77 protein-coding genes, 2 tRNA genes and 3 pseudogenes are annotated in these 99147 nt (G+C 60.8%); 48 read left to right on the top strand and 34 right to left on the bottom strand.

Annotated elements, in window-relative coordinates:
• The 7 genes from V7S54_RS27250 to V7S54_RS27280 all read left to right on the top strand — a co-directional run.
• Positions 1–4804 (top strand): beta strand repeat-containing protein (locus tag V7S54_RS27250; protein ID WP_336557387.1); only part of this gene is annotated, 4804 nt, incomplete at its 5' end.
• 83 nt (positions 4805–4887) lie between these two features.
• Positions 4888–6405 carry a tryptophan halogenase family protein gene (locus V7S54_RS27255; RefSeq protein WP_336409359.1) on the top strand — a complete coding sequence of 506 codons (1518 nt, stop codon included), beginning with the start codon at positions 4888–4890 and terminating at the stop codon, positions 6403–6405.
• Positions 6406–6466: 61 nt separating this feature from the next.
• Positions 6467–7918: a TolC family protein gene (locus V7S54_RS27260; RefSeq protein WP_336409360.1), complete on the top strand. Its 1452-nt coding sequence runs from the start codon at positions 6467–6469 to the stop codon at positions 7916–7918.
• The gene (locus V7S54_RS27265; RefSeq protein ID WP_336409361.1) at positions 7915–10116 is read left to right on the top strand and encodes a type I secretion system permease/ATPase; all 2202 of its coding nucleotides are present in this window, start codon (positions 7915–7917) and stop codon (positions 10114–10116) included. Before V7S54_RS27260 ends, V7S54_RS27265 begins: the two co-directional genes overlap by 4 nt.
• Positions 10113–11282, top strand: coding sequence for an HlyD family efflux transporter periplasmic adaptor subunit (locus tag V7S54_RS27270; protein WP_336409362.1), 1170 nt, complete (start codon positions 10113–10115; stop codon positions 11280–11282). Before V7S54_RS27265 ends, V7S54_RS27270 begins: the two co-directional genes overlap by 4 nt.
• A gap of 105 nt (positions 11283–11387) precedes the next feature.
• Positions 11388–11819, top strand: a complete 432-nt coding sequence (locus tag V7S54_RS27275) for a MucR family transcriptional regulator (protein WP_336409363.1) — start codon at positions 11388–11390, stop codon at positions 11817–11819.
• Between the two features lie 140 nt (positions 11820–11959).
• Positions 11960–12880 (top strand): LysR family transcriptional regulator, encoded by a 921-nt coding sequence (locus V7S54_RS27280; RefSeq protein ID WP_336409364.1) that lies wholly within the window; start codon positions 11960–11962, stop codon positions 12878–12880.
• Positions 12881–13058: 178 nt separating this feature from the next.
• Here the strand turns inward: V7S54_RS27280 and V7S54_RS27285 are convergent, their stop codons facing one another.
• Positions 13059–13658 (bottom strand): NADPH-dependent F420 reductase, encoded by a 600-nt coding sequence (locus tag V7S54_RS27285; protein ID WP_336409365.1) that lies wholly within the window; start codon positions 13656–13658, stop codon positions 13059–13061.
• Positions 13659–13685: 27 nt separating this feature from the next.
• Positions 13686–14438: a 3-oxoacyl-ACP reductase family protein gene (locus V7S54_RS27290; protein WP_336409366.1), complete on the bottom strand. Its 753-nt coding sequence runs from the start codon at positions 14436–14438 to the stop codon at positions 13686–13688.
• 111 nt (positions 14439–14549) lie between these two features.
• Between V7S54_RS27290 and V7S54_RS27295 the strand changes: the two genes are divergently transcribed.
• Positions 14550–15479: a LysR family transcriptional regulator gene (locus tag V7S54_RS27295; RefSeq protein WP_336409367.1), complete on the top strand. Its 930-nt coding sequence runs from the start codon at positions 14550–14552 to the stop codon at positions 15477–15479.
• Between the two features lie 973 nt (positions 15480–16452).
• Here V7S54_RS27295 and V7S54_RS27300 read toward each other — a convergent pair.
• Entirely contained in the window at positions 16453–16689 is a 237-nt protein-coding gene (locus V7S54_RS27300; protein WP_336409368.1) for a HigA family addiction module antitoxin, read from the bottom strand.
• Between the two features lie 218 nt (positions 16690–16907).
• Between V7S54_RS27300 and V7S54_RS27305 the strand changes: the two genes are divergently transcribed.
• On the top strand, positions 16908–17456 hold the full coding sequence (locus tag V7S54_RS27305; RefSeq protein ID WP_336409369.1) for a hypothetical protein: 549 nt from the start codon (positions 16908–16910) through the stop codon (positions 17454–17456).
• Positions 17457–17649: 193 nt separating this feature from the next.
• Here V7S54_RS27305 and V7S54_RS27310 read toward each other — a convergent pair whose 3' ends face one another.
• From V7S54_RS27310 to V7S54_RS27330, 6 genes are all read right to left on the bottom strand, one after another.
• Positions 17650–19053 carry an MFS transporter gene (locus tag V7S54_RS27310; protein WP_336409370.1) on the bottom strand — a complete coding sequence of 468 codons (1404 nt, stop codon included), beginning with the start codon at positions 19051–19053 and terminating at the stop codon, positions 17650–17652.
• Positions 19054–19074: 21 nt separating this feature from the next.
• Positions 19075–20532 carry a 4-hydroxyphenylacetate 3-hydroxylase family protein gene (locus tag V7S54_RS27315; protein ID WP_336409371.1) on the bottom strand — a complete coding sequence of 486 codons (1458 nt, stop codon included), beginning with the start codon at positions 20530–20532 and terminating at the stop codon, positions 19075–19077.
• Positions 20533–20553: 21 nt separating this feature from the next.
• A complete protein-coding gene (locus V7S54_RS27320) occupies positions 20554–21825 on the bottom strand; it encodes an FAD-dependent oxidoreductase (protein ID WP_336409372.1) in 1272 nt (423 codons plus the stop codon).
• Positions 21826–21888: 63 nt separating this feature from the next.
• Positions 21889–23100 carry a monodechloroaminopyrrolnitrin synthase PrnB family protein gene (locus tag V7S54_RS27325; RefSeq protein WP_336409373.1) on the bottom strand — a complete coding sequence of 404 codons (1212 nt, stop codon included), beginning with the start codon at positions 23098–23100 and terminating at the stop codon, positions 21889–21891.
• Positions 23101–23331: 231 nt separating this feature from the next.
• A complete protein-coding gene (locus V7S54_RS33330; RefSeq protein ID WP_336572457.1) occupies positions 23332–24282 on the bottom strand; it encodes an AraC family transcriptional regulator in 951 nt (316 codons plus the stop codon).
• Between the two features lie 290 nt (positions 24283–24572).
• Positions 24573–24884 carry a hypothetical protein gene (locus V7S54_RS27330; RefSeq protein ID WP_442892617.1) on the bottom strand — a complete coding sequence of 104 codons (312 nt, stop codon included), beginning with the start codon at positions 24882–24884 and terminating at the stop codon, positions 24573–24575.
• On the opposite strand from V7S54_RS27330, the gene V7S54_RS33335 reads away from it, so the two are divergent.
• The 4 genes from V7S54_RS33335 (at position 24771) to V7S54_RS27340 (ending at position 26816) form a co-directional block, all read left to right on the top strand.
• Positions 24771–25043, top strand: coding sequence for a 5-methylcytosine restriction system specificity protein McrC (locus V7S54_RS33335; protein ID WP_442892616.1), 273 nt, complete (start codon positions 24771–24773; stop codon positions 25041–25043). The genes V7S54_RS27330 and V7S54_RS33335 overlap by 114 nt on opposite strands.
• Positions 25033–25278, top strand: a complete 246-nt coding sequence (locus tag V7S54_RS33340) for a hypothetical protein (RefSeq protein ID WP_442892618.1) — start codon at positions 25033–25035, stop codon at positions 25276–25278. Before V7S54_RS33335 ends, V7S54_RS33340 begins: the two co-directional genes overlap by 11 nt.
• Positions 25279–25650: 372 nt before the next feature.
• On the top strand, positions 25651–26340 hold the full coding sequence (locus V7S54_RS27335) for a hypothetical protein (protein ID WP_336409375.1): 690 nt from the start codon (positions 25651–25653) through the stop codon (positions 26338–26340).
• Entirely contained in the window at positions 26340–26816 is a 477-nt protein-coding gene (locus V7S54_RS27340; protein WP_336409376.1) for a hypothetical protein, read from the top strand. Before V7S54_RS27335 ends, V7S54_RS27340 begins: the two co-directional genes overlap by 1 nt.
• A gap of 118 nt (positions 26817–26934) precedes the next feature.
• On the opposite strand, the gene V7S54_RS27345 is transcribed toward V7S54_RS27340, so the two are convergent.
• Complete coding sequence (locus V7S54_RS27345; RefSeq protein WP_336409377.1) at positions 26935–29118, bottom strand: hypothetical protein; 2184 nt, start codon at positions 29116–29118, stop codon at positions 26935–26937.
• Positions 29119–29351: 233 nt separating this feature from the next.
• Entirely contained in the window at positions 29352–30482 is a 1131-nt protein-coding gene (locus V7S54_RS27350; RefSeq protein ID WP_336409378.1) for a hypothetical protein, read from the bottom strand.
• 412 nt (positions 30483–30894) lie between these two features.
• Between V7S54_RS27350 and V7S54_RS27355 the strand changes: the two genes are divergently transcribed.
• The 4 genes from V7S54_RS27355 (at position 30895) to V7S54_RS27370 (ending at position 41949) form a co-directional block, all read left to right on the top strand.
• On the top strand, positions 30895–34143 hold the full coding sequence (locus V7S54_RS27355; RefSeq protein ID WP_336409423.1) for an STY4851/ECs_5259 family protein: 3249 nt from the start codon (positions 30895–30897) through the stop codon (positions 34141–34143).
• Positions 34140–40256, top strand: a complete 6117-nt coding sequence (locus V7S54_RS27360) for a DEAD/DEAH box helicase (RefSeq protein ID WP_336409379.1) — start codon at positions 34140–34142, stop codon at positions 40254–40256. The genes V7S54_RS27355 and V7S54_RS27360 overlap by 4 nt, the downstream gene beginning before the upstream one ends.
• Positions 40257–40360: 104 nt before the next feature.
• Entirely contained in the window at positions 40361–41533 is a 1173-nt protein-coding gene (locus V7S54_RS27365) for a DNA cytosine methyltransferase (RefSeq protein ID WP_336409380.1), read from the top strand.
• A gap of 35 nt (positions 41534–41568) precedes the next feature.
• Entirely contained in the window at positions 41569–41949 is a 381-nt protein-coding gene (locus V7S54_RS27370) for a very short patch repair endonuclease (protein ID WP_336409424.1), read from the top strand.
• Here the strand turns inward: V7S54_RS27370 and V7S54_RS27375 are convergent.
• Positions 41908–42534, bottom strand: a complete 627-nt coding sequence (locus V7S54_RS27375) for a hypothetical protein (protein ID WP_336409381.1) — start codon at positions 42532–42534, stop codon at positions 41908–41910. The genes V7S54_RS27370 and V7S54_RS27375 overlap by 42 nt on opposite strands.
• A gap of 827 nt (positions 42535–43361) precedes the next feature.
• A complete protein-coding gene (locus V7S54_RS27380) occupies positions 43362–44666 on the bottom strand; it encodes a PAN domain-containing protein (RefSeq protein ID WP_336409382.1) in 1305 nt (434 codons plus the stop codon).
• Between the two features lie 271 nt (positions 44667–44937).
• Between V7S54_RS27380 and V7S54_RS33345 the strand changes: the two genes are divergently transcribed.
• The 3 genes and pseudogenes from V7S54_RS33345 to V7S54_RS27390 all read left to right on the top strand — a co-directional run bounded on the left by V7S54_RS33345 (position 44938) and on the right by V7S54_RS27390 (position 46539).
• Positions 44938–45618 carry an SH3 domain-containing protein gene (locus V7S54_RS33345; protein ID WP_442892619.1) on the top strand — a complete coding sequence of 227 codons (681 nt, stop codon included), beginning with the start codon at positions 44938–44940 and terminating at the stop codon, positions 45616–45618.
• A gap of 17 nt (positions 45619–45635) precedes the next feature.
• Positions 45636–45922, top strand: a pseudogene (locus V7S54_RS27385) (hypothetical protein).
• Positions 45923–46002: 80 nt separating this feature from the next.
• Complete coding sequence (locus V7S54_RS27390) at positions 46003–46539, top strand: GNAT family N-acetyltransferase (protein WP_336409383.1); 537 nt, start codon at positions 46003–46005, stop codon at positions 46537–46539.
• Positions 46540–46559: 20 nt separating this feature from the next.
• Here V7S54_RS27390 and tnpC read toward each other — a convergent pair whose 3' ends face one another.
• The 13 genes from tnpC to V7S54_RS27455 form a co-directional block, all read right to left on the bottom strand.
• On the bottom strand, positions 46560–48113 hold the full coding sequence (tnpC, locus tag V7S54_RS27395; RefSeq protein WP_336409384.1) for an IS66 family transposase: 1554 nt from the start codon (positions 48111–48113) through the stop codon (positions 46560–46562).
• 68 nt (positions 48114–48181) lie between these two features.
• Positions 48182–48535, bottom strand: a complete 354-nt coding sequence (gene tnpB, locus V7S54_RS27400; RefSeq protein WP_336409385.1) for an IS66 family insertion sequence element accessory protein TnpB — start codon at positions 48533–48535, stop codon at positions 48182–48184.
• Positions 48532–48918, bottom strand: a complete 387-nt coding sequence (gene tnpA, locus V7S54_RS27405) for an IS66-like element accessory protein TnpA (protein WP_336409386.1) — start codon at positions 48916–48918, stop codon at positions 48532–48534. Before tnpA ends, tnpB begins: the two co-directional genes overlap by 4 nt.
• A gap of 224 nt (positions 48919–49142) precedes the next feature.
• Positions 49143–49640 carry a hypothetical protein gene (locus V7S54_RS27410; RefSeq protein WP_336409387.1) on the bottom strand — a complete coding sequence of 166 codons (498 nt, stop codon included), beginning with the start codon at positions 49638–49640 and terminating at the stop codon, positions 49143–49145.
• Positions 49630–50514 carry a PGN_0703 family putative restriction endonuclease gene (locus tag V7S54_RS27415; protein WP_336409388.1) on the bottom strand — a complete coding sequence of 295 codons (885 nt, stop codon included), beginning with the start codon at positions 50512–50514 and terminating at the stop codon, positions 49630–49632. The genes V7S54_RS27410 and V7S54_RS27415 overlap by 11 nt, the downstream gene beginning before the upstream one ends.
• A gap of 90 nt (positions 50515–50604) precedes the next feature.
• A complete protein-coding gene (locus V7S54_RS27420; RefSeq protein WP_336409390.1) occupies positions 50605–51330 on the bottom strand; it encodes a DUF2726 domain-containing protein in 726 nt (241 codons plus the stop codon).
• 315 nt (positions 51331–51645) lie between these two features.
• Positions 51646–53331, bottom strand: coding sequence for a Na/Pi cotransporter family protein (locus tag V7S54_RS27425; protein WP_336409391.1), 1686 nt, complete (start codon positions 53329–53331; stop codon positions 51646–51648).
• A 22-nt stretch (positions 53332–53353) separates the two neighbouring features.
• Entirely contained in the window at positions 53354–53959 is a 606-nt protein-coding gene (locus tag V7S54_RS27430) for a histidine phosphatase family protein (RefSeq protein WP_223727913.1), read from the bottom strand.
• Positions 53956–55056 (bottom strand): ABC transporter ATP-binding protein, encoded by a 1101-nt coding sequence (locus V7S54_RS27435; RefSeq protein ID WP_336409392.1) that lies wholly within the window; start codon positions 55054–55056, stop codon positions 53956–53958. The genes V7S54_RS27430 and V7S54_RS27435 overlap by 4 nt, the downstream gene beginning before the upstream one ends.
• The gene (locus V7S54_RS27440; RefSeq protein ID WP_336409393.1) at positions 55053–56798 is read right to left on the bottom strand and encodes an ABC transporter permease; all 1746 of its coding nucleotides are present in this window, start codon (positions 56796–56798) and stop codon (positions 55053–55055) included. Before V7S54_RS27440 ends, V7S54_RS27435 begins: the two co-directional genes overlap by 4 nt.
• Before the next feature lie 60 nt (positions 56799–56858).
• Positions 56859–57980: an ABC transporter substrate-binding protein gene (locus tag V7S54_RS27445; RefSeq protein WP_336409394.1), complete on the bottom strand. Its 1122-nt coding sequence runs from the start codon at positions 57978–57980 to the stop codon at positions 56859–56861.
• A 26-nt stretch (positions 57981–58006) separates the two neighbouring features.
• Positions 58007–58843 carry a MurR/RpiR family transcriptional regulator gene (locus V7S54_RS27450; RefSeq protein WP_336409396.1) on the bottom strand — a complete coding sequence of 279 codons (837 nt, stop codon included), beginning with the start codon at positions 58841–58843 and terminating at the stop codon, positions 58007–58009.
• A gap of 327 nt (positions 58844–59170) precedes the next feature.
• On the bottom strand, positions 59171–60097 hold the full coding sequence (locus V7S54_RS27455; RefSeq protein WP_336409397.1) for a LysR family transcriptional regulator: 927 nt from the start codon (positions 60095–60097) through the stop codon (positions 59171–59173).
• Positions 60098–60365: 268 nt separating this feature from the next.
• Between V7S54_RS27455 and V7S54_RS27460 the strand changes: the two genes are divergently transcribed.
• The 5 genes from V7S54_RS27460 to V7S54_RS27480 are packed head-to-tail and all read left to right on the top strand — an operon-like array spanning position 60366 to position 64631.
• A complete protein-coding gene (locus V7S54_RS27460; protein WP_442892620.1) occupies positions 60366–61145 on the top strand; it encodes a 5-oxoprolinase subunit PxpA in 780 nt (259 codons plus the stop codon).
• 16 nt (positions 61146–61161) lie between these two features.
• Positions 61162–61404 carry an acetyl-CoA carboxylase gene (locus V7S54_RS27465; protein ID WP_058323983.1) on the top strand — a complete coding sequence of 81 codons (243 nt, stop codon included), beginning with the start codon at positions 61162–61164 and terminating at the stop codon, positions 61402–61404.
• Entirely contained in the window at positions 61401–62786 is a 1386-nt protein-coding gene (locus V7S54_RS27470) for an acetyl-CoA carboxylase biotin carboxylase subunit (protein ID WP_336409399.1), read from the top strand. The genes V7S54_RS27465 and V7S54_RS27470 overlap by 4 nt, the downstream gene beginning before the upstream one ends.
• Complete coding sequence (locus tag V7S54_RS27475; protein WP_336409400.1) at positions 62786–63661, top strand: 5-oxoprolinase subunit B family protein; 876 nt, start codon at positions 62786–62788, stop codon at positions 63659–63661. Before V7S54_RS27470 ends, V7S54_RS27475 begins: the two co-directional genes overlap by 1 nt.
• The gene (locus V7S54_RS27480; protein WP_336409401.1) at positions 63651–64631 is read left to right on the top strand and encodes a biotin-dependent carboxyltransferase family protein; all 981 of its coding nucleotides are present in this window, start codon (positions 63651–63653) and stop codon (positions 64629–64631) included. The genes V7S54_RS27475 and V7S54_RS27480 overlap by 11 nt, the downstream gene beginning before the upstream one ends.
• Positions 64632–64812: 181 nt before the next feature.
• Here the strand turns inward: V7S54_RS27480 and V7S54_RS27485 are convergent, their stop codons facing one another.
• Entirely contained in the window at positions 64813–65823 is a 1011-nt protein-coding gene (locus V7S54_RS27485) for a GntR family transcriptional regulator (protein ID WP_058323979.1), read from the bottom strand.
• A 585-nt stretch (positions 65824–66408) separates the two neighbouring features.
• On the opposite strand from V7S54_RS27485, the gene V7S54_RS27490 reads away from it, so the two are divergent.
• The 19 genes and pseudogenes from V7S54_RS27490 (at position 66409) to V7S54_RS27580 (ending at position 87225) form a co-directional block, all read left to right on the top strand.
• Positions 66409–67485 (top strand): ABC transporter ATP-binding protein, encoded by a 1077-nt coding sequence (locus tag V7S54_RS27490; RefSeq protein WP_336409402.1) that lies wholly within the window; start codon positions 66409–66411, stop codon positions 67483–67485.
• Between the two features lie 90 nt (positions 67486–67575).
• Complete coding sequence (locus tag V7S54_RS27495) at positions 67576–68466, top strand: ABC transporter permease (RefSeq protein ID WP_442892621.1); 891 nt, start codon at positions 67576–67578, stop codon at positions 68464–68466.
• Positions 68467–68468: 2 nt separating this feature from the next.
• The gene (locus tag V7S54_RS27500; protein ID WP_336409404.1) at positions 68469–69314 is read left to right on the top strand and encodes an ABC transporter permease; all 846 of its coding nucleotides are present in this window, start codon (positions 68469–68471) and stop codon (positions 69312–69314) included.
• Positions 69311–70060 carry a 3-oxoacyl-ACP reductase family protein gene (locus V7S54_RS27505; RefSeq protein ID WP_336409405.1) on the top strand — a complete coding sequence of 250 codons (750 nt, stop codon included), beginning with the start codon at positions 69311–69313 and terminating at the stop codon, positions 70058–70060. The genes V7S54_RS27500 and V7S54_RS27505 overlap by 4 nt, the downstream gene beginning before the upstream one ends.
• Before the next feature lie 13 nt (positions 70061–70073).
• Positions 70074–70847, top strand: coding sequence for an SDR family NAD(P)-dependent oxidoreductase (locus tag V7S54_RS27510; RefSeq protein WP_336409406.1), 774 nt, complete (start codon positions 70074–70076; stop codon positions 70845–70847).
• 140 nt (positions 70848–70987) lie between these two features.
• Positions 70988–72220 carry an ABC transporter substrate-binding protein gene (locus V7S54_RS27515; RefSeq protein ID WP_336409407.1) on the top strand — a complete coding sequence of 411 codons (1233 nt, stop codon included), beginning with the start codon at positions 70988–70990 and terminating at the stop codon, positions 72218–72220.
• Between the two features lie 123 nt (positions 72221–72343).
• Positions 72344–73450, top strand: coding sequence for an ABC transporter ATP-binding protein (locus tag V7S54_RS27520; RefSeq protein ID WP_336409408.1), 1107 nt, complete (start codon positions 72344–72346; stop codon positions 73448–73450).
• Positions 73451–73538: 88 nt separating this feature from the next.
• A complete protein-coding gene (locus tag V7S54_RS27525) occupies positions 73539–74420 on the top strand; it encodes a polysaccharide deacetylase family protein (protein ID WP_336409409.1) in 882 nt (293 codons plus the stop codon).
• Between the two features lie 54 nt (positions 74421–74474).
• Entirely contained in the window at positions 74475–74798 is a 324-nt protein-coding gene (locus tag V7S54_RS27530; protein ID WP_336409410.1) for a hypothetical protein, read from the top strand.
• Positions 74798–75877: a CobW family GTP-binding protein gene (locus V7S54_RS27535; RefSeq protein ID WP_336409411.1), complete on the top strand. Its 1080-nt coding sequence runs from the start codon at positions 74798–74800 to the stop codon at positions 75875–75877. The genes V7S54_RS27530 and V7S54_RS27535 overlap by 1 nt, the downstream gene beginning before the upstream one ends.
• Positions 75874–77094 (top strand): ABC transporter substrate-binding protein, encoded by a 1221-nt coding sequence (locus V7S54_RS27540; RefSeq protein ID WP_336409412.1) that lies wholly within the window; start codon positions 75874–75876, stop codon positions 77092–77094. The genes V7S54_RS27535 and V7S54_RS27540 overlap by 4 nt, the downstream gene beginning before the upstream one ends.
• Before the next feature lie 11 nt (positions 77095–77105).
• Positions 77106–78485, top strand: a complete 1380-nt coding sequence (locus V7S54_RS27545; protein WP_336409413.1) for an amidase — start codon at positions 77106–77108, stop codon at positions 78483–78485.
• A 217-nt stretch (positions 78486–78702) separates the two neighbouring features.
• Positions 78703–79674 (top strand): helix-turn-helix domain-containing protein, encoded by a 972-nt coding sequence (locus V7S54_RS27550; protein WP_336409414.1) that lies wholly within the window; start codon positions 78703–78705, stop codon positions 79672–79674.
• Positions 79675–79773: 99 nt separating this feature from the next.
• Positions 79774–81813: a hydantoinase/oxoprolinase family protein gene (locus tag V7S54_RS27555; RefSeq protein ID WP_336409415.1), complete on the top strand. Its 2040-nt coding sequence runs from the start codon at positions 79774–79776 to the stop codon at positions 81811–81813.
• On the top strand, positions 81806–83761 hold the full coding sequence (locus V7S54_RS27560; protein ID WP_336409416.1) for a hydantoinase B/oxoprolinase family protein: 1956 nt from the start codon (positions 81806–81808) through the stop codon (positions 83759–83761). The genes V7S54_RS27555 and V7S54_RS27560 overlap by 8 nt, the downstream gene beginning before the upstream one ends.
• 54 nt (positions 83762–83815) lie before the next feature.
• Complete coding sequence (locus tag V7S54_RS27565; protein ID WP_336409417.1) at positions 83816–84259, top strand: GNAT family N-acetyltransferase; 444 nt, start codon at positions 83816–83818, stop codon at positions 84257–84259.
• Positions 84260–84280: 21 nt separating this feature from the next.
• Positions 84281–85627 (top strand): aspartate aminotransferase family protein, encoded by a 1347-nt coding sequence (locus V7S54_RS27570; protein WP_336409418.1) that lies wholly within the window; start codon positions 84281–84283, stop codon positions 85625–85627.
• Between the two features lie 456 nt (positions 85628–86083).
• Positions 86084–86200, top strand: a pseudogene (locus V7S54_RS27575) (thermonuclease family protein); the annotation flags it as partial.
• 86 nt (positions 86201–86286) lie between these two features.
• On the top strand, positions 86287–87225 hold the full coding sequence (locus V7S54_RS27580; RefSeq protein ID WP_336409419.1) for a fructose-1,6-bisphosphatase: 939 nt from the start codon (positions 86287–86289) through the stop codon (positions 87223–87225).
• 43 nt (positions 87226–87268) lie between these two features.
• On the opposite strand, the gene V7S54_RS27585 is transcribed toward V7S54_RS27580, so the two are convergent.
• From V7S54_RS27585 to phaC, 5 genes and pseudogenes are all read right to left on the bottom strand, one after another.
• Positions 87269–88522, bottom strand: a complete 1254-nt coding sequence (locus V7S54_RS27585) for a site-specific integrase (protein WP_336409420.1) — start codon at positions 88520–88522, stop codon at positions 87269–87271.
• Positions 88523–88711: 189 nt separating this feature from the next.
• Positions 88712–89356 (bottom strand): annotated as a pseudogene (locus tag V7S54_RS27590) (JAB domain-containing protein); the annotation flags it as partial.
• On the bottom strand, positions 89353–90192 hold the full coding sequence (gene map / locus V7S54_RS27595) for a type I methionyl aminopeptidase (protein ID WP_065376902.1): 840 nt from the start codon (positions 90190–90192) through the stop codon (positions 89353–89355). The pseudogene V7S54_RS27590 and the gene map, both read right to left, overlap by 4 nt.
• A gap of 31 nt (positions 90193–90223) precedes the next feature.
• Positions 90224–90943 carry a DNA/RNA nuclease SfsA gene (sfsA, locus tag V7S54_RS27600; protein WP_065376901.1) on the bottom strand — a complete coding sequence of 240 codons (720 nt, stop codon included), beginning with the start codon at positions 90941–90943 and terminating at the stop codon, positions 90224–90226.
• 19 nt (positions 90944–90962) lie between these two features.
• A complete protein-coding gene (phaC, locus tag V7S54_RS27605) occupies positions 90963–92813 on the bottom strand; it encodes a poly(3-hydroxyalkanoate) polymerase subunit PhaC (protein WP_065376900.1) in 1851 nt (616 codons plus the stop codon).
• A gap of 108 nt (positions 92814–92921) precedes the next feature.
• Between phaC and V7S54_RS27610 the strand changes: the two genes are divergently transcribed.
• The 4 genes from V7S54_RS27610 to recJ all read left to right on the top strand — a co-directional run bounded on the left by V7S54_RS27610 (position 92922) and on the right by recJ (position 98025).
• Complete coding sequence (locus V7S54_RS27610; RefSeq protein ID WP_057255859.1) at positions 92922–93230, top strand: hypothetical protein; 309 nt, start codon at positions 92922–92924, stop codon at positions 93228–93230.
• 125 nt (positions 93231–93355) lie between these two features.
• Positions 93356–94573: an LL-diaminopimelate aminotransferase gene (locus tag V7S54_RS27615; protein WP_057255861.1), complete on the top strand. Its 1218-nt coding sequence runs from the start codon at positions 93356–93358 to the stop codon at positions 94571–94573.
• 89 nt (positions 94574–94662) lie between these two features.
• Complete coding sequence (locus V7S54_RS27620) at positions 94663–95985, top strand: homoserine dehydrogenase (protein WP_058329925.1); 1323 nt, start codon at positions 94663–94665, stop codon at positions 95983–95985.
• Positions 95986–96222: 237 nt separating this feature from the next.
• Positions 96223–98025, top strand: a complete 1803-nt coding sequence (gene recJ, locus V7S54_RS27625) for a single-stranded-DNA-specific exonuclease RecJ (protein WP_065376899.1) — start codon at positions 96223–96225, stop codon at positions 98023–98025.
• Positions 98026–98524: 499 nt separating this feature from the next.
• Here recJ and V7S54_RS27630 read toward each other — a convergent pair.
• Together V7S54_RS27630 and V7S54_RS27635 are read right to left on the bottom strand one after the other, a co-directional pair.
• Positions 98525–98599 (bottom strand) — tRNA-Glu (locus tag V7S54_RS27630).
• A 207-nt stretch (positions 98600–98806) separates the two neighbouring features.
• Positions 98807–98881: transfer RNA gene (locus V7S54_RS27635), tRNA-Glu, on the bottom strand.
• Between the last annotated feature and the right edge of the window lie 266 nt (positions 98882–99147).

Raw genomic sequence — 99147 nt, forward strand, 5'->3', positions numbered from 1 at the left:
TGGCACCAAGATCGGCACAGCCACGGTGAGCGGCACGAGCTGGACCTTCCAGGACTCCGGCCTCGCCGATGGCCAGACCTACAGCTACACCGCCCGCGTCGAGGACGCCGCCGGTAACCAGGGAACCGTCTCCGCTAACTTCTCCCTCACGGTCGATATCACCGCGCCGGCGGCACCTGCTGCGCCGGCGAGCTATGCCGACAATGCCGGCTCGATCCAGGATCCGGCGAGCACGGCGGCGACGACCGACGACCCGACGCCGGGCATCAACATCGGCACGGTTCCGGCCGGGACGACGCCGTCGCTCTATGTCGACGGCGTGAAGGTTCCCGCGGCCTATGATGCGGCGACCGGCACGCTGACGCCGGCAACGCCGTTGGCGGAAGGCGCGCACCAGCTCAGCTACACGCTGACCGACGAGGCCGGCAACGAGAGCGGCCAATCGGGAGCGCTCAGTGTCACCGTCGACACGACGGCGCCGGCGGCACCTGCTGCACCGGCGAGCTATGCCGACGATGCCGGCTCGATCCAGAATCCGGCGAGCACGGCGGCGACGACCGACGACACGACGCCCGGCATCAACATCGGCACGGTTCCGGCCGGCACGACGCCGTCGCTCTATGTCGATGGCGTGAAGGTTCCCGCGGCCTATGATGCGGCGACCGGCACGCTGACGCCGGCAACGCCGCTGGCGGAGGGCGCGCACCAGCTCAGCTACACGCTGACCGACGAGGCCGGCAACGAGAGCGGCCAATCGGGAGCGCTCAGTGTCACCGTCGACACGACGGCGCCGGCGGCACCCGCGGCACCGGTGAGCTATGCCGACGATGCCGGTGCGATCCAGAACCCGGCGAGCACGGCTGCAACCACCGACGACACGACGCCCGGCATCAATATCGGCACGGTTCCGGCCGGCACGACGCCGTCGCTCTATGTCGATGGCGTGAAGGTTCCCGCGGCCTATGATGCGGCGACCGGCACGCTGACGCCGGCAACGCCGCTGGCGGAGGGCGCGCACCAGCTCAGCTACACGCTGACCGATGTGGCCGGCAACGAGAGTGGCCAATCGGGAGCGCTCAGCGTCACCGTCGACACCACCGCTCCTGCTTCGTCGATCGTCATCGACATCACGTCGATCACCGACGACACCGGAGCATCTAACGCCGACTTCGTTACGAAGGATACGAACCTGATAGTGAACGGCGCGCTGACCGGCACTTTGGGCGTGGGCGAGAAAGCGCAAATCAGTATCGACGGCGGTGCGAACTGGATCGACCTGACGGTTTCCGGCGGCAACTGGAGCTATGCGGACGGCCGCACGCTGACCGAAGGCAGCTACACCTACCAAGTCCGCGTGGTGGATGCGGCCGGTAATGTCGGCACTACCGACAGTCAGATCGTCACCGTCGACACGACGCCTCCGGCATCGTCGATCGTCATCGACATCACCTCCATCAGCGATGACACCGGATGGGTCGGTGATTTCATCACTCGTGATACCGCGCTCACGGTCAATGGCACGTTGGCCGGTACGCTGGGTGCGGGCGAGAAGGCGCAGATCAGTGTCGACGGCGGCGCGAGCTGGAGCGATCTCACGGTCACGGGCGGAGCCTGGAGCTATGCGGACGGCCGCACGCTGACCGACGGCAACTACACCTACCAGGTGCGGGTGGTTGACACCGCCGGCAATGTCGGCACGACCGACAGCCAGGTCGTCATCGTCGACACAACGCCGCCCAGCTCCACCGCCACGATCGTGTCCTTCACGGATAATGTTGGGACGCTGCAGGGCAACTTCGCCAGCGGCCTGACCACCGACGATAGAACGCCGGTGCTCAACGGCACGACCAGCACCGCGCTCGGGGCTGGGGAGGTGGTGCGCGTCTATGATGGCACTACGCTCGTCGGCACTGCGACCATGACCGGTAGCCAGACCTGGAGCTTCGCGCTCCCCAATCTCGCCGATGGCAGCAGCCATGCCTATCGCGCCGCAGTGGCGGACGCTGCGGGCAATGAAAGCACGCCCTCGGGCCAGTTCACACTTCACGTCGACCTGACCGTTGTTGTCAACGCGCAGAGCACGCTCGACACCACGCCGATCGTGACAGGCTCGACCGGCTTTGAAATCCAGCCGGGCGAGCATGTGGAGGTAACGATCAACGGCAAGACCTACAGTTCCCAGACTGGGGCCGTGGTCGTCGATCCGATGAACAACACCTGGTACGTCCAGATCCCGGTGGGCGATGCGCTTGCCGCGGGGACCACCTATAACGTGGTCGCTGTGCTGAAGGATGCGCTGGGCTTCGTCATCACCCAGGACGACACGGTAGCTGAACTCGTCATCGGAAGCCCGTTGGCGGCGCCGACGATCCCCGGGTCGACCGACGCTGCCAACAAGGCAACGGCAATGACCATCGGCGAGGATGGCCAGTGGCGCATTTTCTCGAACATGACGGTGCTCGACGCCAACGGCACGAACGTCACGAATGTTGCGTCGTTCTCCACGAATACTCTCAAGGGCAACGAAGGCGTGTTCGGTTCGGTTACCTTCATGGATTTCGATCGTGACGGCGACATGGATATGTTCGGCGTCGACTCCGCCTATTGGGACGGTCAGCAGGCCTTCGAGAACAGGGGGCCTGGCTATGTCCAGCCGTCCGTTCCCGGGACGACGCCGAGCAATACGAACAACGGCTATTACGCGTTCCAGGTTGGCAATGAGGCCCTGTATTCGGACCGCGTCGCCTATAGCGGGTCGGGCACAACGAGCGCCAATACCTGGAGTTGGTATGGCGGCGCTGCGGCCTACGACAAGGTCGGCGACGGTTACGTCGACATGGTCTACGGCGACAACACTCCGAACGATGAGGAGGCCGGCGGCGGGTACGACACCTCGTTCGTCCTGAATGACGGTGGCGCGACACCTTTCCGCAAGGATCCGGCGATTGGTTTCGACTCCGTGCCGTGGCCCGATGAACGGTATCAGGCCACGCCGGAAAAGCTGATCTCCACCGTGGATCTGAACAATGATGGCGCCGTTGATATAGCGTACCAGGGTGCCGCCGGCACGAACTACATTACCGGCAACTCGACCATCACCGCCAACAACTACCGGCTGGTCATCACGAGCAACTTCGGCAACGGCAATCTGGACGTTACCCAGATCGTCGAGAACACCCTTTACAATCAAGAGGGATTGACCTTCGACGGTCCGTCTATGACCTGGGCCGATTTCGATGGCGACGGCTGGCTCGATCTCTTCCAGGCGCGCACCTATGGCGCCACGGCGGCCATCCAGAACCAGAGCAAGATCTTCTTCAACGATGGCACGGGGAAGATCTCCGCGAACAATACCGACAGCGACCCGATCCACGAATCCTATAACCGCCACTACAACATGGGTGACAGCCTTGCTGGCGGCGGCTCGGTGGCCGTGGACTGGAACGCCGACGGGCGGATGGATGTGATCGAGATCCCGTACTATACGGGCGCTGATCCGAACGGCATGCAAAACGTGCTGCTGTTCAGCAACAACTCGGCCGGCGGCGCCGTCAGCTTCAGCCAGTCAACCTTGACGACGATGGCTGATACTGGTGCCGGAAGCGCGATTACCGGTCTTCTGACTCTGGACCTCGACTGGGACGGTGATCGCGACGCGATCTTCTTCACGGGGACAGCGGGCGCCAAGCTGGTTCAGAACAATGCCTCAGTCGCGGAGGGTACCAGCCTTCATCTGCGCATCCTCGACAAGAACGGGATCAACGCGCTCTACGGCAACACCGTGAAGCTCTATGACTCCAATGGCAATCTTGTCGCGACACGAGTGCTCAATCCGCAGTCGGGCAACCAGACCAGCGATAGTTCGGCCATTCTGGAGTTTTACGGTCTGAACCCGAGCGAGACCTACACGGCGGTCCTGCTGCGCAACATCGGCGGTTCGTCCCAGGATGTCGGCGGCGTCACAAGCATCGGCGGCCACTCGATCGAAAACGTCAACGCTTCCTGGACCGGGCTGACAACGGGCCCTGCGCATGACGCCTATGTCCTGACGGCTGAAGCGGGTGGCGCGGTGAACAACGCCAATACCGGAAACGGCATCATCGGCACGGGCTACAACGATACGTTCTTCGCCACGCTCGGAGCAGACAAGTTCGATGGCGGCGGCGGTACGACGATCGTCTCGAACTCGCGCCAGTGGAGCAATACCGGCGGGATGGACGTCGTCGACTACAAGCTTGCAGGCAGCACGGCGATCAACGTGGATCTGAGCCTGACGACGGCGCAAAACACGGGCTTCGGGTCGCAAACCTTCCTCAACATCGAAGGGATCGCGGGCGGTTCGGGCAACGACACGTTCACCGACAGCGCGGCCGACAATGTCTTCAATGGACGGGGCGGGACCGACACGTTCCATCTCACCCATGGCGGTCGCGACACGTTGCTCTACGAACTCATCAATGGTGCCGACGCTACCGGCGGGAACGGCAGCGACGTGATCTACGGGTTCAAGGTCGGCACCTACGAGGCGACGCCCAACGCCGATCGGATCGACATCTCCCAACTGCTGTCCGGCTACACAAAGGATGCGGATGGGGCGGCGCACTACATCAACGGTGTTGCAACCATGGATGCCGGCGAGACGATCGGTGACTTCGTCAACGTGACGAGCAGCGGCGGTATCACGACGATCAGCATCGACCGCGACGGCAGCGGCGGCGCATTTGGCGCGACACCTTTGGTCACCCTTCAGAACGTTACCACGGACCTCGAGACGCTGCTCGCCAACCATCAGATCGTCGTCTGATCTCAAAACGAGAGGCGGCAGGGGTGTGATGAGCACTCCTGCCGACTTCACGACCAGAACAACATCCCAGGTCGGAGACATGGATGCTCGATCTCTCAGCACCAAAAAGAGTGGCGATTGTCGGCGGCGGTACCGCCGGCTGGTTCGCCGCGCTCACATTGCGGCGGATATTCAGCCCCGCAGTCGAGGTGACGCTTATTGAATCGCCGGATATCGGGATCATCGGCGTTGGGGAAGGGGGGCTTCTCAATCTCGTCGACGCCCTCAACCGCAACAGGATTCCCGTCGATGAATTCGTTCGCGAGACCGGCGCGGCCTACAAGCTCGGTTTCGTTTATGAGGGCTGGCGGGGCGGCGGGCGCAACGACTGCTACTATCATCTCTTCGGCGGGCCGGGCATCCCCGAACTGGAGTGGCGTCAAAGCGGGTTCTTCCCGCTTCTCTCTGCCCGGATCGCCGTCGGTGAGGACCTGCACACCTGCGTGCCGGGTTTCGAGGCGATTGCCCGGAACGCATCTCAGGATGAAATGCGCGCGCTGCTGGCGACGGAGAAATCCGGCCTGCTGGCGTCCTATCATTTCGATAGCCATCGGGTCGCGACCTACCTCAAGAAAATCGCGCTGGGCCGCGGTATCGTTCACCGGACTGCACGTGTCGAGGAACTGTCGCTCGACGAGCAGGGTCATGTCCGGGCGATCGAAATGGACGGTGGCAGTCTGGACGTCGACTTCGTGATCGACGCCTCCGGCCTGGCGAGGATCGGCATCGGCGGGACGTTTCGCGCGCCCTGGCGATCCTTTTCCGATTATCTGCTGCTCGATCGGGCCATCCCGTTTCATCTGCCCAATCCACACGAGAATCCCGCGCTCTTGACGCGGGCGGTGTCGATGAAGGCGGGCTGGATGTGGCAGATCCCGCTGATCGAGCGCGTCGGCGCCGGCTATGTCTTCAGCAGCCGGCACATCGACGAGCAGTCGGCGCTCACGGAGATCGAGGCCCATCTCGGCCATCCGATCTCGCCGATGCGCACGCTTCGGTTCGAGGCGGGTCACTTCGAGACGGTCTGGATCAACAATGTCGTGGCTCTCGGGCTCGCGTCCGGCTTCGTTGAACCACTCGAGGCGACCTCGATCGGCCAGATGCTGGAGCAGCTCAGAAATCTCGAGCGAGTCCTCATCGATGGGGGCGGCGTCGTCAGCGGGCAGATCATCGACGGGTACAATCGCGCCAACGGCCAGTGCTGGGCTGGCATCCGCGATTTTCTGCGGATGCACTATGACTGCCCGCGCAGGGACACGCCGTTCTGGCGCGATGTCGCAAGGACCCCGATCCCCGACAGCTATGCGGAACTGAAGCAGTGCTTCCAGCGGCGCACGCCGCGTTTCGTGGACGTCGAGGCCTATGTCGGAACCGGCTGGCAGGGGATTTTCCACATGGTGAACTGGATGTTCGTTGCCGCGCCATTGGGCGTGGTGACCGCAGCCGCTGCCCGCGCCGAATTGCGCCGTCTGCCTCAGGAGACGCGCGCCGACGTCCAAGCTTACCTCCAGCAATTTGACGTCTCCGTTTTGCCGAGCTCGCGGCGGGCTTCGCTCCACTAGGTCGAGCTGGATCAGCTGAAGCGAAGAACGGTGAATTCGGGAAGGGAAGAAGAAACTCAGAATGCCCCAAGCAAATGAATTCAAGACGGAAAGCCTGCGTGTGACACGAGGAAGGTGTGAGGTCTTCCGCGGTTGGCCGGGGCTCCTCGTGCTGACGGTCGCCGTCGGTCTCACTGGCTGCGCGAGCGAGCATGGCAGCGCGGGCACGAAGACCGCGCCGATCAAAGCCCCAAACACAGCACCTATCATCACGGGTGCGATCTCTCCTTCCGCGACGGCCTCGCTCGCGCCGCGCCGCGTCTCGATCAACGGAATGAGCCTTGCCGAGGCTGTGGGGGTTGCGATTTCGCGCCATCCCGACATCAGCCGCGCGAACGCGATCGTGGCCCAGAGCACGTCGGAAGTCGCGATCGCGGAGGCCGCCTGGTATCCGACGATCGAATATGGCGTTCAGCCGGGTTTCGGCGGCAGCTTCGGGAGCGACGGCAATTCGACAGGTGTCCGCGCTTCGCTTGGCGTCAATCAGCTCGTTTACGATTTCGGGCGGACTTCGAGCCGGATTTCGGCCGCCGACGCGGTGCTGGGCAAGCAACGGCATCTTCTGAACGACACGGTCGAGGGCGTCGCCTACAACACGGCGTCCACTTTTGTCGAGCTTGCGGCCAGCCAGGACGTGATCGCCGCGGCTGAGCGTCAGGCGTTGGCGCTTGGCGAGACGCGCGCCAAGATCGATGAACGCGTCGAGGCGGGTCTTTCCGATGCATCCGATCTCAACCAGGCCGATGTCGCGATCCAGCGCGCAAAGGCGGAGGCTTTGAAGGCGAGGACCCGGTTCGACGTCGCTGCGGGGAAACTCGCGGAGCTTACCGGCGTCCGGCCGGAACGTGTCGCCAAGCTAAGCGGCACGAGCGACTTCGTTGGCCGCCTCGGGAGCGGCGGCGGTGACATCGAACATACGCCCGCGGTTCTCGCGGCGAGCGCTGCAATGGAGGCAGCGAATGCCAAGGTCAAGCTTGCTGAGGCTGAGCGCTTGCCTTCGATTGGCGTTGGGGTCAGCCGCTCCATGTCGACCGGCCGGACCAATGCCAATGACAGTACCTGGCTCGGTGTCTCCCTTCGCGGAAACTACTCGCTCGGTGGGCTCGCAAAGCATCAGATCGCCGCGGCCGAAGCAGAGCGGCTGGCTGCCGCTCAGGCCCTCGAGAACCAGCGCATGGTCACGCGCACGGCATTGAATTCCGCCGAGACCGAGGCTTCGGGTGCCGCGGCGCGGCTCGCGAGCTATGACGAGGTGCTCACGCTTTCGCGTTCGTCCCGCGATCTCTATTGGCAGGAATACACGCTCGATAAGCGTCCTCTGACGGAGGTCATCAACGCCGAACGGGAAATCTACCTGTCCCAGGTGGAACGCACCAATGCGGTGGCGGACGGGGTTCTTGCGGGAATCAAGGCCTACACGGCCGTCGGAAGATTCGTTGCTCTCCTGAAAATCGCGGAGGGCCGGCGGAAATGACGGACGCCACTTCGGTCGAGACCTCTGCCTTTGAGGGCGAAGTAGAACGGTTGGCGTCGATAGAGCGCTGGGTCAGCGCCATTCTGATAGCGAGCAGCCGTCTGGGCATCACAGTGTCACCCGAGCTCGTGCGCAACGCATCGGCTTGGGGGATTGCTGGCGAACAGGATCAGGCGATCGTCGATGTCGCGCAGGCCGCGGGTCTTTCCGCGCAGTTCGTCGCGCTTTCCCTTAGACACCTTGCCGTGGAGATGTTGCCGGCATTGATCCCGATGGGTGACAGGCTCGTGGGTGTGATCATCGGCATTGCGAATGACAGTGTCCGGGTAGCGTTTACGGTCGACGGCACCACCATCGAGCGTTCGCTGCCGATTGATGAGGTCGAACAGGCTGGTGGCGAGCGCGTGCTTCTCGTGCAGGTACGAGAGGTCGCAAAAGACCAGCGCGTTGACGCCTATCTCAGGGCACGCCGGGACTTCTGGCTCAGGGACATTTTCACCAGCAGCTGGCGCATTTTCTTCGAACTCGGCATCGGATCGCTGTTCGGCAATCTCCTGGCGATCGGCACTTCTCTCTTCGCGATGCAGGTGTGGGACCGTGTGGTCCCGGCGCGCTCGACCAATACGCTCTGGGTACTCGCGTCGGGCGTGGTGCTGGCGCTCGTGCTCGAGCTCCTGATCCGCACCGCGCGCGTGTCGATTGCCGATCAATTCGGGAAGCAGGCGGACCTGAAGCTCTCGGCGATGTTCTTCGCCCGCGTGCTGGATATCCGTAATGATGCGCCCCGATCGCCAGGCACCTTGATCGCGCAATTGCGCGATCTCGAACAGATGCGTGAACTCCTGACATCGAGCACGATGGGCGTGCTGATCGACTTGCCTTTCGTCGTCGCGTTTCTCTTCATTATCTGGGTGCTGGGCGGACCATTGGTATTCATCCCACTGGCCGCGATCCCGCTGCTGGTCGTGCCAGGAATTCTGGCGCAGCTACCGCTTGCGAAGCTCGCGAAGGAGGGATTGAGCGAGGCGGCGCTCCGGAATGCGATCCTCATGGAGGCGATCTATCGGGTCGAGGATATCAAGGTCCTGCAGGCCGAACCGCGCTTCCGCGGCTTGTGGAACAAGGTCAACCGCGTCAGCGGAGAGATCGGATTGAAGCAGCGTTATCTCGCGGGTCTGCTCGTCAATTTCTCGCAGATGGTGCAGCAGGTCGCCTATGTCGGTGTCATCATCGCCGGCGTCTACGGCATTCTCGATGGCGGGCTTTCCTTTGGCGCGGTGCTTGCCTGCTCGATCCTGACGAGCAGGACGATTGCGCCGCTGGGGCAGATCTCGGCGGTGCTCGGCCGTATCCAGAACGCACGCGTCGGCAAGAAGGGGCTCGATGACCTCATCTCCTTGCCGGTCGACCACGATCCGGACAGGGACGCCTATCACAAGCCTGCTCTCGTCGGTCGCTACCGCTTCGAGAACGTCGCCTATGCCTATGGGCCTGAGGAGAAGCCGGCGCTCGTCATTCCACGGCTCGAGATCGAATCCGGGGAACGCATCGCCGTTCTCGGCCGCGTTGGGGCAGGCAAGTCCACCTTGCTGAGGCTTGCCGGAGGCCTTGCCACGCCCGCCCAGGGTCGGATTCTCTTTAACGACACCACCATGAACCTGATCGATGTCGCAGACATCCGGCGTGATATCGGCTTCGTGCTTCAGGAGTCGAGCCTGTTCTATGGTACGCTGCGCGAGAACCTGTTGATCGCAAATCCGTTGGCGACGGACGAGCAGATTCTCGAGGCGATGCGGCTTTCCTGCGCCGACCAGCTGGTGCTCAACCAGCCGAATGGCCTCGATCTGATGCTGCGCGAAAGCGGGCAGGGGCTTTCGGGCGGCCAGAAGCAATCGCTGCTGCTCGCGCGGACGTTTCTGCGCTCGCCCAACATTCTCCTTCTGGACGAGCCGACGGCGTCGCTCGATGAGGCAACCGAGCTTGCCATCATCGAACGCATGAAGAGCTGGTTGGGGCGACGGACGCTCATCATCGCCACGCATCGCTATCCCGTGCTGTCACTCGTCGACCGGATCATCGTGATCGACGGTGGTCGCATCGTCCGCGATGGTCCCAAGGATCAGATCCTCAACACGCTTGCGGGCGGTCGGGCGGATGACCGCGACAGGCCGCATCCGGTGAAGGCGGACTACCGATGAGCAACGCTTCGATCATGGCTTCCGTTGGCGATGGGGCGGGGCGCTCGCGGTCTCTGTTGTGGCTGATTGCCGCCGCTATCGCGATTTTCATCGGCTGGGCCGGCTTCGCCGAGCTCGATGAGGTGGCAATCGGGGAGGGCAAGGTGACGCCGGCCTCCAAGGGGCAGATCATTCAGAGCCTCGAGGGAGGCATCCTGGCCGAACTCCTGGTCCGGGAGGGAGATATCGTAGAGACCGGGCAGCGGCTCGCCACTCTCGATCCCGTCCAGGCGCGGTCCTCGATGGAAGAGACACTCGTCCAGATCGCGGCGCTCCGGGCGCGGGCGGCGCGTCTTGAGGCGGAGATGAGTGATCGCGGCGAGGTGGCTTTTCCCGTTGAGCTCACGGAAGGGGACGTCGTGGACCGGGAGCGCCAGCTGTTCGTCGCCAATCGTCGCGCCTTCACCGAGAACGTCGCCAATCTCAAGACACAGCTCCGTCTTGCCGAGGAGGAGTTGACGATAACGACACCGCTGTTGCGCTCAGGCGCGACCAATGAGGTCGAGGTTCTGCGGTTGAGGCAGAGGGCGGCCGAGTATTCGGCCAAGCTCTCGGCGACGCAGAGCGAGTACTATGTCGCGCTCAAGGCGGATTTCGCGAAGACGATGGCAGAGCTCGAGCCGCTGCTGAAGGTCCGCGAGGGGCGCGCGGACCAATTGCGCCGGACGACGATCACATCGCCAGCACGCGGCATCGTCAAGGACATCCGTGTGTCGACCATCGGCGGTGTCGTCGGTTCCGGTGGCGTTCTGATGGAGATCGTGCCTCTCGGCGATCAGTTGCTGATCGAGGCGCGTCTCAGCCCCAGGGACATTGCCTTTATCCATCCTGGACAGGAGGCAACGGTGAAGATCACGGCCTATGAGTCCTCTATTTATGGAACGCTGCCGGCAAAGGTCGAGCGCGTGTCTCCGGACACGATCGAGGATCAGGTCGACAAGCGGATCTACTACTACCGTGTCTATGTCCTGACGGACCACGCCTATCTCGAGACGAAGGATGGCAAGCGCCATCCGATCATGCCGGGCATGGTGGCCACCACCGAGATCAGGACCGGCCGCAAGACCGTGCTCGCCTATATTCTGAAGCCGCTCAATCGAGCCGGCGAAGCGTTGCGGGAGCGGTAATCCAAGATGAACAGGGAGATTCTTGCAGAACGGCGAGCGCGCCTTCTGCGAATAGCCGAAGCAGGGACAACGCCACCCGATTGCCGGGAGACCGCCGAGGAGAAAATGACGAAGAACATTCAAGAGCCCGGTACGACACTGAGCGTTCGGCTTGCTGCCCGCATCGTCGCGAGCTACGTCGCCCGCAATCACGTCTCGACTGGTGAACTGACGGACATGATATCCAATGTCGGCGGTGTGCTCGAACGGCTGAGAAATGGAAGTCCCGCCGACGTCCGCAAGCCCGTCCCGGTGGTCGATATACGCGGATCCGTCACAAAGGACTACATCATCTGCCTTGAAGACGGGCTGAAGTTCAAGTCTCTCAAACGGCACCTGTCAAAGCTCGCTCTCACGCCTGAGGAGTATCGGCGGAAGTGGGACCTTCCAGACGATTACCCGATGATGGCGCCGAACTCTGCGTCGAAGCGATCAGCGCTTGCGAAGCAGTTTGGGCTCGGCAAGAAACGCGCCCAGGGCAACGGAGCCAGAGAATAAGGGCACAATCTCTGACGTGAGAGCAGAGGAGACGGTTTCGCGTGGTCGACCGTCGCTGCCTCGTGTCTCTGCCAAGGCACGTCTTATTGCGAGGTTCGCTGCGGGTGCTCCGCAGGCTTTGAGTAAAGTCGGAGAGGCCAATGCCGTTCGATATCCGCCAGCTTCGTCATGCAATCGCGGCCGCGGACTGCCGCAGCTTTCATCGTGCCGGGGAGGAACTTGCCGTCAAGCGATCGACGCTGAGCCGGAGTGTGTTCCACGTCGAGCATTGCCTGGGCGTGAAACTGTTCATACGAACGTCTTCCGGAGTTTCGACAACCCCGGCGGGTGACGAATTCATCCGGGAGGCGCGCCATATCGTCAGCAAGGTTGACCAGCTCGTTCAGAGCATGCGCGCCGCCGGACTGGGCCAGGCCGGTGCCCTGACGGTTGGCCATGCTTGCCCGGTATCTGCCGGCAACCTGTCCGCGACAATGAGCGGCTGGCGGGAGCACAGACCCGACATTGAGACGGACGGCGTCGAAGCAACACGCGAAGATCTCGTGAATGGGCTGAGGGAAGGGGCGATCGACTTCGCCATCATGGCGGGCGAGGCGAACTATCCGGGAGTGGACCGCACAGCGCTTTGGAGCGAACGACTGTTTCTCGCAATGCCGGCAGACCATCCGCTTGCTGCTCGCGGTTCGGTTCAATGGCGGGATCTCAGCGGGGAAACGGTCCTGCTCACCGCGAATGACCCCGGTCCTGAGTTTCGTGACATGCTTTTGGGCCGCGTCTCGGTATTCGAGAGACGTCCGAGGTACAACGTCCAAGCGGTCAGCCGGGAGTCGATAATGGGAATGGTGGGCGGTGGTTTGGGCGTGACGATCATTTGCGAAGGCGCCGCCGGAGCACAATACCGGAACGTGGTTCTACGAGAACTCCACGGTCCTCAGGGCGCCACTTTGGTCAGCTATTCGGGCTATTGGCGCAAGGAAAACTCGAACCTTGCGTTGCGGCATTTTCTCGACTTCGTGCGCGATCGCTATTCGCTGCCTGTCGACCCTTCGCGATCGCCATAAATTTTTGTCGAGAGCACTCCGTTGTGCATCATATCGAGAGAATTGCGGCATTAGGTAGCAAAAACCACCAGACCTGAAATGGCATCCCGACTACCTTGGTTCCGGTGAAAACGGAGCCTTCGAAGGTCCTTACAGTGATAGCCTTCGGCCGGAGGCATGAGCTTCCGGCCGAGGTTCGTCATCCGAATTTCACAAGGTTGAGTGCGGGGAGCGGACCGCCTGGGAATTGCACGAGCTTTCCACCGACCGAGACCGGACCGAGATCGATCCCCGCGAAGCCCAGCTTGGCCATCAGTGCACCAACTTCGGCCTTCGACCTCGCATCGTCTCCCGAGTAAAAGAGGATGCGGCTTCCACCCTCAGCGCGCGGATCGCCAGAGAGCAAATGCGGAGGGAGATGGTTGAACGCCTTTACGACACGAGCGCCTGGCACCAGGTCAGCGAAGACTTCAGTCGACAGACGGCCATTGAGTTCAGCCGGCTGAAAAAGCGGACGCTCGATCGGGTTGTTGGCGTCGATAGCGATGCGCCCGGCCCAATCAGGAAGACCCGCCAATGCCTTTGGCAACTTCGACCACGGCACGGCGACCAGGACGAGATCGGCCTTGGCCGCTTCCTCGATAGTGCCTGCCGTGATGTGTGGTGTCAGTTCGCGTGCAAGGTCCCGAAGCGTGTCTGGACCGCGGCTGTTGGCGATCGTTGCGGCGATACCGTTTCGAGCAAGCGCGCGGGCGAACGCGGAGCCGATCTCCCCGGCTCCAATGATACCGATAGACATTGTTGATCTCCAAGGTTGGATTGCTGATCAGGCGGTGAAGCCGCCATCGGCGACGATGTCAGCGCCGGTTACGAAGGCAGCCTCGGGGCTGGCGAGATAAGCCACGACACTGGCGACCTCGTAGTCCTTGCCGTAGCGGCCGATCGCCATGCCGGGGCCGACGATCTTCGAGACGGGACCTCCATCCGGATTCATGTCGGTGTCGGTCGGGCCAGGGTGGACGGTGTTCACGGTGATGCCCTTGGGGCCGAGGTCTCGCACGAGGCTGCGGTTGAAGCCGGCGACGGCTCCCTTCGTCAGCGTGTAGAGAGAGGCTGTCGGAAAGGCTGCATAGCGGACCATGGAAGAGCCGATGTGAATGATGCGACCGCCGGACTTCATACGGCGTGCGGCCTCCTGCGTGCCGACGAACACACCGGTCACGTTGACTGCGATCATGCGTTCGTAGTCCTCGAACTTGATGTCCTCGATCGGACCACCAAGTGCGATTCCGGCATTGTTGACGAGGATGTCGAGGGAGCCGAACGCTTCCTCCGTCTTGGCCACCGCGGCCCGTACGGATTCAGGATTCCCGGAGTCGGCATGGATGGCGATGGCACGACCGCCCGCGTTTTCGATTTCCTTCACGACTGCGGCTGCCTTTTCCGGCGAGGCGCTGTAGGTGATGGCGACGGCGGCTCCATCTGCCGCGAGGCGCTTTGCGATGGCTGCGCCGATAGAACGGGAGCCGCCCGTGACGAGAGCGGTCTTGCCGGACAGTTTCAGAGAGATGTTGGTCATTGCGATCACTCCATTGCTTGGTTTCGATGGAGTGAATATCGCCTTCTTATTCCCCTATGATTAGAGACAAATGACTGTTATTAATTTCAAGCAATCATTGAAAGATGCCTCATGGAAACACTGGCAAATCTGGAGTCCTTCGTTCGCAGCGCCGAGCTTGGCAGCTTCTCGTCCGCAGCCCGCAGGCTGGGATTGACACCAGCAGCGGTCAGCAGGAACGTCGCCGCTCTGGAATCCAACCTGAAGCTTCGGCTCTTCCAGCGCAGCACACGGAGTCTGGCACTGACGGAGGCGGGCGAGCGCTTCCTCCATTCGGTCCGTGATCACCTGGAGAGCCTTCAAGGTGCGATTGCGGAGGCTTCCAATGAACAGACTGAACCGGCAGGTGTGCTGAGGCTCAGCATGAGCCCCACATTTGGAATTGAGTACATTCTCCCGAAACTGCCTGAGTTCATGAGCCGATACCCGCTGATCAGGCCGGAATGGATGTTCGAGAATCGGCAGGTTGACCTGATCGCCGAGGGATACGACGCGGCGATCGGTGGCGGATTCGAGTTGACGCCGGGCATCATCGCAAAAACCCTTGCCTCGGCCCACATCATCGCGGTCGCCTCGCCGTCATACATGCAGGACCGCGTTCCGCCTCACGACCCATCCGGCCTGACTGAGCTAGACGGGATCGTCATGCGTTCATTGCGGACAGGTCGAATTCGACAATGGCTGATGCGAAACGTCGCAGGTGAAGAGCAGTCGGCGGCGCTGAAGGAAAGGATCGTCGTCAACGACCCGGCCGCAATGCGATCGGCTGCGGTTCTAGGGCTTGGCGTCGCCATGATCGCGAAACCGGACGCATTGTCCTACCTTGAGAACGGCGAACTCGTCCGGTTGATACCTGCATGGTACGCGGACGCTGGTCCGATCTCGATTTACTATGCGAACCGAACCTTACTTCCCAACAAAACCCGTGTTTTTATTGATTTCATCGGCGAGGTCTTTCAACGCGAAAGGTGGCCAGAACGGTTTGCAGGTACACTGGGCTAGTGTCCGCTGTCGCTGGCGTTCTTCGGACGAGGTCCGACTAAAAGCCCGGGGCTGCAATTAAACGCGGCCGACGTCTGCACCTCAACCTCAGCTTCTACAAGTTCGGAAATTTTCTGGAATTGCTCTTTTGATTCAGTGGCGTAGGACGGCTTTGGTGGACTTTGCTACCTAATGCCGGAGAATTGCGGCATTAGGTAGCAAATGCCACCGAGCACGACTTAATCGCCTGAACTAGCTAGGGAAATTTCGGTCAAACTTTCAGGTGATCACGCTAGCGCCAAAGCCCGGTCATCACTTGCGGGACATAGCTTCTAAAGCAGCCTTGAGAGTGCTGCCAGGTACGCTATCGGTCCGCAAAAGTGCCAGCGGTGCACAATGCTTATCAACGACGGTGGCTGTATATTCCCCGGTTTCCGTTATGCGACCCCGCAAAGGGATCAAAACCGGAGAGTCCCAGATGTTGGCTTTAGGAACATTTGAGGTGAACGGACGAAGATCGGCCGTCCACCGTTCCTTTTCGAAGCCACTAAGAGTCTTGATCGTCTCCAAGTCCAGAAACGCAATGTTTCTCTGCGGATCAGTCCGATACCCCACCACTCGTGCTTCAACAACGACGTCCGCAAAGAGAAAATCCGCTGTTCCGAAATCCTGTTGCCTCTGGCAGGCATACGATTGGCCACCGTAGAGGACATACGCCACAATGAGTGTAAGCAGTCGAAACGTGTGCAAGCCCCAACCCTCACGACTGTGAATCTCTAGCTAGTGAGCCTGTTCTAACAGGAGCAGAGAGTGCCTCCAAGGTCCTTTCTGGGCCGAGTGTGACCCATGTCGTCGCCCAGGCATGCGTTTGACGGCTCGCGACAATCAACCATTTCAATGGCGTGCCCCGCCTCGCAAAGTAGGGCCTAGGCTATGCCGCTACCGCAAGCGGCTGAATGGCTTCAAGTTGGGGGGCAAGCTCCTCAGAAGAAGTCTAAAAGTCATACTTTGTCTGCATGTTCATGAACCAGGCAGCGTCCAAATTGAGGTACTTCCCGAGCCGCAAAGCGATCGGGGCGGTGATGCGATGCTCCCCTTTGCAGATGGAGTTGAGCTGACTGCGCGAGATTCCGATAGCCTTAGCGGCGGCGTAGACACTCACGCCCATCGCGTCGAGGAACTCCTCCTTGAGGACTTCCCCAGGGTGAGGAAGGGGGATTTCTCTGGCCATCATTAGTCCTTTCTAATGGTAATCGACGAACTCAACGTCATGTACGTCGCCGTCGTACGGCGGCCGATGCCTAGCCTCCGGCAGCCTGAGGTGATGCCTTACATAGAGCGCTAGTTTCGACGGGTTCCCTCAATTTTACCGGTAGACGAACGGCATCGTTCTCGCAGAGGATGCATCCGGCTAAGAGTGCGGCTTGTCCCGCCCGGAGGAGATGCAACGTGCGGGAGATTATTTCAGCAGACTTGCGCCTTGTCAGAGCAACGCTCGCGATCCTGGCGCTGGTCTGCGCGCTCAGCCCCGCATACGCCTACTCGGTCTACCGTCCAGTAACCGCCGATGGTTCTACAGGCGTCGTGATTTGGACGACATCAAATTTCGGCGTCAGCGGGCAACCCGCGGCGCTGACATTCTTCCACTTCCCAAGCGATACCGCGGCGCGTCAGGGGATGCCGTTCGCCCAATGCTTCCTCAAAGTGGACTTCCTGGCTACCAACAATCCGCCCGTAGGCGCGAGGGATGAGGTCGGAAACCTGGCTGTCCCCGTCAACGCCGATCCCTACGATCAGCCAAGGCCATTTCCGTGGAACATCGTCTTCGACAACAATCCGCCGGGGCACTGGAGCATCGCACGATACGAGATTTCAAACGCCATGATCAACGCCGCAGCAGGCCGGGTGGCCGCAGCTGGCTTTAGGAGCCTAGCGACAACGGTTGGTTCCAACGTGACCGTGGTAGAAGGACACCTATCGAGGTGCAGCGCGCAGTAGGCCGTTTGGGATCAAGGCTTGGACGTTGAGAGAGACTTTTGCTGGTTCTGGCCGCCGCCGTACCAAAATCGGGCTACGTCCGTCGAAGTGCGGTCGCTGCTACCACGTGGCGACGGCCTCCTGGCCGGCCGCCACCGGAGTGGGTGAGTGGCCGGCGCGCGTCTCTTGCCCTCAAGCTTCAATTCCCGAGCTTTTAAACGTCCGGCTGCCCGGACGCAATTCGCCGTTCTCTTTTCACAGCCAGAAGGACAGCGGTCGCGATAGCGATTGCACATGCGAGCATTAGCGCGAGGGAATATCCCCCGACCAGCGCGCCGATTGCTGTACGGTCAGCCTGGGTCTCGAGATGGCTTGTGTAGAAAGCAGCAAGGCTCAACATCGCTGACAGGCCCATGACCGACCCGAACTGTTGAGCGGTATTGAGGAGGCCCGAGGTGAGGCCCTCTTCGCCGCTCTCGGCGTGCTGCCCGCCGAGAATATTCGTAGTAATCGCGATGATGGGAAGCCCGACGCCGACTATGAGCGTTGGTCCGAGTACATCCGTCCAGAAATTGCCACCGATAGGCATTGCCGAGAGCCAGCCGAGACCGATGGCCACGGCCGCAAATCCAACCGCCATCGTATAGTCGAGACCAAGTTTCCGGATGAAGATGCCGATGCTGCTCGAGGTCAGGACGACGACCGCGCAGAGCGGAAGGAAGGCTATTCCGGACGCAAAGGGCGAATAGCCGAGCGCCTTCTGCAGGTAGAGGTTTGCGATGAAGAACATCGGAAACAGCACGAACTGTCCCGTTCCGGCGAGGGCAGCCGCGGCGATGAGACCGGTGTTTTTCCATGTCCGGTTCGGGATCAAGGCGGCCTGTGCCCGTCGCTGGTGAACGAAGAACAGCGTCAACGCGATCAAGGAACCTGTCAGGGCAAGCACGGCGTCGCGCTGACCGTCGGATGTTTCACCAAGGCGAACGATACCGAATGCGAGGAGTGTCTGGCCGGCGATCAAGAGGATCGCTCCCGAAAGGTCTATCGCCCTCGCTTCCGACTTGCCCTTCAGGGGGCGCAGAATCGAGATCGACGCCGCGAGCAGCAGCATTCCCATGATGACGTTTACCCAGAATGTCGACCGCCAGCCAAGCCATTCGGTGAGTGCCCCGCCAAGGAATGTCCCGGCCGCTCCCCCGAGGCCGGCCATGGCGGCGAGCATGCCCAAGGCCCGTTCCCGCTCGTGACCGCGGAACGTCGCCAGAATGAGGGCGAGGCTCGCAGCCGCGGAGAGGGCTGCGCCCAGGCCCTGTATGGCGCGGCCGACAACGAGTGCGAGGGGAGAAAAGGCGAGCGCCGCGACGGCCGAGCCAACTACCAGCACGAGGAGGCCGGCCTGGAAGACACGAACGCGGCCTGCCAGGTCGGCAACCCGGCCGGACAGCAGCAGGGCTCCGCCGAAGGCGATGAGGTATGCGTTGGCGATCCAGGATTGCCCGGATTCCGAGAAGCGAAGTTCGGTTGCGATGGTCGGTACGATGACGTTGATGATGGAGGTGTCGATGATGAGCAGGAGCTGCGTCGCGGCAAGCAGCACCATAGTTTTCTGGTGGTTCAAGGGTTCTCTCCTGATCGGGAATTATAGTGAGGGATCGTCGCAGGCGCTGGCGGCAAAGGCGCCGTATGCCGACAGGGCATTCTCCGTGGCCATCTGGCTGAAATAGACGTGCGGAGCGCCCTGATAGAATTGCTCGTAGTGGGCGTGGCGGGCGGCGAACTCGGACGACGTCGCATCCCAGATCAGCTTGAGGAGACGTGTCCGCTCGACGGCACTTTGGTCGGTGGTCGCCATGTAGCTCGCGATCACCTTGCCCACCTCCGGGTGGTCCAGATCCGCGACGGAGCGCGGTACATAGATGAGACTCCCGCCGCAGAGCATCCGCAACTCGTGGACGAACTTTGGGTAGAGCTCGGCGGCGACAATTCGCTGGGCGTAGACGATCTGGCGGTTGGGAGCGATCGCGCCCGGAGTGCCGGGAACCATCTCATGGTCGGCTTCGGCGCCGAGTACCATCGAACGCGCCATCTCGACATAGCCAAGAAGACGGCCAAGCGTCATCCGTACCTGGGGATTGTCATTCAACCCATTGGCGCGCGCCGCGAGACAGGCGAGACCCGCGAGGAACCGCAGCTTCGTTGCAAACCGGATTGACGCCTGCTGGGCCATGTACACATAGGCCGGCGTTTCCCACCAGATTGCCGACGCGGCCTTCGTGTCGCGGTAGGTGAGGACCCGCTCCCAGGGAACGAAGGCCTGATCGAGGACGAGCATGGCGTCGTTCTCATCGAAGCGGGACGACAAGGGATTGTCCCGGGGGTCGGCGGCATTTGCCTCATAAGACTGACGCGAGATGAGGCTTACACCAGCCGTTGCCGGCGGAATGGAGAACGTCAGCGCATAGTCAGTATCGGCGAGGTCCAGAGGTTCGATGCTTCCGACGATGATTTCGTCGGAGAAGAGAGCCGCGGTGCCGACCGCCTTCACGCCTGAAACGTAAATGCCCCCATCGGTCTCACGGACTGCGCGGACACCAATGTCGGCACCGCCGGAGTTCTGTCGCGACAAGGGAACGCGGCGGTCGGGCCTGATGTTGGTGAGCGTGAAGGAGATGAACTTCGAGCCGTCGGCTGCGTCCTGATAGAGACGCTCGAGAGCCTGGCGTCCGTCATAAACGTCGCCTTCAAAGACATGTTTCGCGGCCATGAAACCGGCCAGGCCTGAGGCCATGTAATCGGGCGTACGGCCAAGAAAGCCGAAGCTGTATCTGGCCCAGGCCTCATGCATGCTCCGCTTGCCCAAAAGGTCGCCAACCGTCGCCGGAATCTGGAAGCCACGCTGCCGCAGTCGATCGGCCGAGCGATAGTTGAAAAGCTCGAGATCATCCGGGTTGCTCGCCGCATCGAAAAGAGCGGCAAAAGAAGCGGCCGCATTTCGGTAATATCGGGAGCTTACCACTGATTTGACACGCTCCGACCCGTGCCAGACGACGCGGCCGTCGTCGATCGACGCGAGATACTCTTTACCGGTTCTTGACATGGAAGGCTCCAGCGCTGGCTTTCAGGATTTGTGGGGAATCGATGCGCCATAGGGCGAGGGGGCGTTGGCCTGCTCACGCTCCATTCCGGCGAGAGCGGCGTATCTGTTTGCAATGTCGGTGAGCTCGGTTCCGGGGAAGACGTCGGCGATCGACCCGAAACCGTACGGCGCCCGTTCGGCCGCGATATCGACGACGATTTCCGGTCCCTTGTGACGGTTCGAGAGCTGAATCTGGCTCACCCTGGGGCGACGGTCGCGCTCATAGGCGGCCAGAGCGTGCCGAATGCCGTTTTCGATCGACAGGAAATGGGCGAGTGCGACGGCATCGATGATCGATTGCGTCGCGCCATTGGAACCGACCGGATACATGGCATGCGCCGCATCGCCGACGAGGACGATATCGGATCCGTTGGACCAGCGGGCGAGGGGATCGATGTCTACCATCGGATAGGCATAGGTGCGCCCGGTGGCTTCAATCAGCGCCGAGGGAGAAACGCCATCAAGCGTCCACCCGGCGAATTCCTTGGCAATTTCCGACGAGGAAACCGAGACGTTCCAGCGCCCGAGAGGGTGTGGCGACGTTGCATCATCGGGTATCGCCGCCGCCCAGTTGATGAGCGAGTTTCCATATCGTTGCCTGGGCAGCATTGGATAGACGACGAATTTGCTCCTGCCGTCACCGGCAATGATCATCGTCCGGTCGTCATCACGAAACGTAGGATGCCAGCAGTTGCCGCGATAGATGGTGACAGGCGCGAGTTGAAGGCCAGCGAAGTCTGGCTCCACCGCGCTTCGAACGGCGGAGCGGATACCATCGGCTCCAATGACGAGGTCCGCGCCGAAAGCCCGACCGTCCGGACAGGTCACCGACAGCGAGCCGTCAGCCCGTCGATCGATGGATTGAACCGCCGATGCCATGATCACGGAAGCGCTTCCAAGAACCGAAGTTACGCGCTCAAACAGTCCCTGGTGGAGAGTGGAGCGGGAAACGGAAAGTTGTGGCCACCGGAAGCCGGCCGCGCAGCCCCGCTTTTCTGACCAGATCAACTGGCCGCGTTGGGTGGAATATTCGAGCCTGTCGAGTTGAACCGAGCCGCGCAGGAGCATGTCGAGGAGCCCTAGCCGGTCGAGCTCACGGACAGCCGGGGGCAGGACATTCAGTCCCGATCCGCTGTCACCGAAGGCGGCCGCTCTTTCCAGAATGGCTACGTCCGCGAAACCACGGGCTTGAAGGGCAAGTGCCGCGGTTAGCCCGGCGATTCCTGCACCGACTATCAGAATGCTGGACGACACGGATCGGTCTCCTTGGAGCTCTCTTTCAGGGGCCGCGATACCGGTCAAACAGACCGCGCACGCTCAAAGGCCAGGTGATCCGACATCGAGGTGTTGCGGATCCTTGGCGAGGTCCGGGGACGGCAGGGGGCCGGCGCTCAAGGGATGGTGCGCGCTGGGCTGTCTGCGTACGAGAACGAGCCGCTCGTTCTCGACCGTGAGATCGATGATTGCCTTCAGAAGCGCGACGGGCGCGCCTCCGCTTCCTTTGTCATAGAGCCGGATATCGTCGGAGTATGCGGCACGCGCGATGCCGAGATGGCGGCCACGGAAGACCTTGAGCGTGCGAAGAAGGAACGCCACGCTCTCGGCACTTCTCATCACGTTTTCATCGACTGCGCCGTGCCTGTCCTCGAGCAATGTCGAAAGCTTGGTCACGAGAGACGGTGAGTTTCGATGGCGGTGGAAGAATGCGCGCCAGGGCGGCAGGCTGTATTTGACCGACTCGACGAGGAATGCCTCATATTCAGGGCTGTTTCGGTCGGACGCCCAAAGGCACAGGTCAATGAGCCATAGAGGGACCTGAGCGGCGGCGGGGCCCAGATACTGCTCTCCAGCGACAGTGATTTCTTCAAAATACGGTCTGAGCGTTTGCGCGAAGAAGACAGGCGAAACCTGCTTCACGACAGCGTCGATTGACGAGACCATCGCGCTCGCCTCGTGCGAAAGCGCGTTCACGAGCGGCGCAAAGCGCGCGTCATCGGGGTTCATGGCACTCAGTTCTTCGCTTAGGGTGAGCGAGGCGCTGAGATGCGGAAACACGTCGACGACGGCTTCCTGCAGGATACGTTCCTGGGGATCGCTGGTGTAGGTCCGGCGGCGGGCGCCGTCAGGATTCCACGACGTGTAATGGTGAACCGTGTCGCGCGGAACCATGTCCGTCAGTTCGCCGATCTTGAGCAGGATTGGCTCGATGCCAGGCACCGCGGGGATTGGCTCGATGCCGTGCCGCTTCAGGGATGCGAGAACGATCCCGATATCGCGCATGGCCGCATGCCCGAACTCCGGCGTTTCGAAGTTAATGGTCTCAGCCGAGGCGCGAAGCCGGTCGAGAAGCGAGATCAGATGAGGAATGTCTCGTTCGTGGTTTGCGCCCGGGACCGTTCGCAGGAACTCGTCCGCTTGGAGGGGGTCGAGCGATCTAATGACTGTCGTCCGATAGTAAGACTCGGTGCCGCCGGGCGGACAAATAATGAACGTCATCGGGATAGCCTTGCCGCAGGTGTTGATGTGCAAGTTGATGAGCGATCGTCCGTGAAGGGAGCTGAAGTATGCCTTTGGTTTAAGAACGACTTCGCTTGACGACGTCACCACGATCGGTTGTCACGATATGGAGGCGGCAAGGGTCGCTCAATTAACGGAAAGACGGAACGCTTTAAGAAACGTCCGAAGTCGAAGGCTCTCGATCGGAAGGAGATCGTGCGTGCACACGAAGCCAGGAAGTGCGCGACGTTTGATCCGTGACTGTTAGGCGCCCAAATGGGGTGACGTATCTGATTTGCGCCGCCGCAACGTTCCGGGTGTTTCCCCGAACATGGAACGGAATGCGAGATGCATTCCCACGATGCTCTGGTAACCCACTCGGCTAGAAATCTCTTCCAGGCTCAGATTAGTGGAGCGGATAAGATGTTTCGCCTCAGTCAGTCTGATGCGTGCAAGATGCCGGGCAGGTGACTCGCCAACTGAAGAACGGAACCGCTCGGAGAATGCCGATTTGGACATTCCAACTTCATTTGCCAGCCCTGCCACTGTCCATCTGTCTCGATAGCGCGTGTACATCTGAAGAAGCGCGCCCGAGATCCGCGGATCGTGGAGCACCTGTGACAGGGCACCAGTTGACGTCGAGCTCGCGAACGCCACCCGAACCGCGAGGATGTAGATTAGCTCGAATGCCCGCAGGAGCACGAGATTCTTCCCGTCCCTCACGCGCAAGGCCTCCAGGTAGAGCCCATGAAGCGTATGCGACAACATGGGCTCACGTTGGATGTCATTCGCCCGAATGACGAGCACTGGCGGGAGAAGTTGGTACAGGGGCATAACGCCGGAAGCGTCATAATGCAGGCCCGCACAAAACATTGCCAGGGCTGGCCCATCGCCATCCAGGCTAAGTTCGTTGAAGCCGCCCATTTGCCGGGCGGGTAGCAGAGAACTCAACGGGGACGCCGGCGTTGCAATCGAGTCTCCGATGCGGTGGGCTGTACCGTGGGGGAACAGTGCAAGATCCCCGGCCTCGAGGTTGAATCGGACATTCCCGTCAGTCTGGATGACCACCTGACCGCTAGTGACATAGTGGAGTAGGGCGCATGGTTCGTGAGGACCGAGGACAGCCCATCGTCCGCGCATGTTCCAAGAGCTGATGAACGCTGCCTCGATGCGCAGCGGGGCTAGGTGAGTGGTGAGTAAATCAGAATGCTGCATGTGGGCTGAATTTGCAGGTGGCTGGCGATGATGGCTGTTGCTGCGGTCTTATATAGGTGAAGACAGATCCGTAGGTCAGACGCCGATGGTCGGCCAAGGTTCTCGTCAGTATTCGGGACGACGTCTCGTCCGAGGCGCCGGATATGATGCTGCGGCCAGCGATATTTGTCTTTCAGATTTCGCGCGTTGTTTTCAATAACGGATCAAATCTTGGACGATAGAGGCGGCGGCGTCCATCTTGATCAATAGGCGACAAGGTTTGATCGAGTACATCGGTCGACGCGTATCGGTCACTTCCCTGTTTTGCCATAGGTGCCGACGAGCTCGGTTCTGGCAATGCTAGCCGCCGCCGATAGGGTGAGCCGGTCATCGAGTGCATAGAGCTTGAAGAAGTAGCGGTGCACACCGATCGGAGGACAAGGGCCGCCATACGGCGTTTCCAGGCTACGTCGACGGGTGGTCAGGATGGCTTCTCGCTGTTGTTCGATATGAGCACGCAGTTCGAGGTATATATCGCGAGGATGCTGGAGCGCGCTCTGAGTAGTGGCGATCTCCGGGTCGTGAGCCAGGGCGGACGGCTCTATTGCCTCGAGACTGAAGATCGTCGCGGTCTCTTCCAAACGCGCCCAGATATCTTGTTGAAGCGCGGCGATACTGTCGTTCAGGTGATCGACACCAAGTGGAAGCAGTATTACTGCTCGAATCGACGATCCCAAGCGGGGTGTGTCGCAATCCGACGTCTATCAGATGATGGCATATAGACGGCTGTATAGCTGCGGTCATCTCACCTTACTCTATCCGCATCATGCTGATCTGGCCGACAACGATGGAGTATTGACTACTAATGTGGTCACCGTCAGTGATCAACGCCTAGAGACCGCAACCATCGACCTCGGCTGCACGACTGATATGTCCTCTCGTCTGCGGCGGCTTACCCACACCGCCTGTCAGTCCGTCAGTGAGTGTTCTGTGCTTCAACGGGTCCTAAAGCTCTAATTTCTTCAAGGTGCCGACTTCCTGCTTCGGTGTCAGGATTACGATAAAATTCGTTTGAGGCGGGGTTCAAGAACGGAATTTGACCAGCGAGGATAGAGCGTATCAACGACGTCGCTCGCATCGTCGACGGGGCCACAGGGTGGAGCTGAGCCGAAAGCATGAGCTCACGCGCGGACTGAAGAAGGGGCCCGGAGTGGGTTTGTGAACGCTGGTCAGGGCTCATTCCGCAATCAAAGGCAACATCCAGGCAAGATGGTCACTTTTTCTTAATCATGATCAATGCCAACAAGATGCGAAGATGACAGCGATCAGATATGTGCAACCATCATTGCTGTTTGGTCACCCGTTATCTTCGTATTTTCTGAAAGCGCCATGTTGAGTATCTGCAGATTTTTCACTCCACGCTCCTGCCGCAGCAAAATTCTTATCACAACCGTGCTCTTAGCGCTCATCGTGCTGGCCGTATTCGCCGGTCGTATCGTCCTGAATAAGGTCTCTCAACCTATCGAACTGACCATCTGGTCACATGAAGAGAAAGAGAGATTCAAACTCCCTCTCTCATCGGACGAATTGGCCGCGCGCACCGCTGAGCTGGTAAAGAAAAAGACGGACAAAGAGCTGAATCCTCATTTGGCTTGGAATCAATCGAGAGCCGACAGAAGCGTCCCGTTGAGGATTGGTACCGGGAGCGAAGCTTTGAGAAACGCTGAGCACTTCTTGTTTGCCAGGGCATTCGTGTCGCACTGGGACAGCAAACCAGCTCGGGCCATCGCTGGCGTCGCCGCGTTTGGGTGTGTTTTGGCCTGGTCAATCGGAAAGACTTTTGACAGCTATAGCGTGCCGACCTCCGCCGAACTGCAGAGCGGAATTAACGGCATCTTCTCGGGATATCGGTTCCCGGGGATCGCCAGAGAGACGCCAGGGGGTGATTGGGCCGGATACTACTCCTGGATGCCGGCCATCAACAGCATCTTGGTGGTTGCCGCAGTTCTCGTCGTACTAACTGTAGTTGCGGGAGTAACTTGTCGTTTGCGGGCCTGCCTTTTCACAAAGGAGGGATGATGGAGAGCGAACTTTCACAGTACATGACCAGGGCCGCGAAATTCGAGTTCTTCCTGATCTCCTGTGACCCATCATTGGCTCGTACGGACGGCGATTTGAGAAAGGTGACCGGTGTTCAGTGGGATGTCGTGGGACAACGCATTGAAACGATGTTCCCGTTCGCCTCATTTGACTTCGAACATACGCCCTTTTCAATCTTTGCCTCAGAACCCCCACAATTCTTAGTCGTCAGAGATGACCAACGTCTGGAATGGGATAGCGATACGGACGCCGTCAACTCGTGGGACCGGTTACTGAGCCGCAGCTTTGCTCAGCTCCGCAACAACATTGCCCATGGGAGCAAGCGCCACCCGCCGCGGCCGTTCACACATGGTCGGACTCCAGCTTTTCTTAAGGCGGGACACGCGCTCATCGATTTCATTGCCGCTTATGTCTTCAATCGGTCTGACTGGGAACAGCCCCTGGGCGAGTGGTAGGACTGGCCATGGGCCAACCGCCCTCCCATAGCAGAGCAAGCCCGCCACGCGCCCAAATTTGGCTCTGGAGAGGGAGCCAGTGGCGAAGCCGTGCCAACTTTGGCGATTTGCCGTGTGGCTAGCGGACTGTGGCCGCAACCGACATTGAATTCTCTACCGACGGAATATTCAACGCATAAGTAGTGAAACACAATTGCCAATCGTCGATCGTACAAGAGCGGTCGACCTCTACCATAGATTCGAATAGCTGCAGTTCATCTGTCAAGTAGTGGTGCAAAAAGGATGGGTGAAGGTTGTCGGATCGCCATAGATTGCGTTCAATCACCGTATTTGTGTGAACATCCAGGCCCTGCTCATCTTCAGTCACCTTTGCGGCCACAATCTTCACGATGCCGGTTTTGATCATATTGATTAGCTCCGCCAATCTTCGGACCGGATGCCCATCGATGGTGAGGCCCGGAAACATCCCATTAGACGAGACTATACAGGTAACGATCGCCGCTGCGGGTCCGACCTTCCAACCTAGGCGCCTATAAAGTTCCAACTCGGTCTCTTTGTCGGATAATAATTCAACTACCTTTGTGAGCTGTGTTGCTGCCGTCTGCATGTGTTTATAGGACGTTCTCAACTCGAATGCATTGCATGGAAGAAGTGCGTGCTTACATTCAAAGAGAAACAAGTATTCACCGAAGCGACAAAGGACGTCCACTTCGATCTTTTGCTTCTGAAGCTTGGTTTCATATTCTCTTTTTACGAAATGGCTTGCATCCGCCAGGGCTTCTTCAAGCATGCAAGATGCACCGTCTTCTTGAGCATCTTCGATAAGCCGCCTCTTTTCGGTGTAGGCGTAATTTCGATACCAATTGGCCGTGCCTGTTATGTTGAGAGGGACCATGTAGGTTCGCCCGCCATCGAGAACTGTTTTGTATTGGATATCAATGACGCCGGGCGCGCCGCTTCGCCACGACATAAGATCAAGGATGGGGACGACTTTCTCCTCAGGTACCGCCCAGCTTAGCAATCGCTGCAGCTTTGCCTTCTCGAATACGGGGACTAATGATTGGTAGGCGGTTTTTGGGTCGTCTACCAAGGCGGTATGCAGGTGGTTCGTCGCAAGCCTGGCTAGGAACATGAATAGCCGATGCACCTTCAAAAGATCAAAGAATGTTACGCTCGGGCGCATTTGAAAATCTCTGATCACGTCCCACGTTACTAGCTCCGACTCCAGCACACCCTCCAAGTATATTCTCTCCTCGACGGTGAGGCCGTCGTGGCTAAAGATCTCGCGAAAAGCTGGATGATCGATCAGCTCAAAAACATAGCGCCGCACCGGCGTTTCTCGGAGCTTCACGAGCTGCTCTCGATGCGATTCATACAACTTGTCCGCAATCGCGAAAATGGAGGGGGCGCCCCTCCGCATCGCCGCGATCCGCTCCACTTTCATGGGCTGTCTCGCTTGATCACTCATGATGTAGCCAAGGCGGATGCTCTTTTCGAGCGCCGGCGAGGGGGGCGATATTGTGACCTTCTTGCGTCTGAGGTTCGCCGAGTAGTCGAATGCGTCGACCATGATCTCAGCCTCGGTGAACTGGCGCAGTTTCGACGCTTTGATGAGTACTTTGTGGTACAAACCTCGCTCTAAACCGGCTCCATTCAGGATGGCAAAGTTCCTGTCGCTTACTCCGGTCGTACGGTGAAGGAGATGAATGATATAAGATGCGCCTTCAGCCAGATCTTCTTTCGTGTAGCTGTTTAGATCGTCAGGATATGGCGAATTTCCTCCGTTCTTCACCATGAAGAAGGTGTCAACGAGTGCGATCAGGGATTTCACCACCTCCCGCTCATTTCTGGAGACGAACGTTTGCAAGGAGCCGTTTAAGTGCCTGAACTTGCGACCGATTTTGAGAAGATTCTCAATAGAATTTAGATAGTTGAATATGCTTTCGGGGGTCTGCAGCTGCTTAAGCTGAGGGAGCATAAATTCGACGACTCGGGACAAGAGTCCAACGTCGAAGTTGTACTTGGAGGAACGAAGCACGCCGCTACCACCAATTTCACTACGCGCTTTGACGGGGTCGCAGTACAAGGTCAAAACAAGGATGTTAGCCGCGGTCTCAGGACGAGACGCTTTGAGTGCCTGGTCAGCCAGTTTGACAAAGTTGGGTATTTTCCTCCGCAAAGCCGGGTCGCCGGAATTTGGCGGTAGGCTTGTCAATCGGTCGGCCCATATCCGGAAAGCTGGCAATCCAGGGAAATGAGAAGCCACAAGCGCCTCAAGGTCGGTATCCAGCGAATCTGGCATCAAGAACTTTACCCCATGGCAACCAACAAGCTTCACCTACGGTTGTCAATTGGCAAGCACGCGACGTCAAGGTGTTTGAGCTCGCAACGCTGCAGCCGCATGTCAGTGGTGTTGGCTTCCTTGAAAGAGAGGCGAGCAGACCGGGCTTGGGCTTCCTGCCAACAAGTGCGATCACTCGGCGACTATTTCGGCTTGCGTGTTTCCACCCTTAAGAATTTCAGGGAATGTCCTTTTCAGTGTTCGATGTTTAGGTTTTTATACACATCCGGAAAGCGTGTAGCGGCGGTCTCTATTGAAAGTTCGACGCACCGGTCTCGCGCTTCCTCCCATGGACTGAGTTCGGCAAAGCGTGGGCCATCCTCGAAAAACCTGGTCCAATCCCGTTTTTCGCTTAGCATTTCTGTTCGAACCCGCGGATCGCACAGCATTATGCGCTCGAGGATTTTGCGAACGGGTCGTCGTGTCGGGGCGAACTTTGTCGACAGCATTGGAGGCTGGTCCGCCCAAGCCCAGTTTTTGTTGCGCGTATCAGTTGCGAGCACCTCCGAAAAGTTCTCGTCCGCTACGACTATGCCAGTTACGTCGCTACGCTCGATGCGGGATTCCTTGAGCGCGCCGGAGAAGGAAGAATGCGCAAGTCCGGATCCAACTACGACTATTCTTGTGTCGGAGAACCAAACTGTGTCGCGCATATTGCTCGCGAATATCCAAATATTATCAAATTTAATACTGTTAAAATACATTGAGCGTAGGTCGGAATATTGTAAAATTGCCGAAGACATACTTAATAAATTAAGGTTGCCAATAGAATTAGGTCGATCCGTGTACGCCATCTCTGCTTCGCCGAGGTAAACCTCGTAATCCGGGAAAACGCCGAGTTCTCGTCCTATATTACTGAATACAGCCCTAGATTCACAAATGTTGCGTTGGGGATCCCACTTGGCGATGGCTGCGCACGACAAATCCAGAGTCTGCAAGCTTACGCCGGCATTTATGAGCGTGTTAAGCGCATAGCCTTTCCCGATATCGCCACCAGCGCGTTGTTGCAGTCTGGTCCAGGCTCGATCAATTCTCTCCTCCTGTCGCGCCGCGCGTTCTTCCCTACGATCTAGTAGGTCTTGCTGGATCTGGTCGTAGGTATTCCAAAGAACCCAAGCGGAGAAGATTGCGATGAGCCATCCCGCAAGTTTTGTTAGGGGGTGCTTCTCAACTCTTTCAATCCACACGACGGCGCTCGCCCCAGCGTGTTTTTTTTGAGTGAGGTCCGTGGCGGTAACGGTCCGATTGTCTTTAACCGTAACCCAGGTCCTACGTGCTCCGCTTCCGACACGTCTAATCTTTTGACCTTTGTGATTTACGATCATGCCCTACCTCAGCCAACTGCGCCTCCTCCACTTATGGTGGCATGCGTTCCCATTGGCAAGTTTCCATAGGACGGCCGTCTTTCAAGGTCATCGCTCCGGCAATGAAAGTTCCATAATCGGGCTGGCAAGTGGTTCTTGTTTTGGGGAATCTAATCCAAGCGCAACATTGACGTGTGAAGGGTGGGGCACTACGCGCATTCGCGCAAATGCGCCATGAAGACCTCGGCGGGCCTGCGGTAAGCCAAGCACTTGCGCGGTAGCGCATTAGTTCCGCGACGAATAACATACAACGACTTGTTGAGTCGGAATCAGCCAAGTTGAAATCGATTGTGCTGGCGAATAGCGGCCAAAGGCGCTGAACTGCGGAGAAGACTGCGCGTAAGGGGGAAGCTTGGGCGCGCCAACGGAACTGATGTATGCATTTCGGTCGTTACTGGAGGCTCGCGCTCTAGGGGAGCCCGATGCTAGGCCGCTTTATGCTTATCGGTTCTCAAGATCGGAGTACGAACACGTCGCCACGATATTGCGGAGGCACGGTCCGCGGGCAATCGATAACAGTTTCGGCGCGGCACTGTTGGTGTCGCACATTGCGGAATGGTTTAGGCGTGAGCGCGGCGGTGGCCATTGGGACTGGATCCGCCCGCTACGTTCGATCGGTTACGAGTATGGCACCCACGCGTCTGTGCGCTACCAAGACGTCGAGAACTTCGTCGCTACGGGGCTTCGCGTCTGGCGAAGACCCATGCCGCATGGCGGCGAACGGCTACTTTCCGTGGTGCGCGAGGCTGGGTTTCCGGTGGCGTCGGTGCGCGAGGATCCTCGGATCTCATCGTGGCTCAAGAATTCCATTCTATGCGCAGAAAGAGGGTTCTCGATACGAGATGCCGTTGGCGCCGAAGCGTGGCGCGTTTCGGATCGGCTGGCGCAGGCGCTTTTCGAGCCGGCCAGCGAACTCTGTGAGAAGATCGCCGAGCTTCGCGCATCACTCCCTTCAATCGAAGTTAGAGGCGACCCCGTCGACTTTCTCGATCAGAGCAATCCTCGCTGGCGAGAGGAACTCCCTTTCGAGGTTGAAGGCGACGACGTTCGGTCCATGGTCGAGGAGATCGTGCGGGCCCGAGAAGATGGTAGTGCCGCTCTCGACATTACCCGCCATCTCGTTCGCAGTGGCGAAGATTGGATCGCTCGAGCATCGCTCGGCTTGTCGGGTCGGGTGGATCTGAGGCGATTGCCGCCAAGTATCGCCGGGAGCATTCGGCAAGGCCGCCGCGTCAGAGTAGTTCCGCGCCCCCCGTATTGCGAGGAGCTCGCCGCAGTGGCGGCCATTGAGACCTATAAGAAGGATGACGTTCATGTTCACGAGCTGCGAGCTTTCGTAGCCACGTTCGATGCGCCTCTCGCGCTTGAGGAAGAGGCGCGGCTCGCCGTACAAGCCGGAAGCACTACAATTGGCGACTTCGTCGCCACGGGGGGCGAGGCTCTACATGCCCCAGTCGTCGCACTCCAGATCGAGCAGCACGACGAGCGAGAGAGGCCGGTGAGTCTGCGTGTGCTAGGTACATCTCCCGTCCGCACGACTCGGCCGGCGCTCGCACTCGCTGTACGCGAGGAGCATTTTCACGCGCTCTCGTTTTCACAAGGCTACAGCGATCTAGGCCTCTGCAAACGATCCAACCGTCGTATCGTCAACTTCAGCGGCACGGCTCAGTTGACGCTGGATGGCGCACGATGGACGTGGCGAACGATGGCGGATCGCGACGCCGACGCGCGGCTCGTGTTGGTCGGAGACTTGTTGCGCAACGTGCGTGAGTCGGTGTTTCTGGGCCTTCCTCAGGTGTGGATCGAAAGGGACGGGCATCTCTCGGCGCCGAGGCGTCATACACTTCACTCGCGGCCGCGCGGGAGAGGAAGATGGCACCCAATCGATAGCGGCAAGCCCTGGGGCGACATCGACCTGGCGGTAATCGAGAACGGCGAGCTTCAATACTTGGTCGCTGCCTCGATTGTTCCAAATGCCTTCCAGATTGCATTCGAACGGGGGCGACGACAGCTCCGGATCAGCGGCCTGGAAGCAGGGTTGCTTGCGGCGCGAGCGTCAACGAACTTAGAGGTTCGATTCGAAGGTGCTGACGCGGTGGTCGTGCTCGGCCCCCCTAGCAGCAAGCCGTTGATAGAGGTCAGACCGCGGTGGGACGCGGAACTGGCGCTCACAATGACCGATCCGAGCTCTGATCTCCGTCTGATCGACGCGGATGACGCACTCGTCAAGTCGCGCTCGACCCTTTCCATTGACGGCTTGAAGGGACTACGCATTCTCGCAATGCGGCCGACGTCGTTGTGCATGGAACTCCAGGCAAGAGACACTCCGCGACTGATGGTTGCCCGCTCCATTTCTGGCGAGGTTCCCCTATCTGCCTTTACAGACGTGATGACGCAGTTGCTAGGCAGCTCCCAAAGTTTGGACGCGCGTATCGTACTATCTGCGACCGGCGCCACTGAAAACATTGCAGAGGTGCGGTGGTACGCCGAAGACGTGGATCCGTTCACACCACCCGTGCCCGGCGCGTTCTCGCGGCTCGAGACCAACCACCGGCTCGATCTCCGTTGCATCGCGATCTGTCATCCTGCAGCCGGCGCAGCTACCGTGACCGGACCAGCAAGCCAAGCCGAAATGAGCGCGGAGCTGAGTGAGAAGCTCTCCGCTGGCCCTTGGCTGATCTATGGCCGACGAAGCAGCGGTGCAAGGATACGCCCAAGGATCGTGCCAGCGGTTGACGGAGCACCAACTGGCGAGGAAACCCTGCTTGAGCGCGCAATCCGCACGGATTCAACAAGTGCACGTGCAACCGCGTTCGCTGAGGCATACTCGAACTCGGATCAAGTCCTTCCACGTGATCGTCGCACCCTCATCGAACTGCTCGTACTCGCTCGACGTGAGGGGCTGCCGATTTCGTCGATAGACGCGTTGAAAGTCCTCGATCGTTCACCGCGCGTTGCCAGCTTATTGCTTGCGTTCTGTGAATCTCTCGAAGAGCGAGCTGCACTGCTCGATCTCCAACGCGATCTGCCGTTCATCTGGGCGTCGACCACCATAGAAGGCTGGTTGGGTGCCTTCTCCGCGCGTATCGAGGACGTACGCTCACGACTGGCGGAGATCGGCATTGGCGCTGACGTCATCTATCGCAACGTATTGTCCGCCCTGAGTGAAATCGTCGGCCTCCGGCCCGAATTAGCGGGGCATGCCAAGGCGGTCTTCTTGATGCTTGTCGCGACCGAAATGACACGCGAAGGAAAGGCGATCGATGGTGCGGCGGTTCACTTTCTTCAAATAAGACGCAATGCGAGCAAACGCAGCGAGATCGACCGGATGAGAAGTCGCCATGATGATGTCGACCCTCCGCCCCAGCAACTGCTCGGGCCGAGAATCCTGGCGGCGCATCGATCCTATTCGGATCCGTATGATTCCATCTTTGAGCACGTGATTACTGCGCCGTTCGCAATCGTCGACCATGCATCCGGTCGCCGTACGCTCGACGAAACGGAACTGCGAAGGTGCCGAGACGCGTGGCTCTATGATCCAGAGTATTTCGAAGCGATCGTGCCTATGGGAATCGACGAAGTCCTTTGTGGCTTCGCTGGGAGCGGTGAGGGGAGACGATGATAGATTTCGACCGAATGATCGAGCGACTGCCGAAACAGGCGGCCGAGGCCGTGATCGGGATGTTGCGACCGAAGTCGCGCACACTGGCCGAATATCTTCGGGAACGATGGGGAGCTTCAGCGGGAGCGCCCGAGTCGCTCATCGCCGAGCCATTCATAGAAGGTGCTTTTCCCTGGCTTCCACTTCCGAGCGGCTGGTCCGGTCTGAAACCCGGCCTCCTGGATCCGCGTACGATCGATGTGCTCCGGTCGGTTTCGTTCCCCCCGTATGTACACCAGGCGCTGGCTTGGGAGCATCTGGTTGCCGATGAGCCCCAGTCGGCAATCGTATCGAGCGGCACCGGATCGGGAAAGACCGAATGCTTCCTCGTGCCCATCCTCGATCGGCTCGTTCGCTTGTCCGATGGTGGACGCCGTCCGCTGGAGGGCGTGCGCGCCCTGATGCTCTATCCGCTGAACGCACTCATCAGCAGCCAGGAAGAGCGACTCGAAAAATGGTTCGAGCCCTTTGGCGGGGCATTGAGATATTGCCTCTATAACGGCGAAACGCCGAACACAGCGCGCGCCGACACACGCGCGCAGAAGCCTTGGCGAGTTGGCGATCGAGCTGCACTTCGGGTCTCGCCGCCGCCGGTTCTCGTGACCAACGCCACGATGCTCGAATACATGCTCATTCGGCAGAACGACGCTCCAATCTTGGCAGCCTCCCAAGGCAAGCTCGATTTCATCGTGCTCGACGAGGCGCACTCGTACATGGGCGCCCAAGCCGCCGAGATCGCGCTGCTGCTCCGACGGGTCGCCTTGGCTTTCGGGCGGAGACCGGACCAGATACGTTACGTCGCTACCTCTGCTACGATCGGAGGAGAGCGGGGCAGGGGAGACCTCCATCGTTTCTTGCGCGAACTTTCCGGGGCGCCAGACGAAGCGATCCACGTCGTCGAGGGACATCGTGCCCCTCTCCCCCCAGCTCCGGGCCAATTCGAAGGACGCTCGTTTGTCCCGCCTTCCTTGGCGACACTCGATCCGCTCGAAAGCGGGCGCATGCTCGCCCAGTCGACAGTGCTTCGATCAGCACGCGAGGAGCTTCGTTCGGGCAAAATTTACTCATGGGGCGAATGGAAGGCTTGCGCTTCCAAACTGACGGGGCATCGCCAGAATGCGACGCAAATGCTCGTCCAAGCTGCGAGGGCGCGTGATCCCCAGGCTGATCCGACGATGGCGGCCAGTGGCGGTGACGCGATCCTTCCGAGCCGAATACACCTCTTTCACCGTACGGTGTCGGGGTTGTGGGCATGCGTCAATTCGGAATGTCTCGGCAGCCCCCCACGCGAAGATGCGTCGGATTGGCCATATGGTGCCATCTTCACCGATGCACGCGAGCATTGTCCACATTGTGATTCGATCGTCCTCGAATGGGTTTGCTGCACGCACTGCGGTGATGGTGCTCTGCGAGCCGAAGAATTTGATGCTGGCGGGCGTATCGCCGCGTGGAGCGAAGGTAACGATGAGGATGAATTCGAGCAGACGCTGGAACGTGAGGGCACGACTGATTCAGACGACGACGATGAGAACGAGTCGGCAGCTCAAGTCGTCGCCCCAACAATTCTCTCTCGTCGATATCTGAGTCTTCCTCCCAGGGCAGGGTCGCCAATCCTTTGTGTCGAACTCGAGACCGGCCTTTGTGACGCCGACGAGGGGACTTCACTCACGTTTGCGGCGAGCGACGACATCTCGTGCTGCCCAAGCTGCAGGAAGGCACCGGACCGTGTCGACCCGCGGCGCGGAGCGATGCGGCCAGTCGTGGCCGGCGCCCCGTTCTTGATGGCACAGATCACGCCCGGATTCCTCGCGGACCTCTCACCCGAACCCAGTTCCACCGAGCCGCTGCCGTTCGACGGCCGTCGCCTCATTACTTTCACCGACGCGCGCCAAGGGACAGCACGTCACGCGGCGAATGTTCAGATCGCATCTGAACGCACCTTCGTTCGCGGGTTCATCTATCATTTCGTGCAGGAGACTGCGCCGGTCGACTCCGAGGAATTGAAGTCGATCGAGGCTCAGATAGCAAACCTCAGAAAATACCCCGACGATCCTACGCTCGCGCAAATCGCAGCCAACTTGGAAGCGCAGCGATCGCAGTTGTTAGGTGGCGCGGCAAAACCGTGGCGTGAGCTGGTACAGCGGCTCGCAAGGCACACGACCGTCGACCACTTCTTGAGAGCTCTGTGGACCACGTCCAATCGCGACGATCGCTTTGACGATAGTGAAACTCTCGCTGAGTTTCTTCTCTACCGGGAGGCAATGCGGCGACCGGTCCGCGCCAATTCCGCGGAGACACTTGGGCTGTTTCGTTTCGAGCTCCCTGGCATCGACCGTGCAGCGGTGGCAGTCCCCGCACCGGCACGCGCGCTGGGGCTGAGCGAGGACGACTGGCGCGATCTGCTCCGATTGCTCGTAACGCATTTTCTCCGAACGAACGTTGCGCTCGATTTTCCGCGTTGGTGGCTCAACTGGATCGATCGACGCCAAAGTCACATAGAGGTCAAGCCGTGGGCTCCGGGCGACAGATCGAGCCGGTATGTGCGGTTCTGGCCCAATCCCTATGGTCGCCGCCTGACGCGCGTCGTGCGTCTGCTATTCCAGGCGTTGCAACTCGACCCCGACAAACAAGCTGACAAGGACAAAGTGTCCGAAGTCCTGGAAGAGGCGTGGCGGGTGCTGAGGCGCTACATGGCCGCGTCGGACAATGGTTTCCGTTTCAGGCTTGGGGAACTGAACGTCGCTAAGGTGGACGAGGCATTTTGGTGCCCGACGACCCGGCGCCTACTCGATACAACGCTCAGAGGGCTGAGCCCATACGACGTCGACGGTATTCATCCCGTAGCTGCAAAGATTTCGCTCCCGCGCCTGCCATTTTCCTGGCGGCGCCGATCCGATGGGAGTGCGGCTAGCGAAGACGAGTTGGATGCTTGGTTGGAGACTGATGTATCCGTAGTCGGTTTGCGCCGGGCAGGCATGTGGGGAGACCAGCAAGATCGTGCGGCCAAGTTCTCGCCCTGGCTTCGGGCAGCCGAACATTCCGCCCAGCAGGCAAGCACGACGCTCAGGAAGTATGAAAAGGCGTTCAAGGAGGGAAAGATCAACGTCCTGGGATGTTCGACGACTATGGAAATGGGTGTCGATATCGGGAGTATCGAAGCCGTCCTGAATACCAACGCACCGCCTGAGATCGCAAACTACCGTCAGCGCGTCGGGCGCGCAGGGCGCCAGCGCCAGCCCATTGCAGTCGGGCTCACGCTTTGCAAGGACCGTCCGCTCGACCGAATGACGATCGCCAACCCCGCCGACTATCTCAACCGCCAGGTCCGCACGCCTCAAGTCAGCCTCGACAGTCCGACGATTGCCACGCGCCACGCTGCTGCGCTTCTGCTCGCGCGTTTCCTGAGCGGACTCGGTTCGGAGTTGCACAAACTTACGAATGGTACCTTCTTCGCGCTTGCGGCCGAGACGAGTGAGGACACCGGTGCTTCCCCCGCAACAGCCTTTACGGCTTGGCTGGACGGGGTCCCGACTGACGATGCACTGATGACGGAACTGGTGACAGTCTTGGCGGGTACACCCGTTTCGCCAGGCTGGGATCTCATAGAAACACTGCGCGATCGAATGGATCGGATCGCTAACGAGATCCAGGCGGAATGGGAGGCGCTGGAACCCGCGAGCGGGACCGGCAGCTCGGGAGACGTGGAGCTCTCTGCAGTCAATCGCGCTCGCGAACTGCAGCGTCGTCGCCTCGAGAGGGGGTACCTGCTCGGTGAGCTCGCGGGAAGAGGCTTCTTGCCGTCCTACGGCTTTCCGACGGACGTGGTTCAGTTCGTCACAGAGACTGCGAGTGAAAGGGCTGCAAAGGACCGAGCGAAAGCGGAGGACGGCGAGCCGAAGGAGCAGAGCTTCGGACGCGGCTACCCGTCTCGCTCCCGCGAGATCGGCATTTACGAATATGCTCCTGGACGCGGCATCGTCGTCGACGGTGTCGTCCGGGAATCCGCCGGTATCACGCTCAACTGGCAACGCCCCGTGTCCGAGGCGGGCCTTCGCGAAGTCCAGAGCTTGAGGACTATGTGGTCCTGCAACAGCTGCGGTGCACTCTCGTCAAAGCCCTCGGCACTCGAGCAGGGTCCGTGCGCCGAGTGCGGGTCGAACAACCAGAAATCGCGTCGCTATATCAGCCCGGCGGGCTTTTCGGTCGACGTCAGGTTCAGGGTCCACGACGACCCCACTGAGCTTGGTGGTGGATCCGTCGTCGATCCCTGGGTGTCGACGCGGGAAGCTCCGTGGCGCGCTTTTCCAGATCCCTCAGTAGGGCGCATCAGAGCAAGTTCCGACGGAACGGTTTTCTGGTTCAATCCTGGGGAAAATGGCCACGGCTACGCACTCTGTCTTCACTGCGGGCGTGCCGAGGCAGAAGTAGACCAAGTCGGAGGAACCGGCTTGGCCGGCCACCGGCCCTTGAGGGGTGCGCCGCTTGCAATTGACGGGGAGACCTGTAGCGGTGCTCCGGAATTTGCGCCATTTGCCGTCGCCAGAAGGCTCATGCTGGGGCATGAGATTCGCACCGATCTTTGTGAAATACAGCTTTACGAGTGCCGTTCCCGTCACGTCGCGCTGACGATAGCGCTCGCCCTACGTGAAGCGGTCGCCAAGCGGCTCGGCATCGATGCTGACGAAATGGGTTTCGCCGCACCCGAAGCGCCGAGTGTGAACGGGGCCAACAATTGGAGCGCAGTCATCTTCGACCGTGCGAGCGGTGGCGCTGGATTCTCGACTTCCATCGCCCGCGATCCGGTCACGCTGCTGGGCGAGGCGCGAGCCTTCTTGGACTGCACCTCGGCAGGGCGCTGTGGCGATCCCGACGCGGTCAGAGCATGCCCCCGCTGTGTTCTGGCCCCTGATGCGCAGCATTCCGTCGAGGCGACCGATCGGGCGACCGCCCATGCGCTCTTGACGACGACGCTCGGCCGTCTAGTGCTTCCCGAAGAACATCGACTCTTTGGAGCGTCCTCCTCATACGAGCCGACATCATTGTCCCTCGCATTGAACGAGCGTATGGCAAGCGAACCCGCGGCCGAGCTCACGGTCGCTCTCCACGGCGACCCGGCTGACTGGGATTTCGATGCTTGGTCGATGACACCGATCATCGAGCGGTGGGGCGCCCGCGGGCGCGTAGTTACGGTCGCGGTGGATCCGAACCTACTGGATAGGGCTGATCCGGTGATCCGGCGGCGCGTCGCGCTCTGGATCGAACGGGCACGGGCGGTGCTGCGTCCACTGACCGCAAGCGATGCCAACATCCTGGCTTTTGTGTCGAGCGGTGACCACGTGACGGCATGGCGGTCGCTCGGTCTCGGCGCCTATCAGATCGGTCCGAATTGGGCGAGCACTTCGTCTGCCCCTATCGTGCGCGGTACTCCCGCTCGAAGATCGGCTTCTGTCGCGCCGCTCGATTCTCGCTCGCTGCTCGTGGAGCGCGTTCGCGAGACGATTTTTGAAGTGGGTGCCGAGCTAGACGGTCCGGCAACGGGCTTCGGCCAGCGCCTGAGGGCCCTCATGATGGCACGAAGCGAGGCGCTCGCGGAGGTGCTCTCCGCGCCATGCATGGAGCTTCGATACGCAGATCGGTATCTGTTCAGCCCTTTGGTCGTGCGACTCGTTGCCGAGCTGTTCGCCGGCTTCGCAGATGAGAACACGCTGCTGGGGGTCGATACGCTCGAACAGCGTCGAGACAATCGGCGGCCGCGCGTGGGCAAAACCTTGAAGGACGACTGGCCGGACGTTGCCGAGCGCAACGTGGTGCTTCAACATCTCCTCGGACGGGTATCGCCCGCAGTGAATCTCGTCCTTAACCGCGAAATTCCTCATCGTCGGCGGCTCGATTTTCGGACTTCCAAGGGTTCCGGCACCGTCTTCTTTGACCAAGGGGTCGGTTCGTGGCGAGCTGCCGGTGCGATCACATTCGATCCCTTAGCGCCGATTGCTCAACAGCTTCAGGCAATCGAAGCGCCGTTCATCGTGGAAAATGGGCCGGATGGGACGTTCTTTGCATCGAGATTGGGTTGACAATCGAGAACAAAATCGGAACTTTGGCCACAGCTGTGATCCGTCGATGCAATCGATTCACGGGCGGCAACGGCGTGGTCGGCAAGTAATAAGGAAGGTCGAGCGTGAAGGTCGCAGGGTTGTTCGCTGGCGTCGGCGGGTTGGAAAGTGGGCTTGCCGCGGCCGGCCATGAAACGAGCATACTTTGCGAAATCTGGGAGCCGGCGCGCGCGGTTCTCGCCTCGCGGATGCCAGAGGTTCCTTGCGAGCGAGACGTCCGTGACCTGAAGGCATTGCCCGGCGAGGTCGAAGTCCTCGTGGGTGGTTTCCCATGTCAAGATCTGAGCCAAGCAGGACTGACGGCTGGTATCGACGGTTCTCGTTCTGGCTTGGTTGGCCAGGTATTTCGGCTACTCGATCAACGTCGCTTACCCTGGGTCGTGCTCGAGAACGTCTCCTTCATGCTGCAATTGGATAGAGGACGTGCGATGCGCATCCTCATCGAGGCTTTCGAGGAGCGCGGGTATCGATGGGCTTATCGCGTCGTCAATAGTCTGTCGTTTCTTCCCCAACGCCGCGAGCGCGTGCTCTTCGTCGCCACGACGACCGACGTCGATCCCGCTTCGGTGGTTCTGGCTGACGAGGCCGAGCCCCAGTTGGCGGCCACCGATCTCGACGCGCGTGCGCATGGCTTTTACTGGACCGAGGGTGTTCGTGGACTCGGGTGGGCTCCCGATGCGATCCCGACGCTGAAGAACGGATCGACCGTCGGTATTGCTTCCCCGCCGGCCATACTTCTTCCGACAGGGGGCGTCATCACACCGGACATTCGCGACGCCGAGCGGTTTCAAGGTTTTCCCGAGGATTGGACCAAGCCTGCGGAGCAGGTTGGTCGGCCATCGTTGCGTTGGTCACTCGTCGGTAATGCGGTCTCAGTTCCGGTCGCCAAGTGGCTAGGCGAACGCTTGGCATCTCCCTCGCGCTATGACGTCCATAGAGACGGCGATCTGCCAGCAGACGGGCGCTGGCCCAAGGCCGCCCGCTTCGACGGAAAGCGCCGATACTCGGTGTCAATCAACTCTTATCCCCTGTGGGAAGAGCGTCCAGCTCTCGTCGAGTTCCTTCAGCACTACGGTAAGCCTCTTTCGGCGCGTGCCACGCGCGGTTTTCTCTCCAGAACCGAGCGTGCGACCCTGCGATTTGCGGATGGTTTTCAGGATCGCCTTCGCGGTCACCTCGCGCGCGTGGAGGCCTTTGAGAGCCAGAAGGACATCGGATGCGCCGTAGCGGCGGAATGATGGCCTCACGACCAGATCCGGTCACTTCGGCTCGGATGGCCGGTGTCCGCCAAAGGGGCACTCGGATCGAGACGCTGGTGGCCTGCATCCTTCGTGAGATGGGGCTCCGATATCGCAAGAACGTCAAGCAGCTCGTCGGTAGCCCGGATTTTGCCAATCGAGCTCGTCGTTGGGCTATCTTCGTTAATGGCTGCTTTTGGCATCACCATACGGGGTGCCGGAAGGCGACGGTACCCAAGACGAATACCGATTTTTGGACGGCGAAGTTTCGCGACAATCGCCGAAGGGATGCACAGGCCATCCGGAGTCTGAGGCGAAGCGGCTATTATGTGGTCATCGTCTGGGAGTGTGAGAAAGATCGGATGCGTTCGAAGTTAGGCAAGATCCTTGAAGCGCGTCGCATAGATCCCAGATAGCCGGGCGATCATGGTGTGGTAATGATAGATGTCGCCGGGCTGGGGTGCGGGCGCGGCCTTGATTAGCTCGACGGGTGTTCCATCGTTCGGCATGTCGATCACGACGATCGAGAGAGCATCATACCCGACGTCTCCGACTTTCGAGCGGCGAGGCAACTGCTTGATCTTGTCGATGGCGAGTTGCGCGTCCCTCGGCTGTTTGTGCCGGCTCCACTCGGGTTCGGTTGCCCTGTTCTTCTTATTGAGATCGGGACTGAGATAGTTTTCGGCAATGTTCACCATCGTGAAGCCGACGGCGATCGCTTGTTCGGTGGCCCCATGTACAGTGAGATGCGAGGAATTCAACTCATCATAGAGCCGCGGTAGCGCGCGTTGATGTGCGGTCATGCATGCCTTGGCTTCTAGCGCCATGACCACCGAACCGACCGGAGCACGGATAAGCCTTGGAAGACCGTCTAGAATGGCGCGCTCGGCATCGTTCAGCTGAATGGCGTAGTCGGCCGCAATGCTGACCAGCGTATCGTTACTTGCTGGTCCACTGGGCGTACAAAGGACGAGGTCGAGGTTCTTCTTGCGATCGTGCACGAAGTCTCGCATCTCATGATTGATGCCGAAACAAACGACCCCTGCCTCGACGTGCCGTCGCAGCAGGGGAGTGGTTGCAAGAAGATCGAAGATGACACCCCAACAAGCTACCTTGGAATGATGGTCGCTACGAGAATGGTACTGCCAAAGGTTACCGAATCGGTCACGACGAGTTGTTGGGGATAGGGTTCTCGTCAGAATCTCTGGTCCGTGCATGCTGGCTTTCTCGTTCCTCGAAATCTGGCGCGAGACCAACCTTTTAGGACCGTTCTCTTCGACTCAGTCAGTATGTCAGTGCGACTGTACAAAACGCGCCATTGCGCGGCAAGGTGGATCACCGTGATGTATACTCGTCCACAAGGCGATCAATAGGGAGACGCATTCGAAAGCCGGCAGAGCCGAGTGATTGGCCGTTGTGCGAGTCTAGAGGCCGCGGCGAGTAAACGGTCGCCGTTTCAAGAGGATGATGACGAGTGGGAGCCACGGAGATTGGCAGATTGATTTAGGCCGTGAACCCATAAATCAGCCGAGCTGACGGTTCGCGAGAGTCCGTCCGAGTTGGGTCATTCGCGACGGGGCCGCAAGCAGAGGCGATCAGGCGGGTCGTGTTCGTGATCATTGGCAAAGGGTGAAGGGGCCGCCGAGCTGCAGCCCTTTCGTGCACTTAGTAGCTTGTGCAGGAGACGGTGTTCCCGAACCTATTGCAGTTCGTCGTCGTCATGCGAGGTGTGTTGTTGTTCACCACGACCGGCGGCGGTCGGGATGACCCCTCGCGGGACGACGGTTCGGATCCCATCAGGAGCTGCAGATAGGGGTATGGTCAGGTATCAGTCGAGTCCGACAACCTTCGCTGGTGCAAACGTTTGGAATGACTTCACACCGGAAATCATGCCGGACTTGAAAAGAGGTGTGCTGACGGCGCCCTTCATCCAGCATTCCCTCTTTTTCTTGATGTAGGTGAATGCAACACACCGGTCATTGTCGATACAAGCCAGTCGGCATTGAAGTGGCGTTGCGTTTGCGATTGACGCGCGAACGCCCAGGTCGCCTCCAGGCAGATCAACATCCTCGAATAGCGCCTTCTTCGGATCGATTGTGCCCATGCTAAATGGCGTTGGGTCTGGGTCTGCGCTCGCCAGGAATTTCCCAGAGATAGCGACCGAGTTGCCGTCCGCACGACCTTCGGTTGCCTTCAGAAAGCAATTCGGTCCCCGCACAATCTTCGGATTGGCATTGAAGGTGAAAGCTTTACAGACGCCGTCCATCTCTAGACAGCTCGTAGCGCATTCGGCGACGTCGACGGTCCTCTTTGAAGCGAGGTCATCGCCGAACAGGTCAAGGCCCGTGTAGACGGCGATACGCGTCGGCTTGCGGGCAAACTCTTCAATTGCCGATAGCTTCCCACTCTGACCGGGATCGAGGGGCGAAGGGTTGGTAGCCGCAATTTGTTGGCTGTTTGGTTCAGGGTTGGGGACCGCGATTAAGTTGCCCGTCGAGGGTGAGGCGTTCTCGAGACTGACGGCCGGAGTTGTGGGGGTTGGCTCGTTCGAGGCCGTCGCCGCGCCCTTGCGATTGAGTTTGTAGCGACTGATTTCCTCGCTCGAGAACACATGCATCTGCGACGGAGGCGTCTTGAACATCGTTGTCATGACTTCTGCCGACGTATCGAAACGAGCGAGCATGTCGATGATATCGGAAATTGACAGCTGTGCGTTCACCAGGTCGTTCGATTCACTGGAGATCTGGTGGACGCCAAGCTCACCATCCACCTGGCGCTCGACACCCGCCATAAAAATAAAGGCGCAGGCCGAGTAGCAGCCTTTCCCTTTCGGAATAAAGGTGGAGAGGCGCCTCTCATGCACGTCGTCGGCAATCAACAGTGCCATCTGGACAGCGCCGCCGACGCTATCGAGCACCAGCAACCTGGCTTTCTGTGATGCATGCAGCGCGCGCCTGAAGTTCAGGGCGGAATAGAGGTCGATCTCGCCCGTGAGGGTGATGACGCTGGGGTCACTCTCCTCGAACGAGAAGGGACCAAATTTCTTTGTAGCAGCGAGCGCTGGATTACACACAAGCGAAAGGGCTAGGCAGAATGCCCATATGCGAATGAGGCCGAACGGCGAACTCGGCAAGATTGGTACTCCCACGGTCTGTTGATATTCAGAGAACATTGATCAAGTTGAAGTTGCAACACAAAAAAGCCGCAACGGTTAACGGAGCGACACGTCAGGGGTCGCTATCGCCAAATTCCGTCCGTCGTTGAAGGATAGTGCGGATCTCGGTCACGAGCCCGGATGACTACTTCGTGGGCTTGCCGTCTTCCGGAAAGCGTTAAATGATACAACCCAGGGGCGGGGAAGTATCATGCGACGATTTCTTGTTGGTGGGGCCGTAGCTGTAACAATGATCTATTGGCTCGGCGCAAATAGCGACGACCGGGCGGCAGTCAATGAGACGCGGGTGCCTTCAGCAAGAATTGTCGTACAAGAACAGAATCCCGTGGCCGGAGTAAGCGCGCAAGTCTCTGCGGCCACGCCTCAGCAAGGCCGGTCCTCTGCAGCGGTTGAAAGCGCCGACACTGAGGAAGTGACCACCACGGTTTTCGTACGCGGCAAGCGCGTCGCCTTACGAGAAGGACCAGGGAAGAAGTTTCCGATCCTTGATCGCTACGACGCGGGTCGGCCGGTCCGCTTACTGTCAGTCGATGGTGAATGGTCCCGTGTCCTAGACAATCTCACACGGAGGGAGGGGTGGATTGCATCGCATCTCCTAAGTTCCGACAAACCTCGGTCGGAGCCAAAGCGCGATACATCTGAATCCGCAGAGTCGTCTCGTGAAGATCCAATCGAAGTCCCGCGGATTTCCGATTCCGTGATCGTACAGCGCATCATCGCTGACTCGATTTCCGGCTATAGCGGCTCGTGCCCATGCCCGGAAAGTCGCGATCGGGCTGGGCGGCGGTGCGGGCGCAGGAGTGCGTATTCGAAGCCCGGCGGAGCAGCCCCAATCTGCTATTCGGGCGACGTCTCAAGGGCGATGATCGGCAACCGCTGTTCCGCTCCCACGTTGTCATCACTGCCCTGATCTCTGATCGCCTTTCCATGAAAGAGGTCGCTGAGATGATCGGCGAGAACCTCGAGTTGATCGAAGAGGTGACCGCCAACTCGGACAATAAGATAATATCAGCGAAGGCGAATTGCTTTATGTCCGCGACGGCAGCGAATACGGCACAAAGGGCCTGACCGAGAACGGCGTGGACGAGCTCCAAAATCTCCTCGCCGACATACGGACATGGGATGGTGGAATCCGCCAGTTTCTCGTCGATGAACAATGCGATCCGGATGTGGTCGACCGCGTTATGGCAGACGAGATGAAACGCGGCCTATAATATCGGCCTCTCGTAACCGGTGTGCAGCTCACACCTGGACGAAAAGTTAAATGCCGCCAAGCCAGAAGCGGACGTTATGAATGACCTATGCTCTCCACCTGCTTGATCGAGAACTGCACATCGATATGGTGCAACTTACTTCATGGCACGATTTTAAAGGGTATTCCGTGGAAGTTTCTAATCTACAGACCTGCCCGGAGTGGGCGGACACAATCGCTTCCCGTGCTTGGAATGCTTGGTGGACTGATAGTGGTGTTTCTTTGGCTGAATATCGCGCCCATCTGGATCCGATGATTGAAGGCGAAGACATCCCTCTCGCTCTTGTCGCACATAAGGAAGGCAAGTATCTCGGCTCAGTATTACTAATCGAAAATGATCTCGATGATCGCCCACAATATTCACCATGGATAGCCGCTCTTTGGGTAGAGCCGGAAGTGCGGCGAAACGGGATTGCAGCAAAGTTGATGGAGGTTGCTCGCAACGAGGCTACGAAGCGCGGATACGGCTTATGCTATCTGTGCGCCACACCCGATAACTCGCCGTATTACCTTGCTCGTGGTTTCGAACAAATTGAGAGCGATGTTTCCGGGTTGAACATATTTACGATCAGGTCTTGACCGCTTAGAGCCGACTGCGGTCATTGATGGGAATTGCTGGACAAGACCGGATAATTCCAAGGTAAGAGTTCGTCGATCTGGCTCTGCTTGTGTCCATTGACGATGGCGGTGAGCGTGGCGGTCAGGTAGGGCAGCGGATTGACAGCATTAAGCTTGCACGTCTCGATGAGCGAGGCGACTGTCGCCCAGTTCTCGGCTCCGGCGTCATGCCCTGCAAACAGCGAGTTTTTCCGGTTAAGGGCTATTGGCCGGATCGTTCTTTCGACGCTGTTGTTGTCGATCTCGACGCGGCCATCGGTGAGGAACAGGCCCAGGCCGTTCCAATATTTAGCGATGTAGGTCAGAGCCTCGCCGAGTGGGGACTTGGCAGCGACGCGAGCACGATGATGGGCGAGCCAGGTTTGCATGTCGGCGATCAGCGGTGCTGATCGTTTTTGCCGTCCAGACAAACGAGCCTCGGGGTCGAGGCAGCGCAACTCGGCCTCCATCCGATAGAGTTCACCGATCCGCTTCACGCCTTCCTCGGCAATCGGCGCTGAGCCAGTGCGGGTGATCTCGACCAGCTTGCGCCGGGCATGTGCCCAACAATAGGCAAGTCGAATGTCGGGACCGACACGGTCGGGTGCGATCAGCCGGTTGTATCCGGCGTAGCCATCGACCTGAAGGACGCCGGTGAACCCTTGCAATATCCGCTCGGCATGCTGCCCGCCACGGCCTGGAGCATAGGTGAAGGCCACACCTGGTGGAGCGCCGCCGCCCCACGGTCGGTCATCACGAGCCAGCGCCCAGAAGTATCCGGTCTTGGTCCTGCGGGAGCCGGGATCAAGGACCGGCGCACGGGTTTCGTCCATGAACAGTTTGGTCGAGCGCTTCAGGTCGGCAATCAGGGCGTCGAAGACCGGGCGCAGTTCGAATGCTGCCCGACCGACCCAGTCGGCTAGTGTGGAACGGTCAAGATCGATGCCCTGGCGGCTCATGATCTGGGCCTGCCGGTAGAGCGGCAGATGATCGGCGTATTTGGACACCAGCACATGTGCGATAGTCGCTTCCGTCGGCAATCCGGCTTGGATCAGCCACACAGGCGCTGGAGCCTGGGCAACCCCGTCGGTGCCGGCACGGCACGCATATTTGGGACGACGGGTGACGATGACGCGGAACTGCGCCGGAATGACATCCAACCGCTCGGACACGTCTTCGCCGATGCAATGCAAGCCACCGCCGCAAGAGCAGATCAGCCTTTCCGGCTCGATGATCTCCTCTATGCGAGGGAGATGGGCGGGAAGAGAGCCACGATTAGCGGAACGTGGTTTGGTGCGCGGCTTGTCCGAAGGGCTATCGGCTTCGTCTTCGGCATGGACGGCCGCAATGGCCATTTCCAGGTCTTCGAGTGCGAGATCGAATTGCTCGGGATCAGCCTTCTCGGACTTGCGGCCGAAGGCAGCCTGCTTGAAGGCGGCGACCAACTTCTCAAGCCTTTCGATCCGCTCATCCTTGCGAAATTCTCGCGCTTGCGCTGCGATCAGCATCGCCTTCAAAGCGGTGATATTGTCGGGAAGATCGGCGGCGTCCAACATGGTCGAAGCTTATCAAAGCCAGCGGTGCTTCGTCGTCGGAATTTGCCGCCCGAGTCATTGTGCCGCATCTACTCGATACCTTCCGGCGCTCTCGCCTCCACGGCACGGACCCGACGCCAATCGAGCCCTGCAAACAACGCCTCGAACTGAGCATGGCCCAAGGTCATCAGGCCATCCTTGATGCCCGGCCAGGTGAACGTGTGTTCCTCCAGCCGCTTGTAGGCCATCACCAGCCCGCTTCCATCCCAGTAGATCAACTTCAGTCGATCCGCATTACGCGACCGGAATACGAAGACCGTTCCGGTAAATGGGTCCTTGTGCAACTCGTTCTTGACCAGTGCCGCCAAGCCAACATGGCCTTTGCGAAAGTCGACCGGCTTGGTCGCCACCATGATCCGAACCCGGTTCGATGGAAAGATCATGCCGGAACCGCGCAGGCACGCGCGACGGCGGCGATCCGGGCGGCAGACGCGCCTTCTTCCAAGCGGATGGTGATGGAACCAACGATGATCTCAGGGCGAGCGACTTCTTTGATCGGCAGCTCCGAAACCGGCGGATCGACGATCACCGCTGCGAACTCCACCGCATCCTCAGGTGCAGGCAAAACCAGCTTGCCCTGCCGCGCCATCGTGCGCCAGGTGGACAGATGGTTCGGCTTCAACCCATGCCGCTCGGCGACCTCATTTACAATCGCTCCGGGCCGAAGGCTCTCCGAAACGATCTGCGCCTTGACCTCGTCCGGCCAGTGCCGGTGAACCTCACGTCCAGGCTTCCTGGTCCCGAGAACCTCCAATGTAGTCTCCATGGAGAAACTCCCGTTGCTCGTCCATGGATAGGCGATCACAGATCAGAGCGGCGAGGACAACGTGGGAGTGGAACAGCGGTTACGATGATCGATGCGTTTCGCTCGCGATTGTAATGCAGGGGGTGGCCATTGCATTGTTGTCGGCTTGATTGGATTAAGCCCCGAACTTTTCTGAGATTTCGCCGAGCTCCGCTGCCGGAATGGCGTGGTCGCTGACGAAGCCATCAATCGGCGTGAGGCAGATCTCTCCATCGTATCCTCAGGAGAGGTTTCGCCGTTTTGGGAAGCTTCGAGCGATGGACCATCCGGGATGAGACTTCAAAGTCCGCGTTGATCTTCACGACGAGGAGCTTGCTGAAGTTACCTGCTACCTTGACGAAAACCTCGTCCTTGGACTTGAAGGGGGTGATGGTTTTGATCTCAACGTGATCGTTGCCAAGCCTACCATCAGCACCCTGCGCATAGTTCTTGTTCAGCTTTATTCCGTAGGTGATGGCGCCGAAGAGTTCCCCAATGTCTCCGTAAACATTGAGATGACGACCTGTCTGAATGTGGTAGCTTTCTGCCAGTGACAAGAGATCCTGAAAATACGGGATCAGAGATATTGTCGCATTGGGATATTTCGCTCGCCACTCGTGATATCGGAGCTGTTCTTCCACGTCGGACCAGGAAACCCACTCGCCGTCGTCATAGAAGGCTCTATCCCAGATATCAGCATCCATTTGAAACCTCTTGGCAGTCCGATCTTCGCGACACCGCCCTAGCGATCTTATGGTCGACCCATGCAGAGAGGCCGTTCCAGAGTCCTTGGTCCAGGCCGACGTGACAAGCGATCGCAATGATCTCCTGATAGGAGATCGGCGTGATCGCCGCTTGGCCAGCGAGACAGGGATCCACCAAGCCCCGCTTTACCTTCCGCGCTGTCGGGAAACTGGGGTGGTCGGCAAAGGCTGCGAGAGCTGCCGCTTGAAGGTTGCGGTGCTTGCCTATCGCTGCCGCCAGCACTGCGTTGCGCATCCACTGATAGGCGCCTCCCTTAAATGGGCAGGGCGTATGATCAACGCCCGGATCGAGCGCGAAGACCTCAGGGATGTATACCCAGTACCGAATGCCCTTGCCTGTAAGAGCACAGTTCGCGCGGACGCCGTTACGCGGGTTGATTTGGTCAGCGTAGCTTCCGTTGCATTGTCGTTCGCTCGAGCGCGACACAGCCGTTTGGCTACATTGTCCTCCGGGTTCGGTGAACTTGCACTCGATAACGAGCGCTGCCATCGAGCCAACGGCAAGGACGTCGACTTGCGTGGGCCTGGGTTCCCTCAAAAGCCGATCGGTATCCGTCCACTCGAGTGTTATCGCCCATGGACCGCCCGGCGCCACCCCCACACGCTCGGCGATGGCGTCAAGGATGCGGTCGCGGTCTGTGCTCATCTTGAGTGTGCCGAAGACGTCGATCGCGATGGCTTGCGACGAATGCGCCTTGTGCGCCTGAATTCGGTTGGTTCGGTCCCGATGCCAGGGGAATGTGCGCCAGTCCTCGATCGCTCCGTGGCTGGCCGGAAACAGATTTTCGCAAACTGCCTCGAAATCGGAGATCATCTCGGGGCTGCCTCAATTCCATCAAGCCAATGCGATGTGTTCCTCCAATGGAAGTGGCTCGACCGTGCAGGCATTCGTGATGAGGGCGCGTTAGGTGACACTCGGCTTGTCCACCAACTTCTCGACCAAGCGCCTGAGTTCCGACGGGGTCGTTTGGCCAGCTACGACCTCGTAGTACCCGATCCCGGCGCGTCGCAGCGCCTCCTTCTTTACCGCGTCACGCGCGGCCGCGGCGCCTTGATGGTGCGCTCCGCCCTGGTACTCAATGACATGCCGAGGTTGGCAGTTGCTGTCTACGAGCAGCAAGTCGACACGTTTGGAGTTGATGCAACGGTAGGCGTCTGGGTCGGTGCTTCGGAGGATCTCGCCCAGCGAAACCTGCGCCATTACCTGCCAGGAAGGATTGCAGCCGATCACGATGCTGTCGAGTTCCCGAAACACCCGGGCCTCGCTCTTATTCAGCAACGGCTGAATATTGAAATCCGAGCGCATCACGATACGCAGTTGATCGGTGGCGTCGACCGGCTTCGATGGCTCCGTAACTGGCATCTGTTGCCAAGGTCCCACTACAATGCGCTCGTGGCTGCGCCTTTCCTCCCAGCGTGATCTGTTTTTCTCCCGCCACGCCTGCTTTCTCATCGTGGCTAGGAACTGCTCAATGGCCATGCCGATCAGGAGGCCGATAAACAGCACGGCGATCAGCAGTTCAGGCTTTTCGAAGTCTGCAACGGTTATACCGCCCGAAGCGCCCAGTGCGGCGGCTCCGATGATCAGTCCAGGTGCCGCGAACAGCACCGACCTTTGGCGATAGTGCATGCCCCTCTCCAGATTTCCCGCCAAGATAGTAGAACGCGTGGAGGATGCGCGAAAAGTCATCCAAAAGAATTAGGTTCCGCGGGCGCCGAGCCAGGAGCTATCGCATTCGAAATGCCTGGGCGGAAGGTTCGATTCCCTTCAAGGCGCAGAGATGCTGGTGGTCATCTGCGGATTGAGCCTGTTGAGGTCCTTGTGATCTTCTGCGTTCCAAGATTCCGATCAAGGGCGACCTGGCGACTTGGCGCGCAGGCAGAGAACGCCATCAGCCACTTCCTCCCAGACGTTTGGCCTTAGCCAGCGACACCGTGCAGAGGCCTATGCGTGCCCTTCGGCCGACCGGCGGTTTCTGATCCGGCTTCGGTTCAGCAGTCCGGCTGCCCGCACCAGCGGGTAGCCGGCGGCGGCGATATCGGAGTTGATCCTGTGCAGATCGCGCACGAGGTCGATGAACAGCGCATTGCCTTTCGCATCGGCGGCCGCCTCGATGCGTTCGCGGCCGAGATATCGACCGACGACCTCATCCTCCAGTTCGCGAAAACGATCCTTCTGGGCTGCAAGGTGGGCTGAAGCGGAGACGTCGCGCGACAGGAGCGCCGCGGGAAGCAGCCTCAGCGATGCGGTGATCACTTCCGCGAGGGCATCGAGCGCCTCGCGCTGGCTCGCGGAGAAAGGGATGTCCTGCTTGACCTTGGCCCGAATGCGGTCGGCGAGGCTGAGCTTGATGACGTCGCCGGCATGTTCGAGATTGCTCGCAAACAGCATGATCTCGTGGGCTTTGCCGGTGTCCCCGGCGGAAAGCTCGTCCTGGGTCAGCTGTCCGAGATAGGCATGAACGGAGGCCATGTAGTTCCCGAGCCTCGCGTCGATCGAGGGCAGTTCCTTCAGGGTTTCCATCCGGCCGGATTGCAGCGCCGTTAGCGACATCAGAAACATGCGTTCCAGCAATTCGCTCATGCGTATCGTTTCGGTCGTCGCGTTGCTGAGCGCGATTGCCGGTGTCTCGAGCGACCTTCTGTCGAGGTAGCGCGGGGACGCCAGCGGGTCGTCGGCGGCGGGCCGTGCCGGGAAAAGCCGCTCCACCACGCGGATGACGAAGGGAGACAGCGGCAGGAACACGGCTGCGACCAGCAGGTTGAAGGCAGCGTGGAGGCCGACGGCGACGTGGAGCGGTTCGGCGGGCAACCGCCCGGCCATCTCTACGATCTCGCGCGCGAAAGGCAGCAGCGCGAGCGCCAGCAGGCCGCGACAGAAGAGGTTGGCGAGCGGCAGCTTGCGGGCCACGGGTGGCTGGTCGAGCGTGGCGCTGACAGCCGGAAGGCCGCCGCCGAAATTGACACCCAGGATCAAGGGCACGGCTCCGGCAATGTCGAGGCTGCCGTTCAACAGAAGCGAGGCGACGAGCAGGATGACCGCGAGTGTCGAGTGACAGAGCCAGGCAAGCAGCGCGCCGATGAGGAAACCGAGCGCCGGCTCCCCGGCAACGGTTCCCAGCACATCGTGGAAGAGCGTCGCCTGGCGCAGAGGTGCGGTCGCCGAAACGATCACCTTCAACGCCATCAGCATCAGTCCGAGGCCCATCAGGATGCGCCCCACGTTTCGCGGGCGAAATTCGCTGGACGCGCTGAAGGCGACATAGCCGGCGAACAGAAACAGCGGAGCGAGCAACGCCGCGAGTGAGGAGCCGGAGGCAAAGAGGCCCGAGACAAGAGCTGAGCCGATATCCGCCCCGAGCAGCACGGCAAGTCCTGTCGGCGCCGAGATTGCCCCGGCGCCTGCGAGCCCGGCAACGATCAGCGCCATCGCCGTGGCGCTGCCGAGCACCGCGGTTGCTAGAACGCCGCCACCGAAGGCCGTGATCTGGTTCGACAAGCGCTCCTCGACGAAGCGCTGCAGCCGGTCGCCCCAGCCACGCATGACGCCGGTGCGCACCATGCGCACGCCCCACAGAAGCAGCGCCACGCCGCCAAGGAGTTCCAGGATAACCAATGTTCCGGAGTTCATCTCACTGCCCTCGTCGCAAGCGTCAGTCGGCGACGGATTCGTCGGGGGCGACAGAGCCGATATTGTAGCCTTCGAGCTGCGCGGCCATGCTGCCGCGCCGCGGGAAATGCAGGATGGTCGCCGTTCCCGGGGTCACCGGGACGACACGCGACGGCGGAAGGTCGAGGAATTCGTGGCAGGCGGCGCGGACGACGCCGCCATGGGCGACGATCAAAAGGTCCCCCTCTGTCCGGGACATCCAGTCGTGCACGCCTTCAGCCACGCGCCCGCGAAAGGCGCCCCAGGTTTCGCCATTGGCCGGCGTGAAGGTTCCGGCGCGCCAGGCGGCATATTCCTCCGGGCGCTCGGCGATCAGATCCGGCTTGCGCCGCCCGGTCCACTCGCCCATGTCGAGTTCGCGGAAGCGCTCGTCGGTCGGTGCATCTGGATGGCCGATGAGCGCGACCGTCTGCAGGGTGCGACCAAGATCGGAGGCGATGATGCGAACCGGCTTCAGCGCCTTGGCATAGGGACGAAATCGCCTGACCTGTGCGACGCCGCGCTCCGACAGGAGTGAGTTGTCCTGGCCTTGCAGGCGTTGCTCGGCGTTCCACTCGGTTTCGCCGTGGCGCATGAGGATGAGCCTCATTGATGGATCCTTTCTCCGGTGGCGGCAAAAACCGCATCGGGTGTGCGAATGAAGGAAAGGGGGATCGTCTCCCCGGGTGTTGCGGTGAAATAACCGTCGGCCATAGCGGTGACGCGCAGGTCGCCGACCATCGCCGTCACCATGGTGCGTCCGGCAATCGGCGCGGCTTCGGCAAAACGGGCCGTGAGAGATGGTACTCCGGCGACCGAGCCGACGCTGACATCCTCGGCGCGATAGAGGAGTTGCGCCGCGTCGTGGCCCGCCGCAAGGCTTGCCGGCGCGAGCGCCGTTTGCCCGAAAACCAGCCTGTCATCCACCCGTTGGACCGGTATCAAATTTGCTGGCGGCGTGCCGAGGAAGGTCGCGACGAAGGTGGTTTGCGGGTTGCGCAGGAGATCGATCGGCTTGCCGAACTGTTCGACGCGGCCATTGTTGAGCACGGCCACATGGGTCGCCATGGTCATGGCCTCGACCTGGTCATGCGTGACATAGACCGATGTCGCCCCGGTCGCCCGGTGGATGCGCATCAGTTCGCTGCGCATCTCGATGCGTAGCTTGGCATCGAGGTTCGACAGCGGCTCATCGAAGAGCAGGATGCTCGGCTCCGGCGCGATCGTGCGGGCAATCGCCACGCGCTGCTGCTGGCCGCCGGAGATTTCTGCCGGATAACGTTCGGCGAGTGCATCGATGCCGAGAAGCGAAAGCACTTCCCGGACCCGCTTTTCACGTTTCTCCCGCGGCCATTTGGCGACCTTCAGTGGCCAGGCGATATTGCCAGCGACGGTCATGTGCGGCCAGAGCGCGTAGCTCTGGAAGACGAGGCCGGCATTGCGCTTGCCGGCGTCGGCGATGATGCCGCCCGCTCCGCTGGAAACGGTCTGTCCGACGAAGGCGATTTCCCCTTCGCTCGGGCTCTCGAGCCCGGCGAGCATGCGCAGGAGGGTCGACTTACCGCAGCCTGACGGCCCGACGAGAACCAGGAAGGAGCCAGCGGGCACGGAGATGTTGACGTCCTTGACGGCGGTGAAGGCACCGAACCTTTTGACGAGGTTGCGGATCTTGATGGCGTCCGCGGTGCTGGTTGTGATGGCGTTCATGGTTGTTTCCATTTCTGGACACGGTTCTGCAGGGCATGGGCGAGGAACGAGGCAGCCAGGCAGACGACGAGGATGACGAGGGTGATGGCGTTGGCGAACTGCATGAAACCTTCGGCCGCATAGCGGTAGGCGACCATGCTGAGCACGGGCGAGGTGGAGGTGAACAGCAGCACGACCAGCGAGAGATCCCGCACCATCTTGACGAAGACGAGGATTGCCCCGGCAAAGAGGCCGCGGATGGCGAGCGGGAAGATGATCGCGAAGAGACGACGGATCAGTCCCGCCCCCGTGAGCCGGGCGCTCTCCTCGATATCGGCCGATATCTGGCCGAGCACGGAGCGGCCGGACTGCACGGCAAAGGGTAAGTTATGCGCCGACGCCGCGATGACGAGCAGGGCGAAGGTGCCATAAAGCGAGGGCAGCGGCCCGATCGGTGCACCGAAGAGCGCGATATAGGCCGCGGCAAAGGCGATACTCGGCACCAGCAGCGGCAGGAAGGCAAGCTGGCTGAGCAGGGTGGCGAGCAGGCTGCCCTTGCGCTGCACGATGGTATAGGCGAGCGCAAGGCCGAGCAGCATCGTCGTGAAGGCAACTACGAGGCCGAGGCGGATCGTGTTCCAAATCGCATCGATCAGCACCGGATTGCGGAAGATGCCGGCCTGTCCCTGCGCGATTTCGCCGCCGCCTTCGCCGATCCAGAAATGCAGCGTCCAATTGGAAAAGAGTGCTCCGCTCTGTGGCGCAAGACTCGATGCGGTAAGCACGAGAACCGGAAGAACCGTGGTGAGAAGTCCGACCACGACGGCGATCGCGAAGAGCGGCCAACGCCAGACGCCGAGCGGGAAGCGCTTGGTTCGCCCGCCTTTACCCGTCACGGTGATGAAGGCCTTGCGCCCGGAGACGATACGGTCCGAAAGCCAGAGAAACAGTGCCGACACCGCAATCAGCAGCAGCGCGAGGACGAAGCCACGCTCATTCTGCCCCGTCTCAATCATGCCGAAGAGGCGGGTGGAAAGCATCTGCATGCGCACGGGCAGGCCGAGCAGGGCAGGGGCCGCGAAGTTGGCAACGGCGCCGGCAAAAGTCAGCGACGTAGCGGCGATCAAGGCGGGTGTGACGACCGGCAGGATGATGCCGAAGAAGATGCGCGGGCGCTTGGCGCCGGCCATCTGGCCTGCCTCGACGAGATCGGCACCCACCGAGCTCAGCGCCGCAGCGATGATGGTGTAGGCGAGCGAATAGTAATGCGCGATCAGCACGATTGCCGTCGGTATCAGCCCCCAGGCCAGCCAATCAGGAATGGCAAGGCCACTGGTTTCGAAGAAGCCGGCCGAACCGCCAAGGCGGGAGTTGCGAAACAACGTGCCCCAGGCGAGGGCTGCTGCAAAGCTCGGGATCATGTAGGGCAACGTTGCCATCAGACCGAGGAAGCGCCGCCCCGGCACGTCGGTGAGCACGACCAGCCAGGCGAGGAAGCCGCCGATGAGCAGGCAGCCGCTGCCGACGCTGAAGCCGAGGATCATGGTATTGAGAAGCGGCCGCCACCAGAGATTGGCGGACAAAGGACTGACGAGCACGGCCTTCCACGCCGCAAGTCCCTCAGGCGTCAGCGTGGTGACGAGGATGCGCAGAAGCGGAGCGACAACCAGGATGGCGACGATGGCAACGAGAAGAGCCGGCAAGAGGAAGCCTGATCGGAGCAGCCGGCTGCCCGATGGTGCGAATATGGATAGAGATGTCATGTGCGAACCTCGGCGTCTGTCGGCACGCATTGTGAAAAGTGTGCCGACAGACGGTTTCTGTTACTGGAGCGTGATGATCAGGTCGGCGATGCGGCCGCGCGCAGCGGCCGTCTTTGCCGGATCGATCGTCCAGGCCTTCAGTTCGCTAAGTTTGACCGAGCCCGGATGGTCGGCGATGGTTTTGCGGGTAGCGTAGTCGCCGGGGACGTTGAAAGGCTCGAAGCCGGCTCCGCCGGTCGGCGTGTCGTCACCGAACATGAAATCGATCAGCAATCGGGCGGCCGCCGGATGGGGCGCGTTGTTGGCGACCGTCAACACGGCCGGGAAGAGGATGCCGTTGGCCGGTTCGACATTGTTGGCGACCTGCAGGGCCCAGCCTTCCTTTTCGTTGTCGCGGCGGTCGGAATAGGTGCCAAAACCGACTGGCGGGTTCTTGGCATTGACGTCGCCGATCGACTTGTTGAGCACGTCGCTGTTCGGTAGCAGGATCAGGTCATTGGCAAACAGGTTCTTGATGAACTGTTCGCCGGCGCCCTGAAGATCGGCCTCCACCTCGATGTCCTTGCCGAAATGCGCCTTGTAGGCGGCTGCCATCTCGTCCGGATGCAGCGCGATCTCAGTCAAGAGATCGAGCAGTTCCCCGCGCTGGCTCGGGTCGACCATCAACACCCGGCCCTGCCACTCCGGCTCAGTGAGTTGCCAGAGATTGGTGACGGGCGAACCGTCCGGAAAGGCCTTTTCGTTGTACATCAGCACCTTGGTCGAGAGGCGCTGGGTCAGGAGCGGCGCCTTGTAGCGATCCTCCAGTTCATTCGACACGCGTGGCGGCACGTAGTTCACGATGCGCTTCCCCTCCAGAAGCTTGGTGAACACAACAGGCGTATCGGCGATGTAGAGTACGTCGACGGCATGCACGCCGGCCTGCTGTTCCGCCTCGACGCGGGCGATCTGCTTGGTCGAACTCATGTCGAGGCCGATCAGGTCGATTCCCGGGTAAGCTTCTTCGAATGCCTTCTCGATCTTGGCGATGCGGCTCGACAGTGAGAAGACGGTGACGCTCCCCTCCTTCTGCGCGAGTGGCAGCAATTGCTGCGGTGTCAATCCGTCGAGATCGGACGCCATCGCGATCGACGGCAGCACGAAACACGCGGCAAGTGCGGCATTGCTCAGTCTTTTCAACATGTCTTGCTCCTCCCTTTTCATTCCCCTCAGTCGAAGTCGTTGAACAACTCCGACAGCTTCTCCAACCTGCCGATGACCTGCCTCTGGTGACGCCCGGCGATCGTCAGGACGATGGCGTTGACGATCGCAAACGGGATCGTCGGTGTCTGGAATTCGCTTCCCGAGCGCCCCCTTGGCGCAGCGAGCATCAGATCGGCAGCGGGCTCCATCAGCGGCCCGGCCAGATCGGAGACGAGGATCGATTTCGCGCCGACGCGTGCCGCGTGCCGCATCAGCGGGCCGTAGCTTTGCGGCTGTTTGCGAAACGCCAGCGCCACCACTAGGTCTCCGGCATCCATGCTGACCATGCGTTCGGCTATGTCCCGGCCGCGGCCAGTGAGTTGAATGGTGGTCATGCCGAACCGATCGAGGCGGCGCTGGAGGAAGCCGGCGACCGATTGCGCATGGCCCTGCCCGAAGATGAAGACGCGGCGTGCGGCAAAGATCAGATCGGCGGCCGTATCCATATCCGCCTGTGTGACCGACCGGGCGAGTGTTTCGAGTGCCGCGATCTCAGCCGCAATCAGATCGGTCAGGTAGTCGCCGTGCTCGACCTTCGATACCGACCGGCGCATGCGATTGGCGGCGTCCTGATCGTCCAGCACTTCCCGTTGCAACTGTGCACGAAGGTCAGGAAATCCCTTGTACCCCAGCTTTTGGGCAAGTCGCGTCGCGGTCGCTTCATGGACGGTTGCGCGCTGGGAAAGCTGCGGGCCCGACAAGAACGCAGCTTCCGCACGGTTCTCCAGCATGGTCGTGATCAGTTTTTGATCCGCATCGGTCAACCGCCTGGAATGAGCCTTAATGCGATCGAGTATCGTCATGACGTCCCCGCAAATTCATTTGTGAGGCGTATGGTTTCTGCAAACTTCCGTGCCGTCAATTGGCGTTGAGCAAGAATCTTTGCAAAGGGCTGCAAAGCGCCCGGGCACTTCCGTGTGGCTGCGGCCTAGCCGTCCAGGAAGAGGAGCGAGAAGCCTCGTTTGACTTACCAGGCCGTGTAGCTATTACTGCCATATGCAACTCAGGGAGGTTGTTCGCAAGATTCTTTGCAAAGCGCCGCAAATTGCGTTCCTAGCCCGATCCGGCGCGGACTCGGCAAAACGAACGCCACCTCGCGCGGCCGAGGGTAGCGCTTGGCTGGCTTCGCCTTAATCCGTTCCGAATGAACTGGCCCGAACGCCGGGCAGATGAAAGGTCTGCTGAAAATAGGAGCGCAGCGCCGTCATGACTGGCGAGAACTCCGTGCCGCGACGCCATGCAAGCCCGACGTCCATCGCGGGCACCGGATCGCGAACGTCGATCGTTTCAATGCGCCGGCCTTCTAGCGACCAGGGGCGGTGGACCATGTCGGAAAGGATAGCCACTCCCTGGCCGTTGGCCACCAGCGAGCGAACAGCTTCGACGGAGGAGGTCCGGAGAATGACGCGTGGCTGGTAGGTGGACGCGCTCCAGTATTTCAGTGAGGTGTGCGCGGCCTCGTCAACCGTCAGCATGATGTAAGGCTCCTGGGCGATTTCACGGAAGCCGACACTGTCGCGCGCAAGCAGCGGATGCTGGGCCGGCACCCAGAGCCGCCGCGTCGAACTCATGAGCTTTTCTGTCGTCAGCGCCGGGTTGAGGATGTTGGAGGTCAACAACACCGCCATATCGTAACGGTTGGTCAACAGGCCTTCTTCGATCGACTCGCGATTGAGCTCGAAAAGCTGAAGTTCCAGTTTCGGGAACAGCCGCCGTAGCCGCTCGATATGCTGCGGCAGGAAGTAGCCGATCACCGTATAGGTTGCGGCGATTGCCAGCGTGCCCTCGACCGCACTGCTGACGACGTTGAGATGCGTTGCTTCGTCGACCTTCTTCAGGATCTCATAGGCGTGGGAGAGGAATTGCCGCCCGGCCAAGGTAAGGTCCATGCCGCTCGGCGTCCGCAGGAACAGGCTCGCCCCGACGATGCGCTCCAGTTCCTTGATTGCCGTGGTAATGGCCGATTGCGAAATGGAGAGATCGACGGCGGCTTGCGAGATCTGCCCGAGTTCGGCGGTCGCGACGAAATAGCGAAGCTGGCGAAGGCTGATCGACATCGATTGCTCTTCTGATTTTTCGATAATGTACGCCCGTTAATCAGAAAGCCTGCTTTCTCTTTGTGCAGATACTTGGATCGAAACACAGGCAGACCCGCTTAACTGGCGGTTTTGACGATATTTTCTCAGGAAGGATATTGCAACTGCGAATTCTGTAAAACAGATACATGGCATATGAAAATAGAATTTTTCAAATGGACAGATTGCCCCTAGCGTTTGCCTATCGGAGGTTCGGCTGGCTTCTCGGCGGCCACAATCGAAGGAAGAGATTTTGCTCGACGTCGTCGACATCAACTGTGACATGGGAGAGGCCTTCGGTCGCTGGCACATCGGCGATACGGATGACGCGACTTTGATGGCGCTGATCAGCTCTGCCAACATTGCCGCGGGCTTCCACGCCGGAGACCCCAATCTGATGGACGAGACCGTGCGGCTCGCGGCCGAGCACGGCGTCGGTATCGGCGCGCATCCGGGCTATCGCGACTTGCAGGGCTTCGGTCGACGCAAGATCGCCGGCACGGCACGCGAACTGGTCAACGATGTCGTCTACCAGGTCGGCGCTGTCAGGGAGTTTGCGAGACGACACGGCGCCAGCCTGCAGCACGTCAAGCCGCACGGCGCCCTGTACATGGAAATGGCGGTCAACCGCGAGCTTTCACAGATCTTCCTGCAATATATGCGCACGGTCGCGCCGACGGCTTTCGTCTTCTGCATGGCGGGTTCGGAGACGGAAATCGCTGCGCGCGAAGTCGGGCAGCCGGTCATTCGCGAGTTCTATGCCGATCGCGACTACGATGACAGCGGCTCGATCGTCTTCACCCGCGACGCCGGTCGCCCCGACGCAGCCGCGATCGCGCGAAAGGTGGTGCGCGCCTGCAAGGAAGGTCGCGTGCGCACCGTGACCGGTAGCGATATCGACATTGCTTTCGAATCCATCTGTTTCCATTCCGATACGCTCGGCGCACTCGATATCGTGCGCCTCATGCGGGAAGCGCTTGCGGCGGAGGGTATCCGCATCGCTCCTGTTTCACAGCTGAAGACTAATTGACCAAGCGGAGGCAACCATGAGCAAGCACGAAATCCGATCGCCCCTTCCAGGAACCTTCTATCGGTCGTCTGCTCCGGATGTCCCGCCGTTCAAATCGGATGGCGACGCGGTCGCCTCGAACGAGGCCATCGGCCTGATCGAGGTGATGAAGACGTTCCAGGAGATCCAGGCGGGCGTCGCCGGCGGCAGCATCCGGTTCCTCGTCGACAATGAAGAGCCGGTCATGGCCGGTCAGGTGATCGCCGAGGTGGAGCTATGACGATCCGCTCGGTCCTGATTGCCAATCGCGGTGAGATCGCTGTGCGCATTATCCGGGCGGCAAAGGCGCTCGGCATCCGCACGGTCCAGGTCTACAGCGCTGCGGACGCGGATATGCTGGCGGTGAAGCTCGCAGACGAAGCTATCGAAATCGGTCCACCAGCGCCAAGGAAATCCTATCTCGACATTGCCACCGTGATCGCGGCGGCCAAGCGCGCGGGTGTCGACGCGGTGCATCCGGGTTACGGGTTCCTGTCGGAGAACGGCGATTTTGCCGATGCGGTCGTTGCTGCTGGCATGATCTTCATCGGCCCTTCCGGTGATGCTATCAGGCTACTCGGTGACAAGGTGCAGGCCCGTGCCGTGGCCGAGAAGGCAGGCGTGCCGACGGTGCCCGGCAGCAACGGCCGGATAGCGAGCTTGGAAGAGGCGCATTCGGTAACCGCGCAGACCGGTTTCCCCATCATGATCAAGGCCGCCGCCGGTGGCGGCGGGCGTGGCATCCGGATCGTCAACGATCCGGCGGAACTCGACAAGCAATTCCCCCAGGCGTCGGCCGAAGCACTCGCCTCCTTCGGCGACGGCGGCCTCTACCTAGAGAAGGTCATCACCCGTGCGCGTCACGTCGAGGTACAGATCCTCGGCGACGGAGAGAACTTCGTGCATTGCTTCGAGCGGGAGTGCTCGCTGCAGCGCCGCCGGCAGAAGGTCTGGGAGGAGGCGCCTTCATTCCTCTTGCCTGCCGATGTCCGACAGAAGCTGTGCGACAGCGCTGTGGCGCTCGCCCGGGCCGTCGGTTATCGCGGCGCCGGTACGGTCGAATATCTCTACGACGACGAAAGTCAGGCCTTCTATTTCATCGAGGTCAATACCCGTATCCAGGTCGAGCACCCCGTGACCGAAATGATCACCAGCATCGATCTCGTCCAGGAGATGTTCCGTGTGGCCGGCGGCGCGTCGCTTTCCGTGCGCCAATCGGACATTTCGGTTCGCGGCCACGCAATCGAGTGCCGGATCAATGCCGAGGACCCAGCACGCGGTTTCATGCCGGCGCCGGGTAAGATCACGCGCTTGGCCGTGCCGGAAGGTGAGGGCATTCGCTTCGACACGATGCTTTACGAGGGCTACACGATACCGCCCTTCTACGACTCTCTGCTCGGCAAGCTGATCGTCTGGGGTGAGGACAGGCCGGCGTGCCTCGCAAGACTCTCTCGGGCGCTTGCAGATCTGAAGATTGAGGGCGTGCCGACAACGATTGCGCTGCATCAGGCGCTGGCCGCCGATACGGACGTTGCTGCCGGTGCCTTCCACACCCGCTTTCTCGAGATATGGCTGGAAACTGAGTTCGTCGCGCCAGGCGGCCGCACCGCGGAGGTCGCGTGATGCCGACGCGTTATACATTCGGAGGTGACGAGCATCTGTTCGTTGAATGCAGCGACGAGATGTCTCTCGAAGCCTTCTTCAAGAGCCTCTCCATGGCGAAGGGCGTGCGGGAAAGCCGCATCCGCGGTGTTACGGAGATCTGTCCGGCGAACGCCTCGTTCCAGATCAAGTTCGATCCTGACGTGATCAAGCCGGACGATGTGCTGAAGGAAGTTCGGGCGATCGAAGGTGCTGCGGAGCGCGCCGAGCCTGTCATCCGCACGCGCATCGTCGAGATCCCGGTCTTCTATAGCGATCCGTGGACGCACGAGACGCTGATGCGTTTCCGCGAACGGCACCAGGATCCGAAAGGAACCGACCTAGACTACGCGGCGCGGATCAATGGCTACGACGCAGTCGCCGATTTCGTGGCCGCCCATTCAGGCTCACCCTGGTTCGTCTCGATGGTCGGTTTTGTGGCCGGCCTGCCCTTCATGTACCAGATGGTCGAGCGCCAGCGGCAGATCGAGGTGCCGAAATATCTGCGGCCGCGGACCGATACGCCGAAGCTGACGGTTGGTCACGGCGGTTGTTTCGGCTGCATCTACTCGGTGCGGGGCGCCGGCGGCTACCAGATGTTCGGCATCACGCCGATGCCGATCTTCGATCCGACGCAGACGACCAGCTACTTGCGCGATTTCATGGTCTTCTTCCGACCCGGCGACATCGTCAAGTTCAAGCCCATCGACCGCGATGCCTACGACCAGGCGGTGGAGGATGTCGACAGGGGACGTTTCGCACCGCCGATCCGCGACGTCAGCTTCGACCTGCGCGAGTTCCAGAAGGACATCGCCGGCTACAACACCAAGCTGGAGGGTGTGCTCAATGGCCATTAATGTGCTGCATCATGGTCTGGCGACCACCATCCAGGACCTCGGCCGCCCCGGTTACTTCCATCTGGGAATTCCACTCGGCGGGGCAATGGATCGCTACGCCATGCGGGCCGCCAATCTGCTCGTCGGCAACGACGAGGGCGCCGCCGGGTTGGAGGCAGTCTTCCTCGGGCCGAAGCTCGAATTCACCGAAGACGCGCTCGTTGCCGTCACTGGCGCCGATATGCCGGTCAAGGTCGACGATGTCCTCCAGCCGGGATGGACGGCTTTTCGTGTCAAGGCCGGACAGACCTTGAGCTTCGACTTCCTCAAGTCCGGCGCGCGCATCTACATCGCCGTCTCCGGCGGCATCGACGTGCCGGAGGCGCTCGGCAGCCGCTCGACCTATCCGATCGGCGCGCTTGGTGGATACAAGGGACGCGCGCTTGCGGCCGGCGATGTTCTGCCAGTCGGGCAGGCCCGCGCCGCCCGCGAGGGACTGACGGTGGATGAATGCCTGCGCCGCAAGCCGGCGGCACCTGCAGCTTTGCGCGTGCTGCCCGGGCTCTACTGGGATCGCCTGACGGACGAGGCAAAGCAGAGCTTCTTCGCCGATGAGTGGAAGGTTGCGCCGGAGGCCGATCGCATGGGCTATCGCTTCCGCGGTGGCCGCAAGCTGAGCTTCGTCGATCGCGACCAGCCGTTCGGCGCCGGGTCAGATCCCTCGAACATCGTCGACAGTTGTTATCCCTACGGCTCGATCCAGGTGCCGGGTGGCACAGAGCCGATCATCCTGCATCGCGATGCCGTATCGGGTGGCGGCTACTTCATGGTCGGAACGGTGATCTCGGCGGATATGGACCTGATCGGGCAATTGCAGCCGCATACGCCGACCCACTTCGTCGAAGTGACGATGGAGGAGGCCTTGGCGGCCCGCGCCGAAGAAGGCACGCGGCTCGAAGCGCTGCGGACGGCTATCGCTATAAGTGCGTGACGCAGTTGGCGACCGGACGCAAGGGCGTCCGGCGGCGCCAAAACGTTAGCAGCACGATCACTGCAACCGAACAGGCGTTGTGAAGACAGGAGGGTAGGCGGTGAGGAGGGCGGACCTGATCTTGCGACCGGCGGCAGCGGCCGCTCGGCTTCACGGCGCCCGTTTCAAGCCGGCGAACGCCTTATTCGACAACACGTGTCAGATAGGCGGCGGTGAAGCTCGGCCCGGGGATGATGGCCACGATCTTCATCTGCGCGATCGTGCGGTTCAGCGAAGCGTCGATATGGCTTTCGAGCATCGACGCGGCCGCCGAATTGGCGCCGCGCGCCATGAGCTCGACGATGAGTTTCAGTTCGGCGATGACAGCCGGATCGCCCGGCAACCCCAGTTGCCGCAGCAGCTTTTCGGTGGCGGTGACCGGCAGGAGATTGTTGCGGATCAGCTCACGCAGGCGTTCGTTCGGCATGGCAAGGACGCAAGCCTCAGTGAACTCCAGGAGGATGTCTTCAAGGCCCAGCCAGCCGTCACCGTCTTGCGTCTGGCCGAACTCGACGAGCCGGTTGAAAAGTGCGGCAAGCCGGTCGCGGTCGATGTGCGGCGCGCCAAGCGCCAGCGCCTGCGGCTCCAGCAGCCGGCGCAACATGAAATGATCCTTTACCGTCTGGGCCGTCAGCGGTCCGGCGATCCAGTGCGAGCTCTGGTTCTTGCGCACGAGCCCGCGCTCGCGCAATCGGGTCAGCACATCGCGCACGACCGTCCGGCTGACGTTAAAGTGGTTGGCGAGCTCGTTTTCGATGATGCGGTATTGGCCGAAGATCACGCAGCCGGCGACATCGTTCTCGATCTCGTCGTAGATGCGCTCCCAGGACGAGCGGCTTTGCAGTGCCTCGTCGGCGTGTTGCGGCACGATGAGGCCGAGGGTCTTGATGTCGGTGCGGTTTGGCTCGATCGCCCGGCCTGGAGGGCCGACGAGATAGCCGCGTCCCTTGAAACGGTGTACGAGCCCGTCGCTTTCGAGCTGCAGCAGGGCGCGCTGCACCGGCGCGCGGGAGATTTGCAAGATATCGGCGATCGGTCCTTCGAGCAGAACAAGGCCGGGCGGCAGGGTGCCTTCGGCAATGTTCGTGCGCAGCACATCCTCGGCAATTTCGTATCGGCGCTGCGTATTCTGGCCGAGGCGTGGCTCGCTCATGCGGTCTGGCATCTTCCGTTTGGCTGGCAATGTCGTCCCCTTTCTTTACGCCACTTGCCGGTGACCGTGACAGCGCAAAATAAATGCATATTGCATACATATGTGCAATTTTTCTATGCGCTTGTCCATCGCATTGTTACCGATAGAAGTGGCGCGCCAGCATGAGTATGCGTGGCTGCGGCGATGGTGAGGCTGTTGCCTGATTGGAGATCTCCTGCGGTTGCATCCCTTGAACATGGTGCAATTGCGCGGTGTTCTCATCTGTGGGCCGTAGGCGGTTCGAGTGCGGGGCAGGCGGTGCGGATGTCGTGTTTGCGTTGTCAGAATGCCATTCATTCACACTCGTTAAAAAGCCGATAAAAGTCTATTGCATACAAAAATCATTCGTGTCATGGTTCGTGACATGCAAGCGCTCAGAAGAAGCGCACAGGTGGAACTTATTTTTGAATCGCAAAGGACCGTCATCTCAGCCGCGCATGTGACCCATGCGTGATCGCTATCGCATGTGCGTTCGGACGCCTGATCGGCGCCGGCGAGGGCGAAGCGTTGGCTGGTGGCCGGTCGGCGATAACGGGCAGGAAAGCGATGTCGACAGTCCTACAGCTCAAGAACGTCACCAAGGCATTTGGCGAGATGCGTGCGCTCGATGGTATCGACCTCGCATTGCCGGGCGACGCCTATATCTCGCTCCTCGGGCCGAGCGGTTCCGGCAAGACGACGTTGTTGCGCGTGATCGCCGGTTTCGAGGATCCGGACGGCGGCGGCATCGTCTTTAACGGCAAGCGCATCGACAACGTCGCGCCGCATCAGCGTGGCATCGGCTTCGTGTTCCAGAACTTCGCGCTCTTCCCGCATCTCTCTGTCGCCCAGAATATCGCCTTCGGCCTGGAGAACCGCGAGGTCGATGCGGTGACGGACCGTCGTGTGGTCGAGGGGCGGGTCAAGGACATCATCGCTCTGGTTGGCCTGAGCGGGCTGGAAGGCCGCGCCGTCACACAGATCTCGGGTGGCCAACGACAGCGCGTCGCGCTGGCGCGCACGCTCGTCACCGAGCCGCGCATGGTCTTGCTCGACGAGCCGCTCGGTGCACTCGACGCCAATCTGCGCGCCCGGATGCGCACCGAACTGCGCGCCATCCGCGAGCGCTGCGGCGTCACGTTCCTTCATGTTACGGGAAGCGAAACCGAGGCCCTGGCGATGGGTGACACGGTCCTGGTGCTCGACAGCGGCCGCATCGCGCAATCGGCCGATTCCGACACCATCTACAACCGTCCGGCTTCACCGGCGGTCGCCCGCTTCCTCAATTGCTACAACCTTTTCCCCGGGCGCCTCGAAGGCGGTGCCTTCGTCGGCAGTGCCGGGCGCTTTTCGCTCGGCAACCGCCCGGCAACCCGGGCGACGCAACCGGCCTATGCGATCCGCTACGACCGCGTCGCGGTGCGCCCCCGCGAGGCAGCGATCGGCGAGAATGAGTTGCGCGTCGAAGGCAACTTCGTCGCCAGCGAGTATTCCGGCGCTGCGGTCAATTCCTTTTTCACCCTCGATGACGGGCGGGTCTTCGAAGTGGAGACCCATCTCAGCCATGCCGCGCCTGAAACCTATGTGGATCAGGGCCGCTATGCGCTCGTCTGGAAGCGGGAGGACGCCCTTGTCTACGCCTGAAACACCGATGCCTGAAGCGCCGGAAACTGAAACTGCCAAAGCCGGTGCTTCGGTGCTGCACTGGTCCCCGGAGATTGAGAGATGAGCATGATGGCCGTTGCGGAACAGACGGAAGCGGAAACCGTCGCTGAGAAGAAGCCCGGCGGAAAGGCGCTATGGCTGCTCGCCCCTGGCGTCCTCTGGATGGTCCTGTTCCTCGTCCTGCCGATGCTGATGATGGTCTACGTCTCGTTCTGGACGCAGACCACCTTCAAGATCGAGCCGACGCTGACGCTGAAAAGCTGGGTCACCTTCTTCACCAGCGATACCTATCTCGGTGCGCTCTGGACGACGGTGCGCATCTGGCTGATCGTGCTCGTCGCGACTGTCCTCGTCGGCTACCCGGCCGCGCTCTATGTCGGGCTCTTCGTCAAGAACAAGGCGCTGCAGACGGTTCTGCTCGTCCTTTGCGTCATTCCCTTCTGGACCTCGTTCCTGATCCGCGTACTCGCCTGGCGGCCGATGCTCGGCAAGGAAGGTGCGATCAACATGATCCTGATGAACCTCGGCATCACCGACGCGCCGATCGAGGTTCTCTTGTTTTCGGAGCTTTCGGTCATCATCGGCATGACGCAGATCTACTGCGTCTTCATGGTCGGGCCGATCGCCTTCATGCTCGGCCGTATCGATCACTCCGTCATTGAGGCGGCGCAGGATCTGGGAGCCGGTTTCTGGCGGATCTTCCGCACGATCATCCTGCCCTTGTCCATGCCAGGCGTGGTGGTCGGCGCGATCTTCGTCTCCGTCATGGTGCTCGGCGAGTTCGCCACCTCTGCCGCGCTCTCCGGCCGCAAGGTCAACCTGCTCGGCAACATCATCGTCACACAGGTCGGCTCGTTGAAATGGGCCTTTGCCGCCGTCGCCGGCGTCGTCCTCACCATCCTGATGGGGGCGGTCATTGCCGCGCTCCTCAGGGTCGTCGACCTCGGGAAGGAACTCTGATCATGAACGCCAGCGGCATGAAACTCGGCCTCGGCGCCTATACCGCGCTCTTCCTGGTCTTCCTCTACGGACCGCTTGCGGTTCTGGCGATCCTCTCGTTTCAGACCGGACCGGAAGGCGGACCCCAATTCCCGATCATCGAATGGTCGACCTATTGGTATCAGCATCTCTTCGGCCTGACGCCGCCGTCCCGCATTGCGCCGCTGCCGATCGAACAGGCGTTGGTCCGCTCGCTGGTGCTCGCCGTCATGACGATGATCGTCTCCACGGTGCTCGGTGTCACCGCCGCCCAGGCCTTCCGCCGCAAGTTCCGCGGTTCCGGCGTGGCCTTTTATCTCATCGTCCTCGGCATGATGGTGCCCGGCGTGCTCGTCGGCCTCGGCATGGCGCTTGTCGCCAACACGCTCGGCATCGATCGCCACTGGTGGGGCACGGCCTTCGTGCTGCATGTCGTCTACACCTTCCCCTTCGCTTTCCTGGTGATGCTGGCGATCTTCAACCGCTTCGACCCCAGCATGGAGGAGGCATCTTGGTCACTCGGCGTCGCCCCGGCGCGCACCTTCCGCAAGGTCACCTTTCCGCTGATCTTCCCGGGCGTGCTCTCAGCAATGCTCTTTGCCTTCACGCTCTCCTATGACGAGTTCTCGCGCACGCTCTTTGCTTCGGGCCGCGACCTGACGCTGCCGCTGGCGATCTACGGCACCTTCTCTGTCGAAGTGCATCCGAACGTCTTTGCCTTTGGCGTTCTGACGACGCTCTTCTCCTTTGCACTGCTTGGCACCTACGCGGCTCTAATGACGCTGTCGGTGCGCCGCGCCAAGCGCGTTGCGATCCAGGAGGAAGCATGATGGTAGGGGCACCTTCTCCGGCTGCGATCGTCACGGGCGCCGGTTCAGGCATCGGCCGCGCGATTGCCCTGCGGCTTGCCGCCGACGGCTGCGCTGTGCTGGTCAACGATCTCTCGCACGAGCGCAGTCAGGCAGTCGCCGACGAGATCGTCCAAGCAGGGGGCAGGGCGCTAGCTGTCGCCGGGGATGTTTCGAGCGAGGCTGATGTCCGCAGGATCGTGGAAGTAGGTACGACCGCACACGGTGCCGCGGAGCTCCTCGTCAACAATGCCGGCATCGCGCATCAGGCGCTGTTCGAAAACCTGGATGTCGTCGATTTCGACCGCATGTTCGCTGTTCACGTACGCGGCACGTTCCTGATGACCAAGGCGGTGCTGCACCCGATGCTTGAGCGCGGCGAAGGCGTCATCGTCAACATCGCCTCGCAGCTCGGTCAGATCGGCGGTGTCGAACTCGTCCATTACTCCGGTGCCAAGGCGGCGATCATCGGCATGACCAAGGCACTGGCACGCGAAGTGTCGAGCCGCGGCGTGCGCGTCAACGCCGTCGCGCCGGGGCCGATCAACACGCCACTCGTGATGGAACTTTCCGACGACTGGCGCGCCGCGAAGAAACAGCAATTGCCGCTCGGCCGCTTCGGCGAGCCGGAAGAGGTGGCCGCCACGGTGTCGTTCCTGGCGTCGCCGGCGGCAAGCCTCTTCGTCGGCCAGACGCTTGGACCTAACTCCGGCGACGTAATGCTCTGACAGGAAAGATGCGATGACAAATCCTCCCAAGACTTCCCGCATTGTCATTGTCACCGGTGCCGGCATCGGCATCGGCCAAGCGACGGCCAAAGCGTTCGCATCGGCCGGTGATCATGTCGTGGTGACCGATATTCTGGAGCGCGAGGGTGCAGCGACCGTCGAGGCGATCCGCGCAGCCGGCGGTTCTTCCGAGTTTGCCTACTACGACGTGCGCTCGACCGCGGCCACCGATGCGCTGGTAGCCGACATCGAAAGCCGGCACGGTCGTGTCGACGTTGTCGTTGCCAATGCCGGGATTGCCCACCGCACGCCGCTTAGTCAACTGACCGACGACAAGTGGGACCTGACCTTCGACATCGACTTGAAGGGCATCTTCCGGCTGGCACGGGCGGTTGCTCCCGGCATGCGTCGTCGCGGAGAGGGCAGCATCGTCGCGCTCTCATCGATCATGGGCGTTGCCTATGGCTGGGACGAGCATGTCCATTACTCCGCCGCCAAGTCCGGCGTCGTCGGCCTCGTCCGCGGACTGGCAGTCGAACTCGCTGCCGATGGCGTGCGCGTCAATGGCGTGGCGCCTGGTTACATCCGTACCGCGCAATTGCTCTCCGAAGAGAATTCGCTCGGTCCCGTCGGGGCCGAAGCGGCGGCCGACTTCATTCCGATGAAGCGTCTCGGAACGCCTAACGACATCGCCGACGTCATCGCGTTTCTGGCTTCCGACGCTGCTCGCTACATGACCGGACAGGTTCTGGTTGTCGACGGCGGACTGCTGGTCGGGCGCTACTGATCGGCCTTGGAATTGTGCGGCGGCCACGAAGGGAGCGATTGAGCTCCAGGCCTCCGGACTGAGTGCCGCAATGGCGGCGAATGATGAAATGGGGGCCGGCGAACGGTCTCCGGGGAACAACGAAAACTGGAGAAGAGACAATGCCTAGTATGGAACTCAATCGCCGCTCGCTCCTCAAACGCTCCGCCGGAATGATGGCGCTCGCGATCGGGGGCGGTACACCGTTCCTCTCCTCGCGCGCCGCCTTCGCGCAGGCGAGCGACCTCGCCAGCCAACAGCTTCGCACCATCGGCCTTTCGGTGACCGTGCAGGAACGCATCCTCGAGCAGTTCAAGGCGGCTGCCCGTGTCGGCGGCACCTCGGGAACCGCGGCCACCTTCCCGGATGCACAGACGAAGATCCTCTCCGGCTCCAAGGACTATGATTGCTGGGAGATCATCGCCGAACGCCTGCCCTCGATTGTCATGACCAACAATGTCGAGCCGATCCCGGCCTCGGCGCTGAAGAACTGGGCCAACATCCGCGATACCTTCACCACCGCCAGCGACAAGTGGGACCGCGCGGCGCAGATCGTTGGCCAGATCTGGACGGACGACAGCCAGTCGTCTCTCAACATGGTGCCTGCGGTCTATAACTACGATTCCATCGGTTATAACCCTGACGTGCTTTCCGCAGAGGAAGCCAATAGCTGGGCGGCGATCTTCGATCCGAAGTGGAAGGGTAAGTCCGGCATCAACACCGACCCGCTGATCGCGATCGGCCAGGCGATCATGGCGATGAACTCGCTCGGCCTTTCCGACGTCAAGAACCCCGGCAATCCGACTGCCGCCGAAATCGACGAAGCGGCTGCCTTCCTGATCTCCAAGAAGAAGGAAGGTCAGTTCCGTGCGCTGTGGGGCGATTTCGGCGAACTCGTCAACCTGATGGCATCGGGCGAAATGGTGGTCTGCGATGCCTGGCAGCCGGCCGTCATGGCCGTCAAGGCGCAGGGTAAGCCCTGCCGCTATGCCGTGCCGAAGGAAGGCTATCGCGGCTGGGCGATCGGCCCGGCCATGATTGCCGGCACCACGAACAAGGAAGCCGTCATCGCCTATGCCGACTATTGGCTCTCGGGCGAACCGGGCATCACCGTCTCGGAGCAGGGCTATTACTCGCCTTCGACCAACATCAAGAACGTCATGGCGCCGGAGAAATATGCCTTCTGGTACGAGGGCAAGCCCTGGGTTGGTGCGGCGGAACGCGGCATCAAGGAAGGCGACCTGCGCGATGGTGGCTCGCTCGAAGAGCGCGCCAAAAACGTCGCCTACTGGCACCAGTGGCCGGATGAATACGACCACCTGATCCAGAAGTGGGACGAATTCCTGAACGCCTGATCGGACACCCCAGGCGACGAGCCGCCTGGCTTTCAGACATAGCGCGTGGCCCTGCACGATCCGTCGTGACGTCTGGGCCATGCGCCGATAGCCGCGATTTCAGACAAGCTCCGGAGAGCCACGATGATCTTCGACCTCGAACTCAACAATGTCGGCAAGGTCTATGACAACGGCACGCCCGCCGTGATCGACTTCAACCTGTCCGTTGCCAAGGGCGAGTTCATCGCATTCCTCGGCCCCTCCGGCTGCGGCAAGACGACCACGCTCAGGATGATCGCCGGTTTCGAGGCGATCTCCTCCGGCGACATGCTGATCAAGGGCAAGCGAATGAACGACGTTCGGCCTGAACATCGGCCGACCTCGATGATCTTCCAGAGCTACGCGCTCTTTCCGCACATGACGGTGCGCCGCAACGTCGGTTACGGTCTTGAGGTCAAAGGTGTGGCTAAGGCAGAGCGCGATACCAAGGTCGACCGCATCCTGGCGACGCTCGGTCTGGAGGATATCGCCGACAAGAAGCCCGATCGTCTCTCCGGCGGCCAGCGGCAGCGCATCGCATTGGCGCGCGGCCTGGTGGTCGAGCCTGATATCCTGCTTCTCGACGAACCCCTCGGTGCGCTTGATGCCAATCTGCGCAAGGCGATCCAGAACGAACTGAAGCTGCTGCAGAAGACGCTTGGCGTAACCTTCATCTTCGTCACCCATGCGCAGTCCGAGGCGTTGGCCCTGTCGGATCGCATCGTCGTCATGAACCAGGGCCGCGTCGAACAGATCAGCCCGCCACATCAGCTCTACACGCGGCCGAACACGGCCTTCGTCGCCCAGTTCATCGGCAACAACACCATCTTTCACGGTGAGGTTGATGATGCCTCCGGCGAGCGGGCTTTGGTGCAGACCGCCGTCGGCCAATTGTCCGGGCGCGCCAATGGCGCCTTTAGCGGTCGGTCGCGGGTTAACGTCGTCATTCCCGCGGAGGCGATTGAGGTTCACCCGGCCGCACATGTCGATCGCGACCGGATCGCAGCGAACTACGGCGGCAATGTCGTCGGCGCCAATGTCACGCGCTTCGATGTCGTCGGCCATGTCTCGCATTTGACGGCGGCACTGCCCGACGGGCGCACCGTCTCGCTTGAGGCCCATGTCGACAAGTACCAACCCGACGCATTCCCGGTTGGAGCCGACATTCTTCTGAGCTGGCAGCCGACGGAAGCTACCGTCATTCCAGCCTGACCACGACAGCGGGATGAGGAAAAGTGTGCGCGGTTTTCCTCATCCCGCTCTGACCAATGAGAAGAGAAAACGAAGGAGACTGAAACCCATGGCCAAGGAAATCTTTTGCAGCTTCGGCATCGACGTCGATGCGGTCGCCGGCTGGCTCGGTTCCTATGGAGGCGAAGATTCGCCCGACGATATCTCACGCGGTCTTTTCGCCGGCGAAGTCGGCAGCCCGCGCCTGCTGAAGCTCTTTGAGCGTTTCGGCATCAAGACCACCTGGTTCATCCCCGGACATTCGATCGAGACCTTCCCTGAGCAGATGCAGGCGGTTGCCGATGCAGGCCATGAGATCGGCATTCACGGGTATACCCATGAGAACCCGATCGCCATGACGCGCGAGCAGGAAACCGAAGTGCTCGACAAGTGCATCGAACTCGTCACCAAACTGTCGGGCAAGCGGCCGACGGGCTATGTCGCACCGTGGTGGGAATTCTCCAACGTCACCAACGAACTCCTGCTCGAACGCGGCATCAAGTACGACCACTCGCTGATGCACAACGACTTCACGCCCTATTATGTGCGCGTCGGCGACAAGTGGACGAAGATCGACTACTCCAAGAAGCCATCGGACTGGATGGTGCCGCTGCAGCGCGGCAAGGAAACCGATCTGATCGAAATCCCGGCTTCCTGGTATCTCGACGACCTGCCGCCGATGATGTTCATCAAGAAGTCACCGAACAGCCACGGTTTCGTCAATCCGCACGATATCGAGCAGATGTGGCGGGACCAGTTCGACTGGGTCTATCGCGAGATGGACTATGCCGTGTTCCCGATTACCATCCACCCTGATGTCGCCGGACGCCCGCAGGTTCTGATGATGCTGGAGCGGCTTTATGCCCATATGGTCAAGCACCCCGGCGTGAAGTTCGTGACGATGAACGAAATTGCCGACGATTTCGCCAAGCGCTTCCCGCGCAAGAAGTAAAAGGCTTGGGGGCGGCCTTGCCCGCCGCCCCCTCTTGCAGTTCGGACGGATATCATGTGCTCTCTTTGCGGCATCCTTGGCGGCAACGAACATTGGGCTGACGCCGTGGCCCGACCCGGCGTTTTCACCCGCAATGTCGAGCGGATCGACCGCCGGCGCGAGCGCGCCAATCGCGTGCGCATCGCCAACGCGATGCTCGCCCGCTTCGGCCTGTCACTTGCCGATTGGCAGGGGGCTTCCTTCGTGCTGTCGACGCGTACGGGAAAGAACGAGATCATCGAGGATCTCGGCCATTTGTGGCCGGCGGCCGAAAGGCTCTGTGGCCGTGTGTGCGATCCACTCGACCCGGCTTTTATTGCTGTGGCGGAGGGCGAGTGATGGCCGAAGGGGTACCATTGCTCACCCCCATCAACCTTTTGACCGGCTTCCTGGGGTCGGGTAAGACGACGCTGCTGTCGCGCCTGCTTGCCGACCCGGCGCTCAGCGACGCTGCGGTACTCATCAACGAATTCGGGGAAGTCGGCCTCGACCACCACCTCGTCGAGCGCATCGACGACACCATGGTGCTTCTGCAGTCCGGCTGTCTGTGCTGCACCGTTCGCGGCGAACTCGCCGACGCCATCAAGGATCTCCATTCCAAGCGCGAGCGTGGGTTGGTTCCGCCTTTCCGGCGCATCGTCGTCGAAAGCACGGGCCTCGCCGATCCGTTTCCGGTCCTTTCCACGATCAAGGCAGACCCGGTGCTGCGCCATCATTTCCGTCCGGGAAACGTCATCACCACGGTCGACGCGGTCAACGGGTTGACGCAGCTCGAGACCTATGTCGAATCCAACCGTCAGGCAGCGGTCGCCGATTGGCTGGTCGTCACAAAGTCGGATCTGGCTGATGTCGGCGTTGTGGCGGCGCTGTCGGTCAAACTGCGGATCATCAATCCGGACGCGCCGCTGGCGCTTGCCGCCGACCCGGCTATCGATCTTGCCGCTCTCATCGACGAGAGGCCGACGCTGCGTGCGAACGGCCTGCAGTCCGCCAGCGGTTTCTACTGCGATGGTCCGGCAGTGCTGACGACGGCTGACGGCACGGCACATGCGTCCGCCGTGACCTCTTTCGTAATGACGATGGAAAGGGCGGTGGACTGGACAGCCTTCGGCCTCTGGCTCACCATGCTGCTCAATCGCCACGGCGAACGCGTCTTGCGCGTGAAGGGTATCCTCAACATCGCCGGGGAAGAGCGGCCTGTCGCCATCCATGGCGTTCAGCATCTGGTACATACGCCGGTTCATATGGAACGCTGGCCCGACGACGATCGTCGCTCGCGGATCGTATTTATCGTTGACGGTCTCGATGTCGGACTGCTCAAACGGTCGTTCGAGGCATTCGCGCTCGATCGGACGCCCGCGCACGCAGCGGGTGTTGCCGAGGAACCCGTTTTACAGGAACGCCTTTCGTCCCCATGAGCAAGCACAAGTCCGATCAATCGATAGTTGCCACGCCCGCTCTGCATCTGGCCGGGCGGCCGAAGCTCAGGGTGCTCGGCACGGCGATTTCGCTGCTCGAGGAACTGCGGCTGCGTGCCGAAGCGGATCTCGGCATCGAGGTCGTGTTCGACAACAACGACTTCCTGACGACCCAGCACAAGGCGGCGCAAGAGCCGGACAGCTACGACATCTACGATCAGTGCTTCCACAACCTCGACATCGTCTGGTACTGGCGGGCGATCCAGCCGATCAGGATCGGGCGCATTGCGCTCTGGGACGAGATCAACGATCTGACGAAGACCGGGCATATCGGCCCCAATGCCCGGCTGGGGCAGGGGGATGCACCTGTCAAGAAGCTCTTCGTTCAGCCCAATCTCGAACTCGGCGATACCCCGTCCACGTCGATCTCCATGTTGCCAACGACCCACAACTTCGACAGTTTTGCCTATCGGTCTGATGTCGCGCCGAACTCTGTCGCGATGAACAGCTGGGCGGCGTTGCTGGACGAGCGCTGGGCCGGTCGCGCCGCGCTGGTCGACGAGCCGGCGATCGGCATCTTCGATGCGGCGCTCGCCGCCCAGGCGGCAGGCCTCATGAGCTTCGATAACATCGGTAGCATGAGCGTCGATGAGATCGATCGCCTGATCGGGCTCCTGGAGGAGCGCAAGAAGGATGGCTACTTCCGTGCCTTCTGGCGCACCGCAGAAGATGCGGCCCGTCTGATGCTCAAGGGTGAGACCGATATCCAGAGTATGTGGTCGACGGGCATCAACATCCTCAACGGTCAGGGCTTGCCGGTGGAACAGGCGGTGCCCGCGGAGGGCTACCGCGCCTGGCATGGGGGCCTTTGCCTCGCGCGCCATCTCTCCGGCCGAATGCTCGACGTCGCCTACGAGTATCTCAACTGGTGGATTTCCGGCTGGCCGGGTGCAGTCGTTGCCCGGCAGGGTTACTACATTTCGACCCCCGAACGATCACGCGCATTCATGTCCGCGGCGGAGTGGGATTATTGGTACGGCGGGCTGCCGGCAGCGGAAGATCTGCCGGGGCCTGACGGCACCATCCGCATCAAGGCGGGCTCGGTGCGCAGTGGCGGCTCCTACTGGCAGCGCGCCAACTGCATTGCCGTCTGGAACACCACCATGGACGAGCACAATTATCTGGTCCGCCGCTGGATGCAACTCGTGGAACGCTAAAGGAAGTCTCGATGACGCAGGATCTTGGCGGGCGCTCGATCGCGCAGCTCTCGGTGTTGTTGCAATCCGGCGCGCTCGACCCGCGCGCCCTTGCAGAGTGGACGCTCGGACGGATCCTGGATCATGCGGATCAGGCAATCTTTACGTCCGTCACGCCGGAGCGAGCCATTCGCGAGGCCGAGGCATCGCACGAACGGCTATCATCCGGCCGTTCGCTCGGCCCGCTCGACGGCATCCCCATCGCCTGGAAGGATCTCTTTGCGATCAAGGGACTGCCGACCACCGCCGGTTCAACGGTTCTGAAGAACCACCCGGCCGCAAGCGAGGACGCGGCCGTCGTCGCAGCACTTGCCAAGGCCGGCATCGTCAGTGTCGGGCGGGTCAACATGAGCGAGTTCGCCTTTTCCGGCCTCGGCCTCAATCCACACTACGGCACGCCGCGCAATCCGTGCTCGTGGGACGTCGAGCGCATACCTGGCGGCTCGTCCTCTGGCTCGGGTGTCGCAGTTGCTGCCGGCCTGGTGCCGGTCTCGATCGGCACCGACACGGGTGGCTCGATCCGCATCCCGGCGGCGCTGAACGGTATCGTCGGTTACAAGGCGACGCGCGGCCGCTATTCGATGCACGGCGTCTTCCCCCTGGCCAAGAGCCTCGATTCCCTTGGGCCGCTCTGCCGTACGGTGCAGGATGCCGTCTGGACGGACGCCGCGATGCGGGGTCTTCCCGCATCAGAGGTGCGCAGGGGGAGCCTCGAGGGGCTCTCGATCGTCGTGCCGAGCGATGTCGTGTTCGATGGTGCAGAAGACGGAGTCGTCTCGGCCTTCGAAGAGGCGCTGTTGCGGCTCGAACGGGCGGGCGCCCGGGTCCGGCGCCAGGCCTTCCCAGCTTTCACGCACATCTTCGAGATCATGGCCGCTCACGGCCCGCTGGTGACGGCCGAGGCGTTCGCCCTGCATCGCTCCAGGCTCGAAGGCGCGGACGCCGGGTCGATGGACAGGCGTGTTGTTGCGCGGGCGCGGCTTGGGGAGAAGATCGCGCTTTCCGACTACATCGCGGTTCTCGCCGCCCGCGAGCGGCTCATCGCCGAGGTCTCGGCGTCGATCGGCCCGAGCGAGATTATCGCCTATCCGACGGTCCCCCATGTGGCGCCTGCGACGGCGCCGCTCGAAGCGGATGATGCGCTGTTCGTGGAAATGAATGGCAGGACGCTGCGCAACACGTCGATTGGCAACTTCCTCGACTGGTGCGGCGTGTCGCTGCCCTGTGGCACTGGAGAAGCCGGCATGCCCGTCGGCCTTCTGCTTTCCGCTCTGCCGCACCACGATACGCATCTGCTCTCCGTGGCGCTGGCCGCCGAAAACGTGGTGCGCGCGGGGTATCGAGAGGTTTGAACTACGCCCAACGACAAGAGCGAGCGCGCTCTCAGACTAGCCGGGGCGCCAAAGCCGTAGTTAACTGACCCTCGATCCTTCGCGAAAGCCTCGCGCGCAAGACACGAAAGATGTCGCAAAATGAAGGCCAGCGGGATCGGAGAATGGCCGAGATCGGCCGCGCGCGGCACCAAGGAACAGCCGGGCGACGGGCCGTCGGACTTGATGGGAGCTTCGCATGGACGTGAGTTATTCCACGGAAGGCACCGCTGCGTTCGAGCGCAAGCGCTATTGGGACGAGGCCGTCTCAAGCACCTATTTCCCGCTCGACCTGCGTTTTCAGAATGCGCAGGAGTTTTCCGGTGAGCTCAATGTCTGGGATCTCGGGAATGTCTCGCTGTCGCGGCTGGAATCGGATGGGCTTCTCTATCGCCGACAAAAACGACATCTCCTGCATGAGCGTGAAGAGAGCTACCTGATCACTGTGCCGGAGAAGGCCGAGATCAGCTTCGAGCAGAGCGGCAAGGCAGTGACCTGCAAGCCGGGTGCCTTCCTCGTCGAGCGCAGTCATCTGCCCTATGAATTCAGCTACAGCGCGAAGAACACGCTCTGGGTACTCAAGGTGCCGATCGTCGCATTGCGCACCCGTGTAGGCCTGCCCGAGCGGATAGCCTCGTTGAGCTTCGATTCGACCCGAGGCACCGGCGCGCTGTTTGTTGACATGATCCGTCTTGTCGCACCGCGGCTTGTGGAGATGGACGCATCGGCCCGCGACATGACCGGCAAGCACCTTGTCGACATCCTAGCCATGTCGTTGACATCGGACGAGCGTATGCTGACGTCGGATGCGACGTCGGTACAGCTCGGCCACCTGCATCGTGTCGAAAGCTTCGTGCGCGCCAATCTCGCGAGAGGTGATCTCGGGCCGCAGACGATTGCCGACGCCTGCGGTATCTCGGTACGCTACTTGCATCAGCTCATGAAGCAGCAGGGGACGTCCGTCTGCCACTGGATCCGGCTTCAGCGGCTGTTGCGCTGTGACGAGATGCTTCGGGATCCCGCCTGCCGCAAGCTGGTCTCGGAGATCGCCTATGCATTGGGTTTCGGTGACCACGCCCAGCTCAGCCGCCATTACAAGGCGCATTTCGGTCTCAGCCCGACTGATGCGCGGGAGCGATACCTGACGGAGCGCCCGGCCGCGCTCGGCTGATCCCTCCACAAGCACCAACACTGTGACGCTTGCCAACGGCTGCTTCGGCCGACGGCGAAGCCTTGCCCGATTTCAACTTTTCGAGACAGGAGACGGAATTTGCAGAACCTTCGCGTAGCGGTCGATGTCGGCGGTACTTTCACCGACATCTGCATCATGGACGAGGCGACGGGCCTCATCCGCGTCGAGAAAACCTCGTCTTCAGTCGATCCGATCGACGGCATCATGTCGGGCGTGGAGAAGGCCGGCATCGATCTCGAAAAGGTGGCGCTGTTCTCGCACGGTACCACCGTTGCCACCAACGCTCTGATCACGCGGCGCCTGCCGCGCACGGCCATGGTTTCGACGAAAGGCTTCCGCGACGTCATCGAAATCCGGCGCGCCAACAAGGAAGACCTCTGGGACACCTACAAGGACGTCGTCCCGCCCTATGTTCCCAGGCGCGACCGGCTCGTGGTTTCGGAGCGTATCGACGCCCAGGGCGAGATCGTGACACCCCTGGACGAAGAGGAAGCCCGCGAAGTCGCCCGTATCCTCAAACGCCGCAAGGTCGCGGCCGTCGCGGTCTGCTTCATGAACGCCTTCATGAATGGCGAGAACGAGCGACGGATGAAGGAAATCCTGATGGAGGTCATGCCCGGCGTGCCGGTCTCGACCTCCTCGGAAGTACTGCCAGAGATCTTCGAGCATGAGCGCTTCTCGACAACGGTTGCCAATGCGGCTCTGAGCCCGGTCGTCGTCGATTACACCTCCAGGCTCGGCAAGCGCCTTGCAGCGGACGGATACCAACGCGACCTCCTGCTGCTCCACACCGGCGGCGGGGTGATGACGCCGAAGAGCGTCGAGGATTTTGCCGCCCGGCTCGCCGGCTCCGGCATCGCCGCCGGCGCGATTGCCAGCAAATACATCGCCGAACTCTGCGGCTTCAAGAATTCGATCGGGCTCGACATGGGCGGCACGTCGACAGACGTCTCGCTTGCCTATGACGGCCAATCGCGGGTGACGAAAGACTGGTTCATCGAATTCGGCTACCCGATCCGCTTCTCCTCGATCGAGGTTCTGACGATCGGTGCCGGCGGCGGATCGCTCGCCTGGACGGATGAGGCGGGATCGTTGCGCAACGGCCCGCAGTCGGCCGGCGCTAATCCGGGCCCGGCGTGCTACGGCAAGGGCAACCGGCAGCCGACCAATACCGACGCCAATGTGGTTCTCGGCCGCCTCGGCACCAGTCTCGCCGGCGGCAAGATCACGCTCGACGCGAGCCTCGCCGAAACAGCGGTCAATGAAGGCGTGGCGGAACCCTTCGGCCTTGGACTGCATGAGGCTGCCGACGCGATCATCCGCGTTGCCAATGCCAACATGTCCGACGCCGTCCGGCTGATCTCGATCAGCCGCGGCTATGATCCGCGTGATTTTGCTCTCGTCGCCTTCGGCGGCGCCGGCGCTCTTCACGGCGCGGCGATTGCGCGCGAGCTTTCGATCCCCGCGGTGATCGTGCCGCCCAATCCGGGCGTGACGTCGGCACTCGGCTGCCTGCTCGTCGACATGCAGCACGACTTCTCGGAAAGTTATTTGAAGGCAGCGGCGGATGCTGATCCCGCTGCGATCGAGGCGGCCTTCCTCCGCCTCGAAAAGGAGGCGCTCGATCGACTTGCCCATGAGGGTGTCGCCAAGAAGAACGTCGTACTCCAGCGCAGCATCGACATGATGTATCTCGGTCAATGGCGCTCGCTCGCCGTCGCCGCGCCTTCGGGCATGACGGAGATCGCATCGCTCGTTGAGGCGTTCCATCGCGAGCATGAGCGTGAATACAACTTCCGCCGCGACGAAACGCCGGTGAGCCTCTTCCGCATCAATCTGAAGGCGATCGGCGTGGTGCCCAAGGCGACGCTGGCGCGCCATGAACCGACGGGTATCGTGCCCGAGCCGAAGACGCGGCGAACGGTCTGGTTCGATGGCGAACGCGGCCTGGACACGCCGGTCTACGAGCGCGAGACCCTGCCGGCCGGGTTCGTTCTCGCGGGGCCCGCCATCGTCGAGCAGCTCGATTCCACGGTCGTCATCCCGCCGGAAACTCGCGCCGAAGTCGACCAGTACCTCAACATCATCATTCGCATCGAAGGTGAAAAGAATGTCTGAACAGCAGAGCCTTGACCCCGTAACCTTCGAGGTGCTGAAGAACTCCTTCATCACCAGCGTCGACCAGATGGCCGAGCAGATATTGCGGACCTGCTATTCCTTCGTCATCTACAACCGCGATTTTTCGAGCGCGCTGCACGATGCCGAGGGCAACTCGGCGGCGCAGGGAAACCAGGATATTGCGGTGCATGTCGGCACGCTGCATTTCACCTGCAAGGACGTCATTCGGGCCTTCGACGGTGACATGCATCCGGGCGATGTCTATGCGATCAACGACCCTTACGCGGGTGGCACGCATTTCAACGACGTCCGGCTGATCCGTCCGATCTTCGTCGATGGCCGGATCATCGCCTTCAGCCAGTCCAATGGCCACTGGTCGGACCTTGGCGGCAGCGTGCCGGGCTCCTTCGATGTGGCTGCGAAGGAAATGTTCAAGGAGGGCATGCGCATCACGCCGATCCGGCTCTTCGATCGCGGCCGCTTCTGCAAGGACGTCGCCAACCTCATCGCTTCGAACACGCGCGACCCGGCCTCGATCATCGGCGATATCCACGCCCAGGCACAGGCGACGCAGGTCTGCGAACGCGAAATCCTTCGGCTCGTCGGCAAATATGGTGAAGGCACAGTCCGTCAGGGCCTCGGCGCGGTGCAGGATTATGTCGAGCGCGCCATGCGCCAGCGCATTGCCGCTTTACCCGACGGGACTTGGGAAACGCAGGACTTCATCGATCGCGACCCCGCCGGCAAGGAAGGGCTGATCCCAATCAAGGTCAAACTGACGATCAAGGGTGACCGGGTGATCTATGATTTCACCGGCAGCCATCCGACGATCGGCTCCATCTACAACTCGGCATTCGGCGCGACCTTCTCGGCCGTTGCCGCCGGCATGAAGACCTTCTTCCCGGACCTGCCGCTCAACAGCGGCTTCTATCGCGTCTTCGAGATCATTGCCCCGGAAGGCTCGATCGTCGATGCGAAATGGCCGGTGGCGGTCACAGGGTTCCTTATGCCGTTCGAGAAGATCATGAATGCGATCTACGAGATCTGGTCGAAGATCATTCCGGAGCGGGCCATCGCCTGCGCCTTCAACCTCGAATATCTGCTGACCGGCGGGCGCGATGCCCGCGCGAAGGAAAAGCCGATCTTCATGTTCTATGACTGGCTGCCCGGCGGCTGGGGTGGGCGCAACGGCAAAGACGGCTGCAATGTCACGACCGCCTGTTTCGGCACGGGGCTGATGGCTCAGCCGGTAGAAGGACAGGAGAGGGCGAACCCGATCCTGACGACCGAATTCGAAGTCCTCAAGGATTCCGCCGGTCCGGGCAAATGGCGCGGCGGTGCCGGCGTGCTGAAGACGTCGCGCATGCTCGAGGCCGAAAGCACCGTGATTTCCTACATCTGCGACCGCGAACGGGCGATCGTCTGGGGTATCGAGGGTGGATTGCCGTCGATCCCGCACGGTCTGACGCTGACACGCGCGACTACCGGCGAAAAGGAATGGCTCGGCGCGACCTTCTCGGATGTGGCGATCGAGCCGGGCGATGTCTTTTCCCGCCCGACCGCCGGCGGCGGTGGCTTCGGCGATCCGCTGGAGCGCGATCCGAAGCGGGTGCTGGACGATGTGATCGACGACTACGTCTCGGTCGAGCGGGCGGCCAAGGACTATGGCGTCGTGATCCTGCCCATCGATCCGGAAATCTGCGCCTACGAGATCGACAAGGATGCAACCGTCGCCTTACGCCGGGAGATCCGGGCGGAGCGGAACGGTTGGCTGGCGGCCGATCCGGAAGATGTTTCCAAACGGTTCAAGGCAGGTGAGATCGATGCAATGGATGCCGTCCGCCGCTATGCCGTCATCCTCGACTGGGACACCGGTGAATTGCTACCGGTCTCCACCAAACAGTTTCGGGAGATGTATCGCAAGCGCTCGGCGGCTGCCTGGCAATAGGGACGAAAATGGCTGGTGGGTGGGCAGTTCGCCCGCCCTGGGTTGGGGGCAACTATGAGTGACATCACGATCGTCACTGCGGGCGATAGCGATCGGTCAGCGTGGAACGAGCTTCATGCGGGGTTTGCCGCCTTCTATGGCGTCCAGCAAACCGACGAAATGCGCGATCGGGTCTGGAGCTGGATCCGGGATGGCCAGCTCGAATGCCGCCTCGCGCTCGATGGCGCCGGCAACCCGATCGGCCTGACGCATTTTCGCGAATATGTCCGGCCCTTGTTTGCGGCACGCGGCGGCTTTCTCGACGATCTCTTCGTTGCGCCCGAGGCACGCGGGAGCGGTGCTGCCGCCGCTCTGATCCGCGCCGTCGCCGACATCGGACACGAACGTGGCTGGTCCTCCATCCGCTGGATCACGCGCGACAACAATTATCGTGCACGAACGCTCTATGACCGGGTCGCGTCACGCACCGATTGGATTACCTATGATATCACGCTCTGAGATTGCAGCAGGGAGACGCCGATGACCGCACAGCCAAATTCCACCGAAGCGCGGGACATGGCGTATCATCTCCATTCCTATACCAATCCCCGACGTCTGGAGCGCGATGGACCGATGGTGATCGAGCGCGGGGAGGGAATCCACGTCTTCGACAACAGCGGCAAGCGCTACATCGAGGGCATGGCGGGGCTTTGGAGCGTCGCCGTCGGCTTCGGCGAAAAGCGCCTCGTCGAGGCCGCGCGCAAGCAGTTGAGCCAGTTGCCCTACTATCACACCTTCTCGCAAAAATCGCACGGCCCGGTTGCCGATCTGGCGGAAAAGCTGGTGTCCCTGGCGCCGGTGCCGATGTCGAAGGTCTACTTCGCCAATTCCGGTTCGGAGGCGAACGACACGGCGATCAAGCTCGTTTGGTATCGTTCGAACGCGCTCGGCAAGCCCGAGAAAAAGAAGATCATCTCGCGGATCAAGGGCTATCATGGCGTGACGGCGCTAAGCGCCAGTCTGACCGGCCTGCCCAATAATCATCGTTCGTTCGATCTGCCGCTGCCGAACATCCTCCACACGACCTGCCCCCATTATCGAACCGGGGCGGAACCCGGCCAGAACGAACTCGCCTTTTCGCGCTGCTGTGCCGAGGAACTGGAGGCCATGATCCTCGAGGAGGGACCGGAGACGATCGCCGCCTTCATCGGCGAGCCGGTGATGGGCGCAGGCGGCGTCATCGTGCCGCCGGAAGGCTATTGGGCCGCCATCCAGGAAGTCCTCGACCGGTACGACATTCTGCTCATCGCCGACGAGGTAATCTGCGGGTTCGGCCGCACCGGCAACATGTTCGGTTCGGAAACCTTCGGCATCCGCCCCGATATCATGACGGTGTCCAAGCAGCTCTCCTCGTCTTATCAGCCGATCTCGGCGCTTATGATCAACGAGCGCGTCTACGAGCCAATCGCCTCCGAGGCGGACCGGATCGGCGTACTCGGTCACGGCTATACGGCAAGTGGCCATCCGGTCGCCGCCGCCGTTTCGGTGGAAAACCTGGCGATCATCGAGGAGCGCGACCTGGTTGGAAACGTGCGCCGGCTGGCCCCGCATTTTCTCGAGCGCCTCAACGCGCTGGAACGGCATCCGCTTGCGGTCGAGTCGCGCGGTGTCGGCCTGATCGGGGCCTTGGAACTCGAAGCTGCCGACGGCGCACCGACGGGAACTATGGGCGCCCGGGCGGCGGCCCTATTGCAGAAGAACGGGCTGATTTCCCGCAACATCGGAGACGCGATCGCTTTCTGCCCGCCGATGATCATCACAAGGGGGGAGATCAACGAGATGTTCGACATCGTCGAGCAGAGTCTCGGGGATCTCGCTGGAACTTAGGCACGCAAGTCACGCCCCTGAGGGGCGCCGCATCAGACCGCACGAGCGGCCTCGTAACGCGACAGATGAACGAAGGCAACCAGGCGGCGAGGCGCGCGTCACGCAACTGTCACGCGCAAAGCACATTAGAAACTGCTAAGACGTAGAGAGCCATGACGGTGTTCGAGTACGAAGATGCGCCGATACCTCTTTCACATTCATCTTCTTGGGATGGTCAATCGCGACCACATCGGAGCGTTTCATGCTAGCGACAGCCAGGCGGTTGCGCGCGGGAGATCGGTTGCGGACGGGATCGCAGAAAACGACAGGCACCGGAGCGTGATCGTAACAGTTGAAAGGGCAGGTGGCCCTGTTTTGGCGCGCGTAACCGCGACGAGGGCCATGCCACCCTGGCAGTCTGTAAGTTCGAAGTTCGAACATGCTTGGCGGGAACTGCCGGCTTGGATACCAGCCAATTCCCTTTCGGTCGATGATCGAGACGTTGGAGAGATCTTGATTTCCGAAGGGCTGACGGTTTCGTTCGTCTGCGGCGACACAAGTTGTCCGCCGACGCCGCGTCCGTGGTGCAGGTGAGAGTAGCGTACTAGTCAAGCAAATTGTTCGTCTACCGTTTTCGATCGGCACTTCATAACAGCCGCTGCGATCAAGAAGTTTTGCTCATGATCTCCCGCGCCTGCGCGACAATCGCTCACACCTTGCGAACCGCTCCGCTGGCAAGGCTCTCAGGGCTTGCAGGAAGCACGAATATTCAGGGGGAATCGCAGAAGCCGCTCGACCTGATTTCGAACGACATCTTCGTCAACGCCTGTCGCTCGTTGCCGCAAATCGCGATGGCGGTTTCGGAGGAGGAAGCGGACGCGATCCCGCTTTCTGCCAATGGTCATTACGCGGTGGTGTTCGATCCACTCGATGGTTCGTCAAATCTGGATGTGAATGTCACAGTCGGATCGATCTTCTCAGTCGTCTCCGCAACGACGATCGGAGAACTGTTGCCGGGTGGCCAGACCCAACACTTGGCTGGTTTCGCCTCCTACGGTCCGTCGACCGATCTAATTGTCGCGGCGAGGGGACGGGCCGCGCGCTTCACATTGGACGCGGCCGACATCTGGCAGCTGGTCGATGCGGATCTCCGCCTTCCTGACGGGTTCGCCGAAGTTGCCGTTAATCCAGCACGCAGCGACACTTGGGATGACGTCATTCGTGACTTCGTCAATAAGTCGTTTTCAGATGAGGGGGCGAGATACAATGCCAGATGGGTCGCTTCGCTCGTGGCTGAGGCGCAACGTATCCTCAGCCGCGGTGGATTATTCCTGTATCCAGCGGATTTAGCAGGACGGGGTCGTCTCCGCCTCCTTTACGAAGCACGCCCCATAGCAGCAATCGTCAAAGCCGCGGGCGGCAAATCCTCCACTGGTCGCATCCCCATCCTCGACGCCAACGCTAGTACAATTCATGATCGCGTACCTCTCATTTTCGGCGGAAAGTCTCAGATCGAAGAGATCGAGGCATTGATGCTCACGCGCATCTACCGACGCCTGCCATGCGAAGTCGCCGATTGGATCGTTCGTGCCGCAGTGAAATATGGCGAGGTGACGTGACGCTCCCGGTTCAATCAGGTTGAGAAGGAAAAGAGGCCGAGGCTCATGCAGCCTCTTCGAAAGCGGGCCTGCGCTTCTTCTTCGTCAAAAGCTCGCGGACGAATTTATCCCACCGGGCCATGGCGGCCCGTTTTTCGGGCATATAGTTCCAGCGGTCATAGCTCTTGGAGCTGACGTCTTGCAGCGTATGGTTTTGCAGACGATCTCGGATCTCCTTCGTCAGGCCGGCCTTGCCTGCGAGCGTCTTCCAGGTTCGCCGAAGATCTCGGTTCGTGACAACGGGAATGACTTCGCGATCACGCTGTCGCCACATGAACGAATAGAGTGTGCCGTGACTGACAGGCTTGGCTGGATCGGTCGCGGATGGAAAGAACCAGCCAAATTCATTCGGCTTGATAGATTCGATCAGCTCCGCCGCGACCTTCGGCACGGGGATGGCGTGAGGCTTTCCATTCTTGGTCTTTGACCAATCGATGATGCGCTCGTCCGCATCCCATTGGTCGACGTGCAGGCGAGCAATCTCCTCGACGCGCTGCCCTGTGAGCATGAGAATTCTGACTGCGCGAGTATAAGGTGGATGAACTGGCGCATCGGGGCATTCGAGCCAGCGGTAGAGACGGACGAACTCGTCCTCATCCAACCAGCGGGTGCCGACATTCTTCGGCTCGGTCGGAATCCCGGCGGCCGGATTATAGACGAGACGGAAACGACGCGCGGAGGTTGTCCGATAATCATGCTCCGACTTTAGGCCCCAGCTAAATGCCGACCGAATATAACTGCGGACGTGATCGGCCATGGAGCGTTTGCCGCGTTCATAGATGGGACGGATGAGATCACGGATTTCGTCGGGTTCGATATCTCGGGCGGGACGATTGCGTCCGAGAGTATCGGCGATCTTGTTCAGTCCCTTTTCAGCTTCTTTCCAGGATGGCTTGCCGGCGGCCTTGAGCGACGCGACATACGCTTCGAACAGGTCCGCGACGGTCCCGGGCCGGGTATCGCCGGCGATCTTGATGCTGCGCCCCTTCTGGATCATGTCGGCGTAGTCACGTTTGAACACCTCGCGCGCCTGACTGAGGCTCATCGAGGGATAAGAGCCGAGCTTCTTCTTGAGACGCTTTTGGTCCCGCCACTGCTGGGCCATCCAATCCGCAGTGACGCGGGTCGGCATTGGTTTCATGACCAGAACGAGACGACCGGTTCCATGACCCTCGCCATCGATGAGGCTTAGCTGCTTTCCGGTCTGCTCCACCTGTTTATGAGCTCGGCGTATTTCTCCATCGGTAAGGCTCGGCACTGGGCTCTCCCATGGGCTTTCTAGTGGGGTCGCCAGACGGGTTTATGGGGTCTGGGACTGGGGCCAAAAAGGGCTTAGATCCCTTTAAAACCGACCCCAATATGCCATGGTATCCGACTCTTCGACAAGCCAGAAAATCGTTATTCTTCAGTGTGATACAGCGTGATCCCGCGTGATAGAAATAGGCCGAGTGGGATGGTTATGGACGAGAATGATTGCGGTGGCGGAGAGTTCGAGTGCGCGTTTGACCACCTCGCGCGGATAAACAGGCGTGTGGTCGATCGTGCCGGTCTGCTGCACCTCGTCGGCGATCAGCGTGTTGCGCTTGTCGAGGAACAGGATCCGGAATTGTTCTTTGGTTTCGTAGGCCATTGCCGCGTGGCAATAATCGATGACGGCGCTCCAGGAGGAGAGAAGGTGCTTCTGGCGAAGCTCGCTCTTCAGGGTGCGATGGCCGATGGTGGAGATCAGCTTCAGGTCGAGGGCAACGGCTTCGCCGATGCCGTTCACCTCCTGCAATAGCGCAATCGGCGCGCCGAAGACGCCGGCAAGCGTCCCGAAACGGCTGATGAGAGCCTTGGCGATCGGCTTGGTATCCTTGCGCGGGATCAGCCGGAACAAGAGCATTTCCAGGATCTCGTAGTCCGCCAGCGCCGCGTCGCCGTGCTCGCGGTAACGCGCCCGCAGCCGATCGCGATGGCCGTGATAATGCGCTTCGGGCGCCGGCGCCTTCTTGGCCGCCGGTCCCCCGTCCAACTGCAGTTGCGGAAAAAACGTCCTCTCGTCCGCCGATGGCGCTTCGTCGCCTTCAGGGGAGATCGGACGCTTCTTCATGCAGCGCCGACGTTGTTGAGGCCCGGCTTGAACAGGCCGGCCGGTGACAGCGTGAAGATCTCGCACCCCTCGGCAGTCACGCCGACCGTGTGCTCGTACTGCGCCGAAAGCGACCGGTCGCGGGTAACGGCGGTCCAGCCATCCGAGAGCACCTTCACATGCGGGCGGCCGAGATTGATCATCGGCTCGATGGTGAAGATCATGCCCTCGCGCAATTCGGGGCCTTCGTTGGCGCGGCCGTAGTGCAGGATGTTCGGCGCGTCGTGGAAAAGCTTGCCGACGCCGTGGCCGCAGAAGTCGCGCACGACCGAGCAGCGTTCCGCTTCGGCATAGGTCTGGATCGCCTCGCCGATGGCACCAGTGCGAGCACCCGGGCGTACGGCGGCAATGCCGCGCATCAGGCTTTCATGGGTGACATCGAGCAGCCGCTCGGCCGCGCGCTTGATCTCGCCCACCGGGTACATGCGGCTCGAGTCGCCATGCCAGCCATCGACGACATAGGTGACGTCGATATTGACGATGTCGCCCTCGCGCAGCGGCTTGTCGTTGGGGATGCCATGACAGACGACGTGATTGATCGAGGTACAGGAGGACTTCGTGTAGCCGCGGTAGTTCAGCGTCGCGGGCAGGGCGCCATTGTCCATGCCGAACTCGAAAACGAAGCGGTCGATCTCGTCGGTGGTGACGCCCGGCTGAACGCGCGAAACCAGTTCGTCGAGGCAGCGCGCCGTCACCTGGCAGGCCTTGCGCATGGCCTCAAAATCTTCCGGTCCGTAGAGCCGGATAACGCCGGTGTTTTTGTAGGGGGCAGACCCTGCCTCGATGTAAGTCACCATTCCAAAGCTTTCATTTGTTCCAAGTCGGATTTCATAGAGCAGCGAGGGCGCCTTCGTCCACTGCCATCAATCCGGTCGGACGGATTTGCGTCGGCGATACCTGACATTTGATCGCATAGACCTCGACCCCACGCGCCATGGCGCGATCGAAGGCTTGCGCATAGGCCGGATCGAAATCGCGGCAGATTCTCAAACGATCGCAGTCGCCGCGCTGCACGAGATAGATCATGACCGCGCGGTGACCGGCGTCGACCATGTCGCCGAGTTCGTCGAGATGTTTGGCGCCGCGTGCCGTCGGGCTATCCGGAAACTCCGCAAGACCGGACGTGCGACTGAAATGCACGTTCTTCACCTCGACATAGGCGAGGCCTCGATCGGGGTCGCTGAGCAGGATATCGATCCGCGAATTGCGGCCATATCTCTGTTCCCGCGCGAAGCCTTGGTATGTGTACAGATCGGAAACGAGGCCCAGCCGAATGGCTTCTTCAGCGAGCCGGTTTGGCAAACCGGTATTGATTCCGACCAGCGTGCCGTCCGCTTCGACGATTTCGAGCATGTGACGGTATTTCCGTGTCGGGCTGTCGTGTTCCGACATCCAGATGCGCGAGCCGGGCGTCGTCAGGCCCCGCATCGAGCCCGTATTCGGGCAGGATCCGGTCATGGCGGTACCGTCGGGCTGGATCGCATCGAAGAGAAAGCGCTTGTAGCGCTGCACGAGGGTTGCCTGTGCGAGCGGCGGATCGAAGATCAAGACATGTCCTGCAACTGTTTCATGCTCGGGCGCGAACGTACGAGCCCGGCGCTTCCTCGAGCGAATTCAGCGGGCCGCCGGGCTTGCGGGCGGGAACGCGTCTCTTGTCGAGCTTCTCGATCCATTGGTGCCAATGCGGCCACCAGGATCCCGGCGTTTCCTTCGCAGCCTTGAACCAATCGTCAAACTCGCCCTTGGGCGGGCCGCCGGTCCAGAACTGATACTTGCCCTTGTCCGGCGGGTTGACGACCCCGGCAATGTGACCGGAGCCGGAAAGCACGTAGGTGACCTTGCCGCCGAAGGAAGAACTACCGAGGAAAACTGAGCGCGGCGGGGCGATGTGGTCTTCCTTGGTGGCGAGATTGTAGATCGGGATTTTCACGTCGCTGAGCGACACCTGCCGGCCTGCCAGCATCATCTCGCCCTTCGAGAGTTTGTTCTCGAGATAGCAATTGCGCAGATAGAAGGAGTGGTTGGCGGCCGGCATCCTTGTCGAATCGGAATTCCAGTAGAGCAGATCGAAGGGCAGGGGATCCTGCCCCTTGAGGTAGTTGTTGACGAAGTAAGGCCAGATCAGCTCGGAAGCGCGCAGCATGTTGAAGGCGGTCGCCATCTTCGAGCCGTCGAGATAGCCGGTCACACTCATGTTCTGTTCGATCTGGCGAATCTGGTCCTCGTCGACGAAGACCTTGAGGTCGCCCGCATGGGTGAAATCGACCTGGGTGGTAAAGAGGGTCGCGGAGCGGATGCGATCGTCGCCTTCGGCGGCATGCAGCGCGAGGGTCGCCGCAAGCAAGGTACCGCCGACGCAATAGCCGATGGCATCGACTTCGCGCTCGCTGGTCGCCTGCTCGACGATATCGAGCGCAAAGCCGATGCCTTCGCGGGCATAGGCCTCCCAGTCCTTGGTCGCATGCCTTTCGTCGGGGTTTACCCAAGAGATCACGAACACCGTGTGCCCTTGGTCAACGGCCCATTTGATGAAGGACTTCTGCGGGTTGAGATCGAGAACGTAGAACTTGTTGATCCACGGCGGGCAGATCAGCAACGGTCGCTTCAGCACCGTCTCCGTCGTCGCTTCATACTGCAGCACCTGGCAGACGTCGCTTTGGGCGATGACCTTGCCTGGCGTGATCGCGATATTCTCGCCGATCGCGAACTTGCTGGTATCCGTCTGCCGCAGTTTGAGGTCGCCGCGGCCGGCGGCGACATCCTCGGCGAACATCTGCATGCCCTTGACGAGGTTGGCGCCGTTCGATGCGACGGTTTCGCGATAGAGTTGTGGATTGGTGGTGACGAAGTTCGTGGGCGAGAGCGCGCTCGAAACCTGGCGGACGTAGAAAGCCGCCTTGTGCTTGGTGTGATCGTCGAGCCCTTCGGCGTCCTCTACCATGCGCTCGGCCCAATCCGACGTGACGAAATAGGCCTGTCGGATGAAATCGAAGAACGGGTTCTTCACCCAATCCTCGTCGGTAAAGCGCTTGTCAGTGCGCTGGACAGCGGCAGGCTCCGGCATTCCGACGTCGCCGGACATGCGATGGAGCGTCCGCGACCAGATCTCGAAGAAGCTGCCCATCAGGTGCGTCTGCGCTTCAAGCGTGCGCCGGGGATCGGAAAGCCAGTACTCGGAGACCTTGGAGAGCGTTTTCACCATGTCGGTGACGGGTTCGGAGAAGACGTCCGATTTCTGTCCCGATTCACGCGGCGCCAGCCAGGCGGAGGCCGCCTTGCCGAGTTGCTCCATGGCGCGGGCGAGGTTGACGGCGAGGCTTTCCGGGTCCTTGACGATATAAGGTTCGACGGATTTGGGATCGAATCCCGTGAAGCCGTCCTTGCCAGCGGTGCCTTCCGCATTCCTCTCTGCTGTCACCCGGCGTCCTCCACAGCATCTTGTTTGTTTTGTATTTTTACATTCTGCCCGAAAATGATTACAAGGGCTAGCGCATCGTCGCGTGTCAAAACAGAGGTCGTCTTCAGTATGCTTGCCGTCGGAAAACAGCGTTCCATCACCTGGCTTGCCGGGATCGTTCTGCTAGGTACGCTTGCAGGCTGCAACAGTCAGAAGACCAACTTTGAGAACTATCCTTCGGTCTATGGCCAGAAGCCGGCCGCAACGACGCAGATGACCAATGAGGAGGCGGCCGACATGCAGGCGCGCCTGACGTCGCTTGGCGCTGCGCGCAAGTCCGGCGCGATCTCGGAGGCCGAATATCAGCGTCGTCTGAAAGAAATGCGTGCACTCGCCGAACAGCACGGTACCGATACGCTGAAAGAGATCCAGAATTAGCGCTTGCCTTTCCGGTGATTTGGACGCAAAGCGTTCAATGGCCGCATGGACGGCCGTTCACCACAGCGCACGGTTTCCCAAGGCTTGAGCCGCTGGCGGGAGCGTGCGCCAAATGAGGTTTGGAGATGGAAGAGTTTCACAAAGTCCGGCGTTTGCCGCCCTATGTTTTCGAACAGGTCAACCGTTTGAAAGCAAGCGCGCGAGCGGCCGGTGCTGACATCATCGACCTCGGCATGGGCAATCCGGATCTTCCCACTCCGCAGTCGATTGTCGACAAGCTCTGCGAGGCCGTTCAGGACCCGCGCACGCATCGTTATTCGTCGTCGAAGGGCATTCCCGGGCTGCGTCGTGCCCAGGCCGCCTATTACGCCCGTCGCTTCGGCGTCAAGTTGAACCCAGATACGCAGGTCGTCGCCACCCTTGGCTCCAAGGAAGGCTTCGCCAACATGGCGCAGGCGATCACAGCGCCCGGCGACGTGATCCTGTGCCCCAACCCGACCTATCCGATCCATGCCTTCGGCTTCCTGATGGCGGGCGGCGTTATCCGTTCGATCTCGGTCGAACCCGACGAAACGTTCTTCGGGCCGCTGGAACGCGCCGTGCGGCACTCGATCCCGAAGCCGCTGGCGCTGATCCTCAACTATCCGTCGAACCCGACGGCGCAGGTGGCAACGCTCGACTTCTACAAGGACGTAATCGCGTTCGCGAAGAAGCACGACATCATCGTGCTTTCCGATCTCGCCTATTCGGAAATCTACTTCAACGATGCACCACCGCCGTCTGTTCTGGAAGTTCCGGGCGCGATCGACTGCACCGTCGAGTTCACCTCGATGTCGAAGACCTTCTCGATGCCGGGCTGGCGCATGGGCTTTGCCGTCGGCAACGAGCGGCTGATCGCGGCACTGACGCGGGTGAAGTCCTACCTCGACTATGGTGCGTTCACGCCGATCCAGGTTGCCGCCACACAGGCGCTCAACGGTGACGGCAGCGACATCGCCGAAGTCCGCAACATCTACAAGCGCCGTCGCGATGTGATGGTCGAAAGCTTCGGCAAGGCCGGCTTCGACGTGCCGCCGCCGGCAGCCACGATGTTTGCCTGGGCGAAGATCCCGGAAAAGTTCCGTCATCTCGGCTCGCTCGAGTTCTCGAAGCTCCTGGTCGAGAAGGCTGATGTGGCAGTTGCTCCGGGCATCGGCTTTGGCGAGCAGGGAGACGACTACGTGCGTCTCGCTCTCGTCGAGAACGAACACCGCATTCGCCAGGCGGCGCGCAACATCAAGAAATTCCTGTCGACTGCCGACGAGACGATGCACAACGTCATCTCGCTCAACGCACACAGGTGATTAAGACGGGAGGCGCGCTACGTGTGCGCCTCCTTCCACACCGGCACCGCGGTTCTCGCGGCTCGCCCTCTACATGTTAGGAAATGGCTATGGCAGATGCCCTCAAAATCGGCATTGCGGGCTTGGGTACCGTCGGTGCCTCGCTCGTGCGAATCCTCCAGGATCGTCACGAGATGCTTGCGACAACGTGCGGGCGGGCAATCGAGACCACGGCCGTAACCGCGCGCGACCGCAACAGGGATCGCGGCGTCGATCTTTCGAAGGCCACCTGGTTCGAAGATGCCGTTTCGCTGGCGCGGGACGCCGATATCGACGTCTTCGTCGAGCTGATGGGCGGCTCGGGCGATCCGGCCTATTCGGCCGTCAAGGCGGCGCTTGAGCGCGGCATTCATGTCGTGACCGCAAACAAGGCGCTGCTTGCTGCCCATGGCATCGAGCTCGCCAAGATCGCCGAGGAGAAGGGCGCGCTGCTCAATTACGAAGCGGCCGTTGCCGGCGGTATCCCGGTTATCAAGGCTCTGCGCGAGTCCATGACCGGCAACACGATCTCGCGCGTTTACGGGATCATGAACGGCACCTGCAACTACATCCTGACGAAGATGGAGAAGGAAGAGCTTTCCTTCGAAGCCTGCCTCAAGGAAGCGCAGCGCCTCGGCTATGCCGAAGCGGATCCCGCCTTCGACATCGAGGGCAACGACACGGCGCACAAGCTGTCGATCCTCACGAGCCTTGCCTTCGGAACGGCGATTGCGGCCGACGATATCTATCTCGAAGGCATCACCAACATCTCGATCGACGACATCCATGCGGCAGCCGATCTCGGTTACCGGATCAAGCTTCTGGGCGTCGCACAGCGCACCGACAGCGGCATCGAGCAGCGTGTCCACCCGACGATGGTGCCCTATGATTCCGTCATCGCGCAGGTCGACGGCGTGACCAATGCGGTCGCGATCGAATCCGACATTCTCGGCGAATTGCTGATGGTCGGCCCCGGTGCCGGCGGCAATGCAACCGCCTCGGCGGTTCTCGGCGATATCGCCGACATTGCGAAGAGCCGTCCCGGCGCCCAGCACGTTCCGGCCTTCGGCCGTCCGACCAATGCGCTGCTTCCCTACAAGCGCGCACAGATCCAGAGCCACGAGGGCGGCTACTTCATCCGCCTGAAGGTCGTCGACCGCACCGGCGTTTTCGCCAGCATCGCCACCCGCATGGCGGACAACGGCATCTCGCTGGAATCGATCATGCAGCACTCCAAGCAACTCATGGAAGGCGGCGAGCCGCAGACGATCATCCTGGTCACCCATGCGACCTCGGAGCATTCCGTTCGCGATGCCATCAAGGCGATCAAGGGCGAGGGCTATCTCGTCGGCGAACCGCAGGTCATCCGTATCGAGCGCCCGAAGGCGAACTGAGGACGGCATAGACCTCAGGCCGCTAGGCACGGCGGAGCGTAGCGCTGGATTGGCGCCGATAGAATGGAAGCCTCGCCGTGCAAGCATGCCGGCGAGGCTTTCCTATTTGGGCAGCGCAGGAGGTTGGTGCCGAAAAGGGACCGCGGAACGTGGATCTCTGTGTATGCCGTTCCAAAAACGGTCACGATTTTCGGGGTTATGCGCTAAGAAACGTTAAGCGCAGGCGGGTGGACGAGCATGGAAGAATTGGTGGATCCGGTACAGCGGGCCTTTCTCGGCGTCGAGCAGTCGATCAGCGGTCAGCGCTGGGTGTCGCGTCTCGATCAGGCCGGCCAGAACCGGGCGCTCGCCATCAGCCAGGTCCACGGCTATTCCGATCTGCTCGGTCGCGTGCTTGCCGGCCGCGGTGTCGTGCTTGACGACGCGGCGAGCTTCCTCGATCCGACGCTGCGGTCGCTGATGCCGGATCCGGATACGCTCACTGATTGTCGCAAGGCCGCCGATCGCCTTGCGGCGGCCATCAAGCGGCGCGAAAAGGTCGTGGTCTTCGGCGATTACGACGTCGACGGTGCCGCCTCGTCCGCACTGATGGCGCGCTTCCTCCGTCATTTCGGCATCGATGCGGAGATCTATATTCCCGATCGGATATTCGAGGGCTACGGGCCGAATCCCGCGGCCATCGAACAACTGATCGACAACGGCGCCGGACTTATCGTGACCGTCGACTGCGGCTCGACGAGCCATGAAGCGCTCGCGGTGGCGGCGAAACGCGGCATCGATGTGGTCGTCGTCGACCACCACCAGGTTGGCTCAGCGCTGCCGGCCTGTCATGCGCTCGTCAATCCCAACCGGGAGGACGATCTTTCGGGGCAGGGACATCTCTGCGCCGCCGGCGTCGTCTATCTCGTTCTCGTCAACACGCTGCGCGTTCTCCGCAATGCCGGCGATGGCCGCGTTGCATCCTTCGATCTGCTGGCCCAGCTCGATCTGGTGGCACTGGCGACTGTGTGCGATGTCGTGCCGCTCAAGGGGCTCAATCGGGCCTATGTCGTCAAGGGACTGATTGCCGCGCGGCACATGGGAAATGTTGGGCTCGCGGCGCTGCTGAGGAAAGCAGCGATCGGTGGCCCGGTCACGCCCTATCACCTGGGATTTCTGGTGGGGCCACGAATCAATGCCGGTGGCCGCATCGGCGACGCTGCGCTCGGCAGTCGCCTTCTGGCGATGGACGATGCCGGAGCGGCGGAAAAGATCGCTGCGCAGCTTGATGAACTCAACCGCGAACGCCAGGCCATGGAAGCCGCCATGCTGGCCGAGGCCGAGGCCGAGGTTCTGGCGGAATACGGCACCGGCGAGGGCGCCTCGGTGATCGTTACGGCGCGCGAAAACTGGCACCCCGGCATCGTCGGGCTGCTCGCCGCCCGCATCAAGGAAAAATTCCGCCGGCCGACCTTTGCCATCGCCTTCGATCCGAATGGGCGCGGCACCGGCTCTGGCCGTTCGATCAATGGCTTTGACATGGGCAAGATGGTCCGGGCCGCCGTCGATGGGGGCCTGCTGGTCAAAGGCGGCGGTCATGCGATGGCCGCCGGCCTTACGGTGGAGCGCGCGAAGCTCGGCAAGCTCCGGCAATTCTTCGAGGAGCGTGCGGAGACGGCGGTGCGTGACCTCGTCGCCATCCAGACGCTCAAGGTCGATGGTGCGCTCGCCGCCTCCGGCGCGACGCTGGAGCTCATCGATCTCCTGGAACAGGCCGGCCCCTACGGCTCGGCGCACCCGCAACCCGTCTTTGCGTTCCCGCAGCATCGGCTGCGCGACAGCCGGCAGGTGGGCGCCAACCACATCAAGGTGACGCTGGAGGGCCAGGACGGCAGCCGGCTCGACGGGATTGCGTTCCGGGCAACGGAGACGCCACTCGGCGATTTCCTGCTCGCGAGCCGCGGCACGTCCATTCATGTGGCAGGTTCGGTCTCGGCGGACCTTTGGCAAGGCCAGCGCCGCGTGCAGCTACGCGTCACCGATGCGGCGAGGGCGGTTTGATACGCGCGTTCGCGCCGACACGGTGTCTGGCGCGTTGGTGATTGGCGTTGCCTCAACCATCTATGCACTATCATTGATTTCAGGGCGATGACCGAGACAAGCACCCATTGCACCCATGGTTGCAGGGGTGGTAGCGTGGACGCTCCAACGAGGCGCTAGGGGGAGTTCGTTGCTGACGATCAAAGCCAGATTGGCAATAATACTGGCTGTTCTAGTGCTTGTGCCAACAGCTTGGTCGTACCTGGAAAATAATGATCCCTGCACAACCTAGCGCTGTGTGTGGATCGCCGGTTTCGGGTTTTTGGCCGTATTTGCGGCGCTTGGACTTTTCGCGCTGTATCACGTCCTGATAATCCTCGAAGGGCTCTGGATGTCGTTTCTGCACCGCCATGACTAGGCATTGACCGTTTTGGCTCGTTCAGTGTTTTCGGCCACGTGACGTGCACAAAGCCGTTGAGAACGTTGGTTGGCGCTCGCTTCTATTTGATTTTGCGGATCTTGGCACGCCCAACGGGACTCGAACCCGTGTTGCCGCCGTGAGAGGGCGGCGTCCTAACCGCTAGACGATGGGCGCCCATGCTTCTGACTGTGGACTTGCAACGCAGTCTTGCGACCGTGAGCAAGTTCATCTGCGGATATTATGCTTTTTCAGCGCAAACGACGACATAAATCCAACGGCATCGCTCCGGCGACAGGGTCGCGAGATTCGATCGAAAGTGAGCCGCAAGCGCAAGTTCGCTGCGTAGCTATATTGGAAATGTGGGGGAGAAATTCAACACAGTGGCACGCCCTAGGGGAGTCGAACCCCTCTTCCCAGAATGAAAATCTGGTGTCCTAACCGATAGACGAAGGGCGCACTCGCTGTGTGGGCGCCTTATAGCCAGCGACTCTGGATACCGCAAGCGTCAATCTCAGGTTTTTTGTGCTTTTCCTGTTAAAAACGGCGAGAAAAATTCGGCGCCTGAAGGCCGGAATCGGAGACGTGTTCGAGACGGGAAACTGCCGTTTCAGATAAGGAAAATATCGATTTTCGTGGGGGAGGAGATCAACACAGTGGCACGCCCTAGGGGAGTCGAACCCCTCTTCCCAGAATGAAAATCTGGTGTCCTAACCGATAGACGA

The organism is Ensifer sp. CCNWLY38 (assembly GCF_037120565.1).
In the GTDB taxonomy this organism is placed as follows: Bacteria; Pseudomonadota; Alphaproteobacteria; order Rhizobiales; family Rhizobiaceae; genus Ensifer; species Ensifer adhaerens_H.

What these genes read in the sequence shown, in the direction of transcription:
- V7S54_RS27255 (WP_336409359.1), top strand. Translation starts at nt 4,888, where the DNA reads ATGCTCGATCTCTCAGCACCAAAAAGAGTGGCGATTGTCGGCGGCGGT.
- V7S54_RS27260 (WP_336409360.1), top strand. Translation starts at nt 6,467, where the DNA reads ATGCCCCAAGCAAATGAATTCAAGACGGAAAGCCTGCGTGTGACACGA.
- V7S54_RS27265 (WP_336409361.1), top strand. Translation starts at nt 7,915, where the DNA reads ATGACGGACGCCACTTCGGTCGAGACCTCTGCCTTTGAGGGCGAAGTA.
- V7S54_RS27270 (WP_336409362.1), top strand. Translation starts at nt 10,113, where the DNA reads ATGAGCAACGCTTCGATCATGGCTTCCGTTGGCGATGGGGCGGGGCGC.
- V7S54_RS27275 (WP_336409363.1), top strand. Translation starts at nt 11,388, where the DNA reads ATGACGAAGAACATTCAAGAGCCCGGTACGACACTGAGCGTTCGGCTT.
- V7S54_RS27280 (WP_336409364.1), top strand. Translation starts at nt 11,960, where the DNA reads ATGCCGTTCGATATCCGCCAGCTTCGTCATGCAATCGCGGCCGCGGAC.
- V7S54_RS27285 (WP_336409365.1), bottom strand. Translation starts at nt 13,658, where the DNA reads ATGTCTATCGGTATCATTGGAGCCGGGGAGATCGGCTCCGCGTTCGCC.
- V7S54_RS27290 (WP_336409366.1), bottom strand. Translation starts at nt 14,438, where the DNA reads ATGACCAACATCTCTCTGAAACTGTCCGGCAAGACCGCTCTCGTCACG.
- V7S54_RS27295 (WP_336409367.1), top strand. Translation starts at nt 14,550, where the DNA reads ATGGAAACACTGGCAAATCTGGAGTCCTTCGTTCGCAGCGCCGAGCTT.
- V7S54_RS27300 (WP_336409368.1), bottom strand. Translation starts at nt 16,689, where the DNA reads ATGGCCAGAGAAATCCCCCTTCCTCACCCTGGGGAAGTCCTCAAGGAG.
- V7S54_RS27315 (WP_336409371.1), bottom strand. Translation starts at nt 20,532, where the DNA reads ATGTCAAGAACCGGTAAAGAGTATCTCGCGTCGATCGACGACGGCCGC.
- V7S54_RS33330 (WP_336572457.1), bottom strand. Translation starts at nt 24,282, where the DNA reads ATGCAGCATTCTGATTTACTCACCACTCACCTAGCCCCGCTGCGCATC.
- V7S54_RS33335 (WP_442892616.1), top strand. Translation starts at nt 24,771, where the DNA reads ATGAGCACGCAGTTCGAGGTATATATCGCGAGGATGCTGGAGCGCGCT.
- V7S54_RS33340 (WP_442892618.1), top strand. Translation starts at nt 25,033, where the DNA reads ATGGCATATAGACGGCTGTATAGCTGCGGTCATCTCACCTTACTCTAT.
- V7S54_RS27335 (WP_336409375.1), top strand. Translation starts at nt 25,651, where the DNA reads ATGTTGAGTATCTGCAGATTTTTCACTCCACGCTCCTGCCGCAGCAAA.
- V7S54_RS27340 (WP_336409376.1), top strand. Translation starts at nt 26,340, where the DNA reads ATGGAGAGCGAACTTTCACAGTACATGACCAGGGCCGCGAAATTCGAG.
- V7S54_RS27345 (WP_336409377.1), bottom strand. Translation starts at nt 29,118, where the DNA reads ATGCCAGATTCGCTGGATACCGACCTTGAGGCGCTTGTGGCTTCTCAT.
- V7S54_RS27350 (WP_336409378.1), bottom strand. Translation starts at nt 30,482, where the DNA reads ATGATCGTAAATCACAAAGGTCAAAAGATTAGACGTGTCGGAAGCGGA.
- V7S54_RS27355 (WP_336409423.1), top strand. Translation starts at nt 30,895, where the DNA reads ATGTATGCATTTCGGTCGTTACTGGAGGCTCGCGCTCTAGGGGAGCCC.
- V7S54_RS27360 (WP_336409379.1), top strand. Translation starts at nt 34,140, where the DNA reads ATGATAGATTTCGACCGAATGATCGAGCGACTGCCGAAACAGGCGGCC.
- V7S54_RS27370 (WP_336409424.1), top strand. Translation starts at nt 41,569, where the DNA reads ATGGCCGGTGTCCGCCAAAGGGGCACTCGGATCGAGACGCTGGTGGCC.
- V7S54_RS33345 (WP_442892619.1), top strand. Translation starts at nt 44,938, where the DNA reads ATGATCTATTGGCTCGGCGCAAATAGCGACGACCGGGCGGCAGTCAAT.
- V7S54_RS27390 (WP_336409383.1), top strand. Translation starts at nt 46,003, where the DNA reads ATGACCTATGCTCTCCACCTGCTTGATCGAGAACTGCACATCGATATG.
- tnpC (WP_336409384.1), bottom strand. Translation starts at nt 48,113, where the DNA reads ATGTTGGACGCCGCCGATCTTCCCGACAATATCACCGCTTTGAAGGCG.
- tnpB (WP_336409385.1), bottom strand. Translation starts at nt 48,535, where the DNA reads ATGATCTTTCCATCGAACCGGGTTCGGATCATGGTGGCGACCAAGCCG.
- tnpA (WP_336409386.1), bottom strand. Translation starts at nt 48,918, where the DNA reads ATGGAGACTACATTGGAGGTTCTCGGGACCAGGAAGCCTGGACGTGAG.
- V7S54_RS27410 (WP_336409387.1), bottom strand. Translation starts at nt 49,640, where the DNA reads ATGGATGCTGATATCTGGGATAGAGCCTTCTATGACGACGGCGAGTGG.
- V7S54_RS27415 (WP_336409388.1), bottom strand. Translation starts at nt 50,514, where the DNA reads ATGATCTCCGATTTCGAGGCAGTTTGCGAAAATCTGTTTCCGGCCAGC.
- V7S54_RS27420 (WP_336409390.1), bottom strand. Translation starts at nt 51,330, where the DNA reads ATGCACTATCGCCAAAGGTCGGTGCTGTTCGCGGCACCTGGACTGATC.
- V7S54_RS27425 (WP_336409391.1), bottom strand. Translation starts at nt 53,331, where the DNA reads ATGAACTCCGGAACATTGGTTATCCTGGAACTCCTTGGCGGCGTGGCG.
- V7S54_RS27430 (WP_223727913.1), bottom strand. Translation starts at nt 53,959, where the DNA reads ATGAGGCTCATCCTCATGCGCCACGGCGAAACCGAGTGGAACGCCGAG.
- V7S54_RS27435 (WP_336409392.1), bottom strand. Translation starts at nt 55,056, where the DNA reads ATGAACGCCATCACAACCAGCACCGCGGACGCCATCAAGATCCGCAAC.
- V7S54_RS27440 (WP_336409393.1), bottom strand. Translation starts at nt 56,798, where the DNA reads ATGACATCTCTATCCATATTCGCACCATCGGGCAGCCGGCTGCTCCGA.
- V7S54_RS27445 (WP_336409394.1), bottom strand. Translation starts at nt 57,980, where the DNA reads ATGTTGAAAAGACTGAGCAATGCCGCACTTGCCGCGTGTTTCGTGCTG.
- V7S54_RS27450 (WP_336409396.1), bottom strand. Translation starts at nt 58,843, where the DNA reads ATGACGATACTCGATCGCATTAAGGCTCATTCCAGGCGGTTGACCGAT.
- V7S54_RS27455 (WP_336409397.1), bottom strand. Translation starts at nt 60,097, where the DNA reads ATGTCGATCAGCCTTCGCCAGCTTCGCTATTTCGTCGCGACCGCCGAA.
- V7S54_RS27465 (WP_058323983.1), top strand. Translation starts at nt 61,162, where the DNA reads ATGAGCAAGCACGAAATCCGATCGCCCCTTCCAGGAACCTTCTATCGG.
- V7S54_RS27470 (WP_336409399.1), top strand. Translation starts at nt 61,401, where the DNA reads ATGACGATCCGCTCGGTCCTGATTGCCAATCGCGGTGAGATCGCTGTG.
- V7S54_RS27475 (WP_336409400.1), top strand. Translation starts at nt 62,786, where the DNA reads ATGCCGACGCGTTATACATTCGGAGGTGACGAGCATCTGTTCGTTGAA.
- V7S54_RS27480 (WP_336409401.1), top strand. Translation starts at nt 63,651, where the DNA reads ATGGCCATTAATGTGCTGCATCATGGTCTGGCGACCACCATCCAGGAC.
- V7S54_RS27485 (WP_058323979.1), bottom strand. Translation starts at nt 65,823, where the DNA reads ATGAGCGAGCCACGCCTCGGCCAGAATACGCAGCGCCGATACGAAATT.
- V7S54_RS27490 (WP_336409402.1), top strand. Translation starts at nt 66,409, where the DNA reads ATGTCGACAGTCCTACAGCTCAAGAACGTCACCAAGGCATTTGGCGAG.
- V7S54_RS27495 (WP_442892621.1), top strand. Translation starts at nt 67,576, where the DNA reads ATGGCCGTTGCGGAACAGACGGAAGCGGAAACCGTCGCTGAGAAGAAG.
- V7S54_RS27500 (WP_336409404.1), top strand. Translation starts at nt 68,469, where the DNA reads ATGAACGCCAGCGGCATGAAACTCGGCCTCGGCGCCTATACCGCGCTC.
- V7S54_RS27505 (WP_336409405.1), top strand. Translation starts at nt 69,311, where the DNA reads ATGATGGTAGGGGCACCTTCTCCGGCTGCGATCGTCACGGGCGCCGGT.
- V7S54_RS27510 (WP_336409406.1), top strand. Translation starts at nt 70,074, where the DNA reads ATGACAAATCCTCCCAAGACTTCCCGCATTGTCATTGTCACCGGTGCC.
- V7S54_RS27515 (WP_336409407.1), top strand. Translation starts at nt 70,988, where the DNA reads ATGCCTAGTATGGAACTCAATCGCCGCTCGCTCCTCAAACGCTCCGCC.
- V7S54_RS27520 (WP_336409408.1), top strand. Translation starts at nt 72,344, where the DNA reads ATGATCTTCGACCTCGAACTCAACAATGTCGGCAAGGTCTATGACAAC.
- V7S54_RS27525 (WP_336409409.1), top strand. Translation starts at nt 73,539, where the DNA reads ATGGCCAAGGAAATCTTTTGCAGCTTCGGCATCGACGTCGATGCGGTC.
- V7S54_RS27530 (WP_336409410.1), top strand. Translation starts at nt 74,475, where the DNA reads ATGTGCTCTCTTTGCGGCATCCTTGGCGGCAACGAACATTGGGCTGAC.
- V7S54_RS27535 (WP_336409411.1), top strand. Translation starts at nt 74,798, where the DNA reads ATGGCCGAAGGGGTACCATTGCTCACCCCCATCAACCTTTTGACCGGC.
- V7S54_RS27540 (WP_336409412.1), top strand. Translation starts at nt 75,874, where the DNA reads ATGAGCAAGCACAAGTCCGATCAATCGATAGTTGCCACGCCCGCTCTG.
- V7S54_RS27545 (WP_336409413.1), top strand. Translation starts at nt 77,106, where the DNA reads ATGACGCAGGATCTTGGCGGGCGCTCGATCGCGCAGCTCTCGGTGTTG.
- V7S54_RS27550 (WP_336409414.1), top strand. Translation starts at nt 78,703, where the DNA reads ATGGACGTGAGTTATTCCACGGAAGGCACCGCTGCGTTCGAGCGCAAG.
- V7S54_RS27560 (WP_336409416.1), top strand. Translation starts at nt 81,806, where the DNA reads ATGTCTGAACAGCAGAGCCTTGACCCCGTAACCTTCGAGGTGCTGAAG.
- V7S54_RS27565 (WP_336409417.1), top strand. Translation starts at nt 83,816, where the DNA reads ATGAGTGACATCACGATCGTCACTGCGGGCGATAGCGATCGGTCAGCG.
- V7S54_RS27570 (WP_336409418.1), top strand. Translation starts at nt 84,281, where the DNA reads ATGACCGCACAGCCAAATTCCACCGAAGCGCGGGACATGGCGTATCAT.
- V7S54_RS27580 (WP_336409419.1), top strand. Translation starts at nt 86,287, where the DNA reads ATGATCTCCCGCGCCTGCGCGACAATCGCTCACACCTTGCGAACCGCT.
- map (WP_065376902.1), bottom strand. Translation starts at nt 90,192, where the DNA reads ATGGTGACTTACATCGAGGCAGGGTCTGCCCCCTACAAAAACACCGGC.
- V7S54_RS27610 (WP_057255859.1), top strand. Translation starts at nt 92,922, where the DNA reads ATGCTTGCCGTCGGAAAACAGCGTTCCATCACCTGGCTTGCCGGGATC.
- V7S54_RS27615 (WP_057255861.1), top strand. Translation starts at nt 93,356, where the DNA reads ATGGAAGAGTTTCACAAAGTCCGGCGTTTGCCGCCCTATGTTTTCGAA.
- V7S54_RS27620 (WP_058329925.1), top strand. Translation starts at nt 94,663, where the DNA reads ATGGCAGATGCCCTCAAAATCGGCATTGCGGGCTTGGGTACCGTCGGT.
- recJ (WP_065376899.1), top strand. Translation starts at nt 96,223, where the DNA reads ATGGAAGAATTGGTGGATCCGGTACAGCGGGCCTTTCTCGGCGTCGAG.